Consider the following 115,343-nt stretch of genomic DNA (forward strand, 5'->3'; position numbering starts at 1 on the left):
TTTATTGGATAACACCATGAATGTAACACTACGCCAGCTCAATGCCTTTATTGCGGTGGCTCGCCACAAAAGCTTTACCAAGGCAGCAGACGAGCTGTATTTAACCCAGTCGTCTTTGAGCGGATTAATCAAGGAAATGGAAAATCAGCTTGGCATTGTATTGTTTGACCGCACTACAAGGCAAATTCATTTATCAGATGCAGGTGAACGGCTGATGCCGTATGCCCTAAAGGTACTTGATGACATGCGTTTATTTAATGGGGAGATTTATGACATCAAAGACTACCACCAAGGCAAGGTACGCATCGCTGCCAGCCAGCAACTTGCCGCCACCATCATGCCCAAACTCATTCAAGAATTCAAGCAAACACACCCCGACATTCAGGTCAGTCTGATTGACTGTGGTATCGGCGAGGTGATGGAAAAAGTGCAGATTTTAGATGCTGATATTGGCATTGGTCCTGAATATCCATTTAGCAACAATATCGTGGCAAGCGAGCTGTTCTCATCACCTTTTTATCTTGTTGTAAAGCTTGGTCATGCACTTGCAGGCCTAAAAGAAGTGGCATGGCAAGACATTCCCAAAGGAGAGATCATCACACTACAATCCGCCTTTGCCGAGCAAATCCGCAACACCCTACCGACAGAGTTATCCAAGCGATTGTTTCGTGCAGATTATGAAGTAAATTTTTTATCCACAGCACTGGGTGTAACCCAAATGGGACTTGGCATTACTTTGGCATTAACTTATGCCAAAACTTGGGTAAAACAGCACAATCTTGTGATGATACCCATCACCACCCCAATGATTGAACGCAAATTTCTACTTTATGCTCACAAGCACCGCTCACCTACGCCTGCGGTGTTAGTGTTTCAACAATTCTTACAAGACCATGCAAAGAATTGGGGCGTACATAAAACATGATTGACCCACCGCTTTTTTGACAAAAAATAAATTTGGTCAAAATCATCATTTGGTCAAAATATATAGTATGCCCCACCAGCCAACCACATCACATCAAAACCCAAAACAAACAAAACGCCAAGCCTGCCCACCATCAATACCACAATAGGCAAGCAATGATGGTTTTGTGGTATCAGCATGATTAAAATCATGCAGTATCAAGGCTTTTTTTATTTCAAAATTTTTTACCATCAGTGTTTTTTTGTTTTAAAAACAAGATTTTGATTAAAAGCATTTACAACACCAAAAAAATTCTTTATGCTAAGTCAATCCACCTTACTTTTAAGGAATTATCCATGCCCATCATCACCCATAACACCGACCTCCATCGTTTTGAAACCACCATTGATGGCCTCACCGCTTATCTTAGCTATACTGATGATGGCAAGATATTGACTTATCATCACACCATTGTACCCAGTCAGTTGGGTGGTCAAGGGCTTGGCAAGGCATTGACCAAATATGCCTTAGACCATGCACATCATCATGGCAAAAAAGTTGTGCCAGCTTGTGGCTTTATTGCAGCTTATATTGACAAAAATCCAGAATACCAAGCCCTGCTGGCGTGATTTGACCCAATAATACAAGGAAGTCAATAATACAAGGAAGTATAATGAATCACGCATTAAATCACCTGTTTACACCGCCCTTTGATGTCTTAACTGACAACGAACGAAAAATGCTGGCCAATGCCAGTCAAATCATCTACCTGCCACAAAACACCGCCATTTGTCATGATTGGCGTGATGACTTATTCATTGTAATCAAAGGAAAATTAACCCAGCATCAAGATGGTGAGCTGGTCGCAGGATTGGCTGTGGGAGATTGGTTTGCTTTGACGGACAAGGACGGTCATGCCTTTGATGTCATCACCCAAGAACAAAGCCTACTCTACCATCTAAATGGCAAAATGATAAACGCCATCAGCCAAACAAATGAGCATTTACAAACACTATTATTTGCCGATCTTACCGCACGCAAATCCAAACAAGACGCACGCACCGCCCATAGTCAAAATCAACAAATGCTCTATCGCCCTGTATCTAGCATTGGTGAGCATATCCGTACGCCTCATTTTATCGCTGATACCGCCACACTATATGAAGCAACCTGTTGCATGGTAGCGGTTGATGCCAAGCACATTTTGGTCAATTCTCCAAATGGCGTAGGCATACTTACCCAAACCGATGTCTGCCGTGCCATCACAGATAAAGCAGATTTTATGACAACAGCAGTGCGTCATTACAGCAGGTTTGATTTGTACACCATTCACGAAAACCATGATTTAAGCGAAGCACTCATCATGATGATCGGTAAAAAAGTGCATCGCCTACCGATTGTTAATGACCAAGGAAATATTACAGGTGTGATTGGTCAAACCGAGCTTTTAAACTATCTGACCAATCAGTCCCAGCTCATCACACAACGCATCGATCAAGCCCAAAGCCTTGCTGATGTCGCAATAGGCGTTGAGATGATTGGCAAGTTTATCCGTCATCAGACACAAAGTGGCATGAAAATTCATGTCATTGGTCGTATCGTCCAAAGTCTTAACATCCATGTTTTTACCAAAGTATGGCAACTTATCGTCCCGCACAGCGTCATCGCCAACACCTGCATGATCGTCATGGGGTCAGAAGGTCGTGGTGAGCAGGTCATGCGTACCGACCAAGATAACGCACTCATCATTCGTGATGGGTTCATTGATGACAATTTACCACAATATGCCCAAAACTTTAACGATGCATTATTTGAGCTGGGCTATCCGTATTGTGATGGCAATATCATGATGACCAATCCTACTTGGCGAAAATCAATCAGCGACTTTAAAACCCAAGTTTCCTCATGGGTCGGAGCAACAGGTGGCGAGCCGATGGTGCACCTTGCCACACTCATAGACGCACACCCTGTATGTGGTGATGTGGCATTATTTCATGAACTAAAATCACACTGGCAGTATGTCGCCAAGCACACTCACGCTAATTTCATCAACCGCTTTGCTGCACCAACCTTACAAATGGCAAGCCGTGCAAATTTTTGGCAAAAATTCACAGGCGGTGCGGACAATGATATTGATCTAAAAAAGGCAGGCATATTTCCTATTGTACATGGCGTGCGTGCCTTGACACTTGAATATGGCATTGATGAGACCGGTACTCGCCAGCGTCTGCATCAACTGGCGACACTAAAAGTTATCGATGAAAAGACTGCTCAAAACATCACAGAAGCACTTGAATTTTTTCTAAGTAAACGCCTAGCAGTCGCTTTAATCACCGACAACAAGTCCGCCCGCAAGGTTAACCCAGATACACTCTCCTCACTGGAACGGGACCTACTCAAAGAAAGTCTTGCGGTGGTTAAATATTTCAAGGGCTTCATCACACGCCATTATCGTCTTGATGTGTTTGTAGGATAAATGAGTGCACCATGTTTGATTTTTTAAAAAAGATATTTAGTAATCATCAAAGACTTAAATCAAAAAGTAAATTAACCGATCTGGCATACGACTATTTATTTAATGAGCCACCTGCTGATGAGTGGGTAAGCCTAGATTTGGAACTGACTGGCCTAAATGCCAAAACTCACCATATCCTAAGTGTGGGGGCGGTCAAAATCAAACAAACAAATAAAAGCTTTGTCATTGATACCTCAGATATGCTCAGCATCATCTGCCACCCTCCTATCATGCCAGATACCAACAGCATCGTCATACATGGCCTGCGTCCTATTGATGTAGAAAGCGGCATGAACTATGACGAGATGCTAGATAAGCTATTACCATTCATCGGCAGTCGTCCCATTGTGGGCTTTTGCACAAGTATGGACATGGCTTTTATCAATACCCTCGCCAATTCAAAATTGGGCACCAAATTGCCCAATGCCTTGATTGATGTTGCCAATCTTGATCAAAAGCTCCGCCAAAAAATCAACAAAAACAGCGACATACCTATTGATAAACGCCATTTAAACGAGCTTTTAATTGCACACAAAATCCCCATATTGCCTGCACACGACTCAATGAATGATGCACTCATGACCGCCATGTTATTTTGTCATTTAAAAAGTCAATTGGGCTGATTTTACCAGCAGGCTACGCACCCAAATCAACCTAAAAATTCAAAAAAGATTACAGCACAAAGATGCTGGTTTTTGGTTGCAAATGTGCTAAACTAGCGAATATTTTTAGTCAATTTTAAGGATAATTATGAGCAGTCTGACCTCCGATCAAGTCGCCCTACAATTAGACAATTTGCCTGCATGGCAGCTAGATGGTAACAGCCTTGTGCGTTCCTATGAATTCAACGATTTTGCTTCTGTGGTAGCATTCATCGTCAAAGCATCATTTCACGCTCAGGCTCTTGAACATTATCCAGAATGGGAAAACTGCTACACCACACTTAAAGTACGCATCGGCAACATTGCAGGTGGCACACTACAAAGTCGAGATATTCAGCTTGCCAAGCGATTAGAAGCATCTTTTACCAACTAAACTCATAAAGCCAAGATAGCCACAACAAAGCTTTTTTGGCTTTTTATATCATCACAAACTTTAAATGGTCATTGAAAGACAATCACAAGGACAACCGTGCAAACATTTAGTCAAATTCTTTGGCAAGAAAATTTATCACTTTACAAGGCAACGCTTAACCTGCCTTTTAATCAGGAGCTGGCAGCAGGAACATTATCCAAGGAAGCTTTTAGCCATTATGTCATTCAAGATGCCCATTATCTGCTTGCCTATGGACGAGCACTTTCAGTTTGTGCTGCCAAGGCCTACCAAGCAGATGAGGTGATTTTGTTTAGTGATGCGGCAAAAGAGGCGATTGTAGTAGAGCGTTCGCTACATGATGGTTTTATGCAAGACTTTGGCATCAGCCGTGAAGACTTTTTGAACACTCCCTTAACATTAGCTTGCCATCATTACACTTCTTACTTGATTGCTTGTGCCTATGCCGACAGCTATCCTGTTGTGCTGGCAAGTTTATTACCATGCTTTTGGATTTATGCTAAGGTCGGCCAAGATATTTATGAAAAATCTGTGCCAAATAATCCTTATCAAGCATGGATTGATACCTATGCTGGTGCAGAGTTTCACACAGCAGTGCAAAAAGTCATTGATGTGATAGATAAGGTTGCAAAGCGTACCGATCAAGACACCTTGAACAAAATGCGTCAAGCATATACCGATGCCGCCAAATTAGAATGGCTGTTTTGGGAAAGTGCCTATCATCAGACAAAATGGCGTGGGCTTGATGAGTTAAGCTGATTAATCTTGACAGTGAATACAATTTATTTGATTTAGCAAAAAAAATAAAAATTTGCTAAAATGGCGGTTAATTTTTATATCAATTGACCGCCATTTATCATGATGAACCATCAACAGCCCACTTTTGATAGTCGCTCCATCGCCGAGTTTACCGAATCAGCCTACCTAAATTACGCCATGTATGTCATCATGGACCGTGCCTTACCGCACATTGCAGACGGACTCAAACCTGTCCAGCGTCGTATCGTTTATGCCATGAGCGAGCTTGGACTAAAACACACTGCCAAACCCAAAAAGTCTGCCCGCACCGTAGGTGATGTCTTGGGCAAATACCACCCACATGGCGACTCAGCCTGTTATGAAGCAATGGTACTGATGGCACAACCATTTAGTTATCGCTATCCACTCATTGCAGGGCAGGGCAACTGGGGCTCTGCTGATGACCCAAAATCATTTGCCGCCATGCGGTACACCGAAGCCAAAATGTCCAACTACGCCAATACACTATTGTCCGAACTAGAACAAGGCACAGTAGATTGGGTGGATAATTTTGACGGTTCATTAAAAGAGCCTGCCACTTTGCCCGCTCGCCTACCAAACATCTTATTAAATGGCACAACAGGCATTGCCGTTGGTATGGCCACCGACATTCCACCACACAATTTAACCGAAGTAGTCAAAACCTGCATTAAGCTACTTAAAAACCCAAATTTATCTGTGCGTGAGCTGTGCAACACTCTCATCGCCCCTGATTTACCAACTCACGCTGAAATCATCACCCCCCAAGATGAGCTGATCGCCATGTATGAGCAAGGGCGTGGCAGCTATAAAATGCGAGCAACTTATCGCATTGACCCAAAAGAAAAAAATATCGTCATCATTGATGCACTGCCCTACCAAGTCTCTGGCAATAAGGTCATCGAGCAAATTGCCAAGCTAATGACAGACAAAAAATTACCTTGGCTAAATGACATCAATGACGAGTCTGATCATGAAAATGCCTGCCGAATCCTTCTTGAATTCAAAAAAGGTAGGACCGACATTGACAAAATCATGAGCCATTTATTTGCTCTCACCGACCTTGAAACCAGTTTTCGGGTCAATATGAATATGATTGGTGTCAATGGCAAACCACAAGTTAAAAATTTAAAAACCATATTATCTGAATGGCTAGACTGTCGCCGTCAAGTGGTTATTCGCAGACTTGAGCATCACCTAAGCAAGATTGATCAGCGTCTGCATATCTTGGCAGGTCTGCTCGTGGCTTATTTGCACATTGATGAGGTGATTGCCATCATTCGCCATGAAGATGACCCAAAACTTGAACTGATGAGTCGCTTTGGGCTGACTGACACTCAAGCGGACGCCATTCTTGACATCAAACTTCGTCAACTTGCCAAACTAGAAGAAATAGAACTCAATGCCCAAAAGGACGCACTTGAACTTGAAAGAGCCACCATCATAGAACAGCTTGCCAGTCCAGAGCGTTTAACCACCCTACTCATTGATGAGCTGACCGCCGATATGAAAGCCCATGGCGATGAGCGAATGTCGCCTGTGGTAGTACGCCATGAGGCTGCCGCTATTAAGGCTACCGATTTGATCCCAAGTGAAGCGGTAACGGTCGTATTATCAAAGGCTGGTTGGATTCGTATGGCAAAAGGTCATGACATTGATGTGTCTGCCATGAATTTTCGCTCAGGCGATGAATATCAAGCATCTGCACAAGGCAAGTCTAATGAAAAACTGATTTTGCTTGACAATACAGGGCGTAGCTACGCCCTAGATGCCATCAACCTACCCTCTGCTCGTGGTCAAGGCGAACCCATCACCAGTATGCTAAACCCACCCACAGGGGCAAAAATTGAACAAATCTTATTTGGTGATAAATCAGACAGCGTACTGCTGGCAAGTACATCAGGCTACGGCTTTGTTGGTAAATTAAGTAACTTTGAAACCAACCAAAAAGCAGGCAAAGCCATCATCAACCTAAATGACTCTCAATTGGTGCCTATAAGCAACATCAAAGCTGACGATACCCTAGTCGCCGCTCTTACCAATTCAGGCTATTTACTGGTTTTTGAGCTGTCCGACCTACCAAGTTTGGTCAAAGGCAAAGGCAATAAAATCATCAACCTAAAAGATAAAGATAACGAAATGCTCATCAGCCTAGTTAGCCTAAACAGTACAGACAATCTTGTCATCACCGCAGGCAAACGCACGCTCACCATTAAGCCTGCTGATTTAACGGACTATATGGGCAAACGAGCTGGGCGTGGTGCAAGACTGCCAAAAGGCTACTGGAATGTGGCAGGCATGGAACGCATGGCAACACAGCACTAAGAAAAGCAAAGAGTGAATAAGGACGATGATTTTCGTCCTTATTTTTTGGCCATCATGTTCTAAAAAAACCCAAGACATCGCTTGGGTTTTTTATTATTCTTAGCCTTCTAATGGCACACCAATACGCAAAGCGACCTCTTCATAGCCCTCTACGACATCGCCTAAGCCTTGACGGAAACGATCTTTATCCAGTTTTTTCTTGGTTTCTTTATCCCACAGACGACAACCATCTGGAGAGAACTCATCACCAAGCACAATGCGACCATGGAACAGACCAAATTCCAATTTAAAATCAACAAGCATCAATCCTGCATCGTCAAAGATTTTACTCAATACTTCATTGACCTTATAGGTCAAAGCTTTCATCTGCTCAAGCTCATCAGCAGTAGCATAGCCTAATGCAACAGCGGTTGATTCTGACAGCATCGGATCGCCCAACGCATCGTCCTTGTAGAATAATTCAAAAGTTGGTGGCAAAAGTGGCAAGCCTTCTGCAAGACCCAATCGCTTCATCAGACCACCAGCGACATAGTTACGCACCACGCACTCTACTGGAATCATTTTTAAGCGTTTTACCAACACTTCATCTTCTGACAACTGACGCTCAAAATGCGTCTCAATGCCTGCCTCGCTCAGCTTTTGCATGATGAACGCATTAAAACGGTTATTTACCTTGCCCTTACGGTCAAGTTGAGCGATTTTCTCACCGTTGAATGCTGATGCGTCATTGCGAAAATGCAGTACGAGATAATCTTCATGCTCAGTCTCATAAACAGATTTGGCTTTACCAGTATACAATAGGGCTTGCTTTTGCATTTCAACTCTCTTGTTTTAATTAAAAAGGTATAAAAAAATTAAAATATGGTCGTTTAGTTTACCGTTGGCGGTTTTGGTAGGGCAAATTGTTTGCCAAATTTATTTGTCAAACTGGTGTCCACCTGCCCCACATTTGGTGTAGGGTATAATGGGGTAAACTCAGCAGTAGGCTGATCAGCTGGTAGCTTGATGGGGTCAAGTTTTTTACTAGATTGATAATCCAAACTGCCATCATCTCGCTTGCCCAACCAGTCTTTGGTCGCACTACAACCAGTCAATGCCACAGTAGCGGCAAATACCAATGCACTAATTTTTAATGTTGTATTCATAGTTATCCTTTGTTTAACCTTGCCAACCCAAGTTTGGACAAAAATTAGACCAAATTCGCCTTAGCGAGTGCTGCATCAATGACAAGCTGGTTTTCTGCCGATAGCCAAACCAGTGGCAAACGAATGCCTTTATCAATCTTGCCCATCTTGTGCAAGGCGTACTTGATTGGCTGTGGACTAGATTCACAAAATAGGTCTTTATGTAGGTGTTTAACGGGGTCATGAATGGCGTTTGCCTGATCAAAATCACCAGCCAATGCCAGTTCAAACACTTGGCTCATCACCTTTGGAGCGACATTAGATGTCACAGAAATATTGCCTTGTGCACCATGCTTGATCAGCTCTAGTGCTGTTGGGTCATCACCTGATAACACAATCATATGCTCGCCCACCGCTTTGATGAGTGCCACACCACGCTCAATATTGCCTGTTGCATCTTTGATGGCAACGATATTTGGCAAAGTCATCAAACGCTCAACAGTCTGCTGGCTGATGTCCACCACGGTGCGACCTGGCACATTATACAGCATCTGAGGCATATCAACCGCCTCAGAGATGGCTTTATAGTGCTGATAAATGCCCTCTTGGGTTGGCTTGTTATAATAAGGTGCGACCAATAATGCACAGTCAGCACCAGCATCTTTGGCGGCAGTGGTCAGCTCTATGGCTTCAAGTGTGTTGTTCGCCCCTGTCCCTGCAATGACTGGCACACGCCCCGCAACATATTTTACAAAAAATTGCATGACCTCAATGTGTTCTTCCATCGATAATGTCGCCGATTCGCCTGTTGTTCCCACCGCCACAAGTGCATGCGTACCCTCGGCAATTTGCCAGTCAATAAGCCTAGCAAGTGCATCGTAATCCACTGACCCATCTGTCTTCATCGGCGTAACCAAGGCGGTGATAGAGCCTTGTAATTTTGACTTAATATTTTGATATGTATCTGTCATGAGATTGCCAATTTTTTCAAAAATTTAAAAGAAAGTAAAACCATCAAAAATAAGTCTAGTTTATCATAATTAATTTGGCTTTTGACGGATTTTTCGGAATTTATTTTACAAATTTATGTTACTCAATACGCATACCGATGATGGCAGGCGTGCCTTGGCGAATCAGCTGTACTGGCACAACACCTTTTTTGGGCAAACTTTGTACCGCCAGTGCCATCTCTTCGACATGGGAAGTTGGGCGACCATTTAAGCCCAAAATCACATCACCTACTTGTATGCCTGTGCGTGCCGCCAATCCCATGGGGCTAACCGCAGTAATGATGACGCCCCCTTGCACACCAAAATTGGCGAGTGCCTCCTGCTCGGCTGGCGAAAGCTCTTTTAGACGCAAGCCCAATTTTAGGCCGTTATTATTTGGACGCTCTCCACCTGCAAAGACATCGGTTGGTGCTTCATCAAACCGACCTTGTGCCACATAGGTTTGTTTGCCTCTTTGATAAGTTAAATGAAAAACATCATTCGGCTTAGTACGGTTTAGTAGGTTTAGAAGTTCTGCAGCCTGACTGATGGGCACGCCATTAAAACTTAGCACCAAATCCCCCACCGCCAACCCTGCCATATCTGCTGGCGAACCTGCCCCCACTCTGGTTAAAAGTGCACCTTGGGGACGAGCCAGCCCATACACTTCGGCAAGGTTTCTATCAACATCTTGCACGACAATGCCCAATGCTGAACGACGCACCCGACCCGTCGTTTTGATTTGCTCATAAATATGCAAGACGGTATCAATTGGTATGGAAAATGACAATCCCATATAACCGCCTGTGTCGCTAAAAATATGTGAGTTGACACCCACAACTTCGCCCTGCTGATTGAACAAAGGGCCGCCAGAATTGCCAGGGTTTAGTGCAACATCTGTCTGAATGAATGGCACGGCAGCATCAGGGGTGATATTGCGAGATTTGGCAGAGACAATCCCTGCTGACGCTGAATAATCAAAGCCAAATGGCGAGCCAATCGCCAATACAGGCTCACCCACTCTCAACACTCGGTCGGACATGGTCAGTGCAGGAAACCGATCACCCTCCACCTTTAAGACCGCAATGTCTGACGCTTCGTCCGAACCAACCAACACTGCGTCCATCTCCGTGCGATCATTGAGCGTTACCGTAATCGTCTGCACCCCTTCAACAACATGACGATTGGTTATGACATAGCCATCTTTACTGATGAAAAATCCTGTTCCAAAGCCTTGTTCAATCGTCGGTACATTCACCTGCTCGCCCAAATACTGCCCCAGCATCTGTGCCTGCGTACGCATCATCTCACCGTCAGTGATGGGCTTGGTGGTAGAAATGCGTACCACACCAGAAGACACCCGCTCAACCAAATCGGCAAAATCCACTTGTGTTACTGCCTGTGCTGACGATAACAAAGGATTGTTTGGCAAAATGGTCGCTAATGACAAAGTACACGCCAATAAGGCTGGTTTAATGATTGTACGCATTTTTATTATCCTTTAATGATGATTTTTGGCATAATACATGAATCATGATATTTTAATAAAAATAACCAGAAGTTTCTTTGATGATAAAATCCACACAATAGCTTAACATTTGCCACACACCATATTTGCCAAGCCTGACTCACGCTTAAAAACACGCCCAAAAGACACAAAGCTGATCAAATTTTCTAAAAACTGCACAGGTCTTAACCTACAAACCCACTGCCTCACGAATGCGACTTGCCACCTCATCAGTGCTACCACTTGCATCAATGCGACAAATGCGTTCACTGTTTTTATTAAATCCGTATTCTAGGCCTTGATATACTTTATCAAAAAAACTGGTGTCCAATGACTCAAAACGGTCTGCCTGACTACGATTTTTCGCCCTTGCCATGCCTATGGCAACATCTAGGTCTAGCCACAGCGTAATATCTGGCAAGCGTGGTACGAAGTTTTTTATCAACAAATCAATCTTATCAAGTGCTGATTGCTCTCCATGAAAACGCCCAAAACCCTGATAGGCCACCGTGCTATCAATAAATCTATCACAAACAACCCACTTGCCAGCATCTAAAGCAGGCAAAATCGTCTTGTATGAGTGGTCAGCACGAGCAGCAAACATAAGAAGCAGCTCGGTATCATCGTGTAGGATACTGTTTTTATTCAATAAAATACCACGAATCAGCTCTGCCATATCCGCCCCACCTGGCTCACGAGTGCGTACATATGCCACACCAAGCTCGTCCAAATGCCGACAAAGCCCATCAATGGCTGTGGTTTTGCCCACACCTTCTGTTCCTTCAAAACTGATAAATTTTGGTGCGATATTCATGACTGTCCTTTTTAAAACCATAATTATTTATTGCCACTAAAATCTATTCACTCATTGATTTATGACTATTTGTTGCTATTGTTTGTTTGCCATGACCACACGGTACTGAGCAACGGCACGGTTATGCCCATCTAAGGTTTGGCTAAATTTATGTCCACCCTTACCTGTCGCCACAAAATACAACGCCTTAGTGTCAGCAGGGTGCATGGCAGCATCGATAGATGCTTTTGATGGCAAGGAAATTGGCGTAGGTGGCAACCCATTGATTTGATAGGTATTATAAGCGGTTTTCTCGTTAATATTGGAGCGGTAAATTTTGCCATCATAGCGGTCAAACAGTCCATAAATGATGGTTGGGTCGGTTTGTAGCCGCATATTTTTGCCCAAGCGATTGACAAAAACTGCCGATACCTGCCATCTTTCATCAGCAATGCCTGTTTCTTTTTCAATGATGCTTGCCATGATGAGTGCCTCATATTTATCCTTATAAGGCAAGCTTTTGTTGCGATTACTCCAAGCAGCATCTAAAATTTGTTGCTGGGCATCATAAAGTTTTTGTAAGATTTTTTTATCACTTGTGCCTTGCTCAAAAAAATAAGTATTAGGTGCAAACTGACCTTCCAAATTGCCATTCACCGCAGAAACGCCTAATGCTGCCGCTACCTTCTTGTTGTCTTTCATGGCATCTACCCACGAATAATTGTCCGTTCGTGGTGTCAGCACCTCAAGCACCACGCCATCAGTATTTTTAATGGTATGATACAAGTCCTTGATATTTTTACCTTCAATGATTTGCACCCTAATCATTTGCATATCAGAACCCTTTGACAGGATGTCCACGACCTGTTTTAGGCTGGCATTAGCAGGGATTTGATACATGCCTTCTTTTAAGGACGCATGGGCATACACTTTTAAATACAATTTGGTTACAAAGCTTGATGAAAACAGCGAGGTTTGCCATGGGCGATTAACCAGTAGCCCATGATAAGTATCACCCTTTTTGACGGTTAATGTTTGTGCTTTTTGGTCGGTTTTAGCAAACAAACTCATATAAACAATGCTCACCAACAGCGTCAAAAGTGCAAGCATCATCAACTTTATCAGCCATAGCGACTTAGGTTTTTTTGATACACGCTGTTTTTTATTTGATTTTTTTGGTTTTTTAACTTTAAGTTTTTGAGCAGCTTTTGTCATAGATGTTTAAATGTCAGTTCAAATTGCCGTTATTGTACCATGTTTGTGATGGTTTCAATGTCGCTAAATGTTTCTAAAATTATCTAGATGCGATTTCACAACATCACAAAAATCATGCGGCAATCTTTGTACCACCTCACCAATCATCAACGCATGGATGGGCATTACGCCACGCACTGCATTACAAAAAGCAAGCCCATCAATTTTGAACAAATCATCATTGGTCAATCTGCGTTCATCAAGACCAAATTTTGTCATGATTACCTGACGCATCACACCATTGACCCCACATCTGCTCACAGGCGGGGTATGCCAAGCATCATCAAGCCGATAAAACACATTACTCATAGCACCGCTCACCCACTCATCAGACATACTTGCCACCAAACCCTCGACAACATTATGATGATTTTTTTGTAGGCTTTGTAGTTCTTGATGAATAAAAACTTGCTCATGACTGCTGATCAGTTTTAGCCCAGCAAAGCGTGGTGTGCGTAGAGATAGTTTTTCGCTCAAACACACTGCCATGCCAGACGATTGGCAAGGAATGTCGTCATAAAAACACACCCCCTGATAGATGTCTGATGACACAGCCTTAATCAATACGCACGACTCATCGCTCTCATAACCATAGCCACGCACACTTTGAACACCACGAGTGATGATGATTTTTATCATGCCTTGGTGTATTTGTTTTGCCAAATCAGCAAGTGCCACCATCAAAGCATCAGTATCCACCAAAAACTCAAAGCATTTTGATGACTGTATCAACCTATCTTGATGACCTTTGGCAAATAAAATCTGACCACGACATACACCCATCGTGCTAAAAAAACCATCGCCATACGCCAAACCACGATTATCCATGATTTGATGATGATTCATCAACTTGCCATCGTGAAAAATAAAATATGCCATCAATGTCGCCCGCTACCTAATGATTCTTAGGGTGGTTGTCAATCATTTTTGAAAAACAATCCGACATTGATAATTCATACAATCTGCCATGATAACGCCAGCCATCTTATCACCAAAAGGTTTGTTTGGGTGATGCAAAATTGTCTGCACCAACTGTTCGCCATCAACGCCAGCATAAGCACCCATCATGGCATACACTTTTTGGGCATAATTGAGACTGGCTTGTTTTTGACGCTCATCATCTTTTGGGGCAGCATAGTACCATGCCACCTCTAATACATCATCAGACTCAATGACATAAAAAGGCGGTTCAGCCCTGCCAGAAAATCGGTACTTTTTGGCATGATTGCCATAAAAATCAAGTGTATTTTCTTGTGTTGCGGTTGTACCAAGTTTGGTTTTTAGCTGTTCAAAATCGACTGATTGCTTGGGGCTTTTTGTCCAATGACTTGTGTCATAGTTGACAGGGGCGTAGATTTTGCTTTCGCCATCGTCTTGTACAACTTTTTCGGCAGAAGAGATGGGGCGAAACATCAAAAACGCCACAACAGCAAACACGATGAACAAGGCGACAATAAACAAAGCAAATCTGGATTTTTTGGTAGTGTTGGTCATGATGGTTGATTAAAAATAAGATTGACCTTATTGTACCTAAAATTTAAAAAACTTGCTATTTTTTGATAAATACTGAAAAATAAACACATCTTTTCTTACAATTTTTCTTACAAAACCTAGCTTTACATAAGATTCAAAAACACGACATTTAAAAAATTGGAAAAATCATGCAGCATTTTATCGTCATTGGCAATCCCATCAATCATTCAAAAAGCCCACAAATCCATCATGCCTTTGCTGATAGTATCGGAGCAAATATTCGCTATTGTAGACAATTTTGCCCTGATGATGTCGCAAGTTTTCGTGCGGTGGTTGAGGCGTTTTTTCATGGGGGTGGCACAGGGGCAAACATCACTTTGCCTTTTAAAGAAATTGCTTTTCAATTGTGCCAAAGTTTGAGCGAGTACGCCTACACCGCTAAAGCTGTGAACACGCTCATTATGCAAGATGGCAAACTGCACGGCGATAACACAGATGGGCAAGGATTGGTGGCGGACTTAAATACGCAAGGCATTGATCTAAAAGACAAAAATATTGCCATCATTGGGGCAGGTGGGGCAACTCGTGGCATCATCTTACCCCTTATTGAACAGGGTGCAAAATTAACCATCTTTAACCGTACGCTCACCAAGGCAGAAACTTTGCAAAATGACTTTAAAAGTTTGGGCAAAATCACAGTGCATACCTTAGACACTTTGGCAACTGGTAATCCTAGCTTTGATGTCATCATCAATGCCACAAGTGCCACCACCACAGGACAAACGCTCAGTCTATCGCCAAATCTTTGCACTCAATTTGCCTACGACATGATGTACGGCAAGCCATCAGCATTTTTAAATCACTTTGCCAAGCAAGGCGTACGCACATCAGACGGCTATGGCATGCTCATCAATCAGGCCAAAATCGCCTTTGAACTGTGGACAGGGGCAAAAATCAACCTAGATGCCGTAGATTTACCCATTAACTCATAATTAATATTTATAATTAAATTATTTTATTATGAAAATAATTTATATAATATAAAAAGTTGCATAATTTTGGTGTGTTTTCATGTATATTGAAAGCAGATGTGCATGATGCACATCTTGACATTTGACAATTTCACAACTTATTACCAACTAGGATAGGATATGCTGAATTACAAAGCCCCTTTAAGAGACATCAAATTTTTGATGAATGAAGTGTTTGATTTTCAGGCACATTACAAGACCTTGGATAATGGCGATGGTGCAGATGCCGAATCGGTTGAGATGATTTTGGCAGGATTTGCCGATTTTGCCCAAAATATGCTCGCCCCCATCTATCAAGACGCAGATGCCGAAGGGTGCCACTTTAAAGACAACGAGGTAACCACACCCAAAGGCTTTAAAGAAGCATACCAAGCATTTGTTGAGGGTGGCTGGCAAGGCATTTCTTACCCAGAAAAATTTGGTGGCATGAATCTACCAATGTCTTTAAATCTCATCAAATCTGAGATGATGGGTACAGCCAACTGGCCATGGGCAATGTATCCTGGTTTGTCCATTGGTGCGGTAAATACCATTTTACAATATGGAGATGACGCACAAAAAGATACCTACCTGCCCAAGCTCGTCTCTGGCGAATGGTCTGGGACGATGTGCTTGACCGAAGCACAAGCAGGCACCGACTTAAATCAAATGAAAACTCGTGCCACGCCAAATGATGATGGTACTTATAGCATTACAGGCACAAAAATCTTCATCAGTGCAGGTGAGCACGATTTGACCGAAAACATCATTCACATCGTATTAGCTCGCCTACCTGATGCACCAGAAGGGACAAAAGGCATCTCATTGTTCATCGTGCCAAAATTTTTGGTAGATGGTCATGGGGAAATGGGTAAACGCAATGCCGTAACTTGTGGTTCAATTGAGCACAAAATGGGCATTTCATCATCAGCAACTTGCGTACTAAACTTTGATGGAGCAACAGGCTATCTGATTGGCGAGCCAAACAAAGGTCTAAAAGCCATGTTTACCTACATGAATACTGCGCGTATTGGCACAGGCATTCAGGGCTTGGCTCATATGGAGTTGTCATTCCAAAACTCTCTACCCTATGCCAAAGAGCGCCGCTCCATGCGTGCCTTATCAGGCACCAAAGAGCCCAGCCAAGCAGGTGATGCCATCATTCATCATGCTGATGTACGCCGTATGCTACTGACCCAAAAAGCATTTAGCGAGGGTGCTCGTTCTATGATTTATCATTCAGCACGCTATGCCGACCATCTATCCAATGCGGTGGTTCGTGGCGATGAAGATGAGATTAGAAAATGGGACAATAAGCTTGGTTTTTATACACCGATTTTAAAGGGATTTTTGACAGAGCTTGGTATTGAATGTGCCAAACATGGACAACAAATCTATGGCGGACACGGCTACATCAAAGAAACAGGCATGGAGCTTATTGCTCGTGATGCTCGCATTTCAACACTGTATGAAGGAACAACAGGCGTACAGGCACTTGACCTATTAGGTCGCAAAGTGTTACTGCATGGTGGTGGCAAACTGGTACGAGACTACACCGCAGGCATTATGAAGTGGTGTGGTGAATACGCCCTAGACAAAGACATGCGTCAGTATGTTTGGGCATTGACCAAATTGTGTGCCGAATGGAATATGCTGACCACACGCCTACTATTGGCTGCCAGAAAGGACCGTGATATCGTCTCGGCAGCATCTGATGATTATCTGATGTATGCAGGCTATGTCATGATGGCATACCACTGGGCAAGAATGGCGGCGGTTGCTTTTGATAAAATGAAAAATGGCGGCGAACAGCCTCGTGAATTTTATCTTGCCAAGACACAAACCGCCAAATTCTACTTTGAAAAAATTCTACCACGCAGTGATGCTCACGCCAGTGCCATGACCACACCAAGCGATGTCATGACACAGATGGACATTGAGCATTTTGCGTTTTTGGATTGATTGACTTCACAGCACCAAAAAAGGACGGAAAATTTACCGTCCTTTTTTTATTGCCAAAGATTGCAAAAGTGGGCAAAATCCCCTATCATTCCTACACGCACTTTCTTGGAGAATCTCATGAAAACACCTGCCCTATCCGCCCTACTACTGGCACTGAGCCTAAGCGTGGCAACACCTGCGATGGCGAATGACTTTGACACCGCCGTGTCTTACTATGATTCACAAAATTACAGCCAAGCCTTTACCATCTTTAAACGCCTAGCCGAACAAGGGGATGCAGAGGCTCAATATAATTTGGGCTATATGTATCGCAATGGATACGGCGTGAAGCAGGATTATACACAGGCGGTGGCTTGGTATAAGAAAGCAGCTGAGCAGAGGGTTGCATTAGCCCAATCTAATTTGGGCAATATGTATAGCGATGGACACGGCGTACGCCAAAGCCATGCCGAAGCCTTAGCATGGTGGCAAAAAGCCTATGCCCAAGGTGACGCAACAGCCGCCTACAACATCGGGGTAAAATATCATAATGGCGAGGGCGTACACCAAAGCCTAAGCACCGCCAAAGAATGGTATGGCAGAGCCTGTGATTTGGGATACCAAGAAGGCTGTGATCAGTACAGACGCTTAAACCAACGAGACTACTGACCATCCGCCACACTCAAAAAAAAGCGTGTCATGCACGCTTTTTTTGTTTTGAGCTACTGACCGATTAAGGGCGAATCTCCCCATGCCCGAACACCACCCATTTTTGGGAGGTCAGTCCATGCAGTCCCACATGACCTCTGGCGTGGATTTTGTCCGTTGAGATACTAATCTCTGCTCCCAGTCCATATTCAAAGCCATCAGCAAAACGACTCTCATTGATTACCAAACGATCCAGCCAAGCCTCATCTAGCCCACCATCTCTGCCTGCTGCCACATCTTTGGCGTTCTCAGCCAAGATGTCGGCTTTTTGGGCAAGCATTGCCGTCTTAATTGCCGCCAGTGCGGTATTTTTGGTCTGGGTGTCTGCCGCCGCCAACGCTCGGCTGGCTGCTCTGGCTTGCTTGCCAAGCTGATTCATATACACATCAATATTCATGCCATCTCTCCATTTGCTCATCTTAATTTATCTGGCGAAATTGCCCTATCATAGCAATCAGTCGGCGATTTTTCCATGAAAATTCACAAAAAATTTCACCAAAATGCCAAACTTTTTTATAGATTATTAAAAATTCTTGAAAACCAACAAAAAACATTTGCCTTTTTGTGCGGTTTTGGCGAAAATAACCCATTATTCTTTTGATATTTTAAGCAACATTCCTATGACCGACACTCGTTCCATCGCCTTAGATTTACAAGACATTCATAAAAGTTACGGCTCATTACAAGTGCTAAAAGGCGTATCTTTGACCGCCCATGATGGCGATGTCATCAGCATTCTTGGTTCATCAGGTTCAGGCAAATCCACCCTGCTTCGCTGTATCAATCTACTAGAAAACCCCACGCAAGGCAAAATCATCGTTGGTGGTAAAGAGCTGATTTTAACCAACAAAAAAGGGGAATTGGCTGCCAAAAATCCAAAACAGCTTGAAGATTTACGCTCAAAAATCGGTTTTGTTTTTCAAAACTTCAACCTGTGGCCACACAAAACCATCTTAGACAACATCATTGAAGGCCCAACCCAAGTACTCAAACAACCCAAATCGCAAGCAATCGCTGAAGCTGAACAACTGCTGGACAAAGTCGGCCTGCTGGACAAGAAAAATGCTTATCCAGACAACCTTTCTGGCGGTCAGCGTCAGCGTGTGGCGATTGCTCGTGCCTTGGCAATGAAGCCACAAGTCTTGCTGTTTGATGAACCAACCTCAGCACTTGACCCAGAGCTTGTCAATGAAGTACTTGCTGTCATGCGAGAGCTTGCTGGCGAAGGTCGCACCATGCTCATCGTTACTCACGAGATGCGTTTTGCTCGTGAGGTTTCTGATAAAATCGTCTTTTTGCATCAAGGACGCATTGAGGAAATGGGCACGCCTGCTGAAGTTTTTGACAATCCAAAATCCGAACGAGTGCGTGAATTTATGGCCTCGCACCGCTCCTAAATTCATTCAGTTTTTAGCTTTTATTTGGTTTTTTCGTTTTATTTTTATCAAGGATTTTTTATGAAAATTTCCCAATTAGGCAGTATCGCAGCCATCGCTCTTGCCCTAGTCGCCTGTGGTAACAAACCAGAGACTCAAACCACCACTGAGGCAAGCAAAGCTGACACAAACTCAGCTGGCGAACAGCGTCATCTGAAAATCGCCACCGAGGCAGCTTATCCTCCATTTAATGACACCGCCCCAGATGGTAAAATTATCGGTTTTGATATTGATGTGATGAATGCCATCTGTGCTGAAATCAACGCCAAATGCGAAATTGTCGCCCAAGATTGGGACGGTCTGATTCCAGGTCTTAATGCCAAAAAATATGACGCCATCATCGCAGGTATGTCCATCACGCCAGAGCGTCTAGAACAAGTAGATTTTAGCGAACCTTATTTTTCAAATACCATCATCTGGCTATCAAAAACAGACGGCAGTTTTGACCCAAATAACATAAAAAACACCATCTTGGGCGGTCAACGCTCAACCACAGGTGCTGCTTATATTGCCCAAAAATATGACGGCAAAGACGGCAATACCGTTCAGTTATACGACACCTATCTTAATGCTTATCTTGACCTACAAGCAGGTCGTAACGCTGCTGTCATGGCAGAAAAAGTCTCTGCTGCTGAATGGCTAAAACAAGGGCGAGAAGGCTTTGGTCTGGTGGGCGAAGAGATTGACAATAACGACAATATCGGGATTGCTGTGCGTAAAGGCGACGAGCTGAAAAACGAGTTCAACACTGCTCTTGCCAAGCTCAAAGAGTCTGGCAAACTGGCAGAAATTGAAGCGGCAAATTTTAAATAATTGACTCACATCATCAAATGATTAACCAATAGGAATACAGCAATGAAATTAAAACTAATTAGTGCCTTGACCTTAACCGCTTTTATCAGTGCCTGTGGTGGAGATAAAGCCCCTGCTGAACAATCAGCCAAAACAGCCTCTGACACTGCCACAAAACAAATCCGCATTGCCACCGAGTCTAGCTTTAAACCATTTAGCTACTTAGATGCCAGCGGTAATTTGGTTGGTTTTGAAATTGACCTTGCCAACGCACTTTGCCAAGAGATGCAAGCCACCTGCGATATCCAAAGCCAAGATTGGGAAGGGCTAATCCCAGGGCTTCAAGCCAAAAAATATGATGCGGTGATGGCTGGTATGTCTGCCACCGAAGAACGCGCCAAAGTCGTAGATTTTAGCGACTCTTATTTTAACAACACTTTGGTATTGCTTGGCAAAAAAGGTGTTGAGCTGTCTGCTACTGCTCTTGACGGTAAGAACATCGCCGTACAGCAAGCCACAGTATCAGCAGACTATCTAGCCAACCAACAACCCAATGCCATCGTTAAGGCTTATGACAAACAAGACAACGCCTATCTTGACCTATCAGCTGGGCGTGTTGATGGCATGATGTCTGACATTGTCCCTGCACTAGACTGGCTAAAAACCGATACAGGTGCAGACTTTGAGGTTAAAGGCGAGCCAGTTGACATCAACGATACCGTTGCCATTGCCTTGCGTAAAAATGACCCGCTAAAAGATGAGTTTAATAACGCACTTGCCAAATTAAAAGAGTCTGGCAAATACGATGAACTGGTCAGCAAGTATTTTTAATGCCTGTCATGTGAATATTTTTTTGATGTTCATGTCATAAAATCATCTATCATTTAGGGCGTATCTTTGGATACGCCCTAAATTACCCTACCGTACTGCTTGGCAAATAGGCAAACCATTCATGATGAGAGCTTAGCCATCATCTTGATCATTGCCTTGCCCATCAACAACGCAAATCTAAAAAAATAAATGTTTTAAGGCGTGTAAAATTTTGTTAAAATAATCGGTTTGGGTCGGTTAATTTGATGACTGATGCCCAAATTGCTTATTTTTATCTTGTCGTATATCTTGTTGATATAGGTATATATTGTGATATCCGTCTTTTTATAGGGCATTTTTGTGTTTGACCTACAAGGCTACGGCCCAATTTTACTACAAGGCACATGGCTCACCATTGAGCTTGGTTTCATCAGTCTCATCATCGGCTTGGTGCTGGGTCTGCTTGGTGCTGCCGCTAAGCTGTCTGGCATTTGGCTACTGCAACGCATCGCTGATGCTTATACAACAGTGGTGCGTGGTGTGCCTGAACTTCTCATGGTGTTTTTTGTTTATTTTGGTAGTGATGCACTGATACAAATCATCGCCACCCAAATCGGTCATACAGATCGCATTGATATGAGTAGATTTTGGGCAGGTGTGGCGGCATTGTCCATCATGTTTGGTGCATACGCAACCGAAGTGTTTCGCATGGCGATACAAGAAATACCAAAAGGTCAGTGGGAGGCTGCACACAGTCTTGGTATGCGTCCAATCCAAACGGTCAGACGCATTATCCTACCACAAATGTGGATTGTCGCTTTGCCTGGTCTGGGCAATCTGACTCTTGTACTACTAAAAGACACCGCCCTTGTATCACTGATTGGCTTGCAAGATTTGATGTACTATGCAGGCCGAGCCTCCCAAAGCACCCAACAGCCATTTACTTTTTATATCGTGGCAGCGTTCATCTATTTGGCACTGACGACCATCGTTACTTTATTGATGACGCATTTTGAGTGGCGAGCCAATCCTGCGGCACGCTATGCCAAGGCACTTGCCAAGGGCAAAGGGGGACAAGCATGAGTCTAAATTGGACAGCCGTTGTAGAACATCTACCCACCATGCTAAAAGCATCTGTCATCACCATTGAACTGGTGGCGATATCCTGCGTATTTGGCTTGATTTTTGGGGTGGTGTTGGGGCTGCTGCGTTCATCTAAGCATATTTGGATTAAAGCACTGCCCTTTGTGTATATTTTCTTTTTTCGTGGGACACCACTACTCATTCAGATTTTTTTGATTTATCAAGGGCTTGGGCAGTTTGAATTTGTCAAAGACAGCTTTTTGTGGGAGCCAATCTTTCAAAAGGCCTACTGGTGTGCCATCATCGCCTTTACGCTCAACACCGCCGCCTACATCGCCGAAATCGTGCGTGGGGCGATTGTTGCCATTCCCAAAGGCGAGCTAGAAGCAGCCGACGCCATCGGTATGTCAAAATGGCAAAAAATACACCGCATCATGTTGCCACGAGCCTTTGGCATCATGCTCCCTGCATATAGCAATGAGGTCATCTTTATCCTAAAAGGCAGTGCCTTGGCAGCATCAATCACACTGGCAGAGCTGACCTACGCCGCCAAAAATCTTTCTGCCAAAAACTATATGCACATTGAGATGTACACCGCCGCTGGTGTGATTTATCTGATTTTGGCATGGGTCATCATGATTGGTTTTAGACTCTTTGAAAACCGCATCAACAAGCACAAACGCCATGCACCGCCAACAGCATCATAAATAAACAACACGCCCCATTGCCAAAGACAATAAATTTTATATGATGAGGTGGCTATTTTTTTAGGAGAGCCAATCATGAAACTCAAATATGCCCTATCCACTGCCCTGCTGGCAATAAGCCTAAGCATAACCGCCCCTGCGATGGCCGATGACTGGGATACAGCCATGTCCCATTATGACAATCAAAACTACAACCAAGCTTTTTCCATCTTTAAAAGACTGGCAGAGCAAGGGAATGCGTCAGCTCAATATAATTTGGGCGTGATGTACGATGAAGGACTGGGTGTTAAGCAAGACGACGCTCAGGCGGTGTGGTGGTATCAAAAGTCAGCAGAGCAAGGATATGCAGATGCTCAATTTAATTTGGGCAATATGTATTACAATGGGCAAGGCATACGCCAAAGCCATGCCAATGCGATGACATGGTGGAAAAAAGCCTATACCCAAGGCCATGCAAAGGCCACCTATAACATTGGGATTTTGTATGATAACGGAGATAGCGTACACCAAAATAAATCAACTGCCAAAAAATGGTATGGCGAAGCCTGTGATCTGGGCCATCAAGGTGGCTGTAATGAATACAGAAAGCTTAATCAGGCAGGCTACTGATCTACCGCTACATCAAATAGCAACAGCAAGTAGGGGCGAAAAACATTTCGCCCCTACGATTTGCCCGAATGATTTATCCACATGATTTGATGATAAAAATAAAAACAATCATTGACATGAATGCGTATGGCAAATCTACGCACAGCCACAGCACATCACACAAACAAGGCATTCACCGCCTTTTCATCAAATTCATAAGACTGCCCACAAAACCCACAATCGAGTGCAAGCACGCCACCGTGTGCGTCTAAGGCGTGCAGTGCCTCTTGATGCCCCAGCTGAAAGATTGCTCCTTCGCTTTTTTGTGCCGAGCAAGTACAGCCAAATTCTAGCGGACTGGCCTCTGGTATTGCCACCTGCTCTTCGTGATACAGACGATACAAGATCTCATCAGCATCAAGCTCGGTCAGCTCATCTGCCCGAATCGTGCTGGTCAAGGCACTCATACGCTCCCATAGGTCTGGGTCGTTTTCACGGTCTGCGTCTGTCTGTGGCAAAAGCTGTACCAAAATACCACCAGCCGCCTCATCACTGGTGGCAAGTTTTAGTAGCGTTGGAATCTGTGCCGACTGCTTTTGATAATGTGCCAAACACTCGGCCAAGTCATCGCTCACACGCTCTACGATGCCTTGATATGCCTCGCCTCGCTCTGGGTGAATGCTGATAAACAACACGCCCTGACCAAGCTGTGCAAATGCCTGACGGCTTGTGGTTGCATTCTGCCATTCATCGGCATTTTTAAACCCTGCCAACGCTCGCACCTGTCCTGTGTGGTCGCATTCTGCCATCGCCCATGACAAAGGGGCATTTTCATCTGATGATTGTAATTGTACAGACAGCCTGCCATTGATTTTGAGTGTACCTATCAGCAAACTGGCCGAAACCAACATTTCACCAAGCAAGGCCTTGATGGCAGTGGGGTAGTTTTTCTTGGTGATGACAGTCTGATAAGCATCAGATAAGCGTACCACATCACCACGCACAGGCGAATGCTCAATAAAAAAACGCTGGCGGTATTGCAAAGGGGGTTGAATATCGGTCATGACAGCTCTTCTTAACAAGAATATAAAACAAAAATATAAAATAAAACGCCATCACTACATGGGGACAAGCTGATAAATTGCAAATCATCAACAAACCCATAAAATTCCAACCAAGCCTAGTGCACATTTGTGCTATACTTATGCACCCTATTCTGCCCAAGTCAATACAATTAATTAATCAATCAAACACAATCAAACAAACAAAGGATAAACAACGATGACAACCAACGGTCATGATGCTTGGCAAAAATTCACCTGCCTAGCGTGCGGTTATGTTTATGATGAAAAATTAGGCGACCCAAAAAATGGTCTGGCTACTGGTACACGCTTTGTAGACATATCAAATGACTGGCAATGCCCACTCTGTGGCACAACAAAGAGCGGATTTAAAGCCGATGATGCCCACCTAAATGACCATTCATTGACTGCATTTGCTTATCACAATAATCAACGAGGCATTGTCATCATTGGTGGTGGTTTGGCTGGTTGGAGCGTGGTTGATGCGGTGCGTGCGTTGGACAAGCAAATCCCCATAACGCTCATTTGTGGCGACCGTGGCGACCGCTATCACAAACCTATGCTGTCTGTCGCCCTCTCACAGGGCAAAACTGCCAGCGATTTGGTACGCACCACCGCTGCGCAGTCAGCAACAGACAATCAAGTCAGACTGCTTGCCAACACCTTTGTAACACACATTGATACCAATACACAGACTCTGCAAACCACTTGTGGCAATATCGGCTACGATGATTTGGTGCTGGCCATCGGTGCAATCCCTGCCTATCCACCCACCATCGCCCAAGACATGGCATGGCACATCAACAACCTTGAAAAATTCCTTGCCCTACAAACACATCTAAGCACAGGCAAACAACCAAAAAATCTGGCCATCATCGGTGCAGGCATGGTTGGCATAGAATTGGCAGAAGACCTGATTCATGCAGGGCATCAGGTAAGTCTTATTGATGTCGGTGCTTACCCATTATCCACACTGTTGCCAGCAATCGCAGGCGAACGCATTTTATCCGCCATCAAAAATAAGGGCATTGGTTGGCTGGGCAAAAGCATGGTCAATGGCATGGTACCAAGCCATACAGGTCATGACATCACCCTGATTGACTTAACCAACAACAACGAACAAACACTGCACTTTGACGAGGTCATTGTGGCAACTGGGCTGATGGTAGATGCAGAACTGCCCACCCATGCAGGTGTGGACTTTAACAAACGCACAGGCATCGCTGTGCATCGTAGCACCTTACAAACGAGCGTGCCACACATTTATGCACTGGGTGATTGTATCAGCATTGATGGTATGCCATGTCGCTATGTTGCCCCACACCGCACACAAGCAGCTGCCATCGCCCACGAAATCTTGGGGCTGACCCATTGTGGCTATGAACACAAAACGCCCATGATTCGCCTAAAAAATAAAAGCATCACTGTTACCGCCAATGGCAACCCAACAGCTGATGGTGATTGGCGAGTGATTAAAAATGAAACAGACGAATTATCGCTTGAATTGCACGATGGTGGCAACATCATCGCCAAAGTCTTACTAAAATCACCCCAATAATCATTCAAACCTGCTGGCAGTCGGCAAGATTTAAGCATGACCATTAACAAAAACACCGCCCAAATTAGGTGGTGTTTTTTGGTTTATTTTTGTAATCTGATGATCATAAAATTTCATCTTATCCTAAAATTCCACTATAATAAACCACCACAAAATGTTCGCACAACGATTTGGGCGACTTATTTTTTGTTAATTGGTCTATTAATTTTTTTGATACTAAGGAACTTTTATGTGCGGTATCGTCGGTGGCATTCGTCGTGATGCTAATATTGTTGATTTTTTGACAGATGGCCTAAAACGCCTTGAATATCGTGGCTATGATTCCTCAGGCATCGCCATTTATAGCAAAGAAGAAAACAAAATCAAGCGTGTACGCCGTGTCGGTCGTGTGGCACTGATGGAAGAGGCAGCTCGTGCCAAAGGCTTGTTTGGCAATATTGGCATCGGACACACTCGCTGGGCAACACACGGTGGCGTTACAGAACCAAATGCTCACCCACACATCTCAGGTGGCACCATTGCTGTGGTGCATAACGGCATCATTGAGAATTTTGAGTCTGAGCGGACACGCCTAGAAGCTTTGGGTTTTGACTTTGAATCGCAGACTGACACCGAGGTCATCGCCCACAGCATTCATCATGAATACACCCAAAACGGTGGCCATCTTTATCGTGCAGTACAGACTGCTTGTTCTCGCTTTCATGGTGCATACGCCATCGCTGTCATCACGCCAGATGACCCCACACAGATGGTGGTGGCTCGCATGGGTTGTCCGCTCTTAATTGGTTTTGGTGAGGGCGAAGTGTTCATCGCCTCTGATGTCTCAGCGGTGGTTTCGTTTACTCGTCAGGTTACCTACCTAGAAGATGGAGATATTGCCATCTTGACCGCAGATGGTATTGAAACTTTGATTGACAAAGATGGCAACACGCCAGAACGCCAAATCAAAACCTCTCAGCTATCGCTTGCCAGCCTTGAATTAGGCTCACACAACCATTTCATGCAAAAAGAAATCAATGAACAACCAAAAGCCGTTGCAGATACAGCAGAGATATTCTTGGACGGTGGCTTTGTCGCTGAGAACTTTGGAGAAAATGCAGGTGAAATTTTTAATCAAATTAACAGCATCAAAATCTTAGCCTGTGGTACCTCTTATTATGCCGCCCTAACAGGAAAATATTGGCTAGAATCCATCGCCAAGATTCGCTGTGATGTTGAAATCGCCAGCGAATACCGCTATCGTGATGTCATCACCGATCAAAACGAGCTCATCATCACCATCAGCCAGTCTGGTGAGACGCTTGATACAATGGAGGCACTAAAATACGCAAAAAATCAAGGGCATATGCACAGCCTATCTATTTGCAATGTCATGGAATCTGCTCTGCCACGCAACAGCACACTTGCCATCTATACGCGTGCAGGTGCAGAAATTGGTGTCGCAAGCACCAAGGCATTCACAACCCAACTGGTCATTTTGTTTGGTTTGGCAGTAACCTTGGGTAAAATTCGTGGTCATATTGATGAGGGACAAACAAGCCAATATGGCGAAGAATTACGCCTTTTGCCCGGCAGTATTCAGCACGCCCTAAATTTAGAGCCGCAACTGGCCATTTGGGCACAAAAATTTGCCACCAAACCATCGGCTTTATTCCTAGGTCGTGGCATTCATTACCCAATTGCCCTAGAAGGTGCTTTAAAACTAAAAGAGCTGACCTATATACACGCCGAAGCCTATCCAGCAGGTGAATTAAAACATGGACCTTTGGCACTCATTGATGAGAATATGCCTGTGGTGGTCATCGCACCAAATGATAAGCTACTAGACAAGGTCAAAGCCAATATGCAAGAAGTTGGTGCTAGAGGTGGTGAGTTGTTTGTCCTGACCGACCTTGATAGCGACTTTGCCAAAACCGAAGGCATTCATGTGATTCGTACGCCACGCCATGTTGGTGTATTATCACCCATCGTACACACCATCGCCGTACAGCTACTTTCCTACCATGTTGCCTTGGTGCGTGGCACCGATGTAGACAAGCCAAGAAATTTGGCAAAATCGGTTACGGTGGAGTAATCGCCATTCATCAACCGATCAACAAATATAAAAAGGGCAAACGGTTTTTGCCCTTTTTATATTTAAATTTGTATTTAAATATAGATTTAAAGCCGTGGCAATGACAATCTGCAACCAACCGCCCTACTCATCAATGACACATTTTTCAGAGCCTTACCACACACTTTAAGCACTTTGTTGGCACAACTTTGTATCCAAAATAACACAATAATCTGTGTGTATCATTGCAAAATCACGCACTCGCCCTTATAATTTTCACAAAGCCATAAAAATTTGTTTAGATTTTAGGAAAAAATATGAGTATTGATTTTAATAGCCCAAGTTTTGACAATCGCCTACACTTGGTAGATTTTACAAAAACCACACCAGCCATATTAAGCCAAGAGACAAACCAAGCCCTTGACGATGCTCATGCTTTTTTGGACAATATTGAAAATGGCAATACAGCCGACACACCCATCGCCACCATTGATCAATTTGATGAGCTGGTTCGTGCCATTCATCGGCCGTTTGGTGTACTATCACACCTAAACAGCGTGATGAGCGATGAAGACATTCGCCACACACACCATGAACTTTTACCAAAGCTTAGTGAATTTGGCGTGCGAGTTGGACAATCAAAACCCTTGTATGACCTATACAAAGCGGTAGAAAGCACCTTGCAAGACAGCACTGACATTGCTCGCATTCGTGCGGTATATCTTGCCTTGCAAAGTTTTGATTTATCAGGGGTCGGCCTACCTGATGACAAAAAAAATGAGTTTGCCAAAATTCAAAGCGAGCTGTCGGTTCTATCTGCTCAATTTTCAGACAATGTGCTTGATGCAACAGCGGCATTTGCCCTACCCTTGACCAATGAACAGTTAGATGGCATCACACCAAATGGCTTGGCACTGCTAAAATCTGCAGGCGAGCATTACAAAGCCAAATATCCCAACAAATCCCTGCCCACCGACTATGTGGCAACGCTAGATGTACCAATGTATTTGGCGGTCATGCAATATGCAACCGACCGCAAACTGCGTGAAACTCTCTACCATGCTTACCATACTCGTGCGTCCGACCAAGCAACCTTTACAGGCGAAAAAGACGGGCAAGAGAGTAAGTTTGACAACAGTGATATCATGGCTCGCATTCTAAAACTGCGTACAGACAAAGCAAGACTGCTTGGTTACAAGGACTACACTGGGGTATCACTTGCCACAAAAATGGCAGAAAATCACGAACAGATTGAAGAGTTTTTATTAAACCTAGCACAAAAAGCCCTGCCTTTTGCCAAACAAGATTTGAGAGAAATTCAAGAATTTGCCAAAACACTAGGGCTGGACGATGTACAACCATGGGACATTGCTTTTATCAGTGAAAAATTGCAAAACGCCAAATATAGCCTAGACAGCGAGGCAATTCGTCCATACTTTCCTGTACCTGTGGTTTTAGATGGTATGTTTGACATCATTAAGACATTATTTGGTGTACGATTTGTCGCCAAAGACGCACCCGTCTGGCATAAAGATGTACAGTTTTATGAAGTGCATGACAAAGATGGCTTGATAGGTGGGGCATACATTGATCTATATGCTCGCTCGGGCAAATCTAGCGGTGCATGGCTGTCTGATTTTCAATCCAAAAATATCAGCCTAAGTGGCTCACAGACCCTGCCTGTATGCTTTGTTGTGGGTAATTTTTCGCCAGCGGTGGGCGACAAACCAAGTCTACTTACTCATGATGAGGTTTTGACTTTATTCCATGAATTTGGGCACGCTTTACATCATCTATTGACCAAAGTTAGCATCGCTGATGTCTCTGGCATTAGTGGTGTGGAGTGGGACGCTGTTGAGTTGCCCAGTCAATTTATGGAAAACTTTGCTTGGGACAAATCAGGCATTGCTAAAATCAGTCGTCATGTTCAGACAGACGAGCCACTGCCCGATGACAAACTGACCGCCATGCTCAATGCCAAAAACTTCCAATCTGGATTGCAGACACTACGCCAGATTGAATTTGCTTTATTTGATTTACGCATTCATGCAGGCAATTTTGATGAATATGAACAAATCTTGACCGCCATCAATCAAGTCCGCAAACAAGTCGCTGTCATCATGCCACCAGCAAACAACCGCTTTGCCAACAGCTTTGCACACATTTTTGCTGGCGGTTATGCTGCTGGTTATTATTCTTATAAATGGGCTGAGCTTTTATCGGCAGATGCCTTTGGTGTCTTTGAAGATAATGCAGGCGAGGTTGGTGTCATCAACCCCAGCATTGGTCAGGCATTTTACGAAAATATCCTAGCGATGGGAGGTTCACGCACCGCCAAAGAAAATTTCATCGCCTTTGCTGGGCGTGAAGCCAAAATTGACGCCCTACTTCGCCACAGTGGCTTTGGAGATGATTGATGCGTTATCAATCCACTCGCCCAAAACGCCAATTTCTGGCAGGGGTTGCCTGCCCAAACTGTCGCACGGTGGATACGGTGGTACAAATTCAGGTGTTTGAGCCTGTTTTTGATGAATGGATTGAATGCACCACCTGCAACCACAACGAACGCCGTCCCACCCCCAATGAAGCGACCGCCATGCGTCAGGCAGACGGCTACGATGATACTGGCGTGGGTGTGGTAAAGTTTAAATAAGCGAGTAAAATCATGAACCTACACGACATACGAGAAGATTATAGCAAACAAGAATTGTCAAAATCACATTGCCACACCAACCCTGTTGAGCAGTTTAAAATTTGGCTAAATGAGGCTATGACCGCCAAAGTCAATGAGCCAACTGCAATGAATATTGCGACAGTAGATGCCGATAATCGCCCTAGCAGTCGCATGGTACTACTTAAAGAAGTTAATGATGATGGCTTTGTGTTTTTTAGCAATTATGACAGTAGAAAGGGGCGGGCACTAGCAACCAACCCACATATTAGCATTGTCTTTTTTTGGCCAGAATTAGAGCGACAAGTGCGTATTGAAGGCGTGGTAGAAAAATTGGACGAAGCATCGTCTGATGAGTATTTTGCCAGCCGTCCCTACACCAGCCGTATCGGTGCATGGGCAAGCGAACAAAGCCAAGTCATCACCGACAAATCCGTCATCGTCAAGCGAGCCGCACTCTTTGGTGTCAAGCACCCCATCAGCGTGCCACGCCCACCACACTGGGGTGGCTATCTGGTGCGAGCCGATGCGGTGGAGTTTTGGCAAGGTCGCCCATCTCGCCTGCACGACCGCATTCGCTATCGCCTAGATGGTGATCAATGGCTCATTGAACGCCTTGCCCCTTGATAATATTTGATGGGCAAAACAATGGGGCAAAAGATTTTTTTACCCCACCAAGCCAACACATCTGCAAGAACAAAACCACTATCTTAGGACAGGCTTTTGTCCGATTGCTACAATCCTTTATCGTTTTGATTTACCAAATTTACGCTTAGTGCTCATCTCTTTGATGACAGTTTCAATATCGCTGTCGCTCAAACTTGCCGTGTGATGCAACAATTTCATCATATCAGGCGTCAGCACAAACTTGGCGTTTTGGGCAATGTTGTCAATGCGTTCATCAAACATCAGCACGCCCGACTCACTTTCAACCTGAATATAGCCCAAGCGTTTTAGGGTGTCAATAAAACTGGTAAACAATGCTTTATCAAACATATCAGGCAAATCATCTGCATACAGCACCGAGATCCGCTGACCAAGTGCATAACACAAATTCACCACCTGCTCAGCAGTTAGGCGACGGCTACCTTGCTCCGACAATAATGCAAGTGCCATAAAGTAGCGTTCAAGACTCTGCTGGGCAGCACTTGCCAATACGATCAGCTGTTGATAGCTGTCAGAGTTCATTTCAGGTGCACCAAGTGTATCATTGCCCAAATCAACAACCACACCCTCATCAATGAGCACGCTTAATATTCTATCGGTCAGCCCATCAACATTTCTAAGAGCGGTATTTAAGAACAGTTCGGCTTGCAAAAACGGATACATAAGCTTAGTGATGGCATCGAGATTGGTGCGGTTAATACGACCATTACGCTGAACCAGCGATGCCAAGAAACTGATCATAATGAACACATGCAAGATGTTATTTCTAAAATAACTAAGCATCGGCGCTTGCTTGTCTGCCACACGAATCATATCACCCAACACATGCGGCGTACGCTCAATAAGTTTTAGTTGCTCGCCATACGCCAAGATATCTTTTGGTGCCAGCGTGGTAATGTGCGTCTCTGTATCGTATGGCAAAGCATGAGCCAGACGCTGGTATAAAGCAATTTGCTCCAAGCACTGCTTTTCACCAAGTGCTGCCTTTGGCGTAGATAAAAGCACCAACGCCAATAAAGATACGGGATTAACAACAGCAGACTTATTGATATTTTGCAAAATCTTCACGCCTAGGTTTTGAACCATTGCGTATGTATTATTGACATTGGTGGCACTATTGCTCCCAGATTTGACAGAAAATTTTTCCATAAAATTGTCCAAATACAAAGGCTCACCAAAAGACAAATGTACCGTGCCAAATATTCGTTCTATTTTACGGGCGGTTTTTAAAATACCAAACCAGTTTTCAAGCTCTTTAGGCTTACCCTTTAATTCACCCACATAAGTTGCCCCCTCCATGATACGCTCATAACTGATGTAAGTTGGAATAAATACCACAGGTTTGGCAGGCTCACGCAAGTGGCTATTAACCGTCATCGCCAGCATGCCCAGCTTTGGTGGCAGCAGGCGACCTGAACGAGAACGACCACCTTCAATAAAATATTCTATTGGTGCAGCACGCTGCATCAGATTGTGTACATATTCTTTAAATACTGTAGCGTACAGTGCATTGCCCTTAAAGCTACGGCGCATAAAAAATGCACCACCGTTACGCAGCAACTCTCCAAGCACTGGAATATTCAAATTATCACCAGCTGCAATGTGCGGAATACGCAGGCCACGCTTATAAATGACACAAGACAACAATAAATAATCCATATGACTGCGATGACATGGTACATACACAACCTGATGGTCAAGAGCCAATCTACGCACACGCTCAAAATTGCGTACTTCCACGCCATCATATAGGCGTGTCCACAACCGAGTCAAAAAATGATCAAAAACCCTGAGTACCGAATATGAATAATCACTGACAATCTCAGCCACATAGCCCGCTGCCTCTTTCTTGACAGTAGCGATGGTTTTGCCCTTTTCTCGAGCTTCTTTTTCTATGGCAGCTTGCACCACAGACGATGAAAGGATTTTGCCAGTTTCGTTGCGTTTGTCAGATAAATCTGGTCCCACAATGCTTGTACGCTGATTATCCAAAAAGCCTTTTAAACGCAGATGAATCGCACGAGACAGATTCTCATCAACACCCAACTGGGCATCTTTGATGAGCGACTGCAAGGACTTGATGTCAGAAAATCTTAAAAAAGTATTACGACCCATCACACCAATGTTGAATAACTGCTTAGGAATGCTTGGCGAACGCCATTCATCTGCCATGAGCAAACGAAACAGCGACTCTTCTTTATCAGGTGCACGACCCCACAAAATCGTTACAGGGACAAGATTGACATCAAGATTGGGATTATCAAGACACGCCTGCACAAGGCGTTCAAGGCGTGGTGAAACACCAACATCACGCTCTTTATTGCGTCCTTGCAAAAATATCATCGCTGACGACTCATCAACCCCTTGCTCATCAATCTTGGCCAATGCTGATGGCAGGTTGAGCTCGTCTGTCGTCATGCCCACAAGCAAGCTGTTTGAACGAGAATAATCACGAATCACATAAAAAGTCAAATGATCATTATCGATGACAGGTACCTCGCCGATGATGGTCGGTTTGACCGCAAGCGACAGACTTTTGGCCGATACACGGCGATAAGTGCTGGGCTCTGCAATCTGCCGAGTATTGGGAGTTTTTGTTGTATTCGATACAACTTTGTTGTCGTCATCACTTGATAGTATGGCGTCTGATTTATTTGGCTTTTTGCCAAACCCAAGCAAGTTGGTCAGTTTTGATGTGGAAATTTTTAACATGGCATGGCGATACAATAATCCAAATTGACTCATTTTATCATATTTTTGCCTTTTGACTAAAAAAAACTATGGCTGGTTATGATTTTGTGGATTTTATATCAATCGCATTCAACCCAAGCTTTAAGCTGATTAGTCTGCACCATCAGTACACACAATTAGATTGGTAAATATTGACAATCTAATGATGCGATTGGATAATAGACAAAATTTAGTTGATTTATATTTATTATGACCCATATTTTTGCCAAAAGTGATGACCCAAAAGACTTGGTTGCCGACTTACTACAAACTCTAAATTTACAAGAAATCGCCGACAATGAATTTGTTGCACCCAGCTTTGATTATGTTGGGCCACGAGTTTTTGGTGGACAAGTGTTGGCACAAGCATTAATGGCAGGTGCCCTGACTTTAACAACCGATAAGCCCTGCCACTCATTACATGGTTATTTTTTGCGTGGTGGCGACATTCGCTATCCTGTACATTATCAAGTACGCTGTCTGCGTGATGGGCGTAGCTTATCAGCACGAGAAGTTACCGCCATACAGCACATACCCAATGACGCAGGTGAAATTGACAAACAGGTGATTTTTTCAATGATTGCATCATTTTCACCCATGGAAGGTGGCTTGGATTATCAAGAGACAATGCCCACTTATCCCACGCCAGAGATGCTACTCAACGAACAAGAGCTTAAATCTGCCTATGTAGATGGCATACCAGAGCCACTAAAGGCACGCTACCTTAGAAAACGCCACATTGAAATCAAGCCCACACACCCAAGAGACCCCATCTCCCCCAGACCCATGCCACCCAGACAAGGAAACTGGCTACGCATCGAAGCATTAGGCAGTCAGCCTGTCGCCATTCATCAGGCATTGCTCGCCTTTGCGTCCGACTTTTATTTGGTGGGCACAGGATTAATGAGTCATGGGCTAAGCTATCTAAGTCGTGGCTTGCAAGTGGCCAGCATTGACCATTCCATGCACTTTCATCGCCCCTTTGACATCAATGAATGGCTACTATATGACATGTGGAGCGACACAACAAGCCACGCCAAAGGCCTTAATCATGGGCAATTTTGGCAAAATGGCAAACTCATCGCCACCACCCAACAAGAAGGTCTGATGCGACTGACCAAAAAAGCCTAGTCCAACTTAATACCTTGATTTGAGGCATTAAAAATATCATGTTTAAGCACATTTTTCTGATTGCACTTACCGCTTTGCTTGTTGCTTGTGGCAACACCGACACCAACCAAGCAGATGCCCTTACCAGCAAGCAAATCACCAAGCTACTACCAAGACATGTGTCAAACAAAGCATCTTGGGCATCTGACATGGTTCAGGTTTTTGATGAGCTTAAATTGCCCAAAACCACTCAAAATATCTGCACTGCCATCGCCGTGATTGACCAAGAGTCTAATTTTCAAGCCGACCCCATCGTACCAAACCTAAGCAGAGCATCATTAAAGGCAATTGATGAAAAACTAGAAGAAAAATTTGGCAAAACACTTGCCAAAACTTTTCGCAATATGCTAGAAACCAAGCCCAGCATTGATGATAACTTTATCAAACAAATCAAACAAATCAAAACTGAGCGAGAGCTTGATGAATTGTACCAAAAAATCTTTGATTACTTCACAACAACTTACAAGATTTCAGGGCTTGCCCACATTACCAAATTATCTGGTGAAGGCATTGATGAGCGTATCAACCCCATCACCACGCTAGGATCGATGCAAGTCCATATTGACTACGCACGCACGCACCGCCGAAGCAACATGAGCGACCGCAGTCTCCGTGCTGACCTATACAGTCAGTACGGTGGGTTGTACTACGGCATTCATCGGCTGATGCTTTACCAAGCAGACTACGACAAGCCCCTATATCGTTTTGCCGACTACAATTCAGGCATCTATTCTAGTAGGAATGCCGCCTTTCAACAACGAGTGAGTAGCCTAACAGGCGATAAACTGGACCTTGATGGTGACCTACTACTTTATGACAATGGCAGCCCCATCAGCAAAAAAAGCCAAAGCGAGACCGCGCTCATCAAGCTATTTGCTAGCGAGCTTACACCCATCAGCGAACGACAAATTCGTGCTGACTTGAAAAAGGAAAAATTAAAAGACTTTGAATCAACACAGACTTATCGCACGGTCAGCGAGCTATTTGAGAAAAAATACGGCAAAAATCCATCTTATGCCATCATACCGCAAGTCATCATATCGGGCCCCAAGCTCAGTCGTGATTATAACACCAACTGGTTTGCCAACCGAGTTGATAAACGCTATCAAAGCTGTATGGCGAACGCTAAAAGACACAAAATCAAGCTCGGTTGATTTTGCCTAAAACCACAAAAAATATGAGCCAAGTGCTAACCTCTTCACTATTTAAGCATTTTTTTAAAGTATATTTAATTACCAAAGAAAAAAGACGCAAAATATGCGTCTTTTTTAGTTTTAATTATGCACCGCCCCAAAAGACAATGTCAAATCCATTCTCTATCGGTAGCATCATCAAGCAGGCGAGTAACCAGCACTTGGTCAATTTTATAATGGTCAATATCTACCACTTCAAATTTTAGATTTTCGTGTATCACAAAATCAGCAGGGCGTGGAATCTTACGCAAGCGATACATAATAAAACCTGCCAGTGTCTCGTAATGATCCCAATCTTCAAATTCATCAATATCAAGGGCGTACTTAACATCATCAATCGGCGTGCCACCATCAATCAACCATGAATTTTCATCTCGTTTGATGATCTGTTGCTCTTCTTCAATCGGCACCACCCAGTCGCCCATCACAGTCATCATGATATCCGACAGTGTAATCACACCCACCACCAACGCATACTCATTAATGACAACAGCAAATTTTTCTTTACTGGCTCTAAATTTATCCAAAAGTTCAGACAAAGTGAGCGTATCAGGAATGATCAGCACATTTCTGATGGTTGATTCATTAAGTTGAAGCAGTGATTGATTATTCAAAATCCGCACCAAGATGTCCTTAGTATCAACATAGCCGATCACCTGATCAATATTAGCATTGCACACCAAAAATTTGGAATATGGATAATCAGCAATCTTTTGACGAATAGAATCTTCGGATTCTCCTAGTGTAAAATACACCACATCTTCACGCGTGGTCATAGATGATGGCACAGTGCGTTCTTCTAGTTCAAACACATTTTCAATAAAATGTTGTTCTTGTTGTAAGACCACACCCGCCTGTGCACCTGCATCCACAATGGCAGAAACATCATCAAAAGTGATGTTGTCTTCACGAGTGGTATTGACATTAAATAGCTTGAAAGTCAAATTAGCAATGACATTAATGATCCACGCCAAAGGGCTGACCAGCTTAATGACCAGCAACATCGGATTGATGACCATCAAAGCAATCTTTTCTGGATTGATCATTGCAATACGCTTGGGAATCAAGTCAGCATACAAAATAAAGACAAGCGTCACCAAAATAAAAGACGAGAAAAAGGCGATGCTGTCCGCCCAAGGGCCTTGATAAAACTGTACAATGAACGATGCAAAATAAGGACGCAATGCGGCCTCACCAACCGAACCGCCCAAAATGGCAACAGCATTTAAGCCAATTTGGCTTGTGGCGAAAAACTCTGCCGAATTTTCTTGCAAATGTAAAATCTTATCTGCACGCTCGTCACCATGCTCAGAAAGCAATCTTAGCTTTAACTTTCGTGCACCAGCCAAAGCAATTTCAGAAATCGAGAAAAAACTCGATATCAAAATCAGAATAAAAATCAAAAAAATGTGTTGTAATAATTCCACGATAAGTCCAGTATTTTGGTAAAAAAAACCTTTAATAAACAGCTCAATTTACCAAATTTTATCAAGTTATGCCTGTACAATTCAAGTACAGTTCAATGATTTTGTTATAAATTTTTTAAAGTCAAAAAAAGCGACCTAATGCCGCTTTTTTTGATTATCTGGGTTGGCAATGAACCACCTGCCCTTTAATACCGCTTGCCAAATCAGTCATCAAATACACATAGGCACTCATGATATCCGCAGGTGTTTTTAGTGTATAAGGGTCTTCGCCAGGAAAAGCGTGTGCACGCATATTAGTACGGGTCGCACCAGGGTTGATGCAATTAAAACGCAAAGTGGTGTGATTTTTGGTTTCTTGGGTAAAAATCTCACTCATGCCCTCAATCGCTTGCTTAGAAAGTGCATAAGCCCCCCAAAATGCACGCACTTTTGCCACGCCAGAGCTGGTAAAAATCACCGAACCACTTTGGGCGGATTGTAATAACGGAAATAATGCTTGGGTCAGCATGAATACCGCTGTCGCATTGACATGAATCACCTGCTCAAAAGTAATGGGATCGTACATTTCAAGCGGTGTCAATGCACCCAAAATACCTGCATTATGAAGCACACCATCTAGATGGCCAAATTCACCTTGAATCAAATTGGCAAGCTCGTTCATCTGTGCAAAACTTGCATTTGCCAAATCCATCGGTAAAATAGCAGGTGTTGGCAGGCCCAGCTCTTCTATCTCATCATATACCGCTTCTAATTTAGACTGTGTTTTGCCCAAAAGTAGCACAGTAGCCCCAAATTTAGCATAGGTCAATGCGGCCACTTTGCCTATGCCATCACCTGCACCTGTTACTAGGATGATTTTGTCTTTAAGGCAGTTGGCTGTAGGCGTATAGTTAATGATGTCGTGGTGTGTGGTCATGGTTTAATCTTAGTAGTTCAAAATATTAACAGCTCAAAAGATATTCATCGTGCCATGTATGAAAAATTAAATGACAGCAAAGCTTACAACAAACCTTTGATAAACTGCACCAAATCATAAGGGGTTGCCATCACTTTATCTGCCTGCCAAGTCGCAAGTTTTTCTTTGTCATCAGCAGATAGATAACCAAATCCAGCAATCACGGTCATCATGCCTGCTGCATTGCCCGCTTGAATATCACGGATATGGTCGCCCACATAGATACAATTATTTGGCTGAGTAGCTTTACTCAATTTTTCATTCAGGCGTTTTACCGCCAAAAACATCGGCTCTGGGTCAGGCTTGGTATTCCTCACATCGTCAGGACAAACAAGCACAGCACAACGCTCAGCCAAGTTTAACTTATCAAGCAAATTTTCAGCCAAGTATTTGGGTTTATTGGTAACAATACCCCACGCTATGCCATGGTGCTCAAGCGTTCTTAATAACTCATCAAGATCATCAAAAAGCCGACTGTCTACACAGATATTCTGCTCATATAAATCAAGAAATTCTTGGCGATAAGCAAGTAATTTTTCATCACCCAAGCTGTCTACCAATACATCTCCAAGCACCAAACGCACCAGCGCCCTTGAGCCTGCCGAGACCTGCTCACGAATAGCGGTATCGCTTGGCACAAGATGGCCGTATTTATCGCACATGAGCTTAATGACACGGATAAAGTCAGAGGCTGTATCAATTAATGTACCATCTAGGTCAAATAAAACTGCATCAAGCTGGTTGAGCTTTATCATGATTTTTGGTTTTCCTATCATTCAAATTTTAAGATTTTTTGACAAATGACATCATATAATTGACATCAACATTACGATTTGACAACCAAAAATGCTTGATGATCGGGTTGTAATGCAAGCCAGTCATGTCTTGACGGTCAAACCCTGCACGAATTGCCATTTGGTCAAGTTCGGCTGGGGTGATGAATTTGTGATAATCGTGCGTTCCTTTGTCCACCAATCGCAAGACATATTCTGCACCGATGATGGCAAACAAATACGACTTTAAGTTGCGGTTTATTGTTGAGGTAACAAACACACCATTTGGCTTTAACAAATCAAAACACGCCTGCACGATGGCAGATGGATCAGGGACATGTTCAAGCATTTCCATGCAAGTTACCACATCATACAAGCCAGCCTGCTCAATGGCCAAATCTTCTATTGCGATACAGCGAAAAGCAAGGCTGTCTGTCATGCCTGTACGCTCAGCGTGGATTTGACCTGCATTTAAGTTTGCCTCTCCTAAATCCACACCCAAAACATTCGCCCCACGCACTGCCATTGAATGCGACAAAATACCACCGCCACAACCAACATCAAGCACTTTTTTGCCAAGTAAAGCAGAGCCGTATTGCTCATTGACCTTATCTTCAATCCAGTTTAGACGCAAAGGATTAATATCATGCAGGGATTGAAATGCCCCATTTCTATCCCACCATTCATCAGCCAAAGTAGTAAACTTACCAATCTCATCATAGTCGGCGTTGGTTGCTGTCGTTTGCATAATTTTTCCAATGTTATTAGCGATAATTTTGAAGAGGTCTTTTGTGCATCTTGTTTCATATCTTATCATTTTACACAAGAATTTACCACTTGCACTTGCATTTGTAATTTGTAATTTGTAATTTGTAATTTGTAATTTGTGATTGGGTGTGCTGACAGAACTCTCGTACCACACCCTTCAAAGCGTTTTATTTTAAAACAAGAAAGTCGTAATGATGCAAAATTAACCAATTTGCAAAGTAAGGTTAATAAATCTGTTACCACTTTTTGCTAAAAATGCGTTAAACTATACCATATTTTTATGTTTAAATTGTCACAAATTTAAAAAAAGCACGCCAAACTGCTTGCTTTTTATCAATAAAAGCAAATTTTTGTTAAAAAATTTATAAGGATTTTCGTCATGAAACTTGCCCTAAAACTTGCCTCCCTAACCGCAGCCATTATTTTTGCAAACCATGCTTTTGCTGTCGACTTCGTAGAAGGCAAAGATTATCAAAAAATTGCCAATCCTGAGAACATTGCAGCTGATGTGATTGTTGTGCGTGAGTTTTTTTGGTATGGCTGTCCACATTGCTATAAGTTAGAGCCTCATATGCAAGCATGGGCAAAAAATCGTGATAAAGATGTGGCATTTTTTCGCACACCCGCTGCCATGAACCCTGCATGGGAGGTGGCAGCACGAGGCTTTTATGCAGCACAGCAAATGCAGCTTGACAACAAGACTCACCAAGCACTATTTGACGCTATCCACAAAGACGGTCAAAGAAACATCATTGCCAACCAAGAAAATTTGGCCAACTGGTATGCAGCACAAGGTGCGGACAAAGCAAAATTCAACAGCTTTTACAATTCTTTTCCAGTCAGCACCAAGATTGAGCGTTCCAAACAAGGTGCTTCACGCTATCAGCTAACAGGTGTGCCTGCAGTTGTCGTTCATGGTAAATATGTGGTGTCTGGCGAGGACAAGAAAGTCACAGAAGTTGTTGATTTTCTCATCAACAAGGTACGCACTGAAAGCAAATGATGAAAACGCCGACAATAAAGCCACAATCATTTATGGCTTTATTGTCGGCAATCACTTACAAAGATTGGCGATATTCGCCAATAGCCATATTCATCAAATTTTGCGATACTATACACACAGCAAAGGAATGGACAAATGGATATGTCAATTAAGGATAAATGCTGTGATACATGGAGTAACTGCAAGGGGCAATATCGCCAAGGAAGTGATAATACAGCCAAATGATTCATCATTTGGCTGTATTATTTTGCTATTTTGATGGTCTTTTAAAATCTTAACTCTTAAAAACTGGCACTTTATCAGCCTCACAACAAAAAGTTAGCTTGATAAAATCGCCACTTCTTTAACATAACTTTCAAAATCTGCCACGCTTTCATTAAAAAGTTCATCATCTTGTAAATGCTTGGCATACTCAATCCATAGCAAAAGCTGATAAATGCTATTAAATTCACTGGCGTTAAATTGTTTGACAAATTGCTTGATGGTACCTTCATCATGCAGTTTTAGGCGGCTGAACCAAGTCTCAATTTTTGCCATCTGCTCTTTGGTAAATTTGATTTCAAATAAGGCTTGGGTCAGTGTATGGCGGTCTTCTTCAATGATGAGTTTGCCTACTCGTTTGATTTGTCTATTCTTGGCAGCGGCACTGGTGATGTTTGACAAATGCTTCAATTCATCCAAAAAAAACTCACTCACAGGTAGATTGTCAAGCTGTTTTTTGGATAGATTTGCCAGTGGCGTAGCAAGAGACTGCAAACGCTCATGTGCTTTTTTAATTTCAGTGCGAGACACTCGCATGTCTTGTTTTGACCAGTCAATATTCATAATTTTCTCTAAATGCTTGGCTTATATGATGAATCTATCTTTCTTTAATCTTTAAAACCAGTTGGTATTGATTGCTCAGTCATTCACCAATGGCGTTTTTCACGGTGTTTGATGCGTACTTTTAAATAAGAAGGCAAGTGTTTACTTAATGCTAAGCCCACCTTCTCAGCAACATAAACCGAGCGGTGTTTACCACCTGTACAGCCGATGGCAACTGTCATGGTATGGCGGTTATTATCAGCAAAACTTGGTAGCCATTTTGACAAATACGCGATGAGATCAGCCACCATGTCTTGCACTGCTAAATGAGTAGCAAAAAATGCCTTGACTGCATCATCTCGCCCGGTCAGCAAACGCAGGTCTTCATGCCAGTGTGGATTGGGCAAAATTCGCATATCAAACACCAAATCAGCATCAAGCGGTACGCCATATTTAAAGCCAAATGACAGCAAATTGATGATCACTTGATTTTCAATACCCAAATAATCACGCACTTTTTGTTTTAGTTCATGCACATTTAATAAGCTGGTGTCAATCTTGATGTCAGCAAGGCGGGCAATCGGTTCAAGTAAGACAACCTCACTGGCAATCGCATTTGGCAAATTGCCCTTGGTCGCCATCAAAGGGTGCACTCGCCTAGTAGAGCCAAAGCGTGCCACCAACACTTGCTCTTTGGCGGTGGCATACACCACGGTTACGGCACGCTCACCATATTCATGCACCAAGCTACGATGCAAAATCGGAAAATTCACCAAATCTGTCTGCGGCAGACGACTGTCAATGCCCAGTGCAATCTTATGAATGCTATCACTAACCATCAAACGCTTAATGGCATCAAACGCAAACGACAAGGGCAAATTATCAATGACATAGTAACCAAAATCTTCTAGTATATTTAATACCGAGGTTTTACCAGAGCCTGAGCGTCCTGATACGATAATGATGGAAATTTGCTCGCTCATTGTTGCACCCAAGTTGATTGATCAATTGACTGGTAATTCAATTTCCAAATTATCCAAAAGCCTTGCTTTGCCCACATATACAGCAGCCAATACCACCAAATGTTTGTCTGTCGGCCTCACGGCTTGCAGTTTATCATTATACAACTCCAAATAATCCACAAGCAGACCCTCATCGGTTAACTGCTGATGATATTTTTGGATAATCTTTGAATATTGTTCAAATGATGCACTTAGCACATCGGCTTCAATTCGTTGTAAGGTTTTTTGAATGATTGGGGCGGTACTGCGTTCTTTTTTGGTCAAATAGCCATTGCGTGATGAGAGTGCCAAACCATCATCAGCACGAACAATCTTAGCCCCAATGATTTCAATATTAAAATTCAGCTCGCGATTTAATTGACGGATAATGGCCAGCTGTTGGTAGTCTTTTTTACCAAAAACTGCCACAGCAGGGCGAACAATATTAAAAAGCTTACTCACCACAAGCCCCACCCCATCAAAATGTGTGGGGCGAGATTTTCCGCATAAAATCTTGGTAATATCGCCACTTAATACAGCAATATTTGGCGGATAAACAGGATACATTTCATCAACGCTTGGAGCAAATACCACATCTGCACCAACAGTTCTTAATTTCTCACAATCCTCATCAAGCGTGCGTGGATAGCTGTCAAAATCCTCACCTACGCCAAATTGGGTGGGGTTAACAAAAACACTCACCACCACCATATGAGCGTTTTGCTGGGCGATTTTGACCAATTGTAAATGCCCATCATGCAAGTTGCCCATCGTGGGAACCAAGGCAATTTTTTTGTCACTGTGTAATTTTAATTCAGATTGTAAATCAACAATTGTATGAAAAATTTTCATTTTTTGCCCCAAACTTATGACTAAAAACTATGTTCAGCACTTGGGAAGGTCCCATCTTTGACTGATTGATGAAAATTCACAAACGCCCCCAAGACATCATGCGTTTGATTGCCATCGTCAGTCAAAAAATCTTTAACAAATTTAGCAGGTTTTCGGGTGTATACACCCAGCATATCATGCATCACCAGCACCTGACCGTCCGTATCCCCTCCTGCTCCAATGCCAATGACAGGAATGGCAAATTTTTGGGTAACTTGTTTTGCTAACTCACTGGGCACGCATTCTAATAAAATAATACTTGCCCCTGCATTGACCAAAATTTCACAATCTTTTAACAACTTTTTGGCCTTTGCATCTGTTTTGCCTTGCACTTTATAACCGCCAAAGACATTCACCGATTGTGGTGTTAGACCCAAATGTACACAAGTTGGCACACCATTATTGGTTAAAACTTGTACGATATCAGCAAGCTCGCCACCACCTTCGATTTTAACCACATTTGCCCCTGCCTGCATGACCGCCCGAGAACTGGCAACTGCATCATCAAGCGTGGCATAACTCATGAACGGCAAATCAGTCATGATCAGGGCATGATGGTTGCTTCGTGCCACATTTTGAGTGTGATAAACCATGTCGGCAACTGTAACAGGCAGGGTAGAATTTTGTCCTTGCACCACCATGCCCAGACTGTCGCCTACCAAAATCGTGTCAATCTCGGCCAATTGCATCAAATGGGCAAAGCTTGCATCATAGCAAGTTAAACAAGAAAATTTTTGCCCATTTTTTTTGTATTTTTGAAGGGTGGATAGGGTAACTGGGTTTTTTTGGGTTAAATATGTCATGTTTACTCTTGATTTACATTAGCTAAGATATTGATTTTGTTTAATTTTATTAAATAATTTGGTAAGTATCTCATCTTGTTTGGACGCCTCGTTTGATCGCTTGACCAAAATATTTTCGCTCTACGATTTACAAACCAAGCTTTACCAAACCTGTCATGTCCTGTACCAATGGCAAATCAGCAATTTTATGCTCGTTGATAACCAACTCTGAATTTAATTCCAATAATGGCACAAGCACAAAATTTCTTAGTAAAATTTCTTTATGCGGTACAGTCAGTCGCTCATGATCAATCACTTCATCACCATAGAGTAAAATATCCACATCAAGACAGCGTTCACCCCAATGCCTAAGACGCACTCGCCCTGCCATATTTTCCAGATTTTGGCAACAGTCTAGCAGTTCAAGCGGAGTCAAATGAGTATCTGCCTGCAAGACGGCATTAAAAAAATCAGGCTGATCGGTTACTCCATAGGCCTTTGATGAATAAAATGATGACACAATGACACGCTCAAAACTCTCACTGCTTTCAAAGAATTTTATCGCATTTTGCAAATGCTGAATGGGTGTGCCAAACTCATTAGCGATATTACCACCCAAACCAATATATACAGTTGTCATACTCATCTTAATCGCCTATCTCGTCTTTTGTCTAGTCTTTTGCTCGTGATTTGGCATTGGACTTTTTTCGCCGTCTTGGCCTACTGGTATTATCCGAAGACGGCTTGGTCTCTGCCACAATCTTGGTTTGACGCTTGGGTTTGGTTGCAGATTTCTTTGCTGGCAATTTAGATTGCACCGTCTTTGGCAATGCCATTTCTTCGGTCATTCCCTGCATTCGCTCCTTGATGGATAAGGTTGATGATGGCTGGCGTTTGCGATAACGCATGGCAGGAATATAAGGCTCATCATTACCAAGTAATTTTAAAAAATCTTCATGGGTATACTCTATGTATGCAAATTCAGGCGTAGCAACCCTTGGGCGTGGCTCTGGTCTGTCATCTTTTTTGACAGGCAAAAAATCATCAGCATTATCCACCACAAACAATGGCTTTGGTTTGGTCTTATCATCGCTGATTTCGCCACTAGACAGCTGTTGAAGCTGCAGCAATTCATCACTCACCTTATTACGATTGCGACGACGGCGAGATGACGATCTTTTGACATTGCCACCATCAGCAAAAATCTCCACCATCTGTGTACGAGTGCCCACATCTGAATCTTGGTAAGTCTGCCACCATACACCCATACCATTAGTTGGCTCAGACAGCTCATGCTTATCGTATGACTCACGCATGACAAGAAAATCAAAAGCTGCACGAAATTTGGCGTGGCGTTCAAGACTGGCAATATCGTGCACTCGTGGACTGACCAGTTTTGGTTGCATGAGCCAAATACCTGTAATAAACTCTTCAGCAAATTTAGGAATGGCGGTCTTTTGACGCTGGGTGTCTACCACCTTGGCCGCAGCTTTAATCTGTGCTTCGTGAAATGACAATCCTTTTTTCTTAAATTTGGCCAGCTGATGCAGATAATTTTCCCACAACAGTGCCGCATAAAAGAACGCAGGATTTACACCCTTGCCCTGCTTGACACGCTTATCCGTATTGCTGGCAACAGCCTTCATAAGCATGGTTGGTTCCTTGGGTGCATATGCCATCAAATGATTAATCGCCCCATGCTCAAATAAAATTGGCAAAAGGGGTGTAAGATAACCACCTGTGAACATTTTTTGCGTCTCATCATACAGGCGGTGTGCCGAGACTTGCTCAAGCAATGTCCAATTAGCCTCATGAAACTGCTTGGCAAGATTATCATCAAATTCAAAGCCCAGTTTTGCCTTAAACCGCAAAGCTCGTAGCAGACGGACAGGGTCTTCTTCAATGCGTACCTTGGCATCGCCAAGCAATCTTAGGGTGTAATTTTTGATGTCGTCAATCGCCCCACAAAAGTCCAAGACCTCACCTTTGATGGGCTGATAATACAAAGCATTAATTGAAAAATCTCGGCGTGCAAAGTCCTGATTGATGTCGCCCCAAACATTATCACGCGTAATCATACCATCTTCCGTGGTGTGCGTATCGTCCTTGGGTGGTGCACGAAAAGTTGCCACCTCAATCAGTTCACGCCCAGAATAGACATGAGCCAGCTGAAAACGCCGACCAATGATACGACAACGACCTCCAAAAATCGCTTTTATCTCATGCGGACGAGCATTTGTTACCGCATCAAAATCCTTAGGTGCAAGCCCAAGTAGGCTATCACGCACACCACCACCCACAATATACGCCTCAAACCCTGCCTTGTTAAGCGTGCTGATCACCTCAACAATGCTATGTGGCAAGGCAGACTTATGCAACCCCAAGGATTTGTCATGATGAACGATGATTTTTTGTGTTTTTTTGGATTTGCTTCTGCTGGATTTCCCAGAATTCGCAGGCTTATTCGCCATGCTGAAATTCTCCTTGACAGCCATAATTTATTTTCTTTGCTGAATTTCTTTGGTTAAACCGTCTATTTTAACCGTTCTTAATAAAAAAAGCGAATTTAACACACATATTGGTGTTTTTTATCAATCAATCACACTTAGGCGATGCCGATTCTTATCAAGCACTGCCTTGCCCACGCCTTTCACATTTTGAAGTTCATCAACACTGACAAACCCTCCTGCTTGCATACGATATTTGACAATGCGTTCAGCGGTGGCCATACCCACACCTTGTAGGTTGGCAAAATCGCCAGCAGTGGCGGTGTTAATGTTTATTCTACCGGCCTGCTTTTTGGCAAGTTTTTGTGCTTTTATCATCGCATCATAGGCACTAATTGCATCACGATAACAAGGTTTTGACGGGCTTTGATCTGGAAAAACCTGCTCCGCCAAGCCATTTTTTGTCGCCATTGCCAGCAATACCACACCAAAAATCAGCCCAATTTTAATGATTTTTCGCACTGTTTTGCCATCTCCCAATAACCATCCTTCTCCAGCTCATCACTTTCTTCAAAAGTCTTGCCAGCGTCTTGTAGCGACTGCTCCACAAAAGCAAATCGTTGTCTAAACTTGTTATTCGCCCCTTGCAGTGCCATTTCACCATCTATGCCCAAATGCCTTGCCAAATTACTCAGCACAAATAAGACATCACCAAGTTCATCTGTGATTTTTGATTTTTGCTCATGAGTTATTTTATCTGTTTTGTAACCAAAATCAGCGTTTGGTAATTCAGCCTTCAACTCATCAATTTCTTCACCAAGTTTATCTAGCACACCGCCCAAATTCGCCCAATCAAACCCCACGCTTGCTGCTTGCTTTTGCAAATTTTGTGCGGTCATCAAAGCCGTTCCAGCCTTAACATTGGACAACAAGCGTTGTGGTTTGGCTTGATTTTCCAATACTTTAATTTCTTCCCAGCGACGCTTGACCTCTTCATCAGTTTTTAGATTTTCTTTATCAAACACATGAGGGTGTCGGCGAATGAGTTTTTCCATAAGATAATAAATAACATCACCAATATCAAACTGAGCATTCTCACCATAAATCTCAGCATGAAAAATGACTTGGAGCAACACATCGCCAAGCTCGCCTTTAATCTCCTGCAAATCATTGGCATAAGTTGCCTCAACAAGCTCATAGCTTTCTTCTAGCAGATAAGGCAAAAGGCTAAGGTTGGTCTGCTTTGCGTCCCACGGGCAATCGCTACGCAGTCGGTGCATTAAGGCAAGTAAATCATTAAAATCACGGCTGGGAGTCATCGCACATTTCCAATAAATCATTGTTAATAAGTAAAGCCCATTATACAAGATAATGGGCTTTGTCGCACCTGACTTAGCGTACTTTTTTCACATCAAAAAGCATGGCTTCTTAGTTTTGGGGCATGGGCAGACAGAAGCAATAACCCAACTGACACTAGGCCAAATCTGCAAATAATGCCGTGGACAGATAACGCTCACCTGATGACGGAATCATCACGACAATATTTTTGCCCACATTCTCTGGACGATTTGCCACTTGCAATGCCGACCACACTGCCGCCCCTGCACTAATACCTACCAAAATTCCCTCTTGTGATGCCATTGCTCTTGCGGTATCAAAGGCATTTTGGGTGGTTACGGTAATGACCTCATCATAAATGGCGGTGTTTAAAATACTTGGGACAAAGCCAGGGGCAAGACCTTGTAGTTTGTGCGAGCCTTTTTCACCGCCACTAAATACAGGCGAGTCAGCTGGTTCTACTGCCACAATTTTAATATTGGGATTTTTTTGTTTTAATACTTCACCCACACCTGTAATCGTACCGCCTGTGCCAATGCCTGCCACCACGATGTCCACCTTACCGTCTGTATCATGCCAGATTTCTAGGGCGGTGGTTTTACGATGAATTTTAGGATTGGCAAGATTATCAAACTGGCGTGGCATAAAATAACCATTTTCTTTGGCAAGCTCATTCGCACGAGCAATCGCCCCAGCCATGCCGTCAGCAGCTGGCGTTAATACCAACTCTGTCCCATAGGCACGCAACAAAGCACGGCGTTCTAAGCTCATGCTCTCAGGCATGGTGATGATCAAACGATAACCACGAGCGGCAGCAACCATTGCCAAGCCGATGCCCGTATTACCCGATGTGGCCTCAATCAGCGTGTCTCCTTTTTTAAGCTCGCCCGTTTTTTCTGCTTCATCAATCATGGATAATGCAATGCGATCTTTGACTGAGCTTGCTGGATTAAAATATTCAAGCTTAGCAAAAATATTGGCATGGCTATTATTTAAAGCGTTTAATTTGACAAGAGGCGTATTGCCAATGAGGTCGGTAATGCTGTTTGCGATATTCATGAATTTTCCTTATTTTAAAGATACGAGATTTTAAAAATACTAGGCTAGCATATCAAATTTTTAGTCAGTTTAACAGCAAAGCCTCAGAAGTTTTTAAGCAAAAAAGGATAAGCATTATTCCAATTTAGACTTTACAAAATAGCATATTTTGACTGGCTAACTTATGATAAAATTGGTTTTATTTCATCAATATTTTATCAATTTGGACACACCCATGAGTCTACACCCCCCTATTGCCATCACTTGTTTTAAAGCCTATGATGTGCGTGGCGAGCTTGATGTGAATCTAGATAATACCATTGCCTATCGTATTGGGCGTGCTTTTGCTGAATATCTCAACCCAAGCTTTGAAAACAGCAAGGTCATCGTCATTGGCTCAGACATTCGCCCAAGTAGTGATGACCTAAAAAAATCTACCATAGATGGCATTTTAGATGCAGGTGTAGATGTCATTGATTTGGGCATGAGTGGCACAGAAGAAGTATATTTTGCCACCAGTTTTTATCACGCTATCGGTGGTATTGAAATCACCGCCAGCCACAACCCCATTAACTACAACGGCCTAAAAATGGTGCGTGAAAACTCCAAACCCATCAGTGCCGATACAGGACTTACCGACATTCGCAAAATTGCCGAGCAAGGTAGTTTTATTACACCAGCTGTTCGTGGCAAATATCAATTAAAGAATGATAAGACCGCCTACATTGATAAACTCATGGGATTTATTGACACTGGCAAATTCACCCCCAAAACAATTGTGATTAACAGTGGTAATGGCTCGGCAGGCCCTGTGGTTGATGAATTAGAAAAACGCTTGGGCAGCCAAATCAAACTGATTAAAATTCACCACCAACCTAACGGCTCATTCCCCAACGGCATACCCAATCCCATGATTATCGCCAACCAAGAAGTGACATCAAAGGCGGTCATCACATATGCAGCAGACTTTGGTGTGGCGTTTGATGGTGATTTTGACCGCTGTTTCTTTTTTGACGAATCAGGTCGATTTATTGATGGTTCTTATGTGGTTAGTATGCTTGCTGAGGCCTTTTTAAACAAGCATAAGGGCGAGAGTATCGTCTATGATCCACGGGTGGTTTATAATACCCAAAGTGTCATTGCTCAGCATGGCGGCATTGCCCAAATCAGCAAATCTGGGCATTCTTTCATCAAACAAGTGATGCGTAAAACACAAGCGGTATATGGCGGTGAGATGTCAGCACATCATTATTTCCGTGATTTTGCCTATTGTGATAGTGGTATGATTCCTTGGCTATTGGTGATTGAACTGTTATCCAACACAGGTAAAAGTCTATCCGAACTGGTTAATGGCTATATTGATGATTTTCCAAGCTCTGGCGAATTAAATTTTCGCCTAAATACACTGACCGCTGATGATATTTGCAAGCAATTAGAAAGCCAATACAGTAAAGACACCCCCAGCAAAAACACCTTAGACGGACTCAGCCTAGACTTTGGTACATGGCGGTTTAATTTGCGTTCGTCTAATACCGAACCGCTGATTCGTCTAAATATTGAAACCAAAGGCGATAAAGCATTATTACAAGCCAAAACCGAAGAGATTTTACAACTCTTAGCAAAAAGCGGTACAATATCAGCCGACGCCTCATTAAGTTTATGAACAATAAAAAAAGACCCAATAACACAGGGTCTTTTTTGTGCTTATATCATCACTTAGGACTTGGGCAATTGATCGCCCATCAAACCCTTGACTGTATGCAGGATATCAGCAGGAATGATGACAGTTTTGGCGTTATCTGATTGTGCCATGTCATTCATCGCCTTGATGTACTGTTCGCCAAGCAGATAAACAAGTGGCAGCTCCTTACCGTCCATCGCCTGTGAAATCAAACGAATTGACTGCTCCGAGCCTTTTGCCAAGACGACTTGTGCTTCGGCATCACGACGAGATGCTTCAAGTCGCCCATCAGCTTCCAAGATTGCTGCTTGCTTCTGGCCATCAGCACGGGTTACCATTGCACGGCGTTGGCGTTCGGCAGCTGCCTGCTCCTCCATTGCCATTTGCATAGTGCTTGATGGTTTGATGTCTTGTATTTCCACGGTTTTTAGCGTAATCCCCCAATCAGCAATATCATCAGAAATGGCGTGTTTTAATTGTGCTTTAATCTGATCACGACTGGACAACGCTGCGTCCAAATCCATCTCACCAATGATAGAACGCAAAGATGTCTGCACCAAATTGCGAATGCCTTGTTCATAATCTTCAATGCCATACACCGCATGAGCAGGCTGCACGATATTAATATAAGCAACAGCATTAGCAATGATGACGACATTATCCCGAGTAATGACCTCTTGGCTTGGTATATCTAATACAATATCTTTTGTGGTAACCTTGTACGCCACCATATCCACATAAGGAATGATAAAATTAAGCCCAGGTTCAAGCGTCTGATGGTATTTGCCCAATCGCTGCACAACCCACTTCTCGCCCTGCGATACCATGCGTACACCCTTTAAAATGGTCAATACCACAAAAACAATCAACACCAGTATCGCCACACTGCCATTGGCCAAAAAATCAAATAGCATGTTTACCTCTAATTTATTTTTGCCTTACTAAAACCATCATGCCTTATTGTAATATTGCAAAAAACCCAGTAAGACAATTACACAAAAATTCAGATACAATTTTTTCGTCAATTTTTTTTAATCAGCTGATACGCTCTCGCCCCTGCTCAATCGCCAACTTCACCGACTGTGGGGCGGTTCCGCCAATATGATTACGAGCATTGAGTGAGCCTTCTAGCGTTAGGCAGTCAAACACATCGCTGTCAATCAAATCGCTAAATTGTCTTAATTCATCTAAGTTAAGCTGTGCCAAATCCACACCCTTTGCCACACCAAGTGCCACCGCACGCCCCACCACTTCGTGAGCGTCCCGAAAGGGCAAGCCTTTTTTGACCAAATAATCCGCCAAATCGGTGGCGGTGGCATAGCCTTTTAAAGTCGCTTGACGCATATTGTCCGCTTTTGGCACAAGATTGGGAAGCATATCGCCAAAGGCAATGAGCGAGCCTGTGAGTGTATCCACCACATCAAACAGTGGCTCTTTGTCTTCTTGATTGTCTTTGTTGTACGCCAAAGGCTGACTTTTCATCAAAGTCAAAAGCGTGGTCAAACTGCCAAACACCCGAGCCGTTTTGCCACGCACAAGCTCTGGCACATCGGGGTTTTTCTTTTGGGGCATAATGCTTGACCCTGTGCAAAAGCGGTCAGGCACTTGCACAAAATCAAATTGTGCCGACATCCACAAAATAATCTCTTCACTCATTCTTGACAAGTGCATCATCAAAATACTGGCATTGCTGGCAAATTCAATAGCAAAATCACGGTCGGACACGCCGTCCAGCGAGTTTTGGCAAATGCCGTCAAAGCCGAGTAATTTGGCGGTCATTGCACGGTCAATGGGATAAGTCGTGCCTGCCAGTGCCGCCGAACCAAGTGGCATTTGGTTGATGCGGTGTCTTGTGTCCATAAACCGCTCACTATCACGATAAAGCATCTCAAACCACGCCATCAAATGATGGGCAAAGGAGATGGGCTGAGCGGTCTGCAAATGGGTAAAGCCTGGCATAATCGTGTCGGTGTGCTTGTCCGCCAAATCAAGCAGTCCTGTTTGCAAACGCTTTAACAACGCTAAAATTTTGTCGGTCTCATCACGCAAATACAGACGAATGTCAGTGGCGACTTGGTCGTTGCGACTGCGTCCTGTATGCAGTTTTTTGCCGACATCGCCAATCAAGGCGGTCAGACGGCTTTCAATATTCATATGCACATCTTCAAGTGCTACTTGCCAAACAAATTTACCGCTGTCAATCTCATCTTTGACTTGATTAAGTCCGTCTATAATGGCTTGACTTTCATCGTTTGTGATAATGCCACACGCCCCAAGCATGGTGGCGTGGGCGATAGAGCCTTGTATGTCGTGGTAGGCAAGGCGTTTGTCAAAATTGACCGAGGCGGTAAATGCTTGCACAAAGGCATTGGTGGCCTCGGTGAAGCGTCCGCCCCACATGGTAGAAGCGTTGTCAGTCATGATGCCTCCTGATTCATTATTCATTTACCTTAAATTTAGCAAATTATAGCACAGCGACGACATAAATTCGGTATCAATGCAGGAAAATTTATATAAAAAATGCTATGATATGATCAGAACAACTTTTTTTCACTTTGCCATCTTAATGATTATTTTACTGGTCAGCACATATGCCACGCTCATACAGCACGCTCACCAAACAACAAGCAATGATGCTCACACACTCATCACAGTAGGCACGGTGCCTGATGCCATCAAAGCCTGCAAGCTACATCAGCCTGCCATCATCATGCTTGATATCTCATCAGCCAACCTCTCATGCTTTGCCGATGAATTTAGCAAATGCTATCAACAGACCACTCGTCCCACACTCATCATTCTTAGTCAAACAAAACCGCCTTCTGAGGAGATTTTAGCATTGGGGATTGGCGGATTTGCTCGTTATGATGACAATCACCTACCACCACTATTGTCGCTAATCACTCACGCACAAAAACCAACTTTAGCACAACAATCACCCAATCAACCCACCATCATCACCCATACACATCGTGGTCATGAGCGAATATTTATTGATGATGTTTTATATTGTCAATCTGAGCAAAAATACACCAAAATTCATCATAAGCACGGCATCACTTATACTGACAGTCCCTTAAAATCACTTGCATTGACTTACCCTAGCGATTTTATTCGCATTCATCGACACACGCTCGCAAGTGTTCGCCACATTCGCCAAATCAGTAATGATGGTACAAAATTAACTCTTTATGGCATGGCAGAACCACTAATCATTTCAAGACGATGCCTGCCAGCATTACGATTAAGGCTGGCAAATTTGGGTAAAATTTGATAAATTTGATGAATCTAGACCAAGCAAAAAGCCATTTGCTCAAATGCGATTATTGTGGTTAAATACCAACATCACAATCAATAACGAAATCTTTATGAATATTCCAAACACACTGACCATCGCCACTCGTCAAAGCCCTCTAGCTCTATGGCAAGCCCATTTTGTTCAAAAAATTCTAGAAAAACTTTATCCTACCATGAAAGTTGAACTGCTAGAAATGGTAACCAAGGGCGATAAGATTCTAGACACACCGCTTGCCAAAATCGGTGGCAAGGGCTTGTTTGTCAAAGAATTAGAAACCGCATTGTATGAAAAGCGAGCCGACATTGCTGTGCATTCATTAAAAGATGTGCCAATGGTATTACCAGAGGGTCTGACCCTAGGAGCATACCTTGAACGCCATGCACCAACCGATGCTTTTGTATCTAACAAATACAAGCACCTAAATGACCTACCAAATGGTGCCGTGCTGGGCACATCAAGCCTACGCCGTGAATGCCAAATCGCCCACGCCTACCCAAATCTTACCATTAAGTCTTTGCGTGGCAATGTTGGCACACGACTGTCCAAACTTGATGATGGTGAATACGACGCAATCATCTTAGCAACCAGCGGACTTGAACGCTTGGGGCTAAACGAGCGTATTTGCCATGAATTAGACAAAAAACTGAGCTTGCCTGCGGTTGGCCAAGGGGCGTTGGCGATTGAATGCCGAGCAGAGGACAGCACAATTTTAAATTTACTCGCCCCGCTAAACCACACCGCCACACGCCTGTGCGTTCTTGCTGAACGAGCCATGAACCGCACACTAGAAGGTGGTTGCCAAGTACCGATTGCAGGCTTTGCCACCATTGATGGCGATACACTCACTTTGCGTGGGCGAGTTGGTAGCATTGATGGCAAAACCCTGTTAAAAAGCAAAGATAACATCACACTAACCCACACAGCAGCTGACGAAATTGCAGCCAAAACCTTAGGCGAGAGCCTTGCCAAAGACCTGTTATCAAAGGGTGCAGACACCATTTTAAAAGAAGTTTACAACAGCTGATTGCACCGATTTACCGTTCATGACCGCACTATTTATTAACACACGCCCCACACACCGTAGCACTGCCTTAAACGAGCTTGGCAATGTGGCTGGCGTGTGCGTGGTCAATCTACCCTTGCTTGCCATTTGTAATTTACCCATCAATGAATGCGAACAGAAAATGATGAACGATTTGCTTGATGGTGCTTATCAAACGCTCATCATCACCAGCGTAGAGTCCGCAAAACGAGCGATTGATTATCTAAAAAAAATAGGATACCAACACGCAAATGATTTACCCCAATCATTTTCCACCCCAATCATTGCAGTAGGTTCTGCCACCGCAAAAGCATTGCAAGCATTTGGTCTATCAGTCATACTGCCCATCACTGCTAATAATGAGAGCATGCTTGAATTGGCTGTGATTAATAAACTTCAAAAAGGGGACAAAGTGCTGATTTGGCGTGGTATGGGTGGTCGCAGACTGCTACAAGACACCTTGTCAGCAAAAGGCGTCAACATTGATGCCATCAGGTGGTACAAGCGAGTGACTCCACCAGATTTAAAAGATACTTATCATGCCATCGCCCCACAGCTTGTTCAAGCTCACAATAACAACACACCCATTTTCATACTGATTGCCAGTCAAATGGCTTTTGAAAATTGGCAAAATCTTGCTTGTCCTTTTGCCAAAAGTATTCGTTATCTGACCCTAGGCGAGCGATTGTTTGAGCTGGTAAAAAACACCCAGCCCAACGCCCAAATTTTACTCATTGATGAACTTGGCAAACAGCACATTGAATCAATGATTACCCAAATTACCAGCACTTGCTAGGCGCCACCTACCCACCAGAATTATCTCCTTTACTCATTTTTTTTCAGCATTTTGTGTCATATCTCCCCTTGAAAAACCATGAAAAGTCTTTATCAAGATAAGGATTTTTTGTTTTTATTGATAAGGTGGAAAAACCATGACTGACGCAACCCAAAACGAGACCATCGCACCACAAGAAACCGCAGAAACGGCGACACAAGAGACCTGCGAGATGACCACAAAAATTGCTCAACTAGAAGCTGAGATTAAAGAGGCAAAAGAGGTGGCGGCACGAGCCAACGCTGAAAGCTACAATGCTCAACGCCGCATGGAACAAGAAACTGAAAAAGCCAAAAAATTTGCCTTGCAAAAATTTGCCAAAGAATTGCTTGATGTGGTGGACAACCTAGAAAGAGGATTGGCCGCCAGCGAGCAAACAGGTGCAGACGAAAGTGTGCTTGAAGGCTTGCGTCTAACACATAAATCGCTACTGTCAGTATTAGAACGCAATGGCGTGGTCGCAGTAGGCGAAGTGGGTGAAGCATTCAACCCTGACCTACATGAGGCGGTCGGTATTTTTCCTAATGCAGACAAAGATGTCATCGGACAAGTTTTGCAAAAAGGTTATATGCTAAACGAGCGTTCCATTCGCCCTGCGATGGTGCTTGTCGGAGCGTGATTGTGGGTGCTTAGATACATCTGATTAAGATATCCTATCTGGACGGACTTGCAATCAAAACTTAAAGCTTTGTGGATTTTATTTTAAATTTCAATGACTTAAAACAAAGTTTTTTATAAAAAAATTTAAAATTTGTCAAATTTTCCCTTGAAAATCAAAATTTGACACAAATATAGCAGACAAGTTTGGCAAAACACAGATTTTTTAAAAGATTTAAAATTATCTAATTTGCTAAAAAATTAACCAAACAAATCGGAGAATAATTATGGGTAAAGTAATTGGTATTGACTTAGGTACAACCAACTCATGCGTTGCCGTTCTAGAAAATGGCAATGTTAAAGTCATCGAAAATGCAGAAGGTGCACGCACCACACCATCTATTGTCGCCTTTAAAGACGGTGAGACTTTGGTTGGTCAATCAGCCAAACGCCAAGCGGTAACCAACCCACAAAACACGCTATTTGCTGTCAAACGCCTGATTGGTCGTCGCTATGATGAGCAAGCAGTACAAAAAGACATTGGTCTTGTGCCTTATAAAATCGTCAAAGCAGACAATGGCGATGCTTGGGTAGAAGCGGGCGACAAAAAACAAGCACCGCCACAAATCTCGGCAGAAGTTTTGAAAAAAATGAAGAAGACCGCCGAAGATTACTTAGGAGAGCCTGTTACCGAAGCTGTTGTTACAGTACCAGCCTACTTTAACGACAGCCAACGCCAAGCCACAAAAGACGCAGGTCGTATTGCAGGGCTTGATGTCAAGCGTATCATCAACGAACCAACCGCTGCTGCCCTTGCTTTTGGTCTTGACAAAAAAGAAGGTGACCGCACAATTGCTGTCTACGACCTAGGTGGCGGTACTTTTGATGTGTCTATCATCGAGATTGCTGATGTAGATGGCGAGCAACAGTTTGAAGTACTTTCAACCAACGGTGACACTTTCTTAGGCGGTGAGGATTTTGATATTGCTTTGATTGACTATCTGGTCGAAGAATTTAAAAAAGAGCAAAATGTCAATCTAAAAGGCGATCCGCTAGCCATGCAACGCCTAAAAGAAGCTGCTGAAAAGGCCAAGATTGAACTGTCAAGCTCAACTTCTACTGAAGTAAACTTACCGTACATCACTGCCGATGCGACAGGTCCTAAGCACTTGGTGATCAACATCAGCCGTGCCAAACTAGAGGCCCTGACCGAAGAGCTAGTGGCTCGTACCATCGCTCCATGCAAAATCGCTCTAGAAGATGCAGGCTTGTCAGCATCTGACATTGACGATGTGATTTTGGTGGGTGGTCAAAGCCGTATGCCATTGGTTCAGCAAAAAGTACAAGACTTCTTTGGCAAAGAGCCTCGTAAAGATGTCAACCCTGACGAAGCTGTCGCCATCGGTGCTGCCATTCAAGGTGCCGTGTTGGCTGGTGATAAAAAAGATGTCTTGCTACTAGATGTAACTCCGCTAACCTTGGGTATTGAAACCATGGGTGGCGTGATGACTGCCATTATTGAGAAAAACACCATGATTCCTACCAAAAAATCACAAGTGTTTTCAACAGCGGCCGACAATCAGCCTGCGGTATCCATTCAAGTTTATCAAGGTGAGCGTAAGATTGCCAACCAAAACAAACTGCTTGGCAACTTTGATCTGACTGACATTCCGCCAGCACCAAGAGGCGTACCACAAATTGAGGTTACCTTTGACATTAACGCTGACGGCATTATGAATATCTCGGCTCGTGATAAAGGTACAGGCAAATCACAATCCATTCAAATCAAAGCAGACAGCGGTCTGTCTGAAGAAGAGATTGAGCAAATGGTGCGTGATGCTGAGGCGAATGCTGAGGCGGATAAGAAATTTGCCGAGCTGGCAAACGCCCGTAACGAGGCTGACGGTCGCATTGGTGCGGTGCAAAAAGCACTAAAAGACAACGCCGATAAAGCCACTAGCGAAGAAAAACAAGCGGTTGAAACAGCCATCAGTGAGCTAGAACTTGCCACCAAAGAAGACGATGTGGAGGCAATCAAATCCAAGATAGAAGCTCTTGACAATGCTTTCTTGCCAATTGGTACAAAGATTTATAGTCAAGAAAGCGGTGCAGGTGCTGAACAGGCCCAACAAGCTCAACAACCTGCTGATGACGGTGTGGTGGATGCTGAATTCACCGAAGTCAAAGATGACAAGTAATCTTTAAGGCGGATTAATAAAAAAATAAGCTCCCATAAAGGGGGCTTATTTTTATCAATCTTACAAATTTTTAAAAACCGTGCAAATCATAATTTTTTTGATTTTATGAATAAATTTTATGAATCAGTCGCACTCCGCTTAGCGTGCGACTGATTCAAATGATGATTTTTATTTTAAAATTTCATCTCCAAAGACACGGTGTAATTACGACCTGGTGCAGCATATCGGACATGATTTGTCCCAGTATCCTGATTGACCGCATTAATAGACGACTGACGCAAACTCTCCCAAGTGCTGTACTTGTAGTTCATCAAATTATGTATACCCGCTCGGACAGTAATATTTTTGTGAGGCATGAAATAGCCTATCAAATCATGCGTATACCAACTACGAGAGCCTTTATTGGGAATGGCCAACGCAATATTGCTACCATAGTAAGCAGAACCAGTCAGTTCATCGGCATTTTTGGCCATAGAGTAGGTAAGGCTATGATTAAAACCCCATTGGCCATCAGGAGCGTCATAACCAACCCCTACCACCATTCGAGCAGGTTGAATGGCATCTAAAATTGGATCGGTGGTCAATGTAAAGCCTTTGTAAATATGACGGTCTTTAACTTTAATATGATTATACGCAATATTAGAATATAGCCCATCAGGCAGTCTATCAGATACGCCATACCAATCAATCTTACCCAGCACATTAACACCCTCCAAAAGAAGATTTTGGATATTATAATAATCACTGATCAGCACCCCATCTTTTTTATCCCCTTTGGCAATTAGGTCCTTGTATTTATTGGTAAAATAGCTGGCTTCAAGTGTACCAAGCCGTCCTGACACGCCCACACCAAACTCATGGTTGGTAGATTTTTCAGGACGAGGAGCTACACGGCTTTTATAATCCTTATCGGTAAGTGCGTTATCTTTTCCAGATGCACCCGTACGAATGCCATACATTTCATAAAAAGCAGGCACTCTAAATCCGTTTGAATAGCGATAAGACAATGCTAAATAGTCCGTTGGGCGTACTGTCAATCCTGCATTGTACGACCAGTTTTTATAGTTACCCACCGCTGTCCATTCATCATCTGAGCGAAATTGGTATGTATCATGTCGAAGACCTAAGCCCAAATCCACCTTGTCGCCAATTTGTATATGATCTTTAAGTGCCCAAAAAGCATTTTTTCCTGTAATGACACGAGCCTGACAGCTGTTATTATCAGCACTGTTTGCATTACAAGCGGTACCCGACTGCATGGCAACTGGCAAACGCTCATACACCCAAGGAGTAATGCCAGTCGCTGCGTGTTTAGCTCCTTTATATAGGGTTTTATATCCGCCCGAAACATAGTTAAACGACAATGCCCCACGATCCAGCACAGATTTAAGATCGCTCACACCAATCAAAGCACCCACATGATGCTTACTTTTGGCAATCTCAAATCTTTTTTCAAGCTTGGTTTGTGCCAGCGTGATACGTTCTTGATATTTATTATGTTCCTTGCCTGACCATGACCAAGGCTTATCTAGGCTTGCTTGGCAACGACCCAGATTAGGATAGTCATTACAACGCATCAAATGCACTGTACTGTCCAAATTTACCACTTGATTATCCAGACTCACCGTTGCTTTATCAAGAAGTCCTTGTTGGTTTGGATTGGTAAACTGATACGACAAACCAAAACGATTTTTTTGATGCACTTCGTCAAAAAATCGTGTGTTACTATATCTGGCACCGTATTTACCAGTATTACCAGCATCAAATACCAAACCGCTTAACGGATTGTTAATATCATCAGGAATGCCCAAATTACCACCCAGAGTTAAAGACTTAACACCATGACTATCCTTGGTGTAATAAGCGGGTAGGGTCATGTCTTGGATATTATAGTACTGTTTGGTATGCTCAATGACCGTCCACAAACGATGGGCATCATCAATACTATAGCCCGCCTTATAAAAAATAGATTTGCTTTTATAATCCATCGGATTGGCATGAACACGGTCACGCCCTGTATATTCTTTGGTGCTGGCAGTTTTTGTAGGATAAAGCGTACGATCAGCCTGAGCCTGCTCTTCGTCGGTTAATATGGGTGTGGTACGCACCGACAATGTGCTACGATTGACCTCAGCAGAAGGCAAAGGTAGGCAATCTAGCGTTGGACAATCATTCTTAACCAAATAATAAGCATTGCTGTAAGTGTTAGGCTGACTACTGATTAAATCATAACGATTAAAATAACCCACCAACGGCTGATAGCTATGCTGTTTGGCATCAATGTCGCTATGGCTAAGAGTTTGCTTACCCTCTCTGTGCGTATAAATCAAGATACTATCAAATTTATCGGCCTGAAACGCCCCTGCTATTGATTGCGTCCACTGATCATTTTTGCTACTATAAGCACTCTTACTGTCCAACCCCCAATTTTTTCCCTGCTTGATGACATCAAAAGCATCTTTGGTAACAAAACCCACTGCACCACCCAAAGCTCCGCTACCATATTCAGCAGAACTGGCCCCTTTACTTAGCTCAATATTTTTAATGTTTTCATATTCAACTTCGTTAATAGCACCGCCACCTGCTTGGGTTTTTAATGCCACATAGGATTGAGCCTGATTTAATCCATCTACCATAATTGCAACACGGTTTTTATCTACACCCCGTATCGCATAGCCTGAGGTTGCACCACGACCTTGCTCCACCACAGAAATACCAGGGTCATAGCGAGTCAGATCACGAATACCAAGTACCAAATCTTTATCTATGTCGGTAGTGCGTTTTACCACCTTGCCCAAACCTGTAATCTCATTAGTCTTGCGTGTTGCTTTTTTTTGCGAGACAATGTCAATATTTTCAAGAACAACAACAGGCTCAATATTGGCATTGTTAGCACTACTGATATTATTGGTATTTTGCTCTTGGGCCCAAGCTGAGTTGCCAAATAATGCCAAACTGACTGCCGAAAATAATAAATTGTATTTATACTGGTGCATATTTTTTCCTATTGCTAGATTAAATTTAGACTAGATACCTAATTGATATCTAGTCCAATGGTTTTTTACAAATTCAGTGATTGGTATTGATATTTAAGGTTTTTTCGTTTGTTTTTTACCCCCAAAAACCACCGCAATACCATCCTCACCCTCTTTTTTATGATGGATAACCCCACCGAGTTCTGAGGCATTAGGCCCATAAAAACCACCAGTAAAACCTGCATTGATATTGACAATCGCAGCAGCACCTGTGCTTTTAGGATCAAGATTGAAGCCACCCTTAGCTGTCTTGGCTGTACCACTAAAACCATTGCCTGCGATCACGCCATTTAACATCAAAGCAGGGCGATCATCCAGACCGTCATTATCAATCAGCTTGCCATCAAACTTCTTGCTACCAAAATCCACCTCAAAAAGACTGCGTGTACCAGACTGTTTATCAGCACTGGCAGATACCGTCCATCTGCGACCATCATCTTTGCTGTCAAAATAGCCCTCCCATGTACCACGATAGTAAGCCTTGCCATCTTTGGGCATTTTGTCAGCTTCGGTACGCTCACCCACCAAAAACAATCTGCCATCTTTTAAGATGATGACACCACCCTCTTGATTGACCGTGCCATAAACACCAAATTTAATATAATCCAAATTGTTACAGCAGACGCTAACAGAAAGTTTTTTACCATTATGATCTACCTGTCTGGTATGGATAAAGTCCATACCAGCAAAGCTAGCAATACCCTCAGGTAATAACGCCAAGCGTTTACCATCAATAATGAGATGGGTGATTTGCCCAAAAGTATCCATGCTAAATTTGTTCAAAGTGGCTGTATCAATGCCAATAGCATCAAATTTATGCTCCAAATTATCATCGCTTAGCTTATCACGCTTGGCAGCAAACACCCCAAATAGTGATTTATTTGTTGCCAAAAACTTACCAGCCAGCTCTTCAGCTTTTTCGCCAAAAAACCCACCTTCAAGCTGTCCATCTTGACCAAAAATGGTATGGCTCTTATCAGTAGCGGTCGCTGTGCCACTAAATCGGTTGCCTTTTAGTGTGGCATTGACTTGGTAACGCTCGGTGTTGGTTTGCTCTGATGCCTTAGATTCGGCAACATAACCATGACTGTATAATTTTCCTGCCAGTGTTTTTGCCCCAAAATCCACCTCAAACTCACTACCATGACCAACTTTAGCACCTTCAATACGGTTGTTGACATACGCATCAAGCGATGTTGCACCCGACAAGTTGCCAGGGCTATTTTGATTATCACTTGTAAAGCCATCAGGCAAAGAGCGAGTCTTGTCAGCATCAGAAGTAAAATCCCAAGTCCCTACATATTTGACTTTTTGGGTAGGCATGATGAATGATGGTGTTGCCCCTTGATAAAATACATAGCCACGAGGCCCCACATATAGCTGGCGTTTTTTCTCGCTGTCAGTTACCCAACTGCCCCCTGCCTCAGTATCAATAATATATCCTGAACGCACATACTGCATATCACGATTACGAGACAGTACGCCTTTATCATGTGAATAAACAATTTCTTCACTGGCCTTGTCTTGTTGGCTCAATAGCTTTTTGTAATGTTCTGGAATGTCTTGCAAACGATGATTGATGATAGAGGCGTCATTGATACTGACCTTATCTGTTTTATTGCCCCGTCTTGGAATTTCGGCAATATACCCCAAAGCAGGCTCCTGACCTTGAACTGCACCATCTAGCGTGCGTCTATCACCTTGCTCATCTTGATAGGTAGGCTCTTTGGGTGTGCTTGGTGCATTTGTGTTTTGTTGTGCACCCTGTGTATTAGGATTTTTAACATGATTGACATCAAAACTGCCGCCATTACTGGCACAAGCGGTCAATAGTAAGGCACCAATCATCACGCTCAGGGGCGTTTTTACATACAATTTCATACAATCCTCCTAAATGGTTTTGTATTTTTATAAAAATAAAGCAATAAAACATTGTTAAGCAATGATATGTTTAAAGAAAAAACCGCTCACAGTAAAGCCATCACAGCTTTTTTTTGATGGACAAATCAGATGAAAACAAAAAAAAACTTAACCACATCTTTGCCTGACAACACTTAACTTGATAACATGACTTAAATAAAAGTCATTTGATAATTATTCATAATTGTAAATAATATTTATTATTATGTCAATACTACAGAAATATTATTTCAATTTGTATCCTCATAAATACACAAATCAATAAAGCGATGGCAAGCCATTAGCAAAAAAAAAATCAGTCCTTACAAAAAAAGAGACTGATTTTTTTATAAAAGTTCTTTATAATAAATTAAAAATATTCATTGATAAGGGACGGGCTGATGTCAGACATACTTTCTCAATTTCTTCCCATTTTCTTGGTTACACTTGGTGTATTTATCCTGTTTTTCTTGTTCATGGGGGTTGGTTATCTGATACAAAAAAAACCTCTCAAAGGCTCATGTGGCGGGGTAGCAACCTTAATGGGCGATGAATATTGCCAATTTTGTGGCAATGACCCTAATAAATGCGAAAGCCTAACCGATGAAAACAAAGAATCAATGCGTACCAAGCAAACCAAGCTAGAGCAAATCACCAGGCAAGCATGAACAAAAAGGGCGTATCAACCACCCTTTATTGATCGCTTGGTTTGTTACTGCGGTTTTATTTATTCCATACGGAGCAGATGTCTGATCAATGTCTGATTGCCAATCTTAACAGTCGGACACACCCACTCGTTGCCTTGCCACTTCATACAATGCCATACCTGTGGCAACGCTGACATTTAGGCTTTGTGGGCGGTCTGGATTGTCAGCCATGGGAATATACACCAAAGTATCACAATACTCTTGGGTAAGCCTTCTCATGCCATCGCCTTCTGAACCCATGATGACAGCGACTTTTCCGCTAAAATCACAAGCATACAAGGGTTTGGCAGTCTCATCAAGTGCTGTACCAAAGACGAACACGCCTGCTTTTTTAAGAATATCAAGACTACGAGCCAGATTGGTTACGGCAATCACAGGGATCACTTCTGCCGCCCCCACCGATACCTTTGCGACCGCTGGTGTCATGGAGACACTTTGATGCTTAGGGACAATGACAGCATCCACGCCCATTGCACTTGCTGAACGCAGACACGCCCCCAGATTATGTGTATCTGTGATTTGGTCCAGTACCAAAAACAGCACATCAGACTTTTGAGCAAGCTCAGCCATATATGTCTCATCATACATTGGTGGCAGTCGTGCCGATAATACAACACCTTGATGCTGATGACTGTCACATAATTCGGACAGCCTGTCCTTATGTGTCATTTGCACACTCACGCCAACCTCTTTTGCCAAAGCAATGATGTCATCGTGTGTCTGGCTGACCAACCCGTCCTCACGAATCTGCACAAACAATGTCAGTGCATCATGTGGACGATACTTTAATAAAGCAATAACAGCATGAACGCCGTAAAAATGCGGGGTGCGATTTGATTTATTTTTAGTATTTTTAGTCGCCAGTTTGACATTTGAATTGGTAGGCTTATTTTTTTTGTCAAACAATTTATCTGATGAACGATGGTTTTTATGTGGTTTTGACATGAAGTTGGCTTGGTTAAGAATGATGTTGCTATTGTGGCAAATTTGTATCAAATTGTCAAAATTTCATCTGTACAAGCAAGGGTTTATACGCACACTGTTCATCAAACCACCCATCATCAATGAAAATTACATTTCATAAATTGCCAAATTCACATAAATTGATTATCATAAACCACCACTTTTTACAAAATAAAGAACATCACTATGCTAGTCTCTTTAAGCCTAAACAATCTTGCCCTAATTGATGCAAAAGAAGTCAGCTTTGATGGGCGATTTAATGTCATCACAGGCGAGACAGGGGCAGGCAAGTCATTGATTTTAGACGCATTATCCTTGTGTACAGGTGAGCGTGCTGATAGTGGTATCGTCCGCCACGGCCATGATGAAGCAAGTGTATTTGGTGAATTTGATGTATCAAATAATGACGAGGTGGCCGCTTGGTTTGCCAAGCATGAACGAGAATTGGAAGAAGATACTCTGCTCATTCGCCGAAAAATCAGTACGCAAGGTCGCTCAAAATCATGGATTAATGGCGTGCCAGCAAGCATCAGCGAACTCAAATCACTTGGGCAAATCCTAGTCAATATCCACTCACAACACGCAGGATTAGAATTACTAAAACCACAATTTATCATCGATTGGCTGGATAAAGTTGGCAAACTCACCTCTCTAAAAGTTGCCACCAAGAATGCTTATCACGCTTGGCAAACCATCAAAAAACAAGCCGACAACACCAAAAGTCAATCAGCACAGCGGGCTGACCGCATGGCATTACTGTCAGCAAAACTCAATGACATCGAGCCACTATTATCGGTAAATCTTCATGAGATCGAGCATGAGTATGACGAGCTATCCAACCTAGAAGCTTTAATGACAGAAGCAATGACAGCGGTGAATATTCTAGATAATCATGACGAACCGAGCGTAGTAAGCCTGCTTGGGCGTGCGATGCGACTGTGTGATCATAGTGCCGATAAAAGCAAATTATTTGGTGAATGTGGTCAGTTACTTGCACTGGCCCAAGAACACATCATGGACGCTGCTGCTAAGCTGTCCGACTATGCCGAGCAATCTTTGCCCGATGAAGAACGCTTGCACGAATTGGACAATCTACTCAGTTTAGCTCATCGCCTATCAAGCAAATACCACACGCCTGCTGACGAACTCATTCATGATGCCAATGATTGGCAGGCCGAACTGGATAAACTTGGTGCCATGCCCGATAATGATACGCTAGATGTGCAAGTCAAAGAGGCTTATAAGGCTTATCTGATGGCGGCCAATGCTCTTGATGAGGCACGCATCGCCATCGCACCAGATGTTTGTAGGCAACTACAAGCACAACTATCGCCATTGGCACTGCCAAACGCACACTGTGAGTTTGCCTTTTATCCCAAAGATGAAAACAGCTACAATACACATGGCAAATACGATATTGCTTTACTGTTTAGTGCCAATGTCGGTATGCCACCACAGCCGCTACACAAAGTCGCCTCAGGTGGTGAATTGTCTCGCATCGCACTTGTGATGCAGGTCATGGTAACAGGCGATGGCAAAGACAATCGTCCAACACTGGTTTTTGATGAGGTTGATGTTGGTATCAGCGGTGGCACAGCACAAGTGGTGGGCGAACTTTTACGCAGCCTTGGCGAATATCAACAACTACTCGCCATCACGCATCAAGCCCAAGTTGCCGCCGCTGCACATCGTCATATTTTGGTATATAAAAACCATGGCGAACAGACAACAAGCGACATCAGCATCATCACAGGCGAATATCAGATTGATGAACTGGCACGAATGTCAGGTGGTGTCAATATCACAGATGCCACACGCGCCCATGTCAAAAGCCTGCTTGCTGACATCACGCAAGATTAAACACATCAGACGCATTAAAAGAATTGACAAACCAACCAAAATAACCAAAAAAACCAAACAATGGCCAATACCAAAAATTTTAAAAATCTTGCTCATCACTTCATCGCGGCCAGACCCAGCCTAGATGATGATCACTTTGCAAACACGCTCATCTATATTTGTCGGCATACCATCGATGGTGCATGGGGCTTTATCATCAATCAACCCCTACCATTTTCAGTCGGCGGACTGCTCAACGAACTTGAATTGCCTAGCTCACAAATCACCATGAACACACCTGCGTTGGATGGTGGTCCGATGCGTCCAGAGGCAGGATTCATACTACACACAGGATTGCCAAATTATCATTCATCATTTGCCATCGGTGAAAGTGTCTGCTTAACAACCAGCAAAGACATTTTAGAACATCTATCAACAGACAGTGTGGCACACTATCTGATGTGCATGGGTTTTTGTAGTTGGAGCGAAGGGCAGTTAGAGGCTGAGGTGGCACAAGGCGATTGGCTTGTTTGCCCATCTGATTTAGAAATTTTATTCCGCACGCCATTTGATGAACGGTTAAATCAGGCTTATGGTAAAATTGGCATCAATCCAGATACTTTTGTCAGCACCGCAGGGTTTGCCTAATGATTGACAGTACACAACCAAAACTCATTCTCGCCCTAGATTTTGGCATCAAAAAAATGGGAATGGCACTGGGCAATTCTCTTACAATGGACGCCCGCCCCTTTGACATCTTGGCAATGAACAACGGTCAGCCAGATTGGGACAACCTACTTGGCATCATTGAGGCTTGGAAAATTAATGAAATTTTAGTGGGCTTACCCATAAACATGGATGGCACAGACTCTATGCTCTCAAAGCGTGCCGCCAAGTTTGCCCGACGCCTATCACACCGCCTAGGCGAACGACACTCTTTGGCTCGTGTGTTCATGTATGATGAACGCCTGTCATCAAGACAGGCCCAAGATTTGGCATGGGAGCGTGGCTGGATATCAAGTGAATACGAACCAATCGACGACATCGCAGCGTGCATCTTGATTGATGGGTATTTTAACGCACCGACGCTTGCCCAATATGTCAGCAGTTATCATGACAAAGAGCATAAGGGCAAAGATTGATTGCCACACGACATTCATTTGTCATTTTAAAATCATTAAATCTTAATAAGCCACCTAACACCACAACATCACACCAAAAACTCATGAATGATCATACCAGCACTCTTATTGCCCGCACCACCGAAACCCTACACCTTGCCAACATCAGCGTATATCTTGGCATGGTTGCCATCATTTGTTTTAGCGTGTTTGGCACGCTAGCAAGCATGGCAAATTTTAAAGACAATGCAATGATTTATTACGCCTTTCATTATCTACCCTATGCATTGATTGGAGTTAGCATACCAATCAGCCTATTTCATCTGTTTTTTTTATGGCGATATCAAATCATGCAGGGTGCAATTTTGGTATTGATATTTTTAACCGCCATGAGTCTAACACTGTTTGCACTGGGTAATTATGCCTTTTACGGCAAGACCACAACCTTTTTTATGGCGATTTTTTTGGCGATGGTGGCGTGGTTTGCCATGCCATATGTATTTAGAGTCAATTTAAGAAAGTTTTTAAATTTTTTGGAAGATAAATCAAGTCAATCAAACAACCCAGAGAATACCTAATGAGCCACATCCTAGATACCAAAGGGTTAATTTGCCCAGAGCCTGTCATGCTACTGCATAAAGCTATCAGACAAGCCAAAAGCGGTGAGCAGATTGAGATTTTTGCTACCGATCCTGCAACAACAAGAGACATTCCAAATTTTTGTCGCCATTTAGGACATATCTTACAAAGCGAAGAGGTGCTGGCTGATGGTAGCTATCGCTATGTCGTGATTAAAAAGTTGGCATAATCATGAGTAAGATTCGTGCTCGCACGCCTAGAATACCCAGCATCAACCATGACGATGCAGACCCCATCTATCTGACAGAATTTCGTACCGCCATGCTGGCTCGTGGCCTGTCTGTACGCACACGCAACGCATACATGACAGATTTGCGTCTTTGCCTAGCAACAACCAATAAGCCTTTAACCAAGTGGGATAAACAAGATGTGTATTATTGCCTACAATCTGCCCAAGCCACAGGTAAAAACCCACGCACCATTGCCAGAATGCTTGCCAGCCTACGCCAATTTTTCTTATGGCAAATCGGCAATGAAGTACGCAAAGACAATCCTTGCGAAGACATCAAAAACCCAAAAATCCAAAAACCCTTACCAAAAGTACTGTCTGAAGACGCCGTTACCCAATTGCTAGAAACACCAGATGGCAGTCTTTTAGGTCTGCGTGATAAGGCCATGCTTGAGATCATGTATGCCTGTGGTTTGCGAGTGAGCGAGCTTGTCAATCTATCACTAGAACAAGTTAATATGAATGCTGGCTGGCTACAAATTACAGGCAAAGGCAATAAAACTCGCCTAATCCCCATGGGAGAATATGCCAAAAATGCCATAGAAAACTATCTAACCTACAGCAGAGGCGAGCTATTGGCAGGAAAAACTGACTGTCAGGCAGTTTTTTTGACCGAACAAGGTGGCTACATGACACGGCATAACTTTTGGCACATGATAAAAAAATATGCCAAACTTGCTGACATCAAAACTGACATATCTCCACATACTCTGCGACACGCATTTGCCACACATTTGGTCAATCATGGGGCAGATTTGCGTAGCGTACAGCTACTTCTAGGACACAGCGATCTATCCACCACGCAGATTTACACCCATGTTGCCACCGCCAGACTTCAAGTGTTGCATGGCGAACACCACCCTAGGGGCTGATCAGACAAATCCACAAATAAGTAAGCAAAGCCAAGCAAGGTAGCCAAGTCTAACACTCCATCATTAGCATCATCTTAGCATCAAAAGCCTGCCAAGCGACAAAAACCAGCGATTATTTTAGAAAAATTGTCAGATTGATGGACTTATTGTATCATAGAACTTTTTAGAAGATTTAAAAGAGCAAGAATATGACCACCACCCTAGCAGACCTACAACACAAAGCCAAATTTTGGCGAGCTGACATCAATTTTTGCCAAGAGGTGCTTGGCAAACCCTTTGATTTTCGTACCACTTGGGGGATTTTTAGCCCAGAAAAGCTTGACGATGGTAGTCTGATGCTACTTGACTACATTGACTTTCGGCACAATGATAATTCTATTGACTTAGGCTGTGGCTATGGCGTACTGGGCATGACGGCGGCTCGTGAATGTCAAGATGGGCAACACCTATTGATTGACAAAGACTTTGTGGCAGTAGAATACGCCAAGCTAAACTGCCAAAAAAATGGTCTTGCCAACACCGAAGTCATGCTATCAAATGGCTTTGCACATGTGCCAAAAGAGCGACAATTTAGCCTTGTGATGAGCAATCTACCCGCCAAGGCAAGCAAAGAACAGCACTATTTGTACCTACTAGATGCCTATGAACGCATGGAAATGGGTGGTCGCTTTTATGTGGTTACCATCAATGGACTTAGAGACTTCATGAAGCGTTCATTCACCGAAGTTTTTGGTAACTCAGACAAGCTAAAACAAGGCAAAACTTATACGGTAACAATGGCAATAAAAGAATAATGGCACCAAGCATGAATCCATTTCGTCTGCCATGGTTTATCAAAAAATACCACAAAAACAAGCCTATTGTTCGTGCTTTGACCACTGGTGAGATTGGCTTAGCTAATAGTATATTTGGCAATTTGATTGATTATGAAACAGTAAAAATCACCAACTGCCCTTATGTCCCATGGCAGCCTGAGAATATCTTCATCGCACCCAATGGTTTTATTTTTGTTGGCGATAGGCATTACCGAGACGACTATTCAGCACACGGCAGGGCATATCAGCAGATCTTTATTCATGAGATGACCCATGTCATGCAATATCAGCACGGCATCAATGTGCTATGGCATGGTGCGATTTTGCAAGCCCTTTATTATTTAACTTTTAAAAAATACAACCCATATCACTATGTCTTTGATGAGCATAAAGATTTTTGGGATTATAATATTGAACAACAAGGCAAAATTGCCGAGCATATCTATTTGGGCTGGTGTAAAAATGTGATTTGTCAGAATAATAAACAATGACTGGTCATATCGATATTAATATCAACATCATTCATCTTAACTACCATTGGTTTAAAATCCTATAATGACTACCTTGACCACCCCGCTTGCCGAACGAGTTCGCCCACAATCACTTGCTGATGTCGTTGGGCAAACACATCTATTGGGTGAGAGTGCCCCACTTGGTCGTATGATAACAAACGGCCATCTACCAAGCCTAATCCTGCATGGTGAAGCTGGTATCGGCAAAACAACGCTAGCACGCCTGCTGGCTCATGCGGTCGGCCGTGAGTTTCATCTACTGTCCGCTCTTGACCTAACCGTCAAAGAATTACGAGAATTGATAGATGGTGGCAATGGCAGTAAAAATGGACTGGATTTTGGCCCACCTGTAATATTCATTGATGAAATCCATCGTTTTAATAAGGCTCAGCAAGATGCGTTGTTAGGGGCGGTAGAGTCTGGCAAAATCACACTGATTGGTGCAACCACCGAAAATCCATCATTTAGTATTAATAACGCCCTATTATCCCGCTGTCAAGTCTACCGACTCAATCCTTTGACCACAGATGAACTGGTGCAAATCCTGAAAAATGCCTTAGCAAAAGATAAGTTCTTACAAGGCATACAAGTGCAAGGTGAACTTGGCAAAATCGCTTACTTGGCAAGTGGCGATGCTCGCAAAGCCCTAAATTTATTAGAAATTGCCTGCCAAAATACCGATGGTAACACACTCACCATTGACGATGAGCTCATTGAAAATATTGCCCAGACCGTCCTAGCACACTATGACAAAGCAGGTGATATGCACTATGATATCATCAGTGCATTCATCAAATCAGTGCGTGGTTCGGACGCTGATGCAGCCATTTACTGGCTGGCCCGAATGCTGACCGCTGGCGAAGACCCTGCATTCATCGCTCGTCGTCTTGTGATTTTGGCCAGTGAAGACATTGGGCTTGCCAACCCCAATGCCATACTGATTGCCGACACCGCCCTACGCTCAGTGCAATCAATTGGTATGCCAGAGGCACGCATCATTCTTGCCCAAGCCACTGTATATTTGACAACTTCCGCCAAATCCAACAGCACCTACCACGCCATCAATGACGCACTTGCCTTTGTTAAAAATGACAACTCCCCCGTACCGCTTCATTTACGAAATGGCGTTACCAAGCTCATGCAAGCACAAGGTTATGGTGCAAATTATATTTATCCGCATGATTACCCCCATCATTATCACCCACAGCAATATCTGCCTGATCATTTGATTGGTAAACGCTTTTATGAATTTGCAGATAATCAAAAAGAACAGGCAAGTTTTGCATTCATTCACTGGTTAAAATCACAAAATTAGCCCACACTCATAGGCGGTTATAGGCAGTTAGCATCGCCATTTTAACAAAGGATTGTTTCACATGGAACATCAATCGGCCAAACCCATCTCCATCACCTTGCTTGCCATCGCTTTAATCTTGCTTGCCATCAATTTAAGAGCACCTATTGTCATGCTTGGTTCGCTCGCACCTATTTTAAAGCAGACGCTAGGCTTGACGGATAATATGATTGGCTGGCTTGGTGCTCTGCCCATGCCCGCATTTGCCTTGGGCTCGCTGATATCACCTTATATTGCAAAACGAATCGGGCTTGAGCACACACTCATTATCATGGTTGGTTTAATCAGTGTCAGTCTGGTGGTGCGTATACTGGGTGATTCTTGGCTATTCTTTTTTGGTACAGCACTCATGGCTTTGGCCATTGGTTTTGTTAATACACTAGGGGCGCCAATCATCAAAAAATACGCTCCCAGTCACATTGCCTTAATGACAGGGCTACTCAGCCTTTGTATGTCAATATTTGCAGGCGTGATAGCATGGAGTGTATTACCATTGGCACAAACGATTGGCTGGCGATTTAGCATGGGGCTGTGGGCAATATTTGGCATACTGACAGTCGGTATCTGGATCATCATCAGCAAACACCACAAACAAGATGCAACCATTACACCCCCCACCTATGGACAGTTTAATGCTTGGAAAAATATTAACGCTTGGTTGCTTGCGGCTTTCATGGGCATTCAGTCAATGTTATTTTATGGCATGGCAGCATTTTTACCAATGATTGGAGTTGCCAAAGGTCTGGCATTAGAACGCGCCACCGAACTTCCTCTAACTTTTCAAATTGCCGCCCCGATTACCATCATCAGCCTAACATGGCTAATCAAGCACGGTATGTCAGTACGCATCTTAGCGATGGTGGCAGCAACCTTAAATACCGTTGGCGTAGCAGGGCTGATTTATCTTCCAGACCATCTACACCTATGGTCGCTTTTGATGGGGCTGGGAGCTGCATCCATCTTTACACTATCATTGATGATGTTTTCATTACGGACTTATGATAGCGATACCGCACGAGATGTCTCTGGTATGGTGCAAGCGGTCGGCTATTCAATCGCATTTTTTGGCCCTGTCATGCTTGGTAAGTTGTTTGAAACCCATCAAGACTGGCATAAACCACTCACCGCCCTACTTATACTCATGCTCATTAATATGGTGATTGCTTGGTTCGCCACCCGCCCTTATATGTTCACCGACAAAAAACTTTCGTAAAAAAGTCATCAAACCATCATCAAACGCCATATTACCCCCTATCACAAATATGGCTTTGACAACCAAGAGCAAACCGACCCAAGCAGTTAAAATAGTCAATTTTTCCACTTGGGCGACTAACACCTATAACGCCCATTAAAAACGAAATAAAATCCCATGATTTGATGAATGCCTTAAAAGACACACCAAAACCAACCTCTCATAATTTTTCCCAAAATTCACCCAAAACCCTTTATAATTACCAAACTACCCCCATATCTTTTGGCAACTCCAACCACTCAACTAGGCAGAAAATCATGGCACTAAACACCGCTACCGAAATCATTGAGGACATCAAAGCAGGTAAAATGGTCATCTTAATGGATGATGAAGACCGAGAAAATGAAGGCGACATCGTCATTGCGTCCAGCCACATCACGCCTGAGGCCATCAACTTTATGATTACACACGCAAGGGGTTTGGTGTGCCTAACCATCACTGAGGAGCGAGCAGAACAGCTCAATCTTGGGCTAATGAGTGGTAAAAATGGTGCAAAATTTAGCACCAATTTCACCGTATCCATTGAGGCTGCCGAGGGTGTTACCACAGGTATTTCAGCCGCCGACAGAGCCTTGACCGTACAGCGTGCCATCGCACCATACGCCAAGCCAGCTGACATCGTCAGTCCAGGGCACATCTTTCCTATCATCGCCAAAAAAGGCGGGGTTCTACACCGTGCTGGGCATACCGAAGCAGGTTGCGACTTGGCACGCTTGGCAGGTCTTGAACCATCGGCAGTGATTTGTGAAATCATTAAACCTAATGGTGAAATGGCTCGCCGTGATGATCTAGAAATTTTTGCCAAAGAACATGGGCTGAAAATCGGTACCATCGCCGACCTCATTCATTATCGCATGACCAATGAGCAAACCGTTGAATTGATTGATAGTGGCACGCTAAACACCAAGTTTGGCACATTCAAATTGCATCGTTTTAGAGAATATGGCACAAGCCAAACACACATCGCCTTGGTCAAAGGAGACCTTAAACATGGCATAAGCACCGTAAGAGTGCACAGCCTAAACCCCCTAAAAGACCTCTTTGGTGCCAATGTCAAAGACGGTTGGGATATGCACTTAGCACTACAAGCCATTGCAAATAGTGAACAAGGCGTATTTTTATGGATTGACGAAGGCAAAACCCTAGACATCAGCAACGCTTTGGATAAATGCCAACAAAACAACAGCATTCATGAAGAAAGTGAACCCTATCGTACCATTGGCGTGGGTGCACAAATCCTAAAACTTTTGGGCGTGCGAGATATGCAGCTACTTTCAAGCCCTGCCAAGTTTAACATTTCAGGTTTCGACTTAAATATCGTTGAATCCATCAGCGCTCCGAAATAAATCACCATACGCTCTAAGCACACAAGTTAACGGTTTGGTTATGTTTTAGAGAATCTGGCTATTTTTAGGACAAAATCAATACAAATATTTGCCAAATTCAGCTCACAAACATAGCCAAGCCATGCGATTTACAAGGAGATTTACTTCTAAAAAAGAGGAGGGTGAATCAGCGTAGTATGGTACCTGTTACCACATCAACAATCTGACTTGGCTGAATAAAGCCTAAGGTCGGTGCATCCAAATAAGCCACCTGCTCACCAAAATAATCCATTGCCTGTTCTAGATTCAACGCAGACGGTTTGCCACTTAGGTTGCAACTGGTTGATACCAAAAAACCATAAGGATTGCTATCATCAGTGATCGCTTGACAAATCTGCACCAGGGGCAAATGCCGTGTTACACGCACTGCCAAAGTATCACAACCATTTGTCAAAATCTTGGGTAATTGTAAGGATTTTGCCATTGGGACAAGCCAAGTTTGTGCCCGCATGGCTGTTTTGACATCAAAAGCATCATTCAAGGCGTGAATTTTTTGCAATAAATCAGCTTGTACGCCTTTTGGTAAATGATAAAACAACGGCATTAATTTATCCACACCATCAGTCAGTACAATCAAACCCTTGTGTGACGGACGAGATTTTAATTGAAAAATTCGCTCAATTGCCACATCGTTAAACGCATCACAGCCAAGCCCCCATACGCTTTCACTGGGGTATGCTAGTATGCCACCAGCTTTAATAAAGTTGGCCACCCTGTCAATGTCGTCTTTTTTAAAAATCTTTGGCTCTGCCATAGCGACCCCCAACCTGTTGCACCAAACCCAACAACTCTAACTCCATCAGTCTTGCAAGCAAAATACCTGTATCCACTGCCATTTCCGTCACAAGAGCATCTAAGTCCTTAGGATTATTACTTAAGCACACCCACAGATCCTGTAAATGCTCTGGTATCATCGGCGCAGGCTTTTGAGCATGCGTATGGAGGAGTTGCGATGTTTTTGGCATAAGGTCATTCATCTCATCATCAACAAATGCAGAAACACCACGAGAGAAAGTCTTTGGTAGGGCACTATACACAGCATCATTACCAAGCTCTTCTATGATTTGATTGGGGTGATATATCAAGGTCGCCCCCTCACGAATCAAATGGTGACAACCTTCAGCATTCTTATTATGAATCGTACTTGGTACAGCAAATACCTGCTTGCCCTGCTCAGCTGCTAGGCGTGCTGTAATGAGAGAACCACTTTGTAAGGCAGCCTCGGTAACCACTGTCGCAAGCGACAAACCCGCCACCAAACGATTACGACGCGGAAAAGTATGCTTGCTGGCTGGTGTACCTGGCAAAAGCTCAGTAATTAAAACACCGCCTTCTTGGATAATTTGAGCGAATAAGGCATTGTGATTTTTTGGATAGCATACATCAATGCCCGTCCCCATCACCCCAATGGTGCGTCCAAAACATACCAACTGCTCTAACGCCCCTAGATGTGCCGCCCTATCCACACCCTGTGCCAGACCACTAGTAACGCTAAATCCTGACTGCACCAAGTACTGCGCCATATCAAAGGTAATCTTCCTAGCCATCTCGGTAGGGTTGCGACTACCCACCATCGCAATCTGCTTATCCTTAAGTCTCTCAACACAACCTCGATAAAACAATACAGGCGGTGGATCATAGATATTGATTAATTGAACTGGGTAGTCATCATCACCCACAAACAACACCCTATACGCTCCATAAGATACCTCATCAAGCACTCGCGACACAAAAGCAAGCACATCATCAGCATCCTCAAAACGCTTTATATGAGCAGAGTGAAGGGATAATGCACGCCAATCAGCAACCGTCATTGATAGTGCTGAGTACGCATCACCAAAAGCATCAATCAGCTTATAGTAAGATGATAACGAAGTATTGACAATGTACCACAAAGCAAGTACAGCAGAGTGGGTGCTAAGTTGTTGATATGACATGAGTTTAAATTCTTCACAATCGGTTAAAACAGCTAAATCACTGCAAAACCAGCTGTCTTATTATGCTTAATCATCGTGCAGTAACAAATTTTTTGATTTGCTCAACCACCAGCTCTGCTTTATTGTCCAGCACAGTAACAAACTGCTCTTTTTCTTCAAGCCCTACGGTATGCTCAGGTCGTGGCAAATCAATCGCACCCAACGCCTCAACCATTGTTTCTTCAAACTTAATCGGCAATGCAGTCTCAGCGACAACAATTTTCTCGCCCATTTTTTTTACATCAAGAGCCACCTTCACACCATCAGCAGTATGAGGATCAATTAAGCGACCTGTGTCAGCATAGACCTTTTTGATGGTATTTAGGCGATCGCCATGCGTAGATTTACCTGCCACAAAGCCAAATCTACCTTGAATATCAGCAAGCCTATCTTTAATATCAAAGCCTTTGCCAGCCCTAACATCATTAAACAGTACACTCACTTTATCAGTATCTTTATCAAGCAACAGATAGATGAATCGCTCAAAATTCGACGCCTTGGAAATATCCATTGATGGACTGGATGTCACATAGGTCTCGCTCGCCTTGCGTGGTGCATAATTACCCGTATTAAAAAATTCATTCAAAACATCATTTTCGTTGGTTGCGACAATCAGGCGGTCTATTGGCAAGCCCATCTCACGCGCGATATGAGCTGCACAAATATTGCCAAAATTACCAGACGGTACACAAAAACTGACTCGCTCATCATTACTTGTCGTTGCACCAAAATAGCCCTTAAAATAATAAACAATTTGGGCAAGAATGCGACCCCAGTTGATAGAATTGACTGTGCCAAGACTATATTTTTCTTTAAATTGGGCGTCTTCTTGGAGCGACTTAACAATATCCTGACAATCATCAAACATACCTTTAATGGCAAGATTGTGAATATTATCATCATTCAAACTGTACATTTGTGCACGCTGAAAAGCACTCATCTTGCCATGTGGCGACATCATGAACACTTCGATATTATCCTTGCCACGCAAAGCATATTCTGCTGCAGAGCCCGTATCGCCCGATGTCGCACCAATAATGGTCAAACGCTCACCTTTTTGTTTTAGTACATACTCAAAAGCATTGCCCAAAAACTGCATTGCCATATCTTTAAAAGCAAGTGTTGGCCCATTTGACAGCTCAAGCAACATCATGTCATCATACAAACAAGTAACAGGTGTAATGTCATCGCTATTAAAAGTTGCTTTTGTATAAGTCTTGTTAATAAGGCCTCTTAAATCATCTTTTGGAATGTCAGTAACAAATAAAGACATGATTTCAAATGCCAATTCTGCATATGACAACGCACGCCAATCATCTAGAGTCTGTCTATCAATTACAGGATAAGACTTAGGCAGCATTAAGCCGCCATCAGGTGCAAGACCCATTAGTAAAACATCACTAAACAACATGGGGGCGGTCTGCCCACGAGTACTGACATATTTCATGGCTTTCCCAAAATTTAAAAAAAATCAACGAGCCGAATTTTAGCATAACTTCACAGCAAAACGAAATTTTATTCACAGACTGACTTATCAGCTTTGGCATTCACACCTTTTGCATCAACGCATAGTAAAAGCCATCTCCATCATCACAGCTTAATGGCAAACACTGATAACCAACCGCCTGCCTAATTTGATTGGGCAGATTCAAACCAAATGCCACCACTTTGGCATCGTTGTTTTTTGCTAAAAATCTCAATATCTGCCCCTCATTTTCCACCTTCAATAATGAGCAAGTGATATACAGCAAATAACCACCAACCGTCAAATTTTTCCACATATTTGACAAAATATCCGCCTGCAAGCCAACTGTCTGCATCACATCATCTTCGGTGCGAAGCAAGGTAATATCAGGGTGTCTGCGAATCACTCCTGTTGCTGTACATGGTGCATCAAGTATGATGACATCAAAAGACTCATCTGCCCGATAGTCTCGGCCATCAGCACAAACAACACTGGCCAAATCAGACAAACCTAAACGCGCCAAATTCTCATGCACTCGTTTTAAACGATGCTCGTCATCATCAAATGCCAAAGCGTGTTCCACATGAAACACGCCGCTTTCAGATAACTCCAAGACCTGTGCCAACTTACCCCCAGGTGCTGTGCAAGCATCAAGTATTTTAACCGACTTAGGCAAATCCAGCTTTGATAAAATATGTCCGCAAATCTGCGCATGACGATCTTGCACACTCACCCAACCATCAGCAAAATGAGGCAGGTTGTGAATTTTTACACCACCAATCAACTTAATCGTCTTTGCATCAGCAATACCAAGCGACACCACCTCAAAGGCAATTTTGGCTTGTTTTAGCAAATCGGCATAATCATCAATCGTGGTAAATTTTGGATTAACCCTTAAAAATATCGGGGCGTTATTGCGTAGACTCCACCCCAAATCATCATAATACTCCACCCAATCTTTTTTAAATTGCTTAGCCAACCAATTGGGCAAACTATGATTTTTATTGACTTTTTTAACAAACCTACCTTTATCATCAGCAACTTTACGCAATATGGCATTAATCAGGCCTGCACCATAATTTTTTCCAATCGCTTTCAACGCATTTAAAGTTTCATTGATGACAGCATAGCTGGGTGTATTCATATACAGCAGTTCATACAAACCCATATTTAATGCACAAATAATGCCAACATCGCTCGGCGGCACTTTAATCAAGCTCTCACCGATACGATTTAAAGCATACCACCCCCGTAGCGTACCTAACAGTAACTCATGCGCAAAACCTTTTTCATTATCCTTAACACCATTTAGCAATCCATCAAGCAATGCCGATAACGAGCTGCCATTATTGATTTTTTCAAGTGTCAAAATAACATTTGCTCGGACGGATAGCTTTTGATTAATTTGCATTTTTTGCTCCAATGAAGCCATCGAACATCTCACCATCTTGAAGCTTATCCCCTACTGCAATTTGCTCAGCAGTCAAAGGTTTACCTCCCGCCCATTGCATTTTGGTGATATTAATCAAGTGACTTTGGCCATTGCTGTCCTGACCGCAAGCAATCAAAATCGCCTTGCGCCCCACACTGATAATTTTTCCCGCTGGCTCAAAAGTTGTCTGAGCAACCTTAATGGGTAGGCACTCTATCATCTTAATGCGTTCGCCATTTAAAAAGGTGTAGGCATTTAAAGCACGAATCTGGCGACTGATTTCAAAAGCAGGTTTTAGCCAGTTGATTTGCCCTTCATCAGTAGTAACTTTCTCAGCATAGCTGGCTTGAGTGTCATCTTGTGCAATTTTTTGTGCCTGATAGCCCTCCAAATCTTTAAGCACCGTAGTGATTGCCAAAGCACCAAGCTGAGCCAACTTATCATGCAAACCATGCGTGGCTTCGGTATCAGCAATATCACACTCCACCTTATACAGCATATCACCGGTATCCAACCCCAATGCCATTTGCATGATGGTGATACCTGTTTTGTCATCACCCGATAAAATGGCCCGATGAATGGGGGCGGCGCCACGCCATCTAGGCAGTAGTGATGCATGAATATTTAAGCAACCAAAGGTTGGGATATTTAATACCCCAAGTGGTAAAATTAAGCCATAAGCCGCCACGATCATCACATCTGGCTGATAATTTGCCAGTATTTCACGCGAAACCCGCCCCAACTCATGCTTTAAGCCAAAACTTACAGGTTGCTCCACAGGAATATTATATGATAAGGCCAATTCTTTAACAGGGCTTGCGGTCATTTTCTGGCCACGCCCCGCCCTGCGGTCCGGCTGAGTATAGACAGCAACAATATCTAGATTGAGCACCTCTTGGTTATCTATCAATGCTTGCAAAGAAACTCTGGCAAACTCTGGCGTACCAGCAAAAATCACACGCAATTTTTTATCAGCCACCATTCTCATTCCATCCATTTTGTTTTATCAGTTTTTAATCAACACAAATATTATTGACATCAACATTCAAGCTACATTTCAATATTTTTATTTATTGGTTTTAGTTAACAAAAACCACTCTTTATTAGTAGCGCCTCGGTAATCTGACTTTGCAACTTGTCATTTTTTACACCAATCAACCGCTCCAAATATCGTGCCACCAAATCCACTTCAATATTCACAGAACGGCCAACCACCCAATGACGCACAATATTTGTCATCTTGGCCGTATGCGGAATGATATTTAGACAGACCGTATTTTCTGATGGTCTGATGTGATTGGTTGTCAAGCTGACGCCATCAACCGTAATCGAACCCTTGTCAGCAGTATACTTCATCAGCTCAGCAGGAATAACAATCTCAACATACACCGAACGTGCATCTTTGGCAATTTTGGCGATTTTACCTACGCCATCAACATGTCCTGCCACAATATGCCCACCAAAACGAGTAGTTGGCAACATGGCCTTTTCAAGATTTAAAGTATCACCCACCTTCCATGTATTTAATGCAGTAACAAGCAATGTTTCTCGTGAAACATCAACAGTATAATCATCACCATCAACCGCCACCACAGTAAGACAGATGCCATTAGATGCAATCGAATCACCCAATTTTACATCGCTCAAATCAAGATTTGACGCACAGATGCTTAATCGCACATCACCACCCATGGGAGTAATCGCTGTCAGCACACCTGTCGCCTCAATAATACCTGTAAACATAACCCATCTCTTTTAAATACCTACTCACACCCAAGCTAAATCTAATATCAGCCACTCGGTTAGTTTTTGCTGATTCTTTTTCTTTGGTTAAATATACTCATACATACACCCACTACTCTTAAAAAAATCATGCAATACCAGCTTAATAGAAAAATATCCACAATCAAAGAAAGTAGCAAACACCATCAAATCAGCTTCATTATATTTATAAAAAATCAAGTAAAATCAATACATTAAATACAAAATATCTTTAAATAAAAAATAAAACAACATAAGTTATCCACAACAAAATTTCACACCATCAATACCAATCAAATCCTCTTAAATACCAATTTCAAATCACCACCAATCCGCTCGTGACTGACCATTTTAAAGCGTTTTTGTTCAGACAGTTTGCTCAATACCAAATCAAATGCAGGATATGCTTTAGCACCCAAAATACAGGGTGCCTGATAAACAACCAATTCATCAACCAAGTCTTGCTCAATAAAAGCCGCTGCCAACCGACCACCAGATTCCACCAGTACATCATAACACTGCACAGACTTTAAGTAAGTAAGTAATTCAGGTAAATCACCACGCCAAAGCAGTGTGTCATGACATTGGAAAACCTGATAGTAACTGTCATCACTCAACAGGTTTCGCCTATCTACAATCACAATTTTTGGCTGAATGATTTCGCTCAAATCAACACCCAAACACAAAGAACGCACATTCAACGCAGGGTCATCAGCGATGATTGTCCCAGAGCCCGTGATGATCGCCCCACTCTTAGCACGCAATTTTTGCACATCTTCTCGTGCTTCATTACCCGTAATCCATTTGGATTCACCGCTTTGCATCGCAATGCGACCATCTAGACTCATTGCCATTTTTAGGCGTACATACGGCCTATCCATTTGCATAGCAGTCAAGAATCCCACATTCAATTCATAAGCTTCTTTTTCACACACCCCAACAGTAACCACAACACCAGCATCCATAAGCTTTTTTACGCCATTTCCTGACACAAGTGGGTTAACATCAAGACAGGCAATCACTACACGCAAGATGCCAGATTTAATGAGCGCATCAGCACAAGGTGGGGTTTTGCCTGTATGACTACAAGGTTCAAGTGTTACATAGGCGGTTGCACCCTGTGTATCAAAACCCTGGTTTTGTGCATCTTGCAAGGCATAAATCTCAGCATGAGGCAAGCCTGATTTTGGATGAAAACCTCGACCAATTATTAAGCCATTCTTAACAATAACACAACCAACCGCAGGGTTCGGTTTTGTAGTAAAACTACCTTTTTTAGCCTCATTGATGGCGAGTGTCATGTAATATACATCTTCAGATGTATAATCTTTATCAACATCAACAAACGACATACCGCCATTCATCCTTTAACCTGCAAATCAGCATGAATGTTTGCAAGCTCCGCCTGAAAGGCTGCAATATCCTGAAAATCTCGATAGATACTAGCAAAACGCACATAAGCAACATCATCCAACAACCTCAGTTCTGACATCACCACCTCACCCAAAGTTTTACTTGACACCTCCCTTTCACCCATATTACGAAGCTTTTGCTCAATGCGACTGATGGTTGCATCTATTTCATCAATAGTGATGGGGCGTTTTTGCAAAGGTAGCGAGATTGAACGACGCAATTTACTATGGTCGTATGGCTCGATGCGTCCATTAGACTTAATAATGCGTGGCATAACCACCTCAACCACCTCAAAAGTCGTAAAACGCTCACCGCATTCAGTACATTGGCGGCGACGGCGTACCTGCGCACCCTCCGCCGCCAATCGAGAGTCTATTACCTTGGTGTCAACTGCATTACAATAAGGGCAATACATTTTTATCCTTTATTTACCGATACAAAAACTTGAAAAAATTTTACCAAGCAACTCATCTGCCGTCACTCGCCCTGTTATCTCGCCCAATGCCTGTTGGGATAATCTAAGACTCTCTGCCACTAATTCACCGGCAAAAAATACAGTCAATTGTTCCTTTGCGTCTAGCGTATGTTTCTTAGCACGCTTTAAAGCATCAATATGACGAGTGCGGGCAATCAATCCGTTTTCCGGGGGGTGAAACCCCACCTTATCTTTTAATCTATCAATTAATTCATCAATACCCCAACCTGTTTCACATGAAACATAAGTAGGTACAATTAACCGATCTTTTATATAAAAAGTTTCATGTGGAACATCATTGAGTAAATCAACTTTATTGATAACAACAAGCAGTTTTTGCAAAATCTCATCAGTTCGATCAGTTTCATCAGAACCCAGCAATTCTTCAACAAACACCTTAAGATCAACCTTTGTTGCAACATCATGCACCACAAGTAGCACATCAGCACGATGGATTGCATCTTTTGCACGATGAATACCAAGTTGCTCAACTTTATCATCAGTCTGTCTTAATCCTGCGGTGTCCGTCAAGTGTATCACCAATCCACCAAGATTGATACGCTCCTCTATAATATCACGAGTTGTCCCTGCCACATCGGTAACGATGGCTCGCTCCACACCTGCCAAGCGGTTTAGTAGGCTAGACTTGCCAGCGTTTGGCCTACCTGCCAACACCACATGCACGCCATCTCTAAGCAACTGACCTTGCTCAGCGGTAGCTAGAATGTCGTCCAATTGCCCCAAAATCTCATTGATCTTACTCTCAATTACCCCATCGGACAAAAAATCCACATCCTCTTCATCTGGAAAATCAATACTCGCCTCAACATAAAGGCGAATATTGGTTAATTTTCCCAATAACTCGTTGATTTTATTAGAAAAATTACCAGACAACGAACGAATGGCACTTGTTGCCTGAGCCATTGATGTGGCGCTAATCGCATCAGCAATCGCTTCAGCCTGCACAAGATCAATTTTACCATTTTCAAAGGCACGCATGGAAAACTCACCTGCTGTCGCCTGCCTTGCCCCAAGCTCAAAACAGCGAGACAAGAGCATATTTTGCAAAACTACACCACCATGCCCCTGAATCTCAACCACATCCTCACCTGTAAATGAGTGCGGAGCCTTAAAATAAATCACTACACCTTCATCAATCACACCACTTTTACCTAAAAATTTAGCAAAATGAGCATGGCGTGGTATCAGTGTATTTTTTTGGCTAATTTGACAACCGATTTTATAGGCATTCTTACCCGATAAACGAATGACACCCACACCACCCTGCCCAACGGGTGTAGCAATAGCGGCGATGGTTGGCTGCTGTACGACAACCTGCGTCATAACAAACCCTTTTTTTTACCAATTAACTTTTTATTGTAACATTTTTTTTATAAAATAGGCGATCTTGGTGCAAAAAAAATCCCACCATATCAGCAGGATCTTTTTACCAAATCAATCAGATTAAACTTGTACTTAGGTTAGTTTTTCAACACGTTTATTCACCCAGTGCTGATGGATCATACTAAATAAGTTATTCACCGTCCAGTATAGCACCAGACCAGCAGGGAAAAATAGCATGAATGCCGCAAACACTAATGGCATAATTTTCATCATCTTAGCTTGCATTGGATCAGCAGGCTGAGGGTTTAAGAGCTGCTGGATAAACATTGTTGCCGTCATCAAGATTGGTAAAATCAACCAAGGATCCATCGCCGACAAGTCCTTAATCCACAAAATCCAAGGGGCGTGACGCAATTCCACAGATTCAACCAAGCACCAATACAGACCTAAAAAAATCGGCATCTGGATAAGAATTGGTAAGCATCCTGCCATCGGATTAACCTTCTCATCACGGTACAATTGCATCATCTCCTGACTCATCGCCATGCGGTCATCGCCATGCTTATCTTTTAGGGCTTGCAACTTTGGAGCAATGGCACGCATTTTTGCCATTGAAGTATAACTTTTGTTGGACAGCCAAAACAAAGCAATCTTCACCAAAATAGTCAGGCCAATAATTGCCCAACCCCAGTTACCAAAGATCTTATAAAGCACCTCTAATACCGCAAATAAAGTTTTGGAGATGGGCCAAAGAAAGCCGTAATCCACAGTCTTTTCAAGGCCTACTGCCACAGATGCAAGTTCTTTTTGCACTTTTGGTCCAGCGTAAAGCGTGGCATTCATCGTAATTTGCTTACCTGCATCAACATTGATCACAGGGCTATTAAAGCCGATAAAATGATCATTGCCATTGTTGCGACTATAAAACTGTGCATCAAAATCACCTGGCGTCCACGCAGAGACAAAATAGTGTTGCACAATACCCACCCAGCCATCACGACTGGCAACACTTAACTCGCCATCGTTAAAATTACCAAATTTTAGCTTGTTGTACGGATCATCAGGCGTGCCCCAAGCACCACCCAAATAGGTCGCCATACCCATCATACCCTTATCTTCAACGCCAGGGTCGGCACTATCATCGCGTTTCAACTGAGCGTACATCTGACCCTGCCAAGCTGATGCTGATGCATTATTAATATTGTAGCTTAAATCAATTGGATAACCACCCGCTTTAAAGGCATAGGTTTTGGTAATGGTAACACCATCTTTTTGATAAACCAAAGGCACTTCTAGCGTGCCGTTTTCACCCATCTCATAATGCATTTGTGGACTGGTGTAAGTGGCACGACCTGCAGACGTATCAATACCATCTTGCCCAATCAAACCCGATTGGGCCACATAAGTTCGAGCACTTGATTCAAGCAATACAAAAGGTTCATTGCCATTTAGTGTAGCATCATACTGTTTTAAAGCAGCATGTACAATATCACCACCTACAGGGTTGATACGAATGTCGTAGCGATCGGTTGAGACGCTAATCAACTGACCATCTAATGCTGTCGTAGCTGGGTCCGATGAGGCATTGGTTGTGGTTGGCACATCACCTGCATTAGCATTTGGCAAATCTATAGTTGCAGCCTGAGTGGTTGCGGATGCAACTTTTGGGGTGTTAGCCGCATCATCACGCCAAGCCAACACAAGCAGATAAGTTGTGATGAGTATGGCAACAATGATTAAAATCCGAAGAATTTTTTGCATGGCATGATTCCTAACAAAGCATTTGAGGTACACATTAAGCGTGCATTATCAAAATTCGTCAATAAACTTATGAGAAAATCGTTTATTCTACTAAACTTTTATATAAAATCCTAGAAAATATTTAAAAATAGCCAGCAAACCCAGTCCAGCTTTACCTTCTCATCAGCCAATTTAGACGAGAAACATAACCAAATTCATCAACAAATACACCAAAACCAACATTACGACTTGGTGCAAAAAACACATCGTAGCGATACAAATACATTGGTACAGGCACAAAATCCACACCAGAACCTCCCCATGGATGGCAGCTCAGCACACGCTTAAAAACCAAAAACGCTCCTTTTTTTGTATCATGCCAAACCAAAGCCTGACGGCCATATTCTGAGCAAGTTGGATAATAACGACAGCGAGCCGACATACTCGGACTGATGAATTTTTGATAAAAGTAAACCAACCCAAGCAAGCATCGTTTAATCATACACAAATACCAATTTACAAATCTAATCTATTTTTAGTCTTGGATATTTTAATTTTACCACTTCAAAAATTTTAACAATCTCATTAAAAATATCGCAATCTTTTGTGTAGCTTTTCTTAACAATAAGCACCAAATCCACATTAGCTAACTCATGCTGATTGAGTCGAAACACCTCTTTAGTAATGCGTTTTAATCGGTTACGCACAACAGCATGCTTGAGCTTTTTTTTGGTGATGGCAAGCCCCAATCGTGGCACATCTTTGTCGTTCACCCGAACAAAAATCAAACAATGTTCGGAGTGGATTTTTTTGACCGCCGTATCAAAAACGGTCTTGAATTCAGCAGGCTTTAACAATCGCTGCATCTTATTAAAACAAAATGAAGGATGACTCATGATGACCCTACCAAAAGATATAAATATGTGTAAAATAGGTAATAAAAAAGCACCAGCAAGTGGTGCTTTTTTATTTCATCGTTTATACAGTTAGACGATGACGGCCTTTGGCGCGACGGCGTGCTAGGACTTGACGGCCTTTTTTAGTGGCCATACGAGCACGGAAACCGTGGGTACGCTTACGCTTTAATACGCTTGGTTGAAAAGTACGTTTCATAATACACCTTAAGGTTGGTAGGCATCACTAAGCTCTGCAGAAGCTGGAATAAGTGAAGACTTTTTTTGTATGTCACAGTTCGATGGTTAGCATTTAACCAACAATCACACTCAAGACTTTCTAATTAGGTCGCTCGCTAAAATTAGCGAAAAGACTGTACTATTCTATCAAGGTTTTTTCACCATGTCAAGATGAGGGTTTGAATTATTATTGTGATGCTATAATCAATTCATTTTTTTAAATTTCTAAATCTGATTTAAAAAGCATTGTGTTTATTTCACAAAGTTATTCTAGCAACTACTTTTTCTACCAGAATCATAGGAGGATATGTAAAAATACTACTTAATTTAATCAAAATAAAAAAAGTTATCCACAGATTTGGTGTTTTTTATCTATTATATTATAAATTTATTGTTGGTAGTAATAATAGAGTATAATTTTTGTGGATAACTAAAAAATTATACTAAATATTATATACTTATATTGTGGAAAAGTATGTTAAATTAATGTTTAAATACTGTGATTAATCCACAATAAAAACTTATCCACAGTTTTTCCCATAAAGTTATCCACAGAAAATTTTTCTTTAAAAACTTTAAAATCTATGCTAATATTCACCTGTCTTTAGATGAAGGCGTGCTTACGCCCTATTTTTATTGAGGGTGTGACAGATTGGTGTGGCAATTGCTTTATCATTTGTCTGGATTTAATGTGGTGTTTTTTAACTTTTTTTATTATTTTTTTTTAATCAGTTTGTCGTGAAGGATTGATGGGTATGTCATTATTTGATGAAAGGGTGGTGTCGCCTGACAGAACCACTTTTTCGCTTGATTTTTGGCAGCGATGCCTACAAGAGCTGTCTTTTGAGGTGTCAGAGGCTGACTTTTTGCGTTGGCTATCACCGCTAAAACCAAGCATGGATGGCGATGTGCTGGTATTGTCAGCGATTAACCAGTATTTTATCAATCGTGTTAATGAAGAGTATATTGATTTGATTGAGCGTCTGGTGCAAAAGCATGCACCAGAGGGTGTGCATGCTGTGCGTTTGGAAGTGGCTCAAGTGACAGAGAGTGCCCCAAAAAGCGAAAAGCCAACCAAAAAAAGTAAAGTTAGCACCCAAATTGAAGAGAGTGAGCAGATTGAAGAGGCTTACACCTTTGATGCATTTGTCAAAGGTAAATCAAATGCTTTTGCTTATAATGCTTGTTATGATTTGGCCAAGAAAGCAGGTGAGAGTTTGTACCCACTTGTATTTTTGTATGGCTCGTCAGGCTTGGGGAAGACGCATTTGATGCATGCGGTGGCGCACCGCTATCAAAAGTCTGGTTTGAGATTTTGCTGTTTGACCAAAGATCACTTTTTTCGCATCACTAAAGATGCTTTTCGTGATAATAAAGTTGATCAGCTGGTTAAGAGGATTTGCAAGGTGGACTTGCTGATTATTGATGATATTCATCTGATTAACGCAAAATCTGCACCAAAATTTTCAGAGCTGCTTTTGACGATTTTTAGTGAATTTAGTAAAAATAAACAGCATCGTATTATTCTGGCATCTGACAGACAACCAACCCAATTAAATAATTTTGATGAGCGTTTTAAGTCTCGTTTTTCAGGTGGGTTAAATTTGCTTATTGAGCCACCAGATATTGACATGCGTGTGCAAATCTTGGAAAAAAAGGCGAGCATGCTTAATATGGCACTGCCCAAAGAATGTGCTTTATTTATTGCGCAGAATGTCGCACCAGATGTGCGACGCCTAGAAGGGGCGCTCAACCAAGTTCATGCCAATCACACCATGTTACAAGAGCCTGTGACGCTGACATTGGTGCGTCACGCCATTAAAGACCATGTTGAGGCTCGTGCACGAGCGGTCAATGCTGATAATATTCGTGATTTGGTGGCACAATACTATGGTGTATCCACCAAAGATTTGATGGGTAAAAAGCGGGCTCGTAATATTGTGCGACCCCGTCAGATGGCGATGTCGCTCATTCGTGAGCTAACCCAAGATAGCTTCCCTGAAATTGGGCAGTTTTTTGGTGGTCGAGACCATACGACAGTCATGCATGCCTGTAAAGCGATTGAGGAATTGCGAGTCGGTGATGCTAAGGTAGAGAAAGCCTATCAGGCACTAAAAGCAACTTTGGAATTTGAGTGATGGATGTAAGCATTAAACAGAACTTGTGTTTACATCAAAAAGTGGGTACCATAAGCGGTAATAAAGTGTAATAGGAAGATAATAATGAAATTAACCATCAGTCGTGATGTTTTGATCAATGCCATCAGTTTGGTTGCTAAGGCCGCTGATAAGCACCATCGTATTGGACCAATTTTGGCAAATATTAAGTTTGTTTTGACAGAGGACTTACTAACGCTTGTGGCGTCTGATTTGGAGGTTGAGTTGACCGCCACTGTTAGCATACCTGAGGGTGCGTGCGTTGAAGCAGGTCAGACTACTTTACCTGCTGAAAAATTATTTGTCATTTGTAAGACTTTATCAGATGCTGTCATAACGCTTGACGCCAATCAAACGCGTTGCTTGGTAACAGATGGCAGGGCAAAATATACCTTAAAAACTTTGCCAGCTCAGGACTTTCCTAGTATTGGTGAGCCAGGTATTACTGTGTCGTTACAGATTTCTCGTGATATATTGCATGATTTAATCAGTCATACTCGATTTGCTATGGCAACCCAAGATGTGCGTCATTATTTGACAGGTATGTTGTTTGAGATTGATGGGGATAGATTAACTGCCGTAGCAACTGACGGTCATCGTTTGGCGGTAGCACATCGAGTACTAGATGCAAACTACGATGAGCGACGAATCATTATGCCTGGCAAGGCGGTTGGTGAGCTTGAACGGCTGCTTGGTGAGATTGCCAAAACCAGCAATGATGAGCAAGTATCGCTTAGTTTTGATGATGAATTTATGCAAGTGTCGCTTGTATTTAGTGATGATAGTGAATATTGTGGAATGCAAGTGGGGGTTGTGGCAAGATTGATTGAGGGTAAGTTCCCCGATTATCGTCGTGTGTTGCCGTCAAATTATGATAAATCGGTGGTGTTTAATAAAGAAGAGATGGGTGAAGTTTTGCGTCGCTTATCGATTTTGGTGAATAAGGATGCGCCAGGCGTACTGTTTAACTTTGCACAAGCCGATACCGTCAGAGTCAGTGTTAATAACCGAGAACAAGATGCCGCTGAGGAAAATTTGGCGGTCAGCTACGAGGGTGAGCCATTGGAGGTGTCGTTTAATGAGGCTTATTTGCGTGCGGTTTTAAGAGTGCTTAATGGTGATGTGCGTATTGAAATGACCGAGTCTGTTAAGCCTGCACTGATTTATCAAGTGGGTGATGAGATGAATCATCAATATGTCGTCATGCCGATGCGTGTGTAGGTAATTGTATTGCGATTGTATCAAGTATGATTAACGAGTTACGCATACATACCTTGCGAAATCTATCCCAAGCATCTTTGTTATTAGCAGATTGCAATTTGATTATTGGGAAGAATGGCAGTGGAAAAACATCGCTATTAGAAGCGGTGTTTTTACTTTCTCGGGGAAAAAGTTTTCGCCATCATGAACCCAAACGCTACATTCAGCACCACGCCAAATCTTGCACCGTCTGGGCGAGCATTGACCATTTGCAGACCATCGCCATCCAAAAGCAACTTGACTCATCAAACTTTGCTACAACACTATTAAAGGTAAATCAAAATACTGTAAATAGTCAAAGTACTTTATCGTTTTTACTACCAACATTACTGATTGATCCGACTGGTATGATGGTCTTAGAAGAGGGTAGTGCCAATCGCAGGCAGCTGTTAGACTGGCTAGTGTTTCATGTGGAACATCAATTTTACCCAGAATGGCTGTCTTATCAAAGATTATTAAAACAGCGTAATTCTTTATTAAAATTGCCTTTTTTATCCCTAAGTGAGCTGAATGCTTGGGATTGTGCTTTATCGGTACATGCCACTGCTTTACATGAATGTAGACAAAAGATATTTGATGAATGGCAAAGTTTTTTTAATCAAATGATAGGGCGATTGTTACCAAGCTATCAAGACGAACTGTATTTGACTTATCAGGCAGGTTTTGATGTAAAGACGGGTTTGTTTGAGACCTTGAAAAATCGGCTTGAACAGGATAAGGAGCTTGGCTATACCCGTGTAGGTGCTCACCGTGCAGATGTGATGGTGGGTTTAAAGCAGGTGAATGAAGATGGTGTGAAATTGCGAGAGCAGGCAGTAAATGTACTATCTCGTGGCGAAAAAAAACTGTTGATTATTGCTTTAAAGCTGTCTCAGTTGCAAATGATTTGTCGGTATCTAAAAAATGTTAAACCTGTCGTTTTGATTGACGATATTGATGCTGAGCTTGATGATGAGGCGATGGAGGTGTTTTTTGATACAGTATTATCTTTACCTTGTCAGCTTTTTATTACCAGTCTGCAAGACAGTACAGCTGATAAAATCTGTCAAAAAATGATGAAAAATAATCGACATATAAATGAGTTGAAAGTGTTCCATGTGGAGCAGGGTGAGATTTTTGAAAAAAGCGGGTGTTAAGGGTTGAAAGTGTATTATTTTATTGGGGTTTGGGCGGTGTTTATCCATGCTTTTTTTTGAAAAAAATGCTATAATAATACTTATTTTTGATATTTGATTGTGCTTATTAAGGTGTCAAATAAGTGCAATATCTAAGGATTTTTCATGACTGAGCAAACGCAACACAGCGAATCTCACAACCCTCAAAATAATGAATACAGCTCAAAAAACATCCGAGTTTTAAGGGGGCTTGAGGCAGTGCGTGTCCGTCCGGGCATGTACATTGGCGATACCGATGATGGTACAGGTCTGCATCATATGGTGTTTGAGGTGGTGGACAATGCCATTGATGAGGCTTTGGCTGGGCATTGTGATGAGATTAATATCGTGATTCATGAGGATGAGTCGGTGTCGGTTATGGACAACGGCCGTGGCATTCCTGTGGATATTCACCCAGAAGAAGGGGTGTCTGCAGCACAAGTTATTATGACGGTTCTGCACGCTGGCGGTAAGTTTGATGACAACTCCTATAAAGTCTCTGGCGGCCTGCATGGCGTTGGTGTATCGGTGGTTAATGCTTTGTCCAAAAGATTGATTTTAAATATTTGGCGTGATGGATATTCGTATACTCAAAATTATACTGATGGCGTGCCTGACTTTGAGTTAAGGCAAGTTGAGCCGACTGATCGGACTGGTACGCAGGTTAGATTCTATCCAAGTGATGAGATTTTTAGTGGCACAATTTTTGATTACGATATTCTTGCCAAGCGTCTGCGTGAACTATCTTTTTTAAATTCTGGTGTGCGTATTGTACTGACTGATGAGCGAGATGATAGAGTTCAGGTTTTTGAGCATAAAGGAGGGTTGTCTGAATTTGTTACTTTCATCAATGAGGGTAAGCAGACCCTGAACGATATTTTTCATTTTACCGCACAAGGAGTAGAGGGTATTGGTGTGGAGGTGGCTCTACAATGGTCGGATAGCTACACAGAAAAAGTGCTGTGCTTTACCAATAATATACCGCAAAAAGATGGGGGTGCGCATTTATCGGGGTTTCGTTCGGCACTCACTCGCTGCCTAAATCACTACATGGAAAGTGAAAACATTGGCAAAAAAGAAAAGGTTCAGGTAACAGGTGATGATGCACGAGAAGGGTTGGTGGCGATTGTCTCTGTCAAAGTTCCTGACCCAAAATTCAGTTCTCAGACTAAAGATAAACTGGTGTCTAGTGAGGTAAAGTCTGCTGTTGAAACGACCATGCACGAACGCCTAAGTGAGTATCTACTGGAAAATCCAGCGGCTGCCAAAGCCATTTCTGGTAAAATTATTGATGCAGCTCGTGCTAGAGAGGCGGCTCGCAAGGCTCGTGAAATGACTCGCCGTAAGACTTCGCTGGATATTGCAGGTTTGCCAGGTAAGCTGGCTGATTGTCAAGAAAAAGATCCTGCTTTGTCCGAACTGTATATTGTTGAGGGTGATTCGGCAGGCGGTAGTGCCAAGCAGGGTCGTAACCGTAAAATGCAGGCAATTCTGCCATTAAAAGGTAAGATTTTAAATGTAGAGCGTGCCAGATTTGACAAGATGCTCTCATCTGCTGAGGTTGGAACGCTCATCACGGCACTTGGCACTGGTATTGGTGCTGATGAATATAATGTTGATAAACTTCGCTATCACAAAATCATCATTATGACCGATGCGGATGTAGATGGCTCTCATATTCGCACATTGCTTTTGACTTTCTTTTTTCGCCAAATGCCAGAACTGATTGAGCGTGGGCATATTTATATCGCTCAACCGCCATTATATAAAGTCAAAAAAGGCAAGCATGAGCTTTATTTAAAAGATGATGAGGCGTTAAAATCTTATTTGCTGTCATCAACAATTGATGAAAACCAGCTGTTTTTAAGTAAAGATGCACCTGCAATTACTGGCATGGCACTTGAAAAATTGCTCAATAATTACAACCAATCACAGGTTGTTAAAAGCCGATTGCAAAATAAATATCCACCACAATTGCTTGATGCCTTAACCTTGATACCGAAGTTTGATGCTGATTTTAAAGATAAATCTAGCGTTCAGGCATGGGCGGATAAGCTGCAAGTTAAATTGAGTGAGATTGCTGGTAATTTGTCGCCACAAGTGGCGTTGATTGAAGCTGTGAGTTCTGATGATGCTCAAAAGCAGCAATGGTTACCTCGAGTAACGATATTTGTTCATCGTTTGCCTCAATATTATACACTTGATGCGGGATTTTTAAATTCTGCTGAGTATGCAAGGTTATATAGGTTATCTGGTGAATGGAATACGGTACTGGGGGTTGATGCATTTTTGCGTCGTGGCGAGAAGGATTTGGCAATCAAAGACTTTCATTATTTGTGGGGGTATATGATGGCGGATGCACGGCGTGGTATGAGCATACAGCGTTACAAGGGTTTGGGTGAGATGAATGCCGATCAGCTTTGGGAGACCACGATGGACCCAGAGAATCGTCGAATGCTTAAAATCACCATTGAAGACGCCATCGCAGCGGACCACCTGTTTAATTGCCTGATGGGTGATGAGGTTGAGCCACGCCGTATTTTTATTGAGGAAAATGCATTGAATGCTGATGTAGATATCTAATTCATCAGGCTTATTACCTCTATCAAAATGCGGCTGCTGATCATTCCAGTCGCATTTTTTGTTTTTTGATTAAAAAAAATGACTCTGCACCAGTAGTCTACCCCATGCTAGACCAGAAACATGAGGTATAACACTAAGTTAAGCACTTATAAGCTCAAAAAAGATTATCAAATGCTTTTGTATTATTAAGTAAGATTTTTTGATTTTTCTAGTCTAGGGCCTAAGTAATTATTTGGGTTTGTATAGTATTTAGAAGGGTGTAAAAATCCTGCAGAAATTAGGGTAACTTTTGCAGGATTTTTTTTAGGATTTTATTCATCAAAAACCAAATCTTGGGTGGGATAGCCTTGTGATTTGGCAAGTGCAATGTAGCGGTTTTGGATATCCGTAGGCATTTGCTCACGAGCCAAAAGCCATAAATAGCGTTTGTCAGGCGTACCAACCATCGCATAGCGGTAATCGTCATCAAGTGCCAACACCCAATAATCGGCATCGCCAATCCCAAGCGCTCTGATAAATTTTGGGGCAAAATTTACCTTAAGTTTGGCATCGCCCACAGGTTTTGCGATGGCGTGTGCTTGGATACGCTTGCCATCTTTGTTAAGACAGCTATTAACCACCTGCACCACGGTTTGTTCGCCATCTTTGGTCAAGGTGTAATTTGCCCTGCTGTCTTTAGCGCAGTTTCTTTGAAAAAACATGGGCAATCTTGCCACTTCTTGCCAAGAACCCATATAGCGTGGCAAATCAACCTTTGCTACGGTGGCAGGTGGGTTGGTGGGGGTATTGGGCGTACTGGTGCAAGCGGTCAATCCTAAAACAAGGGTTGTACAAAGACTCATTACAATACGAGACATAAAAATCCTTAAAAGACAAAAGTGTTTAAACAAAGGGGTATGGTAGAGTACAAAATATGATATACCATAAAAGTGATAAAATACAATGGCATGGAGAAGAAAAAACTTTTATCTTTTTATCAAAGAATGCGAGTTTCGTTTCAACTATGGCTTGCCTATAATCGGCTTAGAATACCCAGAAAATGGTGTGGGGTTTAGGGCTTATCTACTACAGCCCTAAACATTTTAATAAATCGTCAACATCTTGATATTCTGAAAAATTTATTTTTGAAAATCCATAACCAATGTAGCTGTCTTTAATCAATTCTGTTGCACTTCTATGAAATAAAATCACACCAATCTTTCTGTTTACATTCAAAAAATTATCCTAGCACAGTTTGATAAAATTCTCACGAAAAATCTTGGTCGCCAAATCCACCAAAAAATGTTAAAATATCAAGCAATTTTTCCCCAATAAAGGCAATCCAAATGACCAAAAATATCACCGCCGACCGCATTTTAATCCTAGACTTTGGCTCACAATACAGCCAGCTTATCGCTCGCCGTGTGCGTGAAATTGGCGTGTACAGTGAGTTGCACCCTTTTGATGTTGCCGATAATTTTATCCAAAACTTTGGGGCAAAAGGCGTGATTTTATCAGGCGGGCCCGAAAGCGTGTATATGGACGGTAGCCCCAAAATCCCCCAAGCGGTGTTTGACCTTGGCGTGCCTGTTTTGGGCATTTGCTACGGCTTTCAGGCGATGACGGCACAGCTTGGCGGGGTGGTGCAAGCAGGCGACATCAAAGAATTTGGCTATGCCAAAATTGACATTGTCGCCCAAGACAAATTGCTAGCCGATACGGCAGATGCCCACAACCAATCGCAAGTGTGGATGAGCCACGGCGATAAAGTTGCCAAATTGGCAGACGGATTTGTCGCCACATCAAGCACGCCAAGTTGTCCGTTTGCGTCCGCATCGGACGAAAACCGCCAATTATACGGAGTGCAATTTCACCCAGAAGTTACCCATTCACAAAAAGGCACGCAAATGCTACAAAACTTTGTCCACAGCATTTGTGGCTGTGGCAACGATTGGAATTTTGATAATATCATTGAACTGCGAATCCAACAGTTGCAAGCACAAATTGGCGACAATCAAGTGCTATTAGGCTTATCTGGCGGTGTGGATAGCTCGGTGGTGGCTGCGCTTTTGCACCGTGCGATTGGCGATAAATTGACCTGCGTGTTTGTGGACAATGGTTTGCTTCGCCTAAACGAAGGCGACCAAGTGATGCAAATGTTTGCCGAGAATATGGGTATCAAAGTGATTCGTGCTGATGCCGAAAACCGCTTTTTGGACGCACTAAAAGGCGTAACCGACCCAGAAGCCAAACGCAAAATCATCGGACGAGAATTTATTGAAGTGTTTAGCGATGAAGCACGCAAATTAAACGGCATCAAATTTTTGGCACAAGGGACGATTTACCCAGATGTGATTGAATCTGCCAAAAGCAAAAACGGCAAGGCACACACCATCAAATCGCACCACAATGTCGGCGGATTGCCCGATGATTTGGCGTTTGAATTGGTTGAGCCTTTGCGTGATTTATTTAAAGACGAAGTGCGAAAAATTGGCGTGGCACTTGGGTTGCCTGCCCAGATGATTTATCGCCACCCTTTTCCCGGCCCAGGTCTTGGCGTGCGGATTTTGGGCGAAGTCAAAAAAGAATATGCCGATATTTTGCGAGTGGCAGACGATATTTTTATGCAAGAGCTTCGTGCATCTGGCTGGTACGACAAAACCGCCCAAGCCTTTGCGGTGTTTCAGCCGATTAAATCGGTGGGCGTGGTCGGCGACGGTCGCCGTTATGCGTGGGTGATTGCCCTTAGAGCAGTGGAGACGGTGGATTTTATGACCGCGCGTTTTGCCCATTTGCCTTATGATTTGGTGGATAAAATCTCAACACGCATTATGAATGAAATCACCGATGTCTCTCGTGTGGTCTATGATGTGTCTAGCAAACCGCCTGCGACAATTGAGTGGGAGTGATTGATAAAACTGGCTCTTTGGGGTCAGTTTTTCTTTATAAGACAATTGGTCAAAAAAACGCACAATAAACCTTTTTAAATACTGTAATGTGTAAAAAATCAAACAACCAATCCAATACTTGCCCACATTGCAATCAAGCACTTGATAATATCATAACTTGTCAATCGGTAGTATTTTGTGGTTATTGTCAAAATAGCCTACTGATTAACCCATTTTTAAAATCATTAGAGCGATTGAGCTTTTGGCAGTTTATTGGTTATTTTATAAAAAGTCAGTATAAATTATATTTGGCTTGTGGTATTATATGTGGGTTTTTTGTAGCAATCATCACAATTTTTGATAATCTTGACAAGATTAATGTAGGCCAAACTTTTGGGATAAGTTTAATTATAATTGCACTTATTATTATCGGTGTTGGTATTTATTATACCGAAAAAAAATTACAAAACTATCCTGCCGATAAACTCAAAAATAAGCTAATTATCAAAGGCATAGATACTTATACACTTATCCAAAACGACTTTAAAATATCGTTTGCATTAGAAAAACTAGCCGAGCAATTTGATAAATTTACCGCTTGTTGTCCACATTGTGGGTCGCAAAGACTACATCAAAGATTGGATACATTTGTTTGCAAAAATTGTCATTGCTGTTTTGATTTAAATAAAAAACTCACGCATTTAAAAACAATTAACCTAGCTATCCAATATATTTTTATCTTTACTTTAATAAGATATTTGGATAATATTGTTTATGCAATGCCTTTATTTTTGATTGTTTTATTTTTTGTAAATTTAATCGCCCAATATTACTGGTTTAAGACCCCAAAATGGCACATACACGCCCCCTAGCCGAACGAGTTCGCCCCACATCGCTTGACCAAATTATCGGGCAAGGCCATCTATTGGTCGTGCCTGCAACCGATTGTGGCGGTAACATTTTCTAGGTTGCTTTTGTTTTAGATGAATGACAAAAGCGATGCAGGAGAAAAGAAAGGGTCTTGGCATCGTAAAGTTTGATTGGTAAAAAACAAACCCATCAGTATAACGATGGGTTTGTTGCCACAAGATAATAGAATTACTGTATCAAATCCACTAATGCCCCATAACCTGCATTTTGCATATCGCTTAGTGGGATAAATTGCAAGGCATCGCCATTGATGCAATAACGCAATCCGCCTTTGTCTTTTGGACCGTCATTAAACATATGCCCCAAATGCGAATCTGCTACACGAGAACGCACTTCGGTACGCACCATATTAAAACTGGTGTCAGGCAATGTTGTGATAACTTCTTTACTAATTGGTTTGGTAAATGACGGCCAACCACAGCCTGAATTGTATTTATCAGTGGATAAAAATAACGGCTCGCCACTTACCACATCTACATACAGCCCCTTGTCAAATAAATGGTCATAGTGATGACTAAATGCTCGTTCTGTTGCACCGTTTTGAGTGATGTTAAATTGAGCTTTGCTTAGTCTATCTTGTAGATTTTTATCATATTGCTGATAACGGGTAGGGTCTAGTGCTTGGCTTAATGTATCGGCTTTTGGCAAAGGGCTTTTGGGCTGAATAACAGGTATTTTTTGATTGGCAAGGCTGACATCAATATGACAATAGCCATTTGGATTTTTGGTTAAATAGTCTTGATGATAGCTTTCTGCTTCATAAAAATGGCGTAGTGGCTGATTTTCTACCACGATTTTTTGGTTAAATTGGCGAGCCAGTTTGCTAAGATTATCATCAATAATGGCTTTATCGCTTGGGTCGGTGTAATAAATGCCTGTGCGGTATTGTATACCCCTGTCATTGCCTTGTTTATTAAGACTGGTTGGGTCTATTACTTTATTATAATACGCCAAAATGGTAGCAAGATTGGTTTTGTCGGCATCGTAAGTTACTTTTACGGTTTCGGCGTGTCCTGAGCCTTTGATGACATCTTCGTAGCTTGGGCTTGCTGTTTTGCCGTTGGCATAGCCAGATACAGCATCAACCACGCCTTCTACTCGCTCCATATAGGCTTCAAGTCCCCAAAAACAGCCACCTGCCAGATAAATTGTCCGTGTGTTAATCGGTGTTTTGCCGTCTGCTTGATAATAGATATTGTCGGTTTTTTTTGGGTTTTTGTTTGACATAGAGTGGTTTTGTGCTTGCAAGTTTTTAAGCCCTGCAAAATCATTGTCTGCATTGTCTGATAGTGCCGATATTTGGGCATCGGATAGATTGCCTTTGTGAAGATAAACCAAATTACCTTTTTTGTCCAAAATGGCAAAGGTTGGATACACCTGAATGCCAAATTGGTTAATCAGCGTGCCATTTTTGTCGGTTAGTACTGCTAAATTGGGGTATTCTTTGGCGACCACATTATACCATTTGTGAAATGCTTGCTCGTCTTTTTCGCCTAGCTGATTGGGGCTTGCTACGCTAATGACATTCATATTGGGATATTTTTTTGCCCAGTCATCACTTTCTTGTAAAGTGGCAAGGCACGAAGGACACCAGCTTGCCCAAAATTTTACGATTGTTGGGCGGTTTGGGTCAATCACGCTTTTGTTTGTTTGATAGATATTGGCGTTTGGCAGTGATTGCAATGTCGCCAGCGTTTGACTGGGTAGCATATCTTGGCTGGACTTTTGGTGCGTTTGTTCGTTTAAGTCATAAGACTTGGCGTTCATTTTTTGGCAACTTGATAAAAGCAATAAAGTTGCACATAAGGCACTGCTAAAACTTAGCGTATTACAAAGCGGTCGTTTTGACATTGTCGTATCCTTTCACAAATTAACATTGGAAAAATGGTTGGTTATCAATCATCTTGTGTTTTAAATTGAGTCATCATTTGATTGAGTGCTTGAATATTGTGTTTAAAGTTACGACAATTTTTACAAAGACATAAGTGGCTATATACTTGCCCTTTTTGTAAAGTACTAATGTTATCATCTCGCCAATGGCTAATCAAATGAATAATACGGTAGCAATGCTTATCTTGGGGTAAGTTTTGAGGTTCAAACATTTGTTTTTCCTTCTTTATTGTTAGTTAGAGATTTTCATCATCAAACCATTTGATTTGTAAGCATACTTGTAATCGTAATCTGGCCCGGCACATAATGACATAAAAATTTTGTTTGCTTATTTGACAACTTTCACAGATTTCTTCGGTGTCTAGCTCCAAGTATTCTTTCATCAAAAATATTTTGGCGTGTTCGGCAGGCAGGTTGTTTAAACACACTTCCAAAACCTGCCAAAAACCGTCATTTTGAGCTTGAATCTCAGGATTATATGCTCTTTCATCAAACGCTGTAGGGCGAGTGCTTTTGTGCCACGAACCGTCTTGGGTAAACAAAGTATTGATGACAAGCTCATCACTGTCATTATTGTCGTCATTTGTTAAATCGGTTAATGGAACATAGCGATTTTTTTGGCGCAAGTAGTCAATGATTTTGTTTTTTAAAATGGCAAAAACCCAAGTCTTGAGTGCGGATTTACCCTGAAAGTCTGTTTGGTACCGCAATGCAGTGGTTAATGCTTCTTGCACGATGTCTTCGGCAATATTTGTATCATTCAGTTGATTTTTTGCAAATTTTAGCAGTTCTTTGTAAAGGTATAACAAATAATCGTCATTCAATGAATGATGCATACTGTGTGTTTTGCTATCTTTTAATAGCCGAATAAATGTTTCATTATCATCATTCATTTTTATGCCTTTTATTTGTATTTACTTTAAAAAATGCTTTTTTAAAAAATAATCAATACTCACATAGTTACCTGCTCCATAAAACAATAAAGGCAATAGCATAATCAAATAAGTTACCGCAAATTCCACGCCATTATTTAAAATTACAAAATTTCCCATATCGGTAAGCCACTCGTAATTACCGTGTTCTTGCAAAATCTCACGAGCCTTTTCCAATCTTAATGCAACTTCTTGGGCGTTATTTAGACTGTCATTGGCACTGCCAAAACCCAATTTTGACCAAAATAAGGCAGTGCTTGTGCTAGCTTCACTAGATGCAATGGCAAACCAACCATTTTTTAAATGCACCATCCAGCCTGCTACTGCCATTGTAATGATTAGCATAATACTAAACAAGCGTGTAAAAACCCCAAATAGCAAAGCAAATCCACCAATAAGCTCGGCAAAAATCACCAATGCTGTCATCAAAGGTGCAAAAGGCAGTCCAAGCCCCCAGTCGCTATTGCCAAGCCATTCACTGGTTGCATTAAAGCTGTTTAATTTATTGAGTCCTGCGACAATAAAAATCGGTGCTAAATAAATACGCAAAGCAAGCAGTAAGGTAAAATCAAGCGATTTTAATTTATGGATAAATCTATCATAAGTATGGATAATTTTTTGCATAAAAACTCTTTTTTTATAAAACACTAATTGGGCTAATTTATGTCATTTGAATTAACACAGATTGGCTAACTAATAACGCAAATAAATCATCGGTATATGCCAAAAGCTCGTCAATATTGTCATAATCAATAAATTGACCAAAATCACGCATTAGTTGCTCATTAGATGAATATGTTTGTTCACTATTTTGCATAAAATCAATGAGTAAATGGGTCAAAGCATTGATTTGGATAAATTCTATTTTGTCATTATTGTCTTTTAAGACCACCAAAAAAGCATCAGACGGTTCAATATCGCTATTATCTACGCTAATGGTATGTACAGGATAATGATAGTGATGATTTTGTACGCTATGATTTAAAGCGTACGAATTGTTGCTGTCAATAATGACTTTTGGTGTTGTATTTGGTAAGGTATCTACATATAACTCCAACCATTCATAATGAGCAAGCTCGGGCAAATAATCAGGCACAAAATCAATATCACTTTTTTGAAGTGTTATTGCATTATGCCAATCACTGTCGTTGTCATCGTTTAGTTTTGATAAAAAATCCACAAATTGCATTGGAATTTCACTAAAATATGGTGAATGTGTTGGATAACATTGAAAAAAATACAACGATAAAGTTTTAAAATTATCGCCCAATATCGCCCGACAAATGGGAAAGCATTGATTTATAAAACCAGACATATTGTTAAAAATCAAGTCTTGGTAAATTTTGCCAACCTTGTGGGGGATGGTATCGCTAGCAGATTGAGAACGCAAATAATCACCAAATTGCAATTGAAATTTTTGCAAAGAATAAGGCGGTTTATGACTATTAACTGTGCGATTTTTTTCAAATAAAGTTATTGTCATTGCTTTTTATCATTTTAAAATCAGGCAGATAACTGCTGTTTGTTTGGATTTAAAGATTGACACGCATTTTTTTGAGCATGGTGAATCATATCAATCTCTGTCAATAATTCATCTAGGGCAGGAAAATTAAAATCTCGCTCCAAACAGGTGGGAATGTCGGTGGCTTTTTTGCCTGTACGATGATAAATCTCACGATAGGCTTCGTCCAATAACTGCCAAACAGGTTCTATGACATTATTGCCGTGCGTGTCTATAATAAAACCATCTTCTGCCACATAATGCCCTGCAATGTGCATATAACATACTTTTTCTAATGGCAACTGGTGTAAATAGGTAATGGGGTCAAAGCCAAAATTTTGGCTATTGACATAAATATTATTGATATCCAAATGCAATAAGCAATCGGCTTCTTTGACCACAGCACTGATAAACTCGCTGTCGGACATATCACTGTCTGGTGGCGTGTAATAATAACTGGCGTTTTCAAAACCAATTTGCATACCCATAATATCTTGGGCTTGTTTTATGCGATTGGCAGTCCATTTGACCGCATCGTTGGTACAAGGAATAGGCAATAAATCATACAAATGTCCCTTGTCATCAGATGTCCACGCCAAATGCTCAGTATATAACTGCATACCGTGTTCTTGCATAAATTTTTTGGTATTTTTTAATAAATCAATATCCAATTTGGCACTACTGCCGATTGACAAAGACAAACCGTGGCAAATAAAAGCAAATCGCTCGGTATAGGATTTGAGTAGTTTGTGATACTGCCCACCCATTTGCCCTGCCGAATTAAGCCAATTTTCAGGCGATACTTCAAAAAAATCAATCGCTGATAAATCGTGTGTTTGCATATCTTGGCAAAGCTCACGGCGAAAGCCTAAGCCTGCACCTTTTAAACAATTACTCATATCGGTCTCAACGATAAATGGCATTAAAAAACACTTAGAATCAATCAAACAAGCATATGCTTATTTGATTGATTAATAACGCTAAGTAAATAATGTTAAGTTAAGTCGGCTTATTTAGCTCCGCCACACTTACCTTCGCCACATTTGCCTTCACCGCACTTGGCTTCGGCTTTTTTGGTGGTAGGTGCTTTGGCTGTGCCACCGCATTTACCTTCGCCACATTTGGCATCTGCCTTTTTGCTGGCTTTGGCTGTACCGCCACATTTGCCTTCACCGCACTTGGCTTCTGCTTTTTTGCTCGCCTTACTTTTGCTGACACAAGCCTTGTCAGCTTTGTCGCATTGTGTGGTTTTGTTTTGGTAGCCTTGTGCCATCGCATTTAATGCAAATGGGCTAACGCCTGCTACAACCAATGAGCCAACTAAGGCGGTTTTTGCTAATTTTTTCATGGTATAAACTCCGATTGTATGTTTTATCAAGTTTTGGTATGATTTTTGGTAGTCATGCCAAAAGTAAAAATAGGACATTTTGTTAATATTTAAAAAAAACAGAATGTTCTATTACAATAGTCGTAAATCAAACGCAAAACCTTACAATTTTTTTTAATATTTTTTGTATTATGTTGAAAATTCATACTTATCATACATGGCAAGGTGGATTATGGTTTGTATGTTGGATTGTCGCCAATAGATGGTAAGGGCTGGGATTATCAAATCTGTTGATGAATTTTGACGGTTTGTTGGCTGATTACATTCAATATTTGAGTGAGGATAATAATATTATCCAGATGAGCAAAAATCGTGGTTGGGTTGTTGTTAATACTGTGAGTAGTGGGCGTGTTTTAAGAAGCCATTTAATTTAAATTAAATGGCTTTTTGTTAATTACTTTAATAATTCTTGTACTTGTTTTTCAAATACTGGCAAATGTTTTGCAACGGATTTATCTATCGCCTGTATAAATTTGTTGTTATCAGTAAGCGACATAGCGGACTTAGTCAGTGCCTTTGTTACCAAAGCCTCTTTGGTGATGATGCTTTGACCAACTGGTGTTTGATAAAACTCAATCATTGCATTCACTTCTTGTTGTGTATAGTGTTCTTTGGCAATGTTAATGTAGGTATTGATGATCTGCTCAGATAAAATACCAAGATTGACATCTTGCCAAATTTTTTCGCTCAGATCATAAAGAAGGGCCTCAACTTGTGAACGCTTTTCTTCTGGTAGGTAATTGACCATAGAGTTCATGCTAGTATGTACAAATGCATTAACAAAACCAGATTTCATCGTCTCTTGGACAATTTGCTCTGTGTTGGTAACCTTTGTTAATGTGAGCAATGAGTCATGACTTGGTGTTTTTGCCATGACAGTAGTTGAGCCAAAGAGTAGGCTTGTGGTCATCAATGTTGTGATAATGCTCTGTTTAATATTCATGTTTTAACCCTGTTTGATAATCGATGAAATAAAAAGTTGTTAATATCAATGTGTAAATGAAAGTTATTACCATATAATATGATGGAAAAGCTATGATAGCAGAACCAACCTTTTTGTCAATACTGTATTTGCACAGCTGTATTTGTGTCTTTGAAAAACTTACCAATGTATTTATAAAAATTTGCTATAATGTATGCAAAGATGGCTGTTGCTCAAATGACCCAAAAGATATACTAAAAAGCATTTGATATTTTTTTGATGGACTTTTGAGCTACTCTTAAAAAATCAAATCAATTTTATATTGTTTCATGTGAAACAGTTATCAATGATCATTAATTTGGTCTGGTTGTTACTTGATTTAAAGTCATTGATGCTGGTGGGTTGGTGGTTTTGATGTCATTAAAAAGTGATGAGTTAAAGACTGTCTTGGTGATTTAACATTTGACAGAAGCGATAATAATAGGGTGTGGGTGATTTGTGAGATTTTCCAAATTTGGCGAAAAATTTACCAAAAACAGTGGTATTTTGCAGTTGATGGACGATTTGGGTAGGGCTTTATCAAGCGATAAGCCTATTAATATGCTGGGTGGTGGTAATCCTGCCGTCATTGATGAGGTAAACAGGGTTTATCAAAAGACTTTGATGGATATTGTTGCTTCGGGTGATGCGATTGACAGCATGGCCAATTATTCGACACCGCAGGGAGATGCTAAGTTTATTGATACGCTGGTTGATTTTTTTAATCGCCATTATGGTTGGTGTTTGACAGCGGATAATATTGCATTAACCAATGGTTCGCAAAATGGATTTTTTTGTTTATTTAATCTATTTTCTGGGCAGTTTACTGATGGGGAAAAATCTATCTTACTGCCTATGGCGTCTGAATATGTGGGCTATGCAGATGCTCATGTGGATGGTACGCATTTTTTGTCGGTGCCACCAATCATTGAGGAGGTGGTGCATGATGGACAAACAGGGTTTTTTAAGTATCGTGTGGATTTTGAAAAACTAGAAAGTCTGCCAGAGTTGGCTTGTGGTGAGATTGGGGCAATTTGTTGTTCTCGTCCAACCAACCCGACAGGCAATGTATTGACCGATGATGAAATGGCACGCCTTAAAGATTTGGCTAAAAAGCATGACATTCCTTTAATCGTTGACAATGCCTACGGCGAACCATTTCCAAACATCATTCATACTGATACGAATTTAAGCTGGGATACTCAAACGATTTTGTGTTTTAGCTTATCAAAAATTGGTCTGCCAGGAGTGAGAACGGGCATTATTGTAGCAAATCCTGAGGTGGTGCAGGCGGTGAGTGCAATGAATGCGATTGTTAATTTGTCTCCTGTGCGTTTTGGGGCAACAATTGCCACGCCGATTTTTGCTGATGATACAATCGTTAAGCTTGCCAGAGCGTATATCCGCCCATTTTATGTTCAGCAAGCGAATTTTGCCATTGCATTGTTAAAGGAGCAGTTTGCTGATTTGCCAGTAAAAATTCACAAACCTGAAGGGGCGATTTTTCTGTGGGTGTGGTTTGAAAATTTGCCAATTTCTACAACCAAGCTGTATGAAATACTAAAAGCAAAAGGCACGCTCATCATTCCAAGTGAATATTTTTTCTTGGGTATTGATGTCGCTAATTATCCGCATGCCAAGGAGTGTATTCGCCTTAGTATTGCTCAAAATGATGAAACGCTCATTCGTGGCATCAAGATGATCGGTGGGGTGGTGCGAAATCTTTATCAGAAAAGTTAATCGTACCTGCTTATTATACCAAGCTAATAAAAATCCCAAATCATTGAGATTTGGGATTTTTATTAAATTAAGCAACTAAACCGCCGCAATCACCATGATTTCAACAAGCCAGTTGGGGTTAACTAGTTTAGCTTGTATGGTGGCACGAGCAGGTGGGGTGGTGTCTTTGACCCATTCATTCCACTCTTCATTAAAGCCATCAAAGTTTGCCAAATCACTGATGAATACTTGTGCTGATAAGATTTTGGATTTGTTTGTACCTGCTTTGGCAAGAGCCTTATCAATATTGGCAAAAACTTCACGAGATTGCCCTTTGATGTCTAGGCTATCATCGTCAGGTACTTGCCCTGCCAGATAAACTACGCCATGATGAATAGCGATTCCGCTTAAAGTGGCGTTGCTGTCAAGTTTGGTGATGTTGGTCATAGATTTTCCTTAAAGGCTTGCAAAATTTAGTGATAACGAGCCAAAGACAGTCCATCGAGGCTGATATCGGGCGTTTGTCGGGTGATGATGTCGGCAATCAGTTTTCCAGAGCCACACGCCATTGTCCAGCCAAGTGTGCCATGTCCTGTATTAATAAATAAGTTGCCAAACCTAGTGCCACCAATGATGGGCGTGCCATCTGGTGTCATTGGGCGTAGTCCCGTCCAAAATTTGGCATTTGGCAAATCGCCACCTGTGAACAAATCGTTTGTTACCATCTCTAAGGTAGCACGGCGTTTGGGATTTAGAGTGAGATTAAATCCAGAAAGCTCAGCCATACCACCTATTCTGATGCGATTATCAAAGCGTGTGATGGCGACTTTGTAGGTTTCGTCCAGCACGGTTGAGACGGGGGCGTTTTTCTCATCAAGAATCGGTACGGTTAAAGAATAACCTTTGACAGGATAAATTGGCAAATCTAGCCCCAGTTGTTTGGCAAGATTGCGAGAATAACTACCAAGAGCAAGTACATAATGATCGGCAATCATCATCTCGCCATCAATCATCACACCAACAATCTGATTGCCATTGTGATGGATATTGTCTATGGTTTTGTTAAAAACAAAGTTTACGCCCAAGTCTGTGGCCAGTTTTGCCAAATTCTTGGTAAATAGGTTGCAGTCGCCAGTTTCGTCGTTAGGTAGACGCAGACCACCCACCAGCTTATCTTTGGCATGTATCAGGGCAGGTTCAACTTTATCCAATTCATCACGACTGATAAGCTCATAATCTACGCCACATTCTTTTAATACTTCAATATCACGACCAACAACATCCAGCTGGGCTTGCTTGCGAAATAATTGTAGCGTGCCTTTTGTGCGATGCTCATAGTTGATGTTTGTATCGCTTCGAAGTTGTTGCAGGCAATCACGACTGTATTCGGCAACTCGCATCATGCGTTCTTTGTTGATGGCGTAATCGTGAGTATTGCAGTTGGCAAACATTTTGCTTGCCCAGATTCCTTGCCAAGCTGTGCCATCTGGACTGATGGCAAAAGGGGCGTGCTTTTGAAATAGCCATTTGGCTGCTTTGGTAGGAATACCAGGTGCTGCCCAAGGGGTGGAATAACCAGGGGAGATTTGTCCTGCATTGGCAAAACTCGTCTCTTCGCCAACATCTGCTTGACGGTCAATGACGGTAACTTCCACACCTAATTTAGCAAGGTAATAAGCGGTTGTTACGCCTATCACACCACCACCTAGGATGATTGTTTTCATGAGGTATTTCCTTGTTTTTTTATTGTGTACCTTTTGCGTACTTGTAAAAATTCTGCGACTTAGCCTTGCGGTATTGTATATGATGCCAATCATGAAAACAAGCTGCTTGGTAGAGATGAAAAAGAGGCTGGCGTGAATTTATTGTTGATTGGCGGTGCGGTACTGGGTGCAGTGTTTCGTTATTTTCTTGGTGTTTTTGTAAATATATTGATGGGGTGATGAGCTTAGCTGTGGTTTTGTTTTGAATAAATTTCGTCCAACACCAACCAAGTTTTGTCAAACTTGGTCAAAAAAGATACCTAAAAATCTGTTATAATAATCTAAATTTTTATAACAACCTGTGAAGAAATATGTCCTTATTTTCTTATTTTGAACGCAAAATTGATCCTTATCCAGAAGGTCCTATGCCTGTAATGACTCGAGCTAAGCTTCTGTCCTTTCTTTGGGTGTGCACCGAGGGGGCAAGGGTGTGGATTTTTATTCGTGTGTTGTTGTCGGTGTTGTTGGGCGTATTTGGTTCGCTACTTTTTGCGTGGGTGGGTGATGTGGTGGACTGGCTGACCATCTATGCTCCAAGCACACTTTGGCAGGAAAAAGGACAAACTATCATGATGATTTTGGGTTTGTGCTTATTATCAATCATTGGTGAATTTTTTGATAATTTGGTGCGTTTTCAAGTGCTCCAAGGTGTGATGCCCATGCGTCTAAGGTGGTGGTTTCATAAGCACATGCTCGGACAGTCCATGCAGTTTTATCATGATGAGTTTTCTGGGCGAGTCTCTGCCAAAGTCATGCAGACAGCACTTGCTGTGCGTGATACCATCATGACAATGGCGGAAATGGCATCGTTTGTATCTGCTTATTTAATTACCAGCGGTGTGATTTTATTAGGTTTGGATTTTTGGTTGTTTGTGCCTTTTGCCTTATGGCTTGTTGTCGTTGTTGTTGTGATGAAGTTTTTTTTGCCACGCTTAAGACGCACCGCCAGCGATCAAGCAGATGCTCGTGCTTTGATGACAGGGCGAGTTACAGACGCTTATGCCAACATCAGTGCGGTCAAATTATTTAGTCATTCCCAGCGTGAGTTGGGCTATGCCAAATCTGCCATGCAAGAGTTTATGACCACTGTTCATGCGCAGATGCGTTGGGTGTCGCTACTTGGTACAACTACTGAGACCATTTCTTTGCTGATGATTATTGGCAGTACAACAATTGGTGTGTATCTATGGATGATTGGGGAGGTTACGGTGGGGGCGATTGCCATCGCCTCTGGTATTGCTCTAAGATTAAAAGGTATGATTCAGTGGATCATGTGGGAGATGGCAAGCTTATTTGAGCACATCGGCACGGTGCAAGATGGTATGGATACGCTGACCATGCCACATACCATCATGGACAAGAAAGATGCAAAAGATTTGGTTGTTAATCGTGGTAATATTGTTTTTCGCGATGTATCGTTTAATTATGGTAAGTTAGACAGCTCAATTCAGCTGTTAAATCAGTTTAATCTGAACATCAAAGCAGGCGAGAAAGTGGGTTTGGTTGGTAAGAGTGGTGCGGGCAAATCCACGCTGGTCAATCTACTGTTGCGTTTTTATGATGTACAAGATGGTGAAATTCTTATTGATGGTCAGGATATCAGTGGGGTTACTCAAAATTCTTTGCGTGAGAACATTGGTATGGTAACTCAAGATACGGCCCTTTTACACCGAACTGTGCGTGAGAACATCGCCTATGGCAAACCTGATGCAACCGATGATGAGATTATCTTGGCTGCTAAGGCTGCCCATGCTTGGGATTTTATTTGTAATTTGCAAGACAAGTATGGCAATAAAGGTCTTGATACGCAAGTGGGTGAGCGTGGTGTAAAACTCTCTGGCGGTCAGCGTCAGCGAATTGCGATTGCTCGTGTGATACTAAAAAATGCACCAATTTTGCTGCTTGATGAAGCAACCTCTGCTCTTGATAGCGAGGTGGAACACGCCATCACACAAAGCCTTGATGATATGATGGCAGGCAAGACCGTCATCGCTATTGCGCATCGTTTATCAACCATTGCTAGCCTTGATAAGTTGGTGGTCATGGATCAAGGACGAATCATTGAGATTGGTAGCCATGATGAACTCATTGCCAACAATGGTGTGTACGCCCATTTGTGGTCAAGGCAATCTGGCGGATTTTTGGGAAAAATGGAGTAGGGTGAGTCTATCAACCAATCACCTATGCGGTGTGAAGGAATAGATAACCAACACACCCCCTCTTTTTTTCTAAGCCACCTGTGCGGTGTGAAGGGCCATAAAGTATCTATGGCGAGCAGGATTAAATTTCTAAGCCACCTGTGCGGTGTGAAGGTAATTTTTGTCTGGCTTACTCTTCAGCTTCTTTTTCTAAGCCACCTGTGCGGTGTGAAGGTCAAAATTGGCAAAAGCCGTGGGCATTTTATTTTTCTAAGCCACCTGTGCGGTGTGAAGGTCAATATTACCAAGCTCAATGTTGCCGTTATATTTCTAAGCCACCTGTGCGGTGTGAAGGCCGACGCTTGCGAATTTCTCACAGATTTAACTTTTCTAAGCCACCTGTGCGGTGTGAAGGTCTTGCACTGCTTTCTAGCACTAAGTAATCTTTTTCTAAGCCACCTGTGCGGTGTGAAGGTTTTTGCAAAACAGGTTGTAATCCAAAGTGCATTTCTAAGCCACCTGTGCGGTGTGAAGGTCAAAATTGGCAAAAGCCGTGGGCATTTTATTTTTCTAAGCCACCTGTGCGGTGTGAAGGTCAATATTACCAAGCTCAATGTTGCCGTTATATTTCTAAGCCACCTGTGCGGTGTGAAGGCCGACGCTTGCGAATTTCTCACAGATTTAACTTTTCTAAGCCACCTGTGCGGTGTGAAGGTCTTGCACTGCTTTCTAGCACTAAGTAATCTTTTTCTAAGCCACCTGTGCGGTGTGAAGGATATTGTACCAGTGTTTAGTGGATCACAATATTTTCTAAGCCACCTGTGCGGTGTGAAGGAAAAAATTGCTCGTTCTGAATCAGGTGAATTATTTCTAAGCCACCTGTGCGGTGTGAAGGAGACTCGGCGGCGGCGATGAGCTGGGCTTTTGTTTCTAAGCCACCTGTGCGGTGTGAAGGATGTCGCTCGGCGATTTCAATGTTTTGGCGTTTTCTAAGCCACCTGTGCGGTGTGAAGGGCCAAAACGCAGTTTGAACATAAGGTAGGCAATTTCTAAGCCACCTGTGCGGTGTGAAGGCAGTAGTAAAGTATCCTCCATTGCACCATATGTTTCTAAGCCACCTGTGCGGTGTGAAGGTCAACAACAACGCAAGTTTTGCCACTGCCAGGTTTCTAAGCCACCTGTGCGGTGTGAAGGAAACAAGGCATATACTTCACCCTCTTTTGGCTCTTTCTAAGCCACCTGTGCGGTGTGAAGGCATAGATTCTACAATGTTTTTAGCTGAATTGCTTTCTAAGCCACCTGTGCGGTGTGAAGGAGATGGCTATTGATATTGCAAAAGATATGTATTTTCTAAGCCACCTGTGCGGTGTGAAGGTTATCATGATTACAATGTCTTTAAAAGTGATTTTTCTAAGCCACCTGTGCGGTGTGAAGGTACCCTATACAACAGTTAGGGATATAGTCTTATTTCTAAGCCACCTGTGCGGTGTGAAGGAAATATTAAATTAACCAATGCAATTAAAAGATTTTTCTAAGCCACCTGTGCGGTGTGAAGGATTTGCACCCACTTTTTTAAGTTGTCGGAATAGTTTCTAAGCCACCTGTGCGGTGTGAAGGTAAAACCTTTTAAACCTATTGACAACCTTTAAATTTCTAAGCCACCTGTGCGGTGTGAAGGAATATCAAGCCCATAATGTCTATGAGTTGATATTTCTAAGCCACCTGTGCGGTGTGAAGGTAGATATTCTACAAAGCATTATCAGAAAAATCAAGCTCTGGCGATGATTATTGCCAAAAAACCAATGTTTTTTCTGATAAATGCAACTTATTGATTTTATTAAGTTTTTAAATAATAAAAAAATAAAGGGTAGAAATTTGCTTTTTTGCCTTATTTCTATCATATCTTAATCTTATTGGAAAGGCAAATTGCTTGACTGTCGTGCAAAAGGGTGCTTTAATGATGGTGTATCAGTTTTGTAAATGTGATGAGTTTATCATGATGATGCTCCAATCCTCTGATTTAAAAGCCATTTTGCACTCCAAACGCGCTAACCTTTTTTATTTAGAACACTGTCGAGTAATGCAAAAAGACGGGCGTGTTTTGTATCTCACCGAAAGCAAAAAAGAAAATCTTTATTATAATATTCCAATTGCCAATACCACTTGCATTTTATTGGGCACAGGCACTTCAATCACCCAAGCGGCAATGAGAATGCTTGCACAGGCAGGGGTATTGGTGGGTTTTTGTGGCGGTGGTGGCACGCCTTTGTTTAGTGGCTGTGAAGTACTGTGGCTGTCGCCACAATCTGAATATCGACCTACCGAATACATACAAGGCTGGCTTTCTTGGTGGTTTGATGATGAAAAACGCTTAAAAATCGCCAAAAAATTACAATTAAAACGCACCGAATTCATATTAAAAATCTACTCAAAAGACAAAGAGTTTAAATCCTATTGTTTTCACGAAAATATCAATGACATTATCGCCAATTATCAATCCCAAATTCCCAATCAAAATAGCAATGCTGATTTATTAGCTTTAGAAGGGCGAATGACCAAGCAGTTGTATAAAATTGCCGCCAAAAACACAGCCAATACAGGCTTTGTTCGTGATTTTGACAGCACCGATAAAGCCAATGTATTTTTAAACCACGGCAATTATTTGGCGTATGGTTTGGGGGCGACCACCGCTTGGGTGTTGGGGATTTCGCACGGATTTGCGGTTATGCACGGCAAAACACGGCGTGGGGCTTTGGTGTTTGATATTGCCGATTTGGTCAAAGATGCGATTGTGTTGCCTTTATCGTTTATCTGCGCAAAAGAAAATACGAGCGAGCAAGAGTTTCGCCAAGAAGTTTTGAACTATTTTACCGATTATCAAGCGCTTGATTTTATGTTTGAGACCGTAGAGGAGCTGGCTTCAGAAAAATTTCCTTAATTACAGTCTATAG

103 protein-coding genes, 2 pseudogenes and 1 CRISPR repeat array are annotated in these 115,343 nt (G+C 42.4%); of the genes and pseudogenes, 52 read left to right on the plus strand and 53 right to left on the minus strand.

Going from position 1 to position 115,343, the window contains the following annotated elements; genetic code table 11:
- Positions 1-16 precede the first annotated feature (16 nt).
- The 7 genes from U9670_RS05530 to parC all read left to right on the plus strand — a co-directional run bounded on the left by U9670_RS05530 (position 17) and on the right by parC (position 7,574).
- A complete protein-coding gene (locus U9670_RS05530; RefSeq protein ID WP_323841077.1) occupies positions 17-925 on the plus strand; it encodes a LysR family transcriptional regulator in 909 nt (302 codons plus the stop codon).
- Between the two features lie 335 nt (positions 926-1,260).
- Positions 1,261-1,533: a GNAT family N-acetyltransferase gene (locus U9670_RS05535; RefSeq protein WP_323841076.1), complete on the plus strand. Its 273-nt coding sequence runs from the start codon at positions 1,261-1,263 to the stop codon at positions 1,531-1,533.
- 44 nt (positions 1,534-1,577) lie between these two features.
- A complete protein-coding gene (locus U9670_RS05540) occupies positions 1,578-3,380 on the plus strand; it encodes a DUF294 nucleotidyltransferase-like domain-containing protein (protein WP_323841075.1) in 1,803 nt (600 codons plus the stop codon).
- Positions 3,381-3,391: 11 nt separating this feature from the next.
- Positions 3,392-4,042: a 3'-5' exonuclease gene (locus U9670_RS05545; RefSeq protein WP_323841074.1), complete on the plus strand. Its 651-nt coding sequence runs from the start codon at positions 3,392-3,394 to the stop codon at positions 4,040-4,042.
- A gap of 127 nt (positions 4,043-4,169) precedes the next feature.
- The gene (locus tag U9670_RS05550; RefSeq protein WP_323841073.1) at positions 4,170-4,454 is read left to right on the plus strand and encodes a 4a-hydroxytetrahydrobiopterin dehydratase; all 285 of its coding nucleotides are present in this window, start codon (positions 4,170-4,172) and stop codon (positions 4,452-4,454) included.
- 96 nt (positions 4,455-4,550) lie between these two features.
- The gene (gene tenA / locus U9670_RS05555) at positions 4,551-5,231 is read left to right on the plus strand and encodes a thiaminase II (protein ID WP_323841072.1); all 681 of its coding nucleotides are present in this window, start codon (positions 4,551-4,553) and stop codon (positions 5,229-5,231) included.
- A gap of 99 nt (positions 5,232-5,330) precedes the next feature.
- Positions 5,331-7,574, plus strand: coding sequence for a DNA topoisomerase IV subunit A (gene parC / locus U9670_RS05560; RefSeq protein WP_323841071.1), 2,244 nt, complete (start codon positions 5,331-5,333; stop codon positions 7,572-7,574).
- 99 nt (positions 7,575-7,673) lie between these two features.
- Here the strand turns inward: parC and purC are convergent, their stop codons facing one another.
- From purC to U9670_RS05600, 8 genes are all read right to left on the minus strand, one after another.
- Positions 7,674-8,390, minus strand: coding sequence for a phosphoribosylaminoimidazolesuccinocarboxamide synthase (gene purC, locus U9670_RS05565; RefSeq protein WP_323841070.1), 717 nt, complete (start codon positions 8,388-8,390; stop codon positions 7,674-7,676).
- A 53-nt stretch (positions 8,391-8,443) separates the two neighbouring features.
- Entirely contained in the window at positions 8,444-8,719 is a 276-nt protein-coding gene (locus U9670_RS05570) for a hypothetical protein (RefSeq protein WP_323841069.1), read from the minus strand.
- 44 nt (positions 8,720-8,763) lie between these two features.
- Complete coding sequence (gene dapA, locus U9670_RS05575) at positions 8,764-9,669, minus strand: 4-hydroxy-tetrahydrodipicolinate synthase (protein WP_323841068.1); 906 nt, start codon at positions 9,667-9,669, stop codon at positions 8,764-8,766.
- Positions 9,670-9,787: 118 nt separating this feature from the next.
- On the minus strand, positions 9,788-11,176 hold the full coding sequence (locus U9670_RS05580; protein ID WP_323841067.1) for a trypsin-like peptidase domain-containing protein: 1,389 nt from the start codon (positions 11,174-11,176) through the stop codon (positions 9,788-9,790).
- Between the two features lie 208 nt (positions 11,177-11,384).
- Positions 11,385-12,002, minus strand: coding sequence for a dTMP kinase (gene tmk, locus U9670_RS05585; protein ID WP_323841269.1), 618 nt, complete (start codon positions 12,000-12,002; stop codon positions 11,385-11,387).
- An 81-nt stretch (positions 12,003-12,083) separates the two neighbouring features.
- Complete coding sequence (gene mltG, locus U9670_RS05590) at positions 12,084-13,202, minus strand: endolytic transglycosylase MltG (protein WP_323841066.1); 1,119 nt, start codon at positions 13,200-13,202, stop codon at positions 12,084-12,086.
- A 63-nt stretch (positions 13,203-13,265) separates the two neighbouring features.
- Positions 13,266-14,120, minus strand: a complete 855-nt coding sequence (locus U9670_RS05595; RefSeq protein ID WP_323841065.1) for an aminotransferase class IV — start codon at positions 14,118-14,120, stop codon at positions 13,266-13,268.
- Positions 14,121-14,162: 42 nt separating this feature from the next.
- Positions 14,163-14,735, minus strand: a complete 573-nt coding sequence (locus tag U9670_RS05600; protein WP_323841064.1) for a hypothetical protein — start codon at positions 14,733-14,735, stop codon at positions 14,163-14,165.
- Positions 14,736-14,899: 164 nt separating this feature from the next.
- Between U9670_RS05600 and aroE the strand changes: the two genes are divergently transcribed.
- The 3 genes from aroE (at position 14,900) to U9670_RS05615 (ending at position 18,334) form a co-directional block, all read left to right on the plus strand.
- Positions 14,900-15,706, plus strand: coding sequence for a shikimate dehydrogenase (gene aroE / locus U9670_RS05605; RefSeq protein WP_323841268.1), 807 nt, complete (start codon positions 14,900-14,902; stop codon positions 15,704-15,706).
- Positions 15,707-15,865: 159 nt separating this feature from the next.
- Positions 15,866-17,686: an acyl-CoA dehydrogenase C-terminal domain-containing protein gene (locus U9670_RS05610; protein WP_323841063.1), complete on the plus strand. Its 1,821-nt coding sequence runs from the start codon at positions 15,866-15,868 to the stop codon at positions 17,684-17,686.
- A gap of 117 nt (positions 17,687-17,803) precedes the next feature.
- Positions 17,804-18,334: a tetratricopeptide repeat protein gene (locus tag U9670_RS05615; RefSeq protein WP_323841062.1), complete on the plus strand. Its 531-nt coding sequence runs from the start codon at positions 17,804-17,806 to the stop codon at positions 18,332-18,334.
- Positions 18,335-18,398: 64 nt separating this feature from the next.
- Here U9670_RS05615 and U9670_RS05620 read toward each other — a convergent pair.
- Positions 18,399-18,560, minus strand: a pseudogene (locus tag U9670_RS05620) (gamma-glutamyl-phosphate reductase); the annotation flags it as partial.
- Between the two features lie 433 nt (positions 18,561-18,993).
- Between U9670_RS05620 and U9670_RS05625 the strand changes: the two are divergent.
- The 6 genes from U9670_RS05625 (at position 18,994) to U9670_RS05650 (ending at position 23,810) form a co-directional block, all read left to right on the plus strand.
- Positions 18,994-19,770 (plus strand): ABC transporter ATP-binding protein, encoded by a 777-nt coding sequence (locus U9670_RS05625; RefSeq protein WP_323841061.1) that lies wholly within the window; start codon positions 18,994-18,996, stop codon positions 19,768-19,770.
- 60 nt (positions 19,771-19,830) lie between these two features.
- On the plus strand, positions 19,831-20,622 hold the full coding sequence (locus U9670_RS05630; RefSeq protein ID WP_323841060.1) for a transporter substrate-binding domain-containing protein: 792 nt from the start codon (positions 19,831-19,833) through the stop codon (positions 20,620-20,622).
- A 42-nt stretch (positions 20,623-20,664) separates the two neighbouring features.
- Complete coding sequence (locus U9670_RS05635) at positions 20,665-21,432, plus strand: transporter substrate-binding domain-containing protein (protein WP_323841059.1); 768 nt, start codon at positions 20,665-20,667, stop codon at positions 21,430-21,432.
- 339 nt (positions 21,433-21,771) lie between these two features.
- A complete protein-coding gene (locus U9670_RS05640; protein WP_323841058.1) occupies positions 21,772-22,494 on the plus strand; it encodes an ABC transporter permease in 723 nt (240 codons plus the stop codon).
- Positions 22,491-23,201, plus strand: coding sequence for an ABC transporter permease (locus tag U9670_RS05645; RefSeq protein ID WP_323841057.1), 711 nt, complete (start codon positions 22,491-22,493; stop codon positions 23,199-23,201). The genes U9670_RS05640 and U9670_RS05645 overlap by 4 nt, the downstream gene beginning before the upstream one ends.
- A 75-nt stretch (positions 23,202-23,276) precedes the next feature.
- Entirely contained in the window at positions 23,277-23,810 is a 534-nt protein-coding gene (locus U9670_RS05650) for a tetratricopeptide repeat protein (protein WP_323841056.1), read from the plus strand.
- Between the two features lie 155 nt (positions 23,811-23,965).
- Here U9670_RS05650 and hslO read toward each other — a convergent pair whose 3' ends face one another.
- The gene (hslO, locus tag U9670_RS05655; RefSeq protein ID WP_323841055.1) at positions 23,966-24,853 is read right to left on the minus strand and encodes an Hsp33 family molecular chaperone HslO; all 888 of its coding nucleotides are present in this window, start codon (positions 24,851-24,853) and stop codon (positions 23,966-23,968) included.
- Between the two features lie 217 nt (positions 24,854-25,070).
- On the opposite strand from hslO, the gene U9670_RS05660 reads away from it, so the two are divergent.
- The 5 genes from U9670_RS05660 (at position 25,071) to pdxH (ending at position 31,780) form a co-directional block, all read left to right on the plus strand.
- A complete protein-coding gene (locus U9670_RS05660) occupies positions 25,071-26,429 on the plus strand; it encodes an FAD-dependent oxidoreductase (protein ID WP_323841054.1) in 1,359 nt (452 codons plus the stop codon).
- Positions 26,430-26,658: 229 nt separating this feature from the next.
- Positions 26,659-28,503 (plus strand): glutamine--fructose-6-phosphate transaminase (isomerizing), encoded by a 1,845-nt coding sequence (gene glmS / locus U9670_RS05665; RefSeq protein WP_323841053.1) that lies wholly within the window; start codon positions 26,659-26,661, stop codon positions 28,501-28,503.
- Positions 28,504-28,799: 296 nt separating this feature from the next.
- Positions 28,800-30,899, plus strand: coding sequence for a M3 family metallopeptidase (locus U9670_RS05670; protein ID WP_323841052.1), 2,100 nt, complete (start codon positions 28,800-28,802; stop codon positions 30,897-30,899).
- Complete coding sequence (locus tag U9670_RS05675; RefSeq protein ID WP_323841051.1) at positions 30,899-31,135, plus strand: hypothetical protein; 237 nt, start codon at positions 30,899-30,901, stop codon at positions 31,133-31,135. The genes U9670_RS05670 and U9670_RS05675 overlap by 1 nt, the downstream gene beginning before the upstream one ends.
- Before the next feature lie 12 nt (positions 31,136-31,147).
- On the plus strand, positions 31,148-31,780 hold the full coding sequence (pdxH, locus tag U9670_RS05680) for a pyridoxamine 5'-phosphate oxidase (RefSeq protein ID WP_323841050.1): 633 nt from the start codon (positions 31,148-31,150) through the stop codon (positions 31,778-31,780).
- A 117-nt stretch (positions 31,781-31,897) separates the two neighbouring features.
- On the opposite strand, the gene plsB is transcribed toward pdxH, so the two are convergent.
- Entirely contained in the window at positions 31,898-34,564 is a 2,667-nt protein-coding gene (gene plsB / locus U9670_RS05685; protein ID WP_323841049.1) for a glycerol-3-phosphate 1-O-acyltransferase PlsB, read from the minus strand.
- Positions 34,565-34,759: 195 nt separating this feature from the next.
- Between plsB and U9670_RS05690 the strand changes: the two genes are divergently transcribed.
- Both U9670_RS05690 and U9670_RS05695 read left to right on the plus strand, forming a co-directional pair.
- The gene (locus tag U9670_RS05690) at positions 34,760-35,680 is read left to right on the plus strand and encodes an acyl-CoA thioesterase (protein WP_323841048.1); all 921 of its coding nucleotides are present in this window, start codon (positions 34,760-34,762) and stop codon (positions 35,678-35,680) included.
- A 38-nt stretch (positions 35,681-35,718) separates the two neighbouring features.
- Entirely contained in the window at positions 35,719-36,873 is a 1,155-nt protein-coding gene (locus U9670_RS05695; RefSeq protein WP_323841047.1) for a DUF1615 family protein, read from the plus strand.
- Positions 36,874-37,022: 149 nt separating this feature from the next.
- Here U9670_RS05695 and paeA read toward each other — a convergent pair whose 3' ends face one another.
- From paeA to ubiG, 4 genes are all read right to left on the minus strand, one after another.
- Positions 37,023-38,339, minus strand: a complete 1,317-nt coding sequence (gene paeA, locus U9670_RS05700) for a polyamine export protein PaeA (protein WP_323841046.1) — start codon at positions 38,337-38,339, stop codon at positions 37,023-37,025.
- Between the two features lie 154 nt (positions 38,340-38,493).
- Positions 38,494-39,255, minus strand: coding sequence for a YciK family oxidoreductase (locus U9670_RS05705; protein WP_323841045.1), 762 nt, complete (start codon positions 39,253-39,255; stop codon positions 38,494-38,496).
- Positions 39,256-39,338: 83 nt separating this feature from the next.
- Positions 39,339-40,049, minus strand: coding sequence for an HAD family hydrolase (locus U9670_RS05710; RefSeq protein WP_323841044.1), 711 nt, complete (start codon positions 40,047-40,049; stop codon positions 39,339-39,341).
- 28 nt (positions 40,050-40,077) lie between these two features.
- Entirely contained in the window at positions 40,078-40,815 is a 738-nt protein-coding gene (gene ubiG / locus U9670_RS05715; protein ID WP_323841043.1) for a bifunctional 2-polyprenyl-6-hydroxyphenol methylase/3-demethylubiquinol 3-O-methyltransferase UbiG, read from the minus strand.
- Between the two features lie 399 nt (positions 40,816-41,214).
- On the opposite strand from ubiG, the gene U9670_RS05720 reads away from it, so the two are divergent.
- On the plus strand, positions 41,215-41,838 hold the full coding sequence (locus U9670_RS05720; protein WP_323841042.1) for a thiol:disulfide interchange protein DsbA/DsbL: 624 nt from the start codon (positions 41,215-41,217) through the stop codon (positions 41,836-41,838).
- Between the two features lie 318 nt (positions 41,839-42,156).
- Here the strand turns inward: U9670_RS05720 and yjgA are convergent, their stop codons facing one another.
- From yjgA to cysK, 9 genes are all read right to left on the minus strand, one after another.
- A complete protein-coding gene (gene yjgA / locus U9670_RS05725) occupies positions 42,157-42,663 on the minus strand; it encodes a ribosome biogenesis factor YjgA (RefSeq protein ID WP_323841041.1) in 507 nt (168 codons plus the stop codon).
- An 83-nt stretch (positions 42,664-42,746) separates the two neighbouring features.
- On the minus strand, positions 42,747-43,625 hold the full coding sequence (gene rapZ / locus U9670_RS05730) for an RNase adapter RapZ (protein WP_323841040.1): 879 nt from the start codon (positions 43,623-43,625) through the stop codon (positions 42,747-42,749).
- 21 nt (positions 43,626-43,646) lie between these two features.
- On the minus strand, positions 43,647-44,495 hold the full coding sequence (panC, locus tag U9670_RS05735; RefSeq protein ID WP_323841039.1) for a pantoate--beta-alanine ligase: 849 nt from the start codon (positions 44,493-44,495) through the stop codon (positions 43,647-43,649).
- 20 nt (positions 44,496-44,515) lie between these two features.
- Complete coding sequence (panB, locus tag U9670_RS05740) at positions 44,516-45,337, minus strand: 3-methyl-2-oxobutanoate hydroxymethyltransferase (protein ID WP_323841038.1); 822 nt, start codon at positions 45,335-45,337, stop codon at positions 44,516-44,518.
- Positions 45,338-45,464: 127 nt separating this feature from the next.
- On the minus strand, positions 45,465-45,956 hold the full coding sequence (folK, locus tag U9670_RS05745; RefSeq protein ID WP_416381498.1) for a 2-amino-4-hydroxy-6-hydroxymethyldihydropteridine diphosphokinase: 492 nt from the start codon (positions 45,954-45,956) through the stop codon (positions 45,465-45,467).
- Between the two features lie 31 nt (positions 45,957-45,987).
- Positions 45,988-47,787, minus strand: a complete 1,800-nt coding sequence (pcnB, locus tag U9670_RS05750; RefSeq protein ID WP_323841036.1) for a polynucleotide adenylyltransferase PcnB — start codon at positions 47,785-47,787, stop codon at positions 45,988-45,990.
- 120 nt (positions 47,788-47,907) lie between these two features.
- Positions 47,908-48,285, minus strand: coding sequence for a ComEA family DNA-binding protein (locus tag U9670_RS05755; RefSeq protein ID WP_323841035.1), 378 nt, complete (start codon positions 48,283-48,285; stop codon positions 47,908-47,910).
- Positions 48,258-49,082, minus strand: coding sequence for a nucleoside triphosphate pyrophosphohydrolase (gene mazG, locus U9670_RS05760; protein WP_323841034.1), 825 nt, complete (start codon positions 49,080-49,082; stop codon positions 48,258-48,260). The genes U9670_RS05755 and mazG overlap by 28 nt, the downstream gene beginning before the upstream one ends.
- A 154-nt stretch (positions 49,083-49,236) precedes the next feature.
- Positions 49,237-50,160 (minus strand): cysteine synthase A, encoded by a 924-nt coding sequence (gene cysK / locus U9670_RS05765; protein ID WP_323841033.1) that lies wholly within the window; start codon positions 50,158-50,160, stop codon positions 49,237-49,239.
- Between the two features lie 214 nt (positions 50,161-50,374).
- On the opposite strand from cysK, the gene U9670_RS05770 reads away from it, so the two are divergent.
- Positions 50,375-51,802 carry a phosphohexomutase domain-containing protein gene (locus tag U9670_RS05770; protein ID WP_323841032.1) on the plus strand — a complete coding sequence of 476 codons (1,428 nt, stop codon included), beginning with the start codon at positions 50,375-50,377 and terminating at the stop codon, positions 51,800-51,802.
- A gap of 53 nt (positions 51,803-51,855) precedes the next feature.
- On the opposite strand, the gene U9670_RS05775 is transcribed toward U9670_RS05770, so the two are convergent.
- Both U9670_RS05775 and argH read right to left on the minus strand, forming a co-directional pair.
- Entirely contained in the window at positions 51,856-52,734 is an 879-nt protein-coding gene (locus tag U9670_RS05775) for an SPFH domain-containing protein (protein WP_416381491.1), read from the minus strand.
- 121 nt (positions 52,735-52,855) lie between these two features.
- Positions 52,856-54,241: an argininosuccinate lyase gene (gene argH / locus U9670_RS05780; protein WP_323841031.1), complete on the minus strand. Its 1,386-nt coding sequence runs from the start codon at positions 54,239-54,241 to the stop codon at positions 52,856-52,858.
- Between the two features lie 109 nt (positions 54,242-54,350).
- Here argH and U9670_RS05785 point away from each other — a divergent pair, with 109 nt between their 5' ends.
- The 5 genes from U9670_RS05785 (at position 54,351) to dnaK (ending at position 59,790) form a co-directional block, all read left to right on the plus strand.
- Positions 54,351-55,094 carry a LytR/AlgR family response regulator transcription factor gene (locus U9670_RS05785; protein ID WP_323841030.1) on the plus strand — a complete coding sequence of 248 codons (744 nt, stop codon included), beginning with the start codon at positions 54,351-54,353 and terminating at the stop codon, positions 55,092-55,094.
- A 94-nt stretch (positions 55,095-55,188) separates the two neighbouring features.
- A complete protein-coding gene (hemC, locus tag U9670_RS05790; RefSeq protein WP_323841029.1) occupies positions 55,189-56,142 on the plus strand; it encodes a hydroxymethylbilane synthase in 954 nt (317 codons plus the stop codon).
- Positions 56,143-56,161: 19 nt separating this feature from the next.
- Positions 56,162-56,956, plus strand: coding sequence for a uroporphyrinogen-III synthase (locus U9670_RS05795; RefSeq protein WP_323841028.1), 795 nt, complete (start codon positions 56,162-56,164; stop codon positions 56,954-56,956).
- A 136-nt stretch (positions 56,957-57,092) separates the two neighbouring features.
- Positions 57,093-57,614: a nucleotide exchange factor GrpE gene (grpE, locus tag U9670_RS05800; protein WP_323841027.1), complete on the plus strand. Its 522-nt coding sequence runs from the start codon at positions 57,093-57,095 to the stop codon at positions 57,612-57,614.
- Positions 57,615-57,879: 265 nt separating this feature from the next.
- Positions 57,880-59,790: a molecular chaperone DnaK gene (gene dnaK / locus U9670_RS05805; protein ID WP_323841026.1), complete on the plus strand. Its 1,911-nt coding sequence runs from the start codon at positions 57,880-57,882 to the stop codon at positions 59,788-59,790.
- A gap of 173 nt (positions 59,791-59,963) precedes the next feature.
- Here the strand turns inward: dnaK and U9670_RS05810 are convergent, their stop codons facing one another.
- Together U9670_RS05810 and U9670_RS05815 are read right to left on the minus strand one after the other, a co-directional pair.
- Positions 59,964-62,786 (minus strand): lactoferrin/transferrin family TonB-dependent receptor, encoded by a 2,823-nt coding sequence (locus U9670_RS05810; protein ID WP_323841025.1) that lies wholly within the window; start codon positions 62,784-62,786, stop codon positions 59,964-59,966.
- A gap of 93 nt (positions 62,787-62,879) precedes the next feature.
- The gene (locus U9670_RS05815) at positions 62,880-64,706 is read right to left on the minus strand and encodes a transferrin-binding protein-like solute binding protein (protein WP_323841024.1); all 1,827 of its coding nucleotides are present in this window, start codon (positions 64,704-64,706) and stop codon (positions 62,880-62,882) included.
- A gap of 419 nt (positions 64,707-65,125) precedes the next feature.
- Between U9670_RS05815 and nqrM the strand changes: the two genes are divergently transcribed.
- Positions 65,126-65,392 (plus strand): (Na+)-NQR maturation NqrM, encoded by a 267-nt coding sequence (gene nqrM / locus U9670_RS05820; RefSeq protein WP_323841023.1) that lies wholly within the window; start codon positions 65,126-65,128, stop codon positions 65,390-65,392.
- A 105-nt stretch (positions 65,393-65,497) separates the two neighbouring features.
- On the opposite strand, the gene rlmB is transcribed toward nqrM, so the two are convergent.
- Positions 65,498-66,337, minus strand: a complete 840-nt coding sequence (gene rlmB, locus U9670_RS05825; protein ID WP_416381499.1) for a 23S rRNA (guanosine(2251)-2'-O)-methyltransferase RlmB — start codon at positions 66,335-66,337, stop codon at positions 65,498-65,500.
- A 243-nt stretch (positions 66,338-66,580) separates the two neighbouring features.
- Between rlmB and recN the strand changes: the two genes are divergently transcribed.
- The 11 genes from recN to ribB all read left to right on the plus strand — a co-directional run bounded on the left by recN (position 66,581) and on the right by ribB (position 76,373).
- Positions 66,581-68,254, plus strand: coding sequence for a DNA repair protein RecN (gene recN, locus U9670_RS05830; protein ID WP_323841021.1), 1,674 nt, complete (start codon positions 66,581-66,583; stop codon positions 68,252-68,254).
- 60 nt (positions 68,255-68,314) lie between these two features.
- Positions 68,315-68,881: a YqgE/AlgH family protein gene (locus U9670_RS05835; protein WP_323841020.1), complete on the plus strand. Its 567-nt coding sequence runs from the start codon at positions 68,315-68,317 to the stop codon at positions 68,879-68,881.
- Entirely contained in the window at positions 68,881-69,375 is a 495-nt protein-coding gene (gene ruvX / locus U9670_RS05840; RefSeq protein ID WP_323841019.1) for a Holliday junction resolvase RuvX, read from the plus strand. The genes U9670_RS05835 and ruvX overlap by 1 nt, the downstream gene beginning before the upstream one ends.
- Positions 69,376-69,458: 83 nt before the next feature.
- On the plus strand, positions 69,459-69,932 hold the full coding sequence (locus U9670_RS05845) for a hypothetical protein (RefSeq protein WP_323841018.1): 474 nt from the start codon (positions 69,459-69,461) through the stop codon (positions 69,930-69,932).
- Positions 69,932-70,162: a sulfurtransferase TusA gene (tusA, locus tag U9670_RS05850; protein ID WP_323841017.1), complete on the plus strand. Its 231-nt coding sequence runs from the start codon at positions 69,932-69,934 to the stop codon at positions 70,160-70,162. Before U9670_RS05845 ends, tusA begins: the two co-directional genes overlap by 1 nt.
- Positions 70,163-70,164: 2 nt before the next feature.
- On the plus strand, positions 70,165-71,094 hold the full coding sequence (xerD, locus tag U9670_RS05855) for a site-specific tyrosine recombinase XerD (RefSeq protein WP_323841016.1): 930 nt from the start codon (positions 70,165-70,167) through the stop codon (positions 71,092-71,094).
- Positions 71,095-71,282: 188 nt separating this feature from the next.
- Positions 71,283-71,888, plus strand: a complete 606-nt coding sequence (locus U9670_RS05860; RefSeq protein ID WP_323841015.1) for a class I SAM-dependent methyltransferase — start codon at positions 71,283-71,285, stop codon at positions 71,886-71,888.
- An 11-nt stretch (positions 71,889-71,899) separates the two neighbouring features.
- The gene (locus tag U9670_RS05865; protein WP_323841014.1) at positions 71,900-72,400 is read left to right on the plus strand and encodes a hypothetical protein; all 501 of its coding nucleotides are present in this window, start codon (positions 71,900-71,902) and stop codon (positions 72,398-72,400) included.
- Between the two features lie 64 nt (positions 72,401-72,464).
- The gene (locus tag U9670_RS05870; protein WP_323841013.1) at positions 72,465-73,736 is read left to right on the plus strand and encodes a replication-associated recombination protein A; all 1,272 of its coding nucleotides are present in this window, start codon (positions 72,465-72,467) and stop codon (positions 73,734-73,736) included.
- Positions 73,737-73,797: 61 nt separating this feature from the next.
- Positions 73,798-74,988, plus strand: a complete 1,191-nt coding sequence (locus U9670_RS05875) for an MFS transporter (RefSeq protein WP_323841012.1) — start codon at positions 73,798-73,800, stop codon at positions 74,986-74,988.
- A gap of 296 nt (positions 74,989-75,284) precedes the next feature.
- Positions 75,285-76,373 carry a 3,4-dihydroxy-2-butanone-4-phosphate synthase gene (gene ribB / locus U9670_RS05880; protein WP_323841011.1) on the plus strand — a complete coding sequence of 363 codons (1,089 nt, stop codon included), beginning with the start codon at positions 75,285-75,287 and terminating at the stop codon, positions 76,371-76,373.
- A 166-nt stretch (positions 76,374-76,539) separates the two neighbouring features.
- On the opposite strand, the gene U9670_RS05885 is transcribed toward ribB, so the two are convergent.
- The 13 genes from U9670_RS05885 to rpmH form a co-directional block, all read right to left on the minus strand.
- On the minus strand, positions 76,540-77,166 hold the full coding sequence (locus U9670_RS05885; RefSeq protein WP_323841010.1) for an L-threonylcarbamoyladenylate synthase: 627 nt from the start codon (positions 77,164-77,166) through the stop codon (positions 76,540-76,542).
- A complete protein-coding gene (gene dprA, locus U9670_RS05890; RefSeq protein WP_323841009.1) occupies positions 77,144-78,349 on the minus strand; it encodes a DNA-processing protein DprA in 1,206 nt (401 codons plus the stop codon). The genes U9670_RS05885 and dprA overlap by 23 nt, the downstream gene beginning before the upstream one ends.
- A gap of 70 nt (positions 78,350-78,419) precedes the next feature.
- On the minus strand, positions 78,420-79,835 hold the full coding sequence (gene thrC, locus U9670_RS05895) for a threonine synthase (RefSeq protein ID WP_323841008.1): 1,416 nt from the start codon (positions 79,833-79,835) through the stop codon (positions 78,420-78,422).
- Positions 79,836-79,935: 100 nt separating this feature from the next.
- Positions 79,936-81,264: a 16S rRNA (cytosine(967)-C(5))-methyltransferase RsmB gene (rsmB, locus tag U9670_RS05900; protein ID WP_323841007.1), complete on the minus strand. Its 1,329-nt coding sequence runs from the start codon at positions 81,262-81,264 to the stop codon at positions 79,936-79,938.
- Complete coding sequence (gene fmt, locus U9670_RS05905; protein WP_416381492.1) at positions 81,254-82,273, minus strand: methionyl-tRNA formyltransferase; 1,020 nt, start codon at positions 82,271-82,273, stop codon at positions 81,254-81,256. Before fmt ends, rsmB begins: the two co-directional genes overlap by 11 nt.
- 95 nt (positions 82,274-82,368) lie before the next feature.
- A complete protein-coding gene (locus U9670_RS05910; RefSeq protein ID WP_323841005.1) occupies positions 82,369-83,028 on the minus strand; it encodes a riboflavin synthase in 660 nt (219 codons plus the stop codon).
- A 311-nt stretch (positions 83,029-83,339) separates the two neighbouring features.
- On the minus strand, positions 83,340-84,410 hold the full coding sequence (gene ribD / locus U9670_RS05915) for a bifunctional diaminohydroxyphosphoribosylaminopyrimidine deaminase/5-amino-6-(5-phosphoribosylamino)uracil reductase RibD (protein ID WP_323842631.1): 1,071 nt from the start codon (positions 84,408-84,410) through the stop codon (positions 83,340-83,342).
- Complete coding sequence (nrdR, locus tag U9670_RS05920; protein WP_323841003.1) at positions 84,407-84,874, minus strand: transcriptional regulator NrdR; 468 nt, start codon at positions 84,872-84,874, stop codon at positions 84,407-84,409. The genes ribD and nrdR overlap by 4 nt, the downstream gene beginning before the upstream one ends.
- A gap of 9 nt (positions 84,875-84,883) precedes the next feature.
- Positions 84,884-86,278 (minus strand): tRNA uridine-5-carboxymethylaminomethyl(34) synthesis GTPase MnmE, encoded by a 1,395-nt coding sequence (gene mnmE / locus U9670_RS05925; RefSeq protein WP_323841002.1) that lies wholly within the window; start codon positions 86,276-86,278, stop codon positions 84,884-84,886.
- Between the two features lie 132 nt (positions 86,279-86,410).
- On the minus strand, positions 86,411-88,039 hold the full coding sequence (yidC, locus tag U9670_RS05930; RefSeq protein WP_323841001.1) for a membrane protein insertase YidC: 1,629 nt from the start codon (positions 88,037-88,039) through the stop codon (positions 86,411-86,413).
- A 151-nt stretch (positions 88,040-88,190) separates the two neighbouring features.
- Entirely contained in the window at positions 88,191-88,520 is a 330-nt protein-coding gene (gene yidD / locus U9670_RS05935) for a membrane protein insertion efficiency factor YidD (RefSeq protein WP_323841000.1), read from the minus strand.
- A gap of 22 nt (positions 88,521-88,542) precedes the next feature.
- Positions 88,543-88,914: a ribonuclease P protein component gene (gene rnpA / locus U9670_RS05940; protein ID WP_323840999.1), complete on the minus strand. Its 372-nt coding sequence runs from the start codon at positions 88,912-88,914 to the stop codon at positions 88,543-88,545.
- Between the two features lie 82 nt (positions 88,915-88,996).
- Entirely contained in the window at positions 88,997-89,131 is a 135-nt protein-coding gene (gene rpmH, locus U9670_RS05945; RefSeq protein ID WP_003662232.1) for a 50S ribosomal protein L34, read from the minus strand.
- Positions 89,132-89,906: 775 nt separating this feature from the next.
- Between rpmH and dnaA the strand changes: the two genes are divergently transcribed.
- The 4 genes from dnaA (at position 89,907) to gyrB (ending at position 96,304) form a co-directional block, all read left to right on the plus strand.
- Positions 89,907-91,289 carry a chromosomal replication initiator protein DnaA gene (gene dnaA, locus U9670_RS05950; protein ID WP_323840998.1) on the plus strand — a complete coding sequence of 461 codons (1,383 nt, stop codon included), beginning with the start codon at positions 89,907-89,909 and terminating at the stop codon, positions 91,287-91,289.
- An 84-nt stretch (positions 91,290-91,373) separates the two neighbouring features.
- Positions 91,374-92,528: a DNA polymerase III subunit beta gene (gene dnaN, locus U9670_RS05955; protein ID WP_323840997.1), complete on the plus strand. Its 1,155-nt coding sequence runs from the start codon at positions 91,374-91,376 to the stop codon at positions 92,526-92,528.
- Positions 92,529-92,554: 26 nt separating this feature from the next.
- Positions 92,555-93,703, plus strand: a complete 1,149-nt coding sequence (gene recF, locus U9670_RS05960) for a DNA replication/repair protein RecF (protein ID WP_323840996.1) — start codon at positions 92,555-92,557, stop codon at positions 93,701-93,703.
- Positions 93,704-93,847: 144 nt separating this feature from the next.
- Positions 93,848-96,304, plus strand: a complete 2,457-nt coding sequence (gene gyrB, locus U9670_RS05965; protein ID WP_323840995.1) for a DNA topoisomerase (ATP-hydrolyzing) subunit B — start codon at positions 93,848-93,850, stop codon at positions 96,302-96,304.
- Positions 96,305-96,615: 311 nt separating this feature from the next.
- Here gyrB and U9670_RS05970 read toward each other — a convergent pair whose 3' ends face one another.
- Positions 96,616-97,161 (minus strand): lipocalin family protein, encoded by a 546-nt coding sequence (locus U9670_RS05970; RefSeq protein ID WP_323840994.1) that lies wholly within the window; start codon positions 97,159-97,161, stop codon positions 96,616-96,618.
- Positions 97,162-97,239: 78 nt separating this feature from the next.
- Here U9670_RS05970 and U9670_RS05975 point away from each other — a divergent pair.
- The 3 genes and pseudogenes from U9670_RS05975 to U9670_RS05985 all read left to right on the plus strand — a co-directional run.
- Positions 97,240-97,359 (plus strand): annotated as a pseudogene (locus U9670_RS05975) (IS1595 family transposase); the annotation flags it as partial.
- A 270-nt stretch (positions 97,360-97,629) separates the two neighbouring features.
- Positions 97,630-99,192 carry a glutamine-hydrolyzing GMP synthase gene (gene guaA, locus U9670_RS05980; protein WP_323840993.1) on the plus strand — a complete coding sequence of 521 codons (1,563 nt, stop codon included), beginning with the start codon at positions 97,630-97,632 and terminating at the stop codon, positions 99,190-99,192.
- A gap of 86 nt (positions 99,193-99,278) precedes the next feature.
- Entirely contained in the window at positions 99,279-100,043 is a 765-nt protein-coding gene (locus U9670_RS05985) for a hypothetical protein (RefSeq protein ID WP_323840992.1), read from the plus strand.
- 226 nt (positions 100,044-100,269) lie between these two features.
- Here U9670_RS05985 and msrAB read toward each other — a convergent pair whose 3' ends face one another.
- The 8 genes from msrAB to U9670_RS06025 all read right to left on the minus strand — a co-directional run bounded on the left by msrAB (position 100,270) and on the right by U9670_RS06025 (position 106,754).
- Entirely contained in the window at positions 100,270-101,952 is a 1,683-nt protein-coding gene (gene msrAB / locus U9670_RS05990; RefSeq protein ID WP_323840991.1) for a bifunctional peptide-methionine (S)-S-oxide reductase MsrA/peptide-methionine (R)-S-oxide reductase MsrB, read from the minus strand.
- Positions 101,953-101,996: 44 nt separating this feature from the next.
- The gene (locus U9670_RS05995) at positions 101,997-102,203 is read right to left on the minus strand and encodes a hypothetical protein (RefSeq protein ID WP_323840990.1); all 207 of its coding nucleotides are present in this window, start codon (positions 102,201-102,203) and stop codon (positions 101,997-101,999) included.
- A gap of 24 nt (positions 102,204-102,227) precedes the next feature.
- Positions 102,228-102,884 (minus strand): sigma-70 family RNA polymerase sigma factor, encoded by a 657-nt coding sequence (locus U9670_RS06000; RefSeq protein WP_323840989.1) that lies wholly within the window; start codon positions 102,882-102,884, stop codon positions 102,228-102,230.
- Positions 102,885-102,905: 21 nt separating this feature from the next.
- Positions 102,906-103,547, minus strand: coding sequence for an HvfX family Cu-binding RiPP maturation protein (locus tag U9670_RS06005; protein WP_323840988.1), 642 nt, complete (start codon positions 103,545-103,547; stop codon positions 102,906-102,908).
- A 37-nt stretch (positions 103,548-103,584) separates the two neighbouring features.
- A complete protein-coding gene (locus tag U9670_RS06010; RefSeq protein ID WP_323840987.1) occupies positions 103,585-104,406 on the minus strand; it encodes an HvfC family RiPP maturation protein in 822 nt (273 codons plus the stop codon).
- A gap of 20 nt (positions 104,407-104,426) precedes the next feature.
- Positions 104,427-105,323, minus strand: a complete 897-nt coding sequence (locus tag U9670_RS06015) for an HvfB family MNIO-type RiPP peptide maturase (protein ID WP_323840986.1) — start codon at positions 105,321-105,323, stop codon at positions 104,427-104,429.
- A gap of 110 nt (positions 105,324-105,433) precedes the next feature.
- Positions 105,434-105,772: an HvfA family oxazolone/thioamide-modified RiPP metallophore gene (locus U9670_RS06020; protein ID WP_323840985.1), complete on the minus strand. Its 339-nt coding sequence runs from the start codon at positions 105,770-105,772 to the stop codon at positions 105,434-105,436.
- A gap of 433 nt (positions 105,773-106,205) precedes the next feature.
- Positions 106,206-106,754, minus strand: coding sequence for a DUF2059 domain-containing protein (locus U9670_RS06025; protein WP_323840984.1), 549 nt, complete (start codon positions 106,752-106,754; stop codon positions 106,206-106,208).
- A gap of 477 nt (positions 106,755-107,231) precedes the next feature.
- Between U9670_RS06025 and U9670_RS06030 the strand changes: the two genes are divergently transcribed.
- Positions 107,232-108,512 (plus strand): valine--pyruvate transaminase, encoded by a 1,281-nt coding sequence (locus U9670_RS06030; protein WP_323840983.1) that lies wholly within the window; start codon positions 107,232-107,234, stop codon positions 108,510-108,512.
- Between the two features lie 75 nt (positions 108,513-108,587).
- On the opposite strand, the gene U9670_RS06035 is transcribed toward U9670_RS06030, so the two are convergent.
- Both U9670_RS06035 and U9670_RS06040 read right to left on the minus strand, forming a co-directional pair.
- Positions 108,588-108,938 (minus strand): RidA family protein, encoded by a 351-nt coding sequence (locus U9670_RS06035; protein ID WP_323840982.1) that lies wholly within the window; start codon positions 108,936-108,938, stop codon positions 108,588-108,590.
- 26 nt (positions 108,939-108,964) lie between these two features.
- Complete coding sequence (locus U9670_RS06040; protein WP_416381494.1) at positions 108,965-110,215, minus strand: D-amino acid dehydrogenase; 1,251 nt, start codon at positions 110,213-110,215, stop codon at positions 108,965-108,967.
- Positions 110,216-110,565: 350 nt separating this feature from the next.
- Here U9670_RS06040 and U9670_RS06045 point away from each other — a divergent pair, with 350 nt between their 5' ends.
- Together U9670_RS06045 and cas1f are read left to right on the plus strand one after the other, a co-directional pair.
- On the plus strand, positions 110,566-112,413 hold the full coding sequence (locus U9670_RS06045; RefSeq protein ID WP_323840980.1) for an ABC transporter ATP-binding protein: 1,848 nt from the start codon (positions 110,566-110,568) through the stop codon (positions 112,411-112,413).
- 66 nt (positions 112,414-112,479) lie between these two features.
- A CRISPR array of direct repeats spans positions 112,480-114,130; the repeat unit is 28 nt; unit sequence TTTCTAAGCCACCTGTGCGGTGTGAAGG.
- A gap of 258 nt (positions 114,131-114,388) precedes the next feature.
- Positions 114,389-115,330: a type I-F CRISPR-associated endonuclease Cas1f gene (gene cas1f / locus U9670_RS06050; protein ID WP_323841266.1), complete on the plus strand. Its 942-nt coding sequence runs from the start codon at positions 114,389-114,391 to the stop codon at positions 115,328-115,330.
- Positions 115,331-115,343: the final 13 nt, after the last annotated feature.

Source organism: Moraxella tarda (genome assembly GCF_035181405.1).
GTDB lineage: Bacteria > Pseudomonadota > Gammaproteobacteria > Pseudomonadales > Moraxellaceae > Moraxella.

Excerpts from the sequence above, each read along its gene's own strand:
- U9670_RS06005 (WP_323840988.1), bottom strand. The coding sequence starts at position 103,547 with ATGCAAAAAATTATCCATACTTATGATAGATTTATCCATAAATTAAAA.
- rpmH (WP_003662232.1), bottom strand. The coding sequence starts at position 89,131 with ATGAAACGTACTTTTCAACCAAGCGTATTAAAGCGTAAGCGTACCCAC.
- cas1f (WP_323841266.1), top strand. The coding sequence starts at position 114,389 with ATGATGATGCTCCAATCCTCTGATTTAAAAGCCATTTTGCACTCCAAA.
- U9670_RS05600 (WP_323841064.1), bottom strand. The coding sequence starts at position 14,735 with ATGACCAACACTACCAAAAAATCCAGATTTGCTTTGTTTATTGTCGCC.
- glmS (WP_323841053.1), top strand. The coding sequence starts at position 26,659 with ATGTGCGGTATCGTCGGTGGCATTCGTCGTGATGCTAATATTGTTGAT.
- U9670_RS05710 (WP_323841044.1), bottom strand. The coding sequence starts at position 40,049 with ATGATAAAGCTCAACCAGCTTGATGCAGTTTTATTTGACCTAGATGGT.
- U9670_RS06015 (WP_323840986.1), bottom strand. The coding sequence starts at position 105,323 with ATGAGTAATTGTTTAAAAGGTGCAGGCTTAGGCTTTCGCCGTGAGCTT.
- ubiG (WP_323841043.1), bottom strand. The coding sequence starts at position 40,815 with ATGCAAACGACAGCAACCAACGCCGACTATGATGAGATTGGTAAGTTT.
- U9670_RS05885 (WP_323841010.1), bottom strand. The coding sequence starts at position 77,166 with ATGGCAGAGCCAAAGATTTTTAAAAAAGACGACATTGACAGGGTGGCC.
- yjgA (WP_323841041.1), bottom strand. The coding sequence starts at position 42,663 with ATGAATATTGACTGGTCAAAACAAGACATGCGAGTGTCTCGCACTGAA.
- rnpA (WP_323840999.1), bottom strand. The coding sequence starts at position 88,914 with ATGAGTCATCCTTCATTTTGTTTTAATAAGATGCAGCGATTGTTAAAG.
- U9670_RS05675 (WP_323841051.1), top strand. The coding sequence starts at position 30,899 with ATGCGTTATCAATCCACTCGCCCAAAACGCCAATTTCTGGCAGGGGTT.
- mltG (WP_323841066.1), bottom strand. The coding sequence starts at position 13,202 with ATGACAAAAGCTGCTCAAAAACTTAAAGTTAAAAAACCAAAAAAATCA.
- U9670_RS05970 (WP_323840994.1), bottom strand. The coding sequence starts at position 97,161 with ATGTCTCGTATTGTAATGAGTCTTTGTACAACCCTTGTTTTAGGATTG.
- ribB (WP_323841011.1), top strand. The coding sequence starts at position 75,285 with ATGGCACTAAACACCGCTACCGAAATCATTGAGGACATCAAAGCAGGT.
- U9670_RS05865 (WP_323841014.1), top strand. The coding sequence starts at position 71,900 with ATGAATCCATTTCGTCTGCCATGGTTTATCAAAAAATACCACAAAAAC.
- hslO (WP_323841055.1), bottom strand. The coding sequence starts at position 24,853 with ATGACCGATATTCAACCCCCTTTGCAATACCGCCAGCGTTTTTTTATT.
- yidC (WP_323841001.1), bottom strand. The coding sequence starts at position 88,039 with ATGCAAAAAATTCTTCGGATTTTAATCATTGTTGCCATACTCATCACA.
- U9670_RS05650 (WP_323841056.1), top strand. The coding sequence starts at position 23,277 with ATGAAACTCAAATATGCCCTATCCACTGCCCTGCTGGCAATAAGCCTA.
- recN (WP_323841021.1), top strand. The coding sequence starts at position 66,581 with ATGCTAGTCTCTTTAAGCCTAAACAATCTTGCCCTAATTGATGCAAAA.
- dprA (WP_323841009.1), bottom strand. The coding sequence starts at position 78,349 with ATGTCATATCAACAACTTAGCACCCACTCTGCTGTACTTGCTTTGTGG.
- fmt (WP_416381492.1), bottom strand. The coding sequence starts at position 82,273 with ATGAGAATGGTGGCTGATAAAAAATTGCGTGTGATTTTTGCTGGTACG.
- U9670_RS05870 (WP_323841013.1), top strand. The coding sequence starts at position 72,465 with ATGACTACCTTGACCACCCCGCTTGCCGAACGAGTTCGCCCACAATCA.
- U9670_RS05550 (WP_323841073.1), top strand. The coding sequence starts at position 4,170 with ATGAGCAGTCTGACCTCCGATCAAGTCGCCCTACAATTAGACAATTTG.
- U9670_RS05580 (WP_323841067.1), bottom strand. The coding sequence starts at position 11,176 with ATGCGTACAATCATTAAACCAGCCTTATTGGCGTGTACTTTGTCATTA.
- folK (WP_416381498.1), bottom strand. The coding sequence starts at position 45,956 with ATGACAACTGTATATATTGGTTTGGGTGGTAATATCGCTAATGAGTTT.
- U9670_RS05705 (WP_323841045.1), bottom strand. The coding sequence starts at position 39,255 with ATGACCACACACCACGACATCATTAACTATACGCCTACAGCCAACTGC.
- msrAB (WP_323840991.1), bottom strand. The coding sequence starts at position 101,952 with ATGTCAAAACGACCGCTTTGTAATACGCTAAGTTTTAGCAGTGCCTTA.
- U9670_RS05995 (WP_323840990.1), bottom strand. The coding sequence starts at position 102,203 with ATGTTTGAACCTCAAAACTTACCCCAAGATAAGCATTGCTACCGTATT.
- U9670_RS05530 (WP_323841077.1), top strand. The coding sequence starts at position 17 with ATGAATGTAACACTACGCCAGCTCAATGCCTTTATTGCGGTGGCTCGC.
- U9670_RS05545 (WP_323841074.1), top strand. The coding sequence starts at position 3,392 with ATGTTTGATTTTTTAAAAAAGATATTTAGTAATCATCAAAGACTTAAA.
- plsB (WP_323841049.1), bottom strand. The coding sequence starts at position 34,564 with ATGAGTCAATTTGGATTATTGTATCGCCATGCCATGTTAAAAATTTCC.
- U9670_RS05595 (WP_323841065.1), bottom strand. The coding sequence starts at position 14,120 with ATGGCATATTTTATTTTTCACGATGGCAAGTTGATGAATCATCATCAA.
- U9670_RS05720 (WP_323841042.1), top strand. The coding sequence starts at position 41,215 with ATGAAACTTGCCCTAAAACTTGCCTCCCTAACCGCAGCCATTATTTTT.
- cysK (WP_323841033.1), bottom strand. The coding sequence starts at position 50,160 with ATGAATATCGCAAACAGCATTACCGACCTCATTGGCAATACGCCTCTT.
- pdxH (WP_323841050.1), top strand. The coding sequence starts at position 31,148 with ATGAACCTACACGACATACGAGAAGATTATAGCAAACAAGAATTGTCA.
- U9670_RS06040 (WP_416381494.1), bottom strand. The coding sequence starts at position 110,215 with ATGAAAACAATCATCCTAGGTGGTGGTGTGATAGGCGTAACAACCGCT.
- hemC (WP_323841029.1), top strand. The coding sequence starts at position 55,189 with ATGAATATTCCAAACACACTGACCATCGCCACTCGTCAAAGCCCTCTA.
- argH (WP_323841031.1), bottom strand. The coding sequence starts at position 54,241 with ATGACTGACAACGCTTCTACCATGTGGGGCGGACGCTTCACCGAGGCC.
- thrC (WP_323841008.1), bottom strand. The coding sequence starts at position 79,835 with ATGAAATATGTCAGTACTCGTGGGCAGACCGCCCCCATGTTGTTTAGT.
- U9670_RS05610 (WP_323841063.1), top strand. The coding sequence starts at position 15,866 with ATGCTGAATTACAAAGCCCCTTTAAGAGACATCAAATTTTTGATGAAT.
- U9670_RS05670 (WP_323841052.1), top strand. The coding sequence starts at position 28,800 with ATGAGTATTGATTTTAATAGCCCAAGTTTTGACAATCGCCTACACTTG.
- gyrB (WP_323840995.1), top strand. The coding sequence starts at position 93,848 with ATGACTGAGCAAACGCAACACAGCGAATCTCACAACCCTCAAAATAAT.
- U9670_RS06020 (WP_323840985.1), bottom strand. The coding sequence starts at position 105,772 with ATGAAAAAATTAGCAAAAACCGCCTTAGTTGGCTCATTGGTTGTAGCA.
- U9670_RS06010 (WP_323840987.1), bottom strand. The coding sequence starts at position 104,406 with ATGACAATAACTTTATTTGAAAAAAATCGCACAGTTAATAGTCATAAA.
- rsmB (WP_323841007.1), bottom strand. The coding sequence starts at position 81,264 with ATGCAAATTAATCAAAAGCTATCCGTCCGAGCAAATGTTATTTTGACA.
- U9670_RS05910 (WP_323841005.1), bottom strand. The coding sequence starts at position 83,028 with ATGTTTACAGGTATTATTGAGGCGACAGGTGTGCTGACAGCGATTACT.
- parC (WP_323841071.1), top strand. The coding sequence starts at position 5,331 with ATGATGAACCATCAACAGCCCACTTTTGATAGTCGCTCCATCGCCGAG.
- panB (WP_323841038.1), bottom strand. The coding sequence starts at position 45,337 with ATGACATATTTAACCCAAAAAAACCCAGTTACCCTATCCACCCTTCAA.
- U9670_RS05570 (WP_323841069.1), bottom strand. The coding sequence starts at position 8,719 with ATGAATACAACATTAAAAATTAGTGCATTGGTATTTGCCGCTACTGTG.
- recF (WP_323840996.1), top strand. The coding sequence starts at position 92,555 with ATGATTAACGAGTTACGCATACATACCTTGCGAAATCTATCCCAAGCA.
- guaA (WP_323840993.1), top strand. The coding sequence starts at position 97,630 with ATGACCAAAAATATCACCGCCGACCGCATTTTAATCCTAGACTTTGGC.
- U9670_RS05535 (WP_323841076.1), top strand. The coding sequence starts at position 1,261 with ATGCCCATCATCACCCATAACACCGACCTCCATCGTTTTGAAACCACC.
- U9670_RS05695 (WP_323841047.1), top strand. The coding sequence starts at position 35,719 with ATGTTTAAGCACATTTTTCTGATTGCACTTACCGCTTTGCTTGTTGCT.
- rapZ (WP_323841040.1), bottom strand. The coding sequence starts at position 43,625 with ATGAGCGAGCAAATTTCCATCATTATCGTATCAGGACGCTCAGGCTCT.
- dapA (WP_323841068.1), bottom strand. The coding sequence starts at position 9,669 with ATGACAGATACATATCAAAATATTAAGTCAAAATTACAAGGCTCTATC.
- U9670_RS05810 (WP_323841025.1), bottom strand. The coding sequence starts at position 62,786 with ATGCACCAGTATAAATACAATTTATTATTTTCGGCAGTCAGTTTGGCA.
- U9670_RS05615 (WP_323841062.1), top strand. The coding sequence starts at position 17,804 with ATGAAAACACCTGCCCTATCCGCCCTACTACTGGCACTGAGCCTAAGC.
- U9670_RS05630 (WP_323841060.1), top strand. The coding sequence starts at position 19,831 with ATGAAAATTTCCCAATTAGGCAGTATCGCAGCCATCGCTCTTGCCCTA.
- xerD (WP_323841016.1), top strand. The coding sequence starts at position 70,165 with ATGAGTAAGATTCGTGCTCGCACGCCTAGAATACCCAGCATCAACCAT.
- U9670_RS06025 (WP_323840984.1), bottom strand. The coding sequence starts at position 106,754 with ATGAATATTAAACAGAGCATTATCACAACATTGATGACCACAAGCCTA.
- U9670_RS05775 (WP_416381491.1), bottom strand. The coding sequence starts at position 52,734 with ATGCTATTTGATTTTTTGGCCAATGGCAGTGTGGCGATACTGGTGTTG.
- U9670_RS05625 (WP_323841061.1), top strand. The coding sequence starts at position 18,994 with ATGACCGACACTCGTTCCATCGCCTTAGATTTACAAGACATTCATAAA.
- U9670_RS05985 (WP_323840992.1), top strand. The coding sequence starts at position 99,279 with ATGTGTAAAAAATCAAACAACCAATCCAATACTTGCCCACATTGCAAT.
- U9670_RS06000 (WP_323840989.1), bottom strand. The coding sequence starts at position 102,884 with ATGAATGATGATAATGAAACATTTATTCGGCTATTAAAAGATAGCAAA.
- yidD (WP_323841000.1), bottom strand. The coding sequence starts at position 88,520 with ATGATTAAACGATGCTTGCTTGGGTTGGTTTACTTTTATCAAAAATTC.
- U9670_RS06035 (WP_323840982.1), bottom strand. The coding sequence starts at position 108,938 with ATGACCAACATCACCAAACTTGACAGCAACGCCACTTTAAGCGGAATC.
- grpE (WP_323841027.1), top strand. The coding sequence starts at position 57,093 with ATGACTGACGCAACCCAAAACGAGACCATCGCACCACAAGAAACCGCA.
- ruvX (WP_323841019.1), top strand. The coding sequence starts at position 68,881 with ATGATTGACAGTACACAACCAAAACTCATTCTCGCCCTAGATTTTGGC.
- U9670_RS05540 (WP_323841075.1), top strand. The coding sequence starts at position 1,578 with ATGAATCACGCATTAAATCACCTGTTTACACCGCCCTTTGATGTCTTA.
- purC (WP_323841070.1), bottom strand. The coding sequence starts at position 8,390 with ATGCAAAAGCAAGCCCTATTGTATACTGGTAAAGCCAAATCTGTTTAT.
- U9670_RS05835 (WP_323841020.1), top strand. The coding sequence starts at position 68,315 with ATGGCCAATACCAAAAATTTTAAAAATCTTGCTCATCACTTCATCGCG.
- U9670_RS05795 (WP_323841028.1), top strand. The coding sequence starts at position 56,162 with ATGACCGCACTATTTATTAACACACGCCCCACACACCGTAGCACTGCC.
- dnaN (WP_323840997.1), top strand. The coding sequence starts at position 91,374 with ATGAAATTAACCATCAGTCGTGATGTTTTGATCAATGCCATCAGTTTG.
- pcnB (WP_323841036.1), bottom strand. The coding sequence starts at position 47,787 with ATGGCGAATAAGCCTGCGAATTCTGGGAAATCCAGCAGAAGCAAATCC.
- ribD (WP_323842631.1), bottom strand. The coding sequence starts at position 84,410 with ATGAATGGCGGTATGTCGTTTGTTGATGTTGATAAAGATTATACATCT.
- nrdR (WP_323841003.1), bottom strand. The coding sequence starts at position 84,874 with ATGTATTGCCCTTATTGTAATGCAGTTGACACCAAGGTAATAGACTCT.
- U9670_RS05635 (WP_323841059.1), top strand. The coding sequence starts at position 20,665 with ATGAAATTAAAACTAATTAGTGCCTTGACCTTAACCGCTTTTATCAGT.
- tusA (WP_323841017.1), top strand. The coding sequence starts at position 69,932 with ATGAGCCACATCCTAGATACCAAAGGGTTAATTTGCCCAGAGCCTGTC.
- U9670_RS05645 (WP_323841057.1), top strand. The coding sequence starts at position 22,491 with ATGAGTCTAAATTGGACAGCCGTTGTAGAACATCTACCCACCATGCTA.
- panC (WP_323841039.1), bottom strand. The coding sequence starts at position 44,495 with ATGAAAATTTTTCATACAATTGTTGATTTACAATCTGAATTAAAATTA.
- U9670_RS05860 (WP_323841015.1), top strand. The coding sequence starts at position 71,283 with ATGACCACCACCCTAGCAGACCTACAACACAAAGCCAAATTTTGGCGA.
- U9670_RS05845 (WP_323841018.1), top strand. The coding sequence starts at position 69,459 with ATGAATGATCATACCAGCACTCTTATTGCCCGCACCACCGAAACCCTA.
- U9670_RS05815 (WP_323841024.1), bottom strand. The coding sequence starts at position 64,706 with ATGAAATTGTATGTAAAAACGCCCCTGAGCGTGATGATTGGTGCCTTA.
- U9670_RS05690 (WP_323841048.1), top strand. The coding sequence starts at position 34,760 with ATGACCCATATTTTTGCCAAAAGTGATGACCCAAAAGACTTGGTTGCC.
- U9670_RS05875 (WP_323841012.1), top strand. The coding sequence starts at position 73,798 with ATGGAACATCAATCGGCCAAACCCATCTCCATCACCTTGCTTGCCATC.
- dnaK (WP_323841026.1), top strand. The coding sequence starts at position 57,880 with ATGGGTAAAGTAATTGGTATTGACTTAGGTACAACCAACTCATGCGTT.
- U9670_RS05785 (WP_323841030.1), top strand. The coding sequence starts at position 54,351 with ATGATCAGAACAACTTTTTTTCACTTTGCCATCTTAATGATTATTTTA.
- U9670_RS05660 (WP_323841054.1), top strand. The coding sequence starts at position 25,071 with ATGACAACCAACGGTCATGATGCTTGGCAAAAATTCACCTGCCTAGCG.
- U9670_RS06045 (WP_323840980.1), top strand. The coding sequence starts at position 110,566 with ATGTCCTTATTTTCTTATTTTGAACGCAAAATTGATCCTTATCCAGAA.
- mnmE (WP_323841002.1), bottom strand. The coding sequence starts at position 86,278 with ATGACGCAGGTTGTCGTACAGCAGCCAACCATCGCCGCTATTGCTACA.
- U9670_RS05770 (WP_323841032.1), top strand. The coding sequence starts at position 50,375 with ATGAGTCTACACCCCCCTATTGCCATCACTTGTTTTAAAGCCTATGAT.
- nqrM (WP_323841023.1), top strand. The coding sequence starts at position 65,126 with ATGTCAGACATACTTTCTCAATTTCTTCCCATTTTCTTGGTTACACTT.
- dnaA (WP_323840998.1), top strand. The coding sequence starts at position 89,907 with ATGTCATTATTTGATGAAAGGGTGGTGTCGCCTGACAGAACCACTTTT.
- mazG (WP_323841034.1), bottom strand. The coding sequence starts at position 49,082 with ATGACTCCCAGCCGTGATTTTAATGATTTACTTGCCTTAATGCACCGA.